General features: G+C 69.7%; 102 protein-coding genes, 1 tRNA gene, 1 other RNA gene and 1 riboswitch (2 of these 105 cut by a window edge). Of the genes, 50 read left to right on the top strand and 54 right to left on the bottom strand.

The features are described 5' to 3' along the window. Positions 1–1,707 carry the 3' portion of a hypothetical protein gene (locus G537_RS0115635; protein WP_155888628.1) on the top strand. The gene continues 1,626 nt to the left of window position 1, outside the view, so 1,707 of the gene's 3,333 nt are visible here — the last part of the coding sequence; its start codon lies off the left edge, out of view; it ends in the stop codon at positions 1,705–1,707. Positions 1,708–1,885: 178 nt separating this feature from the next. Here the strand turns inward: G537_RS0115635 and G537_RS0115640 are convergent, their stop codons facing one another. From G537_RS0115640 to G537_RS38210, 6 genes are all read right to left on the bottom strand, one after another. Further along, the gene (locus G537_RS0115640; protein ID WP_026870922.1) at positions 1,886–3,532 is read right to left on the bottom strand and encodes an ABC transporter ATP-binding protein; all 1,647 of its coding nucleotides are present in this window, start codon (positions 3,530–3,532) and stop codon (positions 1,886–1,888) included. Beyond that, complete coding sequence (locus G537_RS38200) at positions 3,529–4,668, bottom strand: ABC transporter permease (protein ID WP_081688835.1); 1,140 nt, start codon at positions 4,666–4,668, stop codon at positions 3,529–3,531. Before G537_RS38200 ends, G537_RS0115640 begins: the two co-directional genes overlap by 4 nt. Beyond that, complete coding sequence (locus tag G537_RS0115650; protein WP_026870923.1) at positions 4,661–5,770, bottom strand: microcin C ABC transporter permease YejB; 1,110 nt, start codon at positions 5,768–5,770, stop codon at positions 4,661–4,663. Before G537_RS0115650 ends, G537_RS38200 begins: the two co-directional genes overlap by 8 nt. Positions 5,771–5,826: 56 nt before the next feature. Further along, the gene (locus G537_RS38205) at positions 5,827–7,695 is read right to left on the bottom strand and encodes an extracellular solute-binding protein (protein WP_051248459.1); all 1,869 of its coding nucleotides are present in this window, start codon (positions 7,693–7,695) and stop codon (positions 5,827–5,829) included. Continuing rightward, the gene (locus G537_RS0115660; RefSeq protein WP_026870924.1) at positions 7,695–9,533 is read right to left on the bottom strand and encodes an extracellular solute-binding protein; all 1,839 of its coding nucleotides are present in this window, start codon (positions 9,531–9,533) and stop codon (positions 7,695–7,697) included. The genes G537_RS38205 and G537_RS0115660 overlap by 1 nt, the downstream gene beginning before the upstream one ends. A gap of 142 nt (positions 9,534–9,675) precedes the next feature. Beyond that, positions 9,676–10,305, bottom strand: coding sequence for a c-type cytochrome (locus tag G537_RS38210; RefSeq protein ID WP_034851873.1), 630 nt, complete (start codon positions 10,303–10,305; stop codon positions 9,676–9,678). 228 nt (positions 10,306–10,533) lie between these two features. On the opposite strand from G537_RS38210, the gene G537_RS0115675 reads away from it, so the two are divergent. Continuing rightward, a complete protein-coding gene (locus G537_RS0115675) occupies positions 10,534–11,280 on the top strand; it encodes a 3-deoxy-manno-octulosonate cytidylyltransferase (RefSeq protein ID WP_026870925.1) in 747 nt (248 codons plus the stop codon). After that, positions 11,277–12,140: a prephenate dehydratase gene (locus G537_RS0115680; protein ID WP_026870926.1), complete on the top strand. Its 864-nt coding sequence runs from the start codon at positions 11,277–11,279 to the stop codon at positions 12,138–12,140. Before G537_RS0115675 ends, G537_RS0115680 begins: the two co-directional genes overlap by 4 nt. Before the next feature lie 15 nt (positions 12,141–12,155). On the opposite strand, the gene nudC is transcribed toward G537_RS0115680, so the two are convergent. Then, entirely contained in the window at positions 12,156–13,070 is a 915-nt protein-coding gene (gene nudC, locus G537_RS0115685) for an NAD(+) diphosphatase (protein ID WP_026870927.1), read from the bottom strand. A 140-nt stretch (positions 13,071–13,210) separates the two neighbouring features. Between nudC and G537_RS0115690 the strand changes: the two genes are divergently transcribed. From G537_RS0115690 to G537_RS0115710, 5 genes are all read left to right on the top strand, one after another. Next, positions 13,211–14,194, top strand: a complete 984-nt coding sequence (locus tag G537_RS0115690; protein WP_026870928.1) for a tripartite tricarboxylate transporter substrate binding protein BugD — start codon at positions 13,211–13,213, stop codon at positions 14,192–14,194. Positions 14,195–14,246: 52 nt separating this feature from the next. Continuing rightward, a complete protein-coding gene (locus tag G537_RS0115695) occupies positions 14,247–14,708 on the top strand; it encodes a tripartite tricarboxylate transporter TctB family protein (RefSeq protein WP_026870929.1) in 462 nt (153 codons plus the stop codon). 9 nt (positions 14,709–14,717) lie between these two features. Continuing rightward, positions 14,718–16,226, top strand: coding sequence for a tripartite tricarboxylate transporter permease (locus G537_RS0115700; RefSeq protein WP_026870930.1), 1,509 nt, complete (start codon positions 14,718–14,720; stop codon positions 16,224–16,226). 115 nt (positions 16,227–16,341) lie between these two features. Continuing rightward, the gene (locus G537_RS0115705) at positions 16,342–17,727 is read left to right on the top strand and encodes an amidase (RefSeq protein WP_026870931.1); all 1,386 of its coding nucleotides are present in this window, start codon (positions 16,342–16,344) and stop codon (positions 17,725–17,727) included. A gap of 183 nt (positions 17,728–17,910) precedes the next feature. Further along, the gene (locus G537_RS0115710) at positions 17,911–19,041 is read left to right on the top strand and encodes an ABC transporter substrate-binding protein (protein WP_034851874.1); all 1,131 of its coding nucleotides are present in this window, start codon (positions 17,911–17,913) and stop codon (positions 19,039–19,041) included. A gap of 231 nt (positions 19,042–19,272) precedes the next feature. On the opposite strand, the gene G537_RS0115715 is transcribed toward G537_RS0115710, so the two are convergent. Further along, positions 19,273–20,439 carry a porin gene (locus G537_RS0115715; protein ID WP_026870933.1) on the bottom strand — a complete coding sequence of 389 codons (1,167 nt, stop codon included), beginning with the start codon at positions 20,437–20,439 and terminating at the stop codon, positions 19,273–19,275. Positions 20,440–21,020: 581 nt separating this feature from the next. On the opposite strand from G537_RS0115715, the gene G537_RS42085 reads away from it, so the two are divergent. Beyond that, complete coding sequence (locus G537_RS42085) at positions 21,021–23,486, top strand: calcium-binding protein (RefSeq protein WP_051248460.1); 2,466 nt, start codon at positions 21,021–21,023, stop codon at positions 23,484–23,486. Positions 23,487–23,625: 139 nt separating this feature from the next. Here the strand turns inward: G537_RS42085 and G537_RS45420 are convergent, their stop codons facing one another. Continuing rightward, entirely contained in the window at positions 23,626–23,754 is a 129-nt protein-coding gene (locus tag G537_RS45420; RefSeq protein WP_281171488.1) for a hypothetical protein, read from the bottom strand. A gap of 159 nt (positions 23,755–23,913) precedes the next feature. On the opposite strand from G537_RS45420, the gene G537_RS38220 reads away from it, so the two are divergent. Further along, the gene (locus tag G537_RS38220) at positions 23,914–25,224 is read left to right on the top strand and encodes an MFS transporter (protein ID WP_211230394.1); all 1,311 of its coding nucleotides are present in this window, start codon (positions 23,914–23,916) and stop codon (positions 25,222–25,224) included. A 15-nt stretch (positions 25,225–25,239) separates the two neighbouring features. Here G537_RS38220 and G537_RS0115735 read toward each other — a convergent pair whose 3' ends face one another. The 3 genes from G537_RS0115735 to G537_RS0115745 form a co-directional block, all read right to left on the bottom strand. Then, entirely contained in the window at positions 25,240–25,932 is a 693-nt protein-coding gene (locus G537_RS0115735) for a response regulator transcription factor (RefSeq protein ID WP_026870934.1), read from the bottom strand. After that, positions 25,922–26,311: a response regulator gene (locus G537_RS0115740; RefSeq protein WP_026870935.1), complete on the bottom strand. Its 390-nt coding sequence runs from the start codon at positions 26,309–26,311 to the stop codon at positions 25,922–25,924. The genes G537_RS0115735 and G537_RS0115740 overlap by 11 nt, the downstream gene beginning before the upstream one ends. Positions 26,312–26,375: 64 nt before the next feature. Then, positions 26,376–28,805, bottom strand: coding sequence for an MASE1 domain-containing protein (locus G537_RS0115745; RefSeq protein WP_026870936.1), 2,430 nt, complete (start codon positions 28,803–28,805; stop codon positions 26,376–26,378). A 335-nt stretch (positions 28,806–29,140) separates the two neighbouring features. Between G537_RS0115745 and G537_RS0115750 the strand changes: the two genes are divergently transcribed. The 10 genes from G537_RS0115750 to G537_RS38225 all read left to right on the top strand — a co-directional run bounded on the left by G537_RS0115750 (position 29,141) and on the right by G537_RS38225 (position 38,635). Then, positions 29,141–29,665: a 2,4'-dihydroxyacetophenone dioxygenase family protein gene (locus G537_RS0115750; RefSeq protein ID WP_026870937.1), complete on the top strand. Its 525-nt coding sequence runs from the start codon at positions 29,141–29,143 to the stop codon at positions 29,663–29,665. Positions 29,666–29,712: 47 nt separating this feature from the next. Then, positions 29,713–31,014 (top strand): MFS transporter, encoded by a 1,302-nt coding sequence (locus G537_RS0115755; RefSeq protein ID WP_026870938.1) that lies wholly within the window; start codon positions 29,713–29,715, stop codon positions 31,012–31,014. Further along, the gene (locus tag G537_RS0115760; RefSeq protein WP_026870939.1) at positions 31,011–31,733 is read left to right on the top strand and encodes an SDR family NAD(P)-dependent oxidoreductase; all 723 of its coding nucleotides are present in this window, start codon (positions 31,011–31,013) and stop codon (positions 31,731–31,733) included. The genes G537_RS0115755 and G537_RS0115760 overlap by 4 nt, the downstream gene beginning before the upstream one ends. Positions 31,734–31,752: 19 nt before the next feature. Next, positions 31,753–32,535 carry an IclR family transcriptional regulator gene (locus G537_RS0115765; protein ID WP_034851875.1) on the top strand — a complete coding sequence of 261 codons (783 nt, stop codon included), beginning with the start codon at positions 31,753–31,755 and terminating at the stop codon, positions 32,533–32,535. A 61-nt stretch (positions 32,536–32,596) separates the two neighbouring features. Continuing rightward, positions 32,597–32,697: signal recognition particle sRNA small type (ffs, locus tag G537_RS42675), an RNA gene on the top strand. Positions 32,698–32,781: 84 nt separating this feature from the next. Beyond that, on the top strand, positions 32,782–34,638 hold the full coding sequence (locus G537_RS0115770) for a DNA polymerase III subunit gamma/tau (RefSeq protein ID WP_026870941.1): 1,857 nt from the start codon (positions 32,782–32,784) through the stop codon (positions 34,636–34,638). After that, positions 34,635–34,958 (top strand): YbaB/EbfC family nucleoid-associated protein, encoded by a 324-nt coding sequence (locus G537_RS0115775; protein WP_026870942.1) that lies wholly within the window; start codon positions 34,635–34,637, stop codon positions 34,956–34,958. The genes G537_RS0115770 and G537_RS0115775 overlap by 4 nt, the downstream gene beginning before the upstream one ends. A 17-nt stretch (positions 34,959–34,975) precedes the next feature. Beyond that, positions 34,976–35,893 carry a methionyl-tRNA formyltransferase gene (gene fmt, locus G537_RS0115780; RefSeq protein ID WP_211230395.1) on the top strand — a complete coding sequence of 306 codons (918 nt, stop codon included), beginning with the start codon at positions 34,976–34,978 and terminating at the stop codon, positions 35,891–35,893. A gap of 62 nt (positions 35,894–35,955) precedes the next feature. Next, positions 35,956–37,395, top strand: coding sequence for an SLC13 family permease (locus tag G537_RS0115785; RefSeq protein WP_051248462.1), 1,440 nt, complete (start codon positions 35,956–35,958; stop codon positions 37,393–37,395). Positions 37,396–37,414: 19 nt separating this feature from the next. Further along, complete coding sequence (locus tag G537_RS38225) at positions 37,415–38,635, top strand: glycerate kinase family protein (RefSeq protein ID WP_211230396.1); 1,221 nt, start codon at positions 37,415–37,417, stop codon at positions 38,633–38,635. A gap of 42 nt (positions 38,636–38,677) precedes the next feature. Here the strand turns inward: G537_RS38225 and G537_RS0115795 are convergent, their stop codons facing one another. The 3 genes from G537_RS0115795 to G537_RS0115805 are packed head-to-tail and all read right to left on the bottom strand — an operon-like array spanning position 38,678 to position 40,144. Next, positions 38,678–39,103 carry a hypothetical protein gene (locus G537_RS0115795; RefSeq protein WP_026870945.1) on the bottom strand — a complete coding sequence of 142 codons (426 nt, stop codon included), beginning with the start codon at positions 39,101–39,103 and terminating at the stop codon, positions 38,678–38,680. A 13-nt stretch (positions 39,104–39,116) separates the two neighbouring features. Further along, positions 39,117–39,641, bottom strand: a complete 525-nt coding sequence (locus tag G537_RS0115800) for a lipoprotein (protein WP_026870946.1) — start codon at positions 39,639–39,641, stop codon at positions 39,117–39,119. A 23-nt stretch (positions 39,642–39,664) separates the two neighbouring features. Then, on the bottom strand, positions 39,665–40,144 hold the full coding sequence (locus tag G537_RS0115805) for a hypothetical protein (protein ID WP_245579030.1): 480 nt from the start codon (positions 40,142–40,144) through the stop codon (positions 39,665–39,667). Between the two features lie 200 nt (positions 40,145–40,344). On the opposite strand from G537_RS0115805, the gene truA reads away from it, so the two are divergent. Next, the gene (gene truA, locus G537_RS38230) at positions 40,345–41,208 is read left to right on the top strand and encodes a tRNA pseudouridine(38-40) synthase TruA (protein WP_081688845.1); all 864 of its coding nucleotides are present in this window, start codon (positions 40,345–40,347) and stop codon (positions 41,206–41,208) included. A 454-nt stretch (positions 41,209–41,662) separates the two neighbouring features. On the opposite strand, the gene dapE is transcribed toward truA, so the two are convergent. The 3 genes from dapE to G537_RS0115825 form a co-directional block, all read right to left on the bottom strand. Continuing rightward, positions 41,663–42,844 carry a succinyl-diaminopimelate desuccinylase gene (gene dapE, locus G537_RS0115815; RefSeq protein ID WP_026870948.1) on the bottom strand — a complete coding sequence of 394 codons (1,182 nt, stop codon included), beginning with the start codon at positions 42,842–42,844 and terminating at the stop codon, positions 41,663–41,665. Positions 42,845–42,850: 6 nt separating this feature from the next. Then, entirely contained in the window at positions 42,851–43,693 is an 843-nt protein-coding gene (dapD, locus tag G537_RS0115820; RefSeq protein WP_026870949.1) for a 2,3,4,5-tetrahydropyridine-2,6-dicarboxylate N-succinyltransferase, read from the bottom strand. A gap of 85 nt (positions 43,694–43,778) precedes the next feature. Then, positions 43,779–44,216 (bottom strand): DUF4864 domain-containing protein, encoded by a 438-nt coding sequence (locus G537_RS0115825; protein WP_211230397.1) that lies wholly within the window; start codon positions 44,214–44,216, stop codon positions 43,779–43,781. Between the two features lie 211 nt (positions 44,217–44,427). On the opposite strand from G537_RS0115825, the gene G537_RS0115830 reads away from it, so the two are divergent. Next, positions 44,428–44,504, top strand: a tRNA-Arg gene (locus tag G537_RS0115830). 268 nt (positions 44,505–44,772) lie between these two features. Here G537_RS0115830 and efeO (G537_RS0115835) read toward each other — a convergent pair. The 4 genes from efeO (G537_RS0115835) to efeU are packed head-to-tail and all read right to left on the bottom strand — an operon-like array spanning position 44,773 to position 48,915. Continuing rightward, positions 44,773–45,597: an iron uptake system protein EfeO gene (gene efeO, locus G537_RS0115835; RefSeq protein WP_026870951.1), complete on the bottom strand. Its 825-nt coding sequence runs from the start codon at positions 45,595–45,597 to the stop codon at positions 44,773–44,775. A 48-nt stretch (positions 45,598–45,645) separates the two neighbouring features. After that, positions 45,646–46,956, bottom strand: coding sequence for an iron uptake transporter deferrochelatase/peroxidase subunit (gene efeB / locus G537_RS0115840; protein WP_026870952.1), 1,311 nt, complete (start codon positions 46,954–46,956; stop codon positions 45,646–45,648). Positions 46,957–46,970: 14 nt separating this feature from the next. Continuing rightward, positions 46,971–48,065: an iron uptake system protein EfeO gene (efeO, locus tag G537_RS0115845; RefSeq protein WP_026870953.1), complete on the bottom strand. Its 1,095-nt coding sequence runs from the start codon at positions 48,063–48,065 to the stop codon at positions 46,971–46,973. A 19-nt stretch (positions 48,066–48,084) separates the two neighbouring features. Then, positions 48,085–48,915 (bottom strand): iron uptake transporter permease EfeU, encoded by an 831-nt coding sequence (gene efeU / locus G537_RS0115850; RefSeq protein WP_026870954.1) that lies wholly within the window; start codon positions 48,913–48,915, stop codon positions 48,085–48,087. Between the two features lie 224 nt (positions 48,916–49,139). Here efeU and G537_RS0115855 point away from each other — a divergent pair, with 224 nt between their 5' ends. Beyond that, complete coding sequence (locus G537_RS0115855) at positions 49,140–49,442, top strand: DUF883 family protein (RefSeq protein ID WP_026870955.1); 303 nt, start codon at positions 49,140–49,142, stop codon at positions 49,440–49,442. A 3-nt stretch (positions 49,443–49,445) separates the two neighbouring features. On the opposite strand, the gene G537_RS0115860 is transcribed toward G537_RS0115855, so the two are convergent. Together G537_RS0115860 and G537_RS0115865 are read right to left on the bottom strand one after the other, a co-directional pair. Beyond that, positions 49,446–51,128, bottom strand: a complete 1,683-nt coding sequence (locus G537_RS0115860; protein ID WP_026870956.1) for a SulP family inorganic anion transporter — start codon at positions 51,126–51,128, stop codon at positions 49,446–49,448. A gap of 78 nt (positions 51,129–51,206) precedes the next feature. After that, positions 51,207–51,479, bottom strand: a complete 273-nt coding sequence (locus G537_RS0115865; RefSeq protein ID WP_026870957.1) for a helix-turn-helix domain-containing protein — start codon at positions 51,477–51,479, stop codon at positions 51,207–51,209. A gap of 407 nt (positions 51,480–51,886) precedes the next feature. Between G537_RS0115865 and G537_RS0115870 the strand changes: the two genes are divergently transcribed. Genes G537_RS0115870 through G537_RS0115880 form a run of 3 tightly spaced genes read left to right on the top strand, consistent with a single transcriptional unit; the run spans position 51,887 to position 54,170 of the window. After that, positions 51,887–52,603, top strand: a complete 717-nt coding sequence (locus G537_RS0115870) for an amino acid ABC transporter permease (RefSeq protein ID WP_026870958.1) — start codon at positions 51,887–51,889, stop codon at positions 52,601–52,603. After that, positions 52,600–53,352 (top strand): amino acid ABC transporter ATP-binding protein, encoded by a 753-nt coding sequence (locus tag G537_RS0115875; protein WP_026870959.1) that lies wholly within the window; start codon positions 52,600–52,602, stop codon positions 53,350–53,352. Before G537_RS0115870 ends, G537_RS0115875 begins: the two co-directional genes overlap by 4 nt. Positions 53,353–53,378: 26 nt before the next feature. Next, positions 53,379–54,170 (top strand): transporter substrate-binding domain-containing protein, encoded by a 792-nt coding sequence (locus tag G537_RS0115880; protein ID WP_026870960.1) that lies wholly within the window; start codon positions 53,379–53,381, stop codon positions 54,168–54,170. 193 nt (positions 54,171–54,363) lie between these two features. Here the strand turns inward: G537_RS0115880 and G537_RS0115885 are convergent, their stop codons facing one another. After that, the gene (locus G537_RS0115885) at positions 54,364–55,935 is read right to left on the bottom strand and encodes an acid phosphatase (protein WP_026870961.1); all 1,572 of its coding nucleotides are present in this window, start codon (positions 55,933–55,935) and stop codon (positions 54,364–54,366) included. Positions 55,936–56,080: 145 nt separating this feature from the next. Here G537_RS0115885 and G537_RS0115890 point away from each other — a divergent pair, with 145 nt between their 5' ends. Then, entirely contained in the window at positions 56,081–57,337 is a 1,257-nt protein-coding gene (locus G537_RS0115890; protein WP_026870962.1) for a cytochrome-c peroxidase, read from the top strand. 109 nt (positions 57,338–57,446) lie between these two features. After that, complete coding sequence (locus tag G537_RS0115895) at positions 57,447–58,181, top strand: DUF2076 domain-containing protein (RefSeq protein WP_026870963.1); 735 nt, start codon at positions 57,447–57,449, stop codon at positions 58,179–58,181. Between the two features lie 160 nt (positions 58,182–58,341). On the opposite strand, the gene G537_RS0115900 is transcribed toward G537_RS0115895, so the two are convergent. From G537_RS0115900 to G537_RS0115955, 12 genes are all read right to left on the bottom strand, one after another. Further along, positions 58,342–58,803 (bottom strand): NUDIX hydrolase, encoded by a 462-nt coding sequence (locus G537_RS0115900; protein ID WP_026870964.1) that lies wholly within the window; start codon positions 58,801–58,803, stop codon positions 58,342–58,344. 9 nt (positions 58,804–58,812) lie between these two features. Further along, a complete protein-coding gene (locus G537_RS0115905) occupies positions 58,813–59,256 on the bottom strand; it encodes an SRPBCC family protein (protein WP_026870965.1) in 444 nt (147 codons plus the stop codon). Continuing rightward, complete coding sequence (locus G537_RS0115910; RefSeq protein ID WP_245579031.1) at positions 59,166–59,621, bottom strand: ArsR/SmtB family transcription factor; 456 nt, start codon at positions 59,619–59,621, stop codon at positions 59,166–59,168. Before G537_RS0115910 ends, G537_RS0115905 begins: the two co-directional genes overlap by 91 nt. Before the next feature lie 62 nt (positions 59,622–59,683). Next, the gene (locus G537_RS0115915; protein ID WP_026870967.1) at positions 59,684–60,433 is read right to left on the bottom strand and encodes an ABC transporter permease; all 750 of its coding nucleotides are present in this window, start codon (positions 60,431–60,433) and stop codon (positions 59,684–59,686) included. Beyond that, positions 60,430–61,206, bottom strand: coding sequence for an ABC transporter ATP-binding protein (locus G537_RS0115920; protein WP_026870968.1), 777 nt, complete (start codon positions 61,204–61,206; stop codon positions 60,430–60,432). The genes G537_RS0115915 and G537_RS0115920 overlap by 4 nt, the downstream gene beginning before the upstream one ends. A gap of 8 nt (positions 61,207–61,214) precedes the next feature. Further along, a complete protein-coding gene (locus G537_RS0115925) occupies positions 61,215–62,228 on the bottom strand; it encodes an ABC transporter substrate-binding protein (RefSeq protein WP_026870969.1) in 1,014 nt (337 codons plus the stop codon). A gap of 11 nt (positions 62,229–62,239) precedes the next feature. Next, a complete protein-coding gene (locus G537_RS0115930) occupies positions 62,240–62,674 on the bottom strand; it encodes a VOC family protein (protein ID WP_026870970.1) in 435 nt (144 codons plus the stop codon). 323 nt (positions 62,675–62,997) lie between these two features. Continuing rightward, positions 62,998–63,861, bottom strand: a complete 864-nt coding sequence (locus G537_RS0115935; protein ID WP_026870971.1) for an AraC family transcriptional regulator — start codon at positions 63,859–63,861, stop codon at positions 62,998–63,000. Positions 63,862–64,016: 155 nt separating this feature from the next. Further along, positions 64,017–64,652 (bottom strand): DUF4142 domain-containing protein, encoded by a 636-nt coding sequence (locus G537_RS38235; RefSeq protein ID WP_051248463.1) that lies wholly within the window; start codon positions 64,650–64,652, stop codon positions 64,017–64,019. Positions 64,653–64,679: 27 nt separating this feature from the next. Beyond that, positions 64,680–66,074, bottom strand: coding sequence for a cytochrome b6 (locus tag G537_RS0115945; RefSeq protein WP_026870972.1), 1,395 nt, complete (start codon positions 66,072–66,074; stop codon positions 64,680–64,682). 179 nt (positions 66,075–66,253) lie between these two features. Then, positions 66,254–66,994 (bottom strand): LuxR C-terminal-related transcriptional regulator, encoded by a 741-nt coding sequence (locus tag G537_RS38240; protein ID WP_051248464.1) that lies wholly within the window; start codon positions 66,992–66,994, stop codon positions 66,254–66,256. A 182-nt stretch (positions 66,995–67,176) separates the two neighbouring features. Further along, positions 67,177–68,298 (bottom strand): winged helix DNA-binding domain-containing protein, encoded by a 1,122-nt coding sequence (locus tag G537_RS0115955; protein WP_026870973.1) that lies wholly within the window; start codon positions 68,296–68,298, stop codon positions 67,177–67,179. Between the two features lie 166 nt (positions 68,299–68,464). On the opposite strand from G537_RS0115955, the gene G537_RS0115960 reads away from it, so the two are divergent. The 3 genes from G537_RS0115960 (at position 68,465) to G537_RS0115970 (ending at position 70,687) form a co-directional block, all read left to right on the top strand. After that, positions 68,465–69,445 (top strand): S1C family serine protease, encoded by a 981-nt coding sequence (locus G537_RS0115960; RefSeq protein WP_026870974.1) that lies wholly within the window; start codon positions 68,465–68,467, stop codon positions 69,443–69,445. Positions 69,446–69,456: 11 nt separating this feature from the next. After that, positions 69,457–70,260, top strand: a complete 804-nt coding sequence (locus G537_RS38245; RefSeq protein WP_034851879.1) for a helix-turn-helix domain-containing protein — start codon at positions 69,457–69,459, stop codon at positions 70,258–70,260. Positions 70,261–70,333: 73 nt separating this feature from the next. Beyond that, positions 70,334–70,687, top strand: a complete 354-nt coding sequence (locus tag G537_RS0115970) for a VOC family protein (protein ID WP_026870975.1) — start codon at positions 70,334–70,336, stop codon at positions 70,685–70,687. Between the two features lie 42 nt (positions 70,688–70,729). Here the strand turns inward: G537_RS0115970 and G537_RS0115975 are convergent, their stop codons facing one another. Further along, positions 70,730–71,692, bottom strand: a complete 963-nt coding sequence (locus G537_RS0115975; RefSeq protein ID WP_026870976.1) for an OmpA family protein — start codon at positions 71,690–71,692, stop codon at positions 70,730–70,732. A 193-nt stretch (positions 71,693–71,885) separates the two neighbouring features. Then, the gene (locus tag G537_RS0115980; RefSeq protein ID WP_162146113.1) at positions 71,886–72,932 is read right to left on the bottom strand and encodes a LacI family DNA-binding transcriptional regulator; all 1,047 of its coding nucleotides are present in this window, start codon (positions 72,930–72,932) and stop codon (positions 71,886–71,888) included. Positions 72,933–73,136: 204 nt separating this feature from the next. Between G537_RS0115980 and G537_RS0115985 the strand changes: the two genes are divergently transcribed. After that, positions 73,137–74,411, top strand: a complete 1,275-nt coding sequence (locus tag G537_RS0115985; RefSeq protein WP_026870978.1) for an ABC transporter substrate-binding protein — start codon at positions 73,137–73,139, stop codon at positions 74,409–74,411. Between the two features lie 12 nt (positions 74,412–74,423). Beyond that, complete coding sequence (locus G537_RS45600) at positions 74,424–76,112, top strand: acyltransferase (RefSeq protein WP_026870979.1); 1,689 nt, start codon at positions 74,424–74,426, stop codon at positions 76,110–76,112. A 3-nt stretch (positions 76,113–76,115) separates the two neighbouring features. Here G537_RS45600 and G537_RS0115995 read toward each other — a convergent pair whose 3' ends face one another. Further along, complete coding sequence (locus tag G537_RS0115995; protein WP_026870980.1) at positions 76,116–77,027, bottom strand: LysR substrate-binding domain-containing protein; 912 nt, start codon at positions 77,025–77,027, stop codon at positions 76,116–76,118. A gap of 96 nt (positions 77,028–77,123) precedes the next feature. On the opposite strand from G537_RS0115995, the gene G537_RS0116000 reads away from it, so the two are divergent. From G537_RS0116000 to G537_RS0116010, 3 genes are all read left to right on the top strand, one after another. Then, positions 77,124–77,465, top strand: coding sequence for an ArsR/SmtB family transcription factor (locus G537_RS0116000; RefSeq protein WP_026870981.1), 342 nt, complete (start codon positions 77,124–77,126; stop codon positions 77,463–77,465). Between the two features lie 3 nt (positions 77,466–77,468). After that, positions 77,469–77,960 (top strand): SRPBCC family protein, encoded by a 492-nt coding sequence (locus G537_RS0116005; protein WP_026870982.1) that lies wholly within the window; start codon positions 77,469–77,471, stop codon positions 77,958–77,960. Between the two features lie 113 nt (positions 77,961–78,073). Continuing rightward, positions 78,074–78,265: a hypothetical protein gene (locus G537_RS0116010; protein WP_026870983.1), complete on the top strand. Its 192-nt coding sequence runs from the start codon at positions 78,074–78,076 to the stop codon at positions 78,263–78,265. Here the strand turns inward: G537_RS0116010 and G537_RS0116015 are convergent. Both G537_RS0116015 and G537_RS0116020 read right to left on the bottom strand, forming a co-directional pair. Continuing rightward, the gene (locus G537_RS0116015) at positions 78,228–78,839 is read right to left on the bottom strand and encodes an acetoacetate decarboxylase family protein (RefSeq protein ID WP_026870984.1); all 612 of its coding nucleotides are present in this window, start codon (positions 78,837–78,839) and stop codon (positions 78,228–78,230) included. The two genes, G537_RS0116010 and G537_RS0116015, sit on opposite strands and share 38 nt — an antisense overlap. Further along, positions 78,836–79,654, bottom strand: a complete 819-nt coding sequence (locus G537_RS0116020) for a potassium channel family protein (protein ID WP_026870985.1) — start codon at positions 79,652–79,654, stop codon at positions 78,836–78,838. Before G537_RS0116020 ends, G537_RS0116015 begins: the two co-directional genes overlap by 4 nt. Before the next feature lie 177 nt (positions 79,655–79,831). Further along, positions 79,832–80,019: riboswitch (cobalamin riboswitch) on the top strand. A 110-nt stretch (positions 80,020–80,129) separates the two neighbouring features. On the opposite strand from G537_RS0116020, the gene G537_RS0116025 reads away from it, so the two are divergent. Next, entirely contained in the window at positions 80,130–83,012 is a 2,883-nt protein-coding gene (locus G537_RS0116025) for a ribonucleoside-diphosphate reductase subunit alpha (protein WP_026870986.1), read from the top strand. Positions 83,013–83,227: 215 nt separating this feature from the next. Here the strand turns inward: G537_RS0116025 and G537_RS0116030 are convergent, their stop codons facing one another. Both G537_RS0116030 and G537_RS0116035 read right to left on the bottom strand, forming a co-directional pair. Beyond that, complete coding sequence (locus G537_RS0116030; protein WP_026870987.1) at positions 83,228–83,536, bottom strand: Beta-galactosidase C-terminal domain; 309 nt, start codon at positions 83,534–83,536, stop codon at positions 83,228–83,230. A 12-nt stretch (positions 83,537–83,548) separates the two neighbouring features. Continuing rightward, positions 83,549–84,466 (bottom strand): LysR family transcriptional regulator, encoded by a 918-nt coding sequence (locus tag G537_RS0116035; protein ID WP_034851913.1) that lies wholly within the window; start codon positions 84,464–84,466, stop codon positions 83,549–83,551. A 29-nt stretch (positions 84,467–84,495) separates the two neighbouring features. Between G537_RS0116035 and G537_RS0116040 the strand changes: the two genes are divergently transcribed. After that, entirely contained in the window at positions 84,496–85,443 is a 948-nt protein-coding gene (locus tag G537_RS0116040; RefSeq protein ID WP_211230398.1) for an NmrA family NAD(P)-binding protein, read from the top strand. A 107-nt stretch (positions 85,444–85,550) separates the two neighbouring features. On the opposite strand, the gene G537_RS38250 is transcribed toward G537_RS0116040, so the two are convergent. Then, entirely contained in the window at positions 85,551–88,973 is a 3,423-nt protein-coding gene (locus tag G537_RS38250) for a M10 family metallopeptidase C-terminal domain-containing protein (RefSeq protein WP_051248465.1), read from the bottom strand. A gap of 999 nt (positions 88,974–89,972) precedes the next feature. On the opposite strand from G537_RS38250, the gene G537_RS38255 reads away from it, so the two are divergent. Beyond that, a complete protein-coding gene (locus G537_RS38255; RefSeq protein ID WP_211230399.1) occupies positions 89,973–91,100 on the top strand; it encodes a ribonucleotide-diphosphate reductase subunit beta in 1,128 nt (375 codons plus the stop codon). A gap of 164 nt (positions 91,101–91,264) precedes the next feature. On the opposite strand, the gene G537_RS0116055 is transcribed toward G537_RS38255, so the two are convergent. Then, on the bottom strand, positions 91,265–92,761 hold the full coding sequence (locus tag G537_RS0116055; protein ID WP_162146114.1) for a glycosyl hydrolase family 28-related protein: 1,497 nt from the start codon (positions 92,759–92,761) through the stop codon (positions 91,265–91,267). A gap of 554 nt (positions 92,762–93,315) precedes the next feature. Between G537_RS0116055 and G537_RS0116065 the strand changes: the two genes are divergently transcribed. Both G537_RS0116065 and G537_RS0116070 read left to right on the top strand, forming a co-directional pair. Then, on the top strand, positions 93,316–94,509 hold the full coding sequence (locus G537_RS0116065) for an NAD(P)/FAD-dependent oxidoreductase (protein WP_026870991.1): 1,194 nt from the start codon (positions 93,316–93,318) through the stop codon (positions 94,507–94,509). Between the two features lie 106 nt (positions 94,510–94,615). Beyond that, positions 94,616–94,966 (top strand): VOC family protein, encoded by a 351-nt coding sequence (locus G537_RS0116070; RefSeq protein ID WP_034851881.1) that lies wholly within the window; start codon positions 94,616–94,618, stop codon positions 94,964–94,966. Here G537_RS0116070 and G537_RS0116075 read toward each other — a convergent pair. Further along, entirely contained in the window at positions 94,963–95,925 is a 963-nt protein-coding gene (locus G537_RS0116075; RefSeq protein ID WP_211230400.1) for a sugar-binding transcriptional regulator, read from the bottom strand. The genes G537_RS0116070 and G537_RS0116075 overlap by 4 nt on opposite strands. A 231-nt stretch (positions 95,926–96,156) precedes the next feature. On the opposite strand from G537_RS0116075, the gene G537_RS0116080 reads away from it, so the two are divergent. After that, positions 96,157–97,368, top strand: coding sequence for a L,D-transpeptidase family protein (locus tag G537_RS0116080; RefSeq protein WP_026870994.1), 1,212 nt, complete (start codon positions 96,157–96,159; stop codon positions 97,366–97,368). Here G537_RS0116080 and G537_RS38260 read toward each other — a convergent pair. Next, positions 97,365–98,555: an MFS transporter gene (locus G537_RS38260; protein WP_064742148.1), complete on the bottom strand. Its 1,191-nt coding sequence runs from the start codon at positions 98,553–98,555 to the stop codon at positions 97,365–97,367. The genes G537_RS0116080 and G537_RS38260 overlap by 4 nt on opposite strands. Before the next feature lie 95 nt (positions 98,556–98,650). Between G537_RS38260 and G537_RS38265 the strand changes: the two genes are divergently transcribed. After that, the gene (locus tag G537_RS38265; protein WP_051248466.1) at positions 98,651–99,679 is read left to right on the top strand and encodes a GlxA family transcriptional regulator; all 1,029 of its coding nucleotides are present in this window, start codon (positions 98,651–98,653) and stop codon (positions 99,677–99,679) included. Positions 99,680–99,696: 17 nt separating this feature from the next. Here the strand turns inward: G537_RS38265 and G537_RS0116095 are convergent, their stop codons facing one another. The 4 genes from G537_RS0116095 to G537_RS38270 all read right to left on the bottom strand — a co-directional run bounded on the left by G537_RS0116095 (position 99,697) and on the right by G537_RS38270 (position 102,801). After that, on the bottom strand, positions 99,697–100,002 hold the full coding sequence (locus G537_RS0116095) for a hypothetical protein (protein ID WP_026870995.1): 306 nt from the start codon (positions 100,000–100,002) through the stop codon (positions 99,697–99,699). A gap of 164 nt (positions 100,003–100,166) precedes the next feature. Then, positions 100,167–100,907: a class I SAM-dependent methyltransferase gene (locus G537_RS0116100; RefSeq protein WP_026870996.1), complete on the bottom strand. Its 741-nt coding sequence runs from the start codon at positions 100,905–100,907 to the stop codon at positions 100,167–100,169. A gap of 80 nt (positions 100,908–100,987) precedes the next feature. Beyond that, on the bottom strand, positions 100,988–101,743 hold the full coding sequence (locus G537_RS0116105) for a GNAT family N-acetyltransferase (protein ID WP_026870997.1): 756 nt from the start codon (positions 101,741–101,743) through the stop codon (positions 100,988–100,990). Next, positions 101,743–102,801: a LacI family DNA-binding transcriptional regulator gene (locus G537_RS38270; protein ID WP_051248467.1), complete on the bottom strand. Its 1,059-nt coding sequence runs from the start codon at positions 102,799–102,801 to the stop codon at positions 101,743–101,745. Before G537_RS38270 ends, G537_RS0116105 begins: the two co-directional genes overlap by 1 nt. Positions 102,802–103,018: 217 nt before the next feature. Here G537_RS38270 and G537_RS0116115 point away from each other — a divergent pair, with 217 nt between their 5' ends. The 7 genes from G537_RS0116115 to G537_RS0116145 all read left to right on the top strand — a co-directional run bounded on the left by G537_RS0116115 (position 103,019) and on the right by G537_RS0116145 (position 110,617). Continuing rightward, positions 103,019–104,056 carry an ABC transporter substrate-binding protein gene (locus G537_RS0116115; RefSeq protein ID WP_026870998.1) on the top strand — a complete coding sequence of 346 codons (1,038 nt, stop codon included), beginning with the start codon at positions 103,019–103,021 and terminating at the stop codon, positions 104,054–104,056. 1 nt (position 104,057) lies between these two features. Continuing rightward, complete coding sequence (locus G537_RS0116120; protein WP_081688842.1) at positions 104,058–106,268, top strand: ABC transporter permease; 2,211 nt, start codon at positions 104,058–104,060, stop codon at positions 106,266–106,268. Beyond that, positions 106,265–107,398, top strand: a complete 1,134-nt coding sequence (locus tag G537_RS0116125; protein WP_245579032.1) for an ABC transporter ATP-binding protein — start codon at positions 106,265–106,267, stop codon at positions 107,396–107,398. Before G537_RS0116120 ends, G537_RS0116125 begins: the two co-directional genes overlap by 4 nt. Further along, the gene (locus tag G537_RS38275; RefSeq protein ID WP_051248468.1) at positions 107,398–108,201 is read left to right on the top strand and encodes an inositol monophosphatase family protein; all 804 of its coding nucleotides are present in this window, start codon (positions 107,398–107,400) and stop codon (positions 108,199–108,201) included. Before G537_RS0116125 ends, G537_RS38275 begins: the two co-directional genes overlap by 1 nt. A gap of 95 nt (positions 108,202–108,296) precedes the next feature. Continuing rightward, complete coding sequence (locus G537_RS0116135; protein ID WP_026871001.1) at positions 108,297–108,866, top strand: GNAT family N-acetyltransferase; 570 nt, start codon at positions 108,297–108,299, stop codon at positions 108,864–108,866. Positions 108,867–109,038: 172 nt separating this feature from the next. Further along, the gene (locus G537_RS0116140; protein ID WP_026871002.1) at positions 109,039–109,614 is read left to right on the top strand and encodes a hypothetical protein; all 576 of its coding nucleotides are present in this window, start codon (positions 109,039–109,041) and stop codon (positions 109,612–109,614) included. Between the two features lie 124 nt (positions 109,615–109,738). Then, positions 109,739–110,617, top strand: coding sequence for a LysE family translocator (locus G537_RS0116145; protein ID WP_211230401.1), 879 nt, complete (start codon positions 109,739–109,741; stop codon positions 110,615–110,617). A 15-nt stretch (positions 110,618–110,632) separates the two neighbouring features. On the opposite strand, the gene G537_RS0116150 is transcribed toward G537_RS0116145, so the two are convergent. Together G537_RS0116150 and G537_RS0116155 are read right to left on the bottom strand one after the other, a co-directional pair. Next, complete coding sequence (locus G537_RS0116150) at positions 110,633–112,276, bottom strand: ABC transporter ATP-binding protein (protein WP_026871004.1); 1,644 nt, start codon at positions 112,274–112,276, stop codon at positions 110,633–110,635. Continuing rightward, positions 112,273–112,312 carry the end of an ABC transporter permease gene (locus G537_RS0116155; RefSeq protein WP_034851883.1) on the bottom strand. It continues 815 nt past the right edge of the window, so the window shows 40 of its 855 coding nt (coding positions 816–855); its start codon lies off the right edge, out of view; the stop codon is at positions 112,273–112,275. The genes G537_RS0116150 and G537_RS0116155 overlap by 4 nt, the downstream gene beginning before the upstream one ends.

Genomic DNA, 112,312 nt, shown 5'->3' on the forward strand with positions numbered 1-112,312 from the left:
AATCCGGAGACGGTCTCCAAATTCGAGCGGCTCTTCGCCGGCGCCATGTCCACGGACGCGGTTCTGGAGGCGCTGCCGGAGTCCCTGCGGCACCTGGAAGGCGAGAACCTGGAAGGCTATGAGCGCCTGACGGACGCCAAGGGGGATCTGCGCCATCTCCTCGTCGGCAGCGAGGATGACGGAGACGACGCCCCGGCGCCGATGGTCCAGGTCGCGATGGCGGGAATGTCGGCGCCGCCGGAGGCCCTGACGCTGGCGGAGGTGGAGCGGCAGTTGCAGGACATCCCGGAGTTCGAGCAGTATGCGACGCTCTACCGGGACATCTCCGACACCGAATTCGATGCCGTGTTCGGAGATGTCCTGGACACCTACGACCGGATCCAGCGGCAGCTGGACGACCCGGATGCGGACATCATCGAGCTGCCTCCCGGCATGACGTCCCTGCCGCCCACCGTCCAGGAGGTGCTGGACGGGCTGGAGGGCAAGGACCGGGCGGAGGCGCTGAACGCCCTGCGCGACGAGCCGGTGCAGGGCGCGGCGCTGCTGATGACGCTGGAGGCGCTGGAGAACAGCCAGCCCAACGGCCCCAGCGGCGGCTTCGTCTCGCGCGAGATCAAGAATTCGGGCCTGCTGGTGTCCACCGTTCTGGCGCCGCCGTCGCCGATCACGCAGGCCATCGCCGACCGCGTGAATGCAGCCGGCGGCGGGGCGGAGCCGCGGGAGGGGCTGCTTGGCCGCCGGGCCGCGGCGATTCCCTCTGCGGGGATCAGCGGCGCGCTGAACATCTGGGGTGTCCGCGAATTCGCGGCGTCCGACCGACCCGACGACAAGGCCTGGGCGGCGGTCTTCGGCCTCCTGGCCGGCATGGACGTGTCGCGTGGGGCCGCGGCCGGCATCCAGAGCCTCCTGATCCCGCAGGGGCGGCATGTCCGGCCGGCCACCGGCCTTCCCAGCCTGTTCAACCAGGGTGGACGGCTGGATCGCATGACCCGGTTCGGTTATGTCGATGGGCCGGGCGTCTATCGCACCCTGGGCACGGCGTCCTCGGTCCTCACCGCGGGAGTCGCCGCCTGGACGGCGACCATCGAGTTCTCGAACGGCAATTATCTCGGCGGAGGCGTCTGGACCACGATGGGCCTCGCATCCGTCGCCACGGTTGCGTTCGCGGGTACATCCTGGGCCGGCCCGGTGGGATGGGCTGCCGCCGCCGTCTGGCTGGCCGGCGCCAGCATCCTGCACTGGCAGTCCAGCGAAAAGCAGCGCGAGTATTTCGAGGGGGACACGCGGGCGATCCTGGCCAATCTCGATCCGCCGGTGGATCCGGAGCGCGCCGAAATCCTGGCCGAGGGCCGGGACGATTTCGGCGCCTCCGACGAGGCGATGGGGCGGCCGCTGTTCCCGCTGCTCGAGCAGCTGGCCGAGTACCGCGGCTACGACACCCCGGAAGAGAAGCGGGAGTTCTTCGACTACATCCTCTACAACAAGGAGGAGTTGCCCAACGACATGCTGCGGGAGCTGTCGGACCGCACCACGAACTGGATGATGGTCGACATCGACGACGACAGCTACATGGTCGACACCGAGGTCCGCGGCTTCACCTGGAACCCGACCACGATCTCGCAGCTGAGCGACTGGATCGACGGCGTGCCGCGGGACGATATCGGTTCGACCAATCCCGGCATCAGGCTGCCGCCGCGCAGGAATTGACCGGCTGCCGGCGGACGCGGAGGCGCGGCTTAGGCCGGCGGTTCTTGGGAGTGGTCTTCCGGCCCACTTCCGTCATCGCGAGGCGCACAACGCCGTGGCGATCCAGGGGCCGGTGCCGCTGGATGGCCACGTCCCTTCGGGGCTCGCCATGACGGGTTAACGTTTCGGGCCGCCGGTATCAAACGGCGATCTCCGGCGTGTCCGCCGCCTTCAGCTCCAGCGCAGCCTTCAGCAGGGCCTGGGTGTAGGGGTGTTGCGGCGCCTCGAAGATCTGCGTCGCCGAACCCTGCTCCACCACCTTGCCGTTCTTCATCACGATCACCTCGTCCGACAGGGCGCGCACCACCTTCAGGTCGTGGCTGATGAACAGATAGGCCAGGCGGTGCTTCTCCTGCAGCCCGCGCAGCAGGTCGACGATCTGGGCCTGGACCGACATGTCGAGGGCCGAGGTCGGCTCGTCCAGCACCACGAATTTCGGCTTCAGCACCATCGCCCGGGCGATGGCGATGCGCTGGCGCTGGCCGCCGGAGAATTCGTGCGGGTAGCGGTGCCGGCTGGCGGGGTCGAGCCCGACCTCCTCCAGCGCCGCCACGATCATCCGCTCGCGCTCCGCCGCCGAGCCGCCGATGCGGTGCACCTGCAGCCCCTCCTCGATGATCTCGGCCACCGACATGCGCGGGCTGAGCGAGCCGTAGGGGTCCTGGAAGACGATCTGCATCTCCCGCCGCAGCGGCCGCATGTCGCGGAACTGCAGGCCCTGCAGCTCGCGGTCGCCATAGCGGATCGAGCCCTGGCTGGAGATCAGGCGCAGCAGGGCGAGGCCGAGCGTGGTCTTGCCCGAGCCGCTCTCGCCGACCACGCCGACCGTGTGGCCCTCGCGCACGGCGACGTCGATGCCGTCCACCGCCTTGACATGGTCGACCGTGCGGCGCAGCACGCCGGCCTTGATCGGGAACCAGACCTTGATCTCGCTGGCCGCGACCACGGTCCGGGCGTCGGCCGGGGCAGGGGCGGGGTTGCCCTTGGGCTCGGACGCCAGCAGGCGCTGGGTGTAGGGATGCTGCGGCGCGCCGAAGACGGCTTCGGTCTCGCCCTGCTCGACGATCTCGCCCTTGTTCATGACGCAGATCCGGTCCGCCATCTTGCGGACCACGCCGAGGTCGTGGGTGATCAGCAGCAGCGCCATGCCGAAGCGGCGCTGCAGGCTCTGCATCAGCTCCAGGATCTGGGCCTGGATGGTGACGTCCAGCGCCGTGGTCGGCTCGTCCGCGATCAGGATGTCGGGCTCGTTCGCCAGCGCCATCGCGATCATCACCCGCTGGCGCTGGCCGCCGGACAACTCGTGCGGATAGGCGTTCAGGCGCTGCTCCGGGTTCGGCAGCCCGACCAGGCGCAGCAGCTCCAGCACCCGGGCGCGGGCCTGGGCCTTGCCCATGCCCTTGTGCACCGACAGCACCTCGCCGACCTGCTTCTCGATCGTGTGCAGCGGGTTCAGCGAGGTCATCGGCTCCTGGAACACCATCGCGATCTTGTTGCCGCGGACCTCGCGCAGCACCTTCTCCGGCGCGCCCAGCAGCTCCTGCCCGCGATAGCGGATGCTGCCCTTGGGGTGCCGGGCGCTGGGATAGGGCAGCAGCTGCAGCACCGACAGGGCGGTGACCGACTTGCCCGAGCCGCTCTCGCCGACCAGCGCCAGGGTCTCGCCGCGGTCGAGATGCAGCGACACGCCCTTCACCGCCGGCACCGCGCCGCCGGGGATGCGGAACTCGACCGCCAGGTCGCGGATCTCGAGCAGCCTTTCGCCGGAGGTCGGAGTCTGGGTCATGGCGTCTGGGCCTTGGCGTCGATCACGGGGGTGGAGGCGGCGGCCGGGCCGCCGGCCGCCACCGTCTTGCGCGGGTCGAAGGCGTCGCGCAGCGCCTCGCCCATGAAGACGAGGAGGCTGAGCAGGATGGCGAGCGAGAAGAAGGCGGTGAAGCCGAGCCACGGGGCCTGCAGGTTGGCCTTGCCCTGGCTGACCAGCTCGCCGAGCGAGGGCGACCCCGGCGGCAGGCCGAGGCCGAGGAAGTCGAGGCCGGTCAACAGGCTGATGCTGCCGGTCAGGTTGAAGGGCAGGAAGGTGACGGTGGCGACCACGGCGTTGGGCAGCACGTGCTTCCACATGATCACCCGGTCCGGCTGGCCCAGCGCCCGGGCGGCGCGGACATAGTCCAGGTTGCGAGCACGCAGGAACTCCGCCCGCACCACGCCGACCAGGCTCATCCACTCGAACAGCAGCATGATGAACAGCAGCGTCCAGAAGCCCGGCACGAAGAAGGACGACATGATGATCAAGAGGTACAACTGCGGCATGCCTGACCAGATCTCGATCACCCGCTGGAAGATCAGGTCGGTCCAGCCGGCGAAATAGCCCTGCACCGCGCCGGCGAAGACGCCGATGACCGAGGCGATGGCGGTCAGGGTCAGGCCGAACAGGATCGAGAGGCGCAGGCCGTAGATCAGCCGGGCCAGCACGTCGCGGCCCTGGTCGTCGGTGCCGAGCCAGTTCACCGCCGAGGGCGGGGAGGGCGCGGGCTGGTCCAGGTCGTAGTTGATGGTGCGGTAGGAGAAGGGGATCAGGGGCCAGACCGCCCAGCCCTTGGCCTTGATCAGATCCTGCACATAGGGGTCGCGGTAATCCGCCTCGGTCTCGAACTCGCCGCCGAAGGCGGTCTCCGGATATGTCGCGAGGACCGGCACGTAGTAGTGGCCATCATACTTGACCAGCAGCGGCCGGTCATTGGCGATGAACTCGGCGAACAGCGTGACCAGGAACAGGGCGATGAACAGGTAGAGCGCGATCAGCCCGCGGCGGTTGGCGCGGAAATTGGCGATGCGGCGGGCGGTGATCGGCCGGATGCGGAAGCCGAGGAAGCGCGGATGGGCGAAATCCCGCCCCGGGGACAATGCGGCCTCAGACATTGCGGGCCTCGAAGTCGATCCGCGGGTCGACCAGCGTGTAGGTCACGTCCTGCACCAGCTTCATCACCAGGCCCAGCAGGGTGAAGACGTAGAGCGTCGCGAACACCACCGGATAGTCGCGCTGGATCGCGGCCTCGTAGCCGAGATAGCCGAGCCCGTCGAGCGAGAAGATCACCTCGATGAACAGGGCGCCGGTGAACAGCACGCTGATGAAGGCGGCGGGGAAGCCGGCGATCACGATCAGCATGGCGTTGCGGAAGATGTGGCCGTACAGCACCCGCCCTTCGGACAACCCCTTGGCGCGGGCGGTCAGCACATACATCTTGCCGATCTCGTCGAGAAAGGAGTTCTTGGTCAGCATGGTCAGAGTGGCGAAGCCGCCGATGACCATGGCGCTGATCGGCAGCACCATGTGCCAGAGATAGTCCAGGACCTGCTGCCACCACGGCATCATCGCCCAGCCGTCGGAGACGATGCCGCGCAGCGGGAACCAGGCGAAGTAGCGGCCGCCGGCGAACAGCACGATCAGCAGCATGGCGAAGAGGAAGCCGGGGATGGCGTAGCCGATGACCACGGCGCCGGAGGTCCAGACGTCGAAGCGCGAGCCGTCGCGCACCGCCTTGCGGATGCCGAGCGGGATCGAGATCAGATAGACGAGCAGCGTGGTCCACACGCCGAGCGAGATCGACACCGGCAGCTTGGACACGACGAGATCGACCACCCGCGCGCTCTTGAAGTAGCTGCGGCCGAAATCGAAGCTCAGATAGTCGCGCATCATCAGGTAGAATCGCTCGAGCGGCGGCTTGTCGAAGCCGAACTGCTTCTCGATCTCGGCGATGAAGCGCGGATCCAGCCCCTGGGCGCCGCGGTACTTGCTGGAAGCGGCGCTGCCGCCGAGGTCGGCATTGTTGGCCGCGCCGCCGAAATCGCTGCCCCCGCCCGTGACCCGGCCCATCGCGTCCGCGGCCGTGCCCTGGATTTGCGCGATCATCTGCTCGACCGGCCCGCCGGGCGCGAACTGCACGATGACGAAATTGACCACCATGATCCCGAACAGGGTCGGGATGATCAGCAACAGGCGCCGGATGATATAGGCGAGCATCGGTCAGGCTTTTGCCAGGGCGCGAAGGAGGCGACTATGTGCACGACGGATGCTTCTCACCGGCGCTGCCCCCGCAGAGATCGGGGATCGGAGCCGTCGAACCACCAGCTGTCCGGAAATCCGACGCCGTACTTCGGCCGGGTGGCCGGCCTCCCGAACATCTTCCAGTAAGCGAGGCGATGGGTATCGTCGTAGAAAGTCGGGATCGTCAGCCAGTTCCAAAGCAGATACCGATCAAGCGCGCGGCACGCGGCCACCTTCTCGTCCCAGGTCGATGCAGCTACGGCAATCTCGACTAGGGCGTCGATTACGGGGTCTTTGACCCCCGTCATATTCTCGTTGCCTTTCTCGTCGGCAGCTTCCGACTTCCATGCTCCACGGAGCTCCTGCCCGGGAGGATAGAAGATGTTCAGCGCCGTGACCGACATGTCGAAATCATAGTTGTCCATTCGGTTGATGTACTGTGGCACATCGACAAGCCGCGCTGTTGCCTTGATCCCGCCACGGGCAAGATTGGCGATGAAGGCGTTGACGATCTTCTCCGTCGGCTGGGAGGTGAACATGATCTCGAAGGCCATCGGCTGGCCGGTCGCAGTCTCGACCAGTGTGCCGTTCTGAACGGTCCAGCCCGCCTGAGAGAAAAGATCTCTTGCTCGCGCAAGGTTCGCACGGATGTTGCCGCTGCCGTCCGTCGTCGGCAGCCGGAAAGGTTCGGTGAAAATCTTGTCGGGGATCTTGCCTTTGAACTGGTTCAGGATCTCGAGCTCACGGCCCTCCGGCACACCAGTGGCTGCAAAATCCGTATTGGGAAAATAGCTGTCGACCCGCTTGAACAGGTTGTAGTGGATGGTACGCCGCGCCGTCTCGAAATCATAGAACTGCGCCAAGGCCTCCCGGACCCGGACATCACGGAATTGCGGCCGCCGGGTATTGAACCAGAAGCCTGCGAAATTGGCCGGCTCGTCCGAAGGGAGCGCTTCAAGGATGAGGCGGCCGTCCTTGACCGCAGGAACATTGGTGAAGCCGGTCGCCCATTCCTGGCTCTGCGTGACCTCGATAAAGTCGAACGCACCGGCCTTGAGTGCTTCATACATGACGTTGTTGTCACGGTAATAATCGTAGCCGATCTCGTCGAAGTTCCCGAGACCGACGTTCTGTGGCAGCGAACGTCCCCAGAAGTCAGGTACCCGCTCGTATACGATCGAGCGCCCCGGATCGACGCTCTTGATCTTGTAGGTGCTGCTGCCGAGAGGAGGGTCGAGGACGGGGTCGTCGAAAGTCCGGTTCTGCCACCAGTGCTTCGGCAGGATCGGGAAGGTGGCGATCGCCATGAGCAGATTGGGGTTCTGCAGCGACTTGGCGCTGAAGCGGACGGTGTGATCGTCCAGGGCTTCGATCCTGTCGACATCGGCGTAGAAGCGGATCCGAAGCCGCGGTGCACCCTTGTCGCGCAAGGTCTCGTGCGTGAACACGACATCGTGCGCCGTCATTGGCGTACCATCGTGGAAATGCGCCTCGGGGCGCATCTTGAATACCATCCAGGAATTGTCCTCGGCGTGTTCGATGCTGTGCGCGACATAGGCATAATACGCGGTCAGTTCGTCCGCGTTGGCGGCGATCAGCGCATCGTAGATAAGATTGAGGCCGGCGCCCGGCGTACCGCGGGTGATCAGGCTGTTCAGGCTGTCGAAGGTGCCGAAGGCCGCGAGGCGCAGTGACCCGCCGACGGGAGCGTCCGGCCTGACGTAATCCCAGTGCTTGAAGTCGGCAGGATACTTCGGCGGCAGCTTCAGCTCGGTAAGGGCATAGGTCTTTCCGGCGGAAGCGGCTTCGGCGTGGGCAAGCCTGCTGTTCAGGGCATAGCGCAGGAATGGCAGGCTGGCCGCCCCGAGGGCGAAGCTCCGTCGCGTCAGCATTGTCATCATCAGCCTCCTCGCTTCAGCGCCGCATCTTTCGCCGGATCGATCCACCAGGTCGAGGGAAAGGCGACGCCGTTCGGGTCGCCGAAGTTGCGGGACGGCTGCGTCTTCGGCATGCCGAACCGGTTCCAATAGGCCACCCAGGCGTCGGTCTTGCCCCATTGCGGGATCGCATAGCGGTTCCACAACAACACGCGATCCAGCGCGCGCGTCGCAACCTGCAGCGACGACAGGTCGCGGGCGGCCACCACCTTGTCGATCAGCGCGTCCACCACCGGGTTGCGGATGCCCATGACGTTGCCGGAGCCCTCGATCCCCGCCGCCTCGGAGCCGAAATAGCCGCGCAGCTCGCTGCCCGGCGGCGGGTAGAAGGTGTAGGCGAAGATCGTGACGTCGAAATCGAAGGTCTGGTAGCGCTTCTGGTACTGCGCCGCGTCGACGATGCGCAGGGTCGCCTGGATGCCCAGCTGCCGCAGCCGGTCGATGAAGGGCTGGGTCACGCGCTCGAACTGCGGGCTGTCGTCGAGGATCTCGAACCGCATCGGCTCGCCGGTGGCCATGTTGGTCATCACCCCGTCGCGCTGCTCCCACCCTGCCTCCTTGAAGAGGCGCAGCGCGGTGCGCATGGCGTCGCGCATGTTGCCGCTGCCGTCGGTCTTCGGCAGGGCGAAGGGGGTGTCGAACAGCGCGTCCGGCACCTGGCCGCGGAACGGCTCCAGCAGCGCCCGCTCTTCGCCCTCCGGCACGCCGGAAGAGTGAAAACCTTCGGCGTTGAAATAGCTGGTCATGCGGTCGTACAGGCCGAAGAACAGGGTCTTGTTGACCCATTCGAAGTCGTAGAGCCAGCCCAGCGCCTCGCGCACCTTCGGATCGGAGAAAGGGGCGCGGCGCAGATTGAAGAAATATCCCTGCATGCCGCGGGGATCCTCGCTGGCAATCTCGGCGCGGATGAGGCGGCCGTCGCGCACCGCCGGGATGTCGTAGCCGGTGGCCCAGAACAGCGAGGTGAATTCCTGCCGGAAATCGGAGTTGCCGCCTTTGAACGCCTCGAACTCCGCATCGCGGTCGCGGTAGTAGTCGTAGCGGATGCGGTCGAAGTTCCACAGGCCGCGGGCCGCCGGCAGGTCGCGGCCCCAGTAGTCGGGCACGCGCTCCCAGGCCAGGGTGCGGCCGGGGTCGACCGAGACGATGCGGTAGGGGCCGCTGCCGAGCGGCGGCTCGACCGTGTTCTGGCCGACGTCGCGGCCCGCCGCGGTCCACCAGTGCTTCGGCAGGATCGGCAGCACCGACGCCACCTGGCCGATCGGCTTCCGCGTGTCGCGGCTGGCGAAGGTGAAGCGCACCCGGCGGTCGTCCAGCGCCTCGGCGCCGGTCACGTCGCGGAAGAAGGACTTCAGGAACGGCCAGCCCTTGTCGCGCACCGCCTCCCAGCTCCACACCACATCCTCGGCCGTCACCGGCACGCCGTCGTGCCAGCGCGCCTCCGGCCGCAGGGCGAATACCGCCCAGGAGGCGTCGTCCGCCACCGTCACGCTCTCGGCCAGGAGGCCGTAATAGACGCCGGTCTCGTCCTGGCTCTCGACCATCAGCGAATCAAAGAGCAGGCCGATCGAGCGCGGCCAGGTGCCGATCGGGATCGGGTTCAGTGTGTCGAAGGTGCCGACCGTGCTCAGCACCAGGCTGCCGCCCTTCGGCGCGTCCGGGTCGGCATAGTCGAAATGGGTGAAGCCGGCGGGGTATTTCGGCTGCCCGAACAGGGCCAGGGCGTGGCTCGGCGCCGGTTCCTGGGCCGCAGCGGGGGCGGCGAGGGCGAGAGCGAGCAGGAGGGCATTGACGAGGCGCATGAGACTCCCGGGCCGGCGGTCCGGCGCCGCCACGGCGCCGGTGATCGGTCGGAATTTAGGAAATCTCACGACGCGGAATAAAGCCAAACGAAAACGGGACCGCGCGTGGCGGTCCCGTCCCGGAAAGGCCGGGCTGCGGCGATCAGCCGCCGCTCGACGGCGGGGTGGTGGCCGACGGCGCGGTCCCGCCGGCCGGGGCGTTTTCGACCGGCGCGCCGGCATCCGGGCTCGGCAGCGGCTGCGGGTTGTCGGCATTGGTGCGCAGCCAGGCGATCAGGTCGGCGCGGTCCTTCTCGCTCTTCATCCCGGCATAGGTCATGGTCGTGCCGGGGAGATGCGTCTTCGGCGCGGCCAGGAACTCGTTCAGCTCCTCATAGGTCCAGTGCGCGCCTTCCTCGTGCTTCTTCTTGATCGCCGACGAGTAGTTGAAGTCTTCCTTGTGGCCCATCGGAGAGCCGACCAGGTTCCACTGGTTCGGGCCGACCTTGTTCGGGCCGCCCTTCTCGAAGGTGTGGCAGGCGGTGCAGGCCTTCGACAGCTGCTGGCCCTTGGCCGGGTCGGCGCTGGCCAGCAGCGGCGCGATCGGCGGGATGGCCGGGGCCGTGGACCCGCCGCCCTCGGCCGGGGCGGAAGGCGCCACCGCGCTGGTGTCGACCTTGAATGCGTTTTCCTTCAGGGGCTCGGGCGAGACCAGGATATCGGCAACAATGCCGGTCGCCATCCCGATGATGCCGGCCAGCAGGACGGCGGCGAATATTTTATTGAATTCCATGCCGGATCTCGCTCCGAAGCACTGCTGCCCTCCCGGACACGCGAGGCCGATTCGACCAAGCAGTCCGCGCGTCTTGTAGAGGCGTTGCGAGCGGTCTGGCAAGGGGCGATGTCCGGCTGCGACACTGCGGTGGCGGCCACGGTCGGGCTCGGCAGCGGGGTTGCCTTCCGCTTCGCCGCGTTCGGGCGCACTTGACGCCGCCGCGGCAAGGGAGGATGACGCGGCATCATGACCAACCCGATTGTCGTCATCCCCGCGCGCCTGGCCGCGACCCGCCTGCCGAACAAGCCGCTGGCCGACATCCACGGCGAGCCGATGATCGTCCATGTCTGGCGCCGCTCGGTGGCCGCCAATCTCGGCCCCGTCGTGGTGGCCTGCGGCGACCGGCCGATCGCCGAGGCGATCGAGGCGGCGGGCGGCACCGCGGTGATGACCGACCCGGACCTGCCGTCCGGCTCCGACCGCATCGCCCAGGCGCTACGCAGCGTCGATCCCGAGGGCCGGCACGACATCGTGGTCAACGTCCAGGGCGACCTGCCGACGCTGGACCCCGCCCTGCCGCGGGCCGCGGTGGCGCTGCTGAACGACCCTGCGGTCGATATCGGCACCCTCGCCGCGGTGATCGTGCGCGAGGAGGAGAAGACCAACCCGGCCATCGTCAAGGCGATCGTCGAGCGGGAGGAGGGGGAGCGGACCGGCCGGGCCTTCTACTTCACCCGCACCACGGCGCCGTCGGGCGAGGGGCCGCTGCTGCACCATATCGGCCTCTACGCCTATCGCCGGGCGGCGCTGGAGCGCTATGTGACGCTGCCGCCGGCGGCGCTGGAGCGGCGCGAGAAGCTGGAGCAGCTGCGGGCGCTGGTGGCCGGCATGCGGATCGACGTCGCCGTCGTCGACACCGTGCCGCTCGGCGTCGACACCCAGGAGGAGCTGGAGCGCGCCCGGCGCCTGCTCGCGGAAGGAGCCGCCCGATGACCGGCAAGAGGATCTCGTTCCAGGGCTGGCCCGGGGCCAATTCCGACATGGCGGCCCGCCAGGTGTTCCCGGATGCCGAGACGGTGCCGTGCCCGTCCTTCGAGGAGGCCTTGGCGGCGATCCATGACGGCCGGGCCGATCTTGGCATGATCCCGATCGAGAACTCGATCGCCGGCCGTGTCGCCGACATTCATCACCTGCTGCCCGAATCCGGTCTGAACATCATCGGCGAGCACTTCCTGCGGGTGAACCACCAGCTGGTGGCGCTGCCCGGCGCCAAGCTGACCGACATCCGCGAGGTGCACAGCCATGTCCAGGCGCTGGGCCAGTGCCGGCAGTGGCTGCGCGCCCGCGGGCTGAAGCCGGTCACCCATGCCGACACCGCCGGCGCCGCCCGCATGGTGTCCGAGCGCGGCGACCCCGGCATCGCCGCCATCTCCAGCCGGCTGGCGGCCGAGATCTACGGGCTGGAGATCCTGGCCGGCGACATCGAGGATGCGGAGCACAACACCACCCGCTTCGTCGTGCTGTCGCGCGACCCGGTGCGGCCGCCGCCGAACAACGGCCCGGTGATGACCACCTTCGTGTTCGAGGTGCGCTCGGTGCCGGCCGCCCTCTACAAGGCGCTGGGCGGCTTCGCCACCAACGGCGTGAACATCACCAAGCTCGAGAGCTACATGCTGGGCGGCCGGTTCAGCCAGACCCAGTTCTACGCCGATGTCGAGGGCCATCCGGACGACCAGGCGCTGCGCTTCGCCCTGGAGGAGCTGCAGTTCTTCACCCGCAACTTCCACATGCTCGGCGTCTACCCGGCGCACCCCTTCCGCCGCGACCCGAGCCAGATCGCCGCGGACGACTGAGCGTCGGAGGGGCTGCTACCCCTCCGCCAGCCAATCCTCCAGAAGCCGCCGGGCGATGCTGTCGCGGCGGGGCAGGCGGAAGCTCTCGTCGTCGGCATGGCGGCGCAGCCAGCCGCGCTCGAACCAGGCGGCCGATTCCAGCTCGTCCTGGTCGACCTGCAGCTCGGCGGTCACGGCGCGGGCGGTGAAGCCGACCATCAGCGACTGCGGGAACGGCCAGGGCTGGCTGGAGTGGTAGCGGACATCGTCGATCCGGATCCCCGCCTCCTCCAGCACCTCGCGCCGGACCGCGTCCTCCAGGCTCTCGCCCGGCTCGAGAAACCCGGCCAGCACCGAATGCATGCCCGGCGGCCAGGCCTTCTGCCGGCCCAGCAGCACCCGGTCGCCGTCATGGATCAGCATGATCACCGCCGGGTCGGTGCGCGGAAAATGCTGCACGCCGCAGGCGGGGTTGGTGCAGTCGCGGCGGTGGCCGGCGTCGCTGCTGACCGTCGGTTGGCCGCAGACGCCGCAGAAGCGGTGGCGCGAATGCCACCACACCATGCCGCGGGCATAGGCCAGCAGGGCGCCTTCATCGTGCGGCAGCAGCGGCCCGACCGCGCGCAGGTCGAGGAAGCTGCCGACTCCGGACAGCGCCGGGTCGGCGGCCGGGTCGGCGAGGCCGCTGACGTCGACCGCCAGATAGGTGACCTCGCCGCTGACGCCCAGCATCACGGTCTCGACCGCGGTCTCGCGCCACCAGGCCTCGGTCGCCGGCAGGAAGGCGGCCTGCGGCGCCTCCGGCGGCCCGGCGATCAGGTTGCGGCCCTGCCACACCGGCACGATCCGGGTGTGCTGGCTGACGGTGATGCGGGCGATCCACTCGGCGTCGCGGCGGAAGCGGCCGGCGCGGTCGAGCGACGGATGGACGTAGAAGTTCGGGCGCAGCATGTCAGGACACTGGCATGGGCCCGGCTGCCGCGCCAGAGGCCGGAAAAGCAACTGTGCCATCCCGGATAGACAGGTTAGATTGCATAAAATTGAAGGTCGAGAGAATCGGCCGGGTTCATGACACGAAGGGGGTCACGTCTATGAAGCTTTCCCGCCGGATCGGCCTCGGCATGCTTGCCGCCACGGCTTTCGCCTTCGCCCTGCCGGCCGCCGCCCAGGACTATCCGAACCGCGTCATCACCATGGTCGTGCCCTTCGCCGCCGGCGGGCCGACCGACACGGTGGCGCGGCTGGTCGCCGAGCCGATGAGCAAGGCGCTCGGCCAGCAGGTGATCGTCGAGAATGTCGGCGGCGCCGGCGGCACCATCGGCGCCTCGCGCGTCGCCAAGGCGGAGCCCGACGGCTACACCCTGCTGCTGCACCATATCGGCCAGGCCACCAGCGCCACGCTCTACCGCAACCTCGACTACAAGCCGGGCGAGGCCTTCGCCGGGATCGGCCTGGTCACCGACGTGCCGATGACCTTCGTCGCCCGCGGCGACTTCGAGGCGAAGTCGATGCAGGACCTGGTGGAATACGCGAAGACGCACAAGGACGAGGTGACGATCGCCAATGCGGGCGTCGGCTCGGCCTCGCATCTCTGCGGCATGCTGTTCATGGAGGCGATCGGCACGCAGCTGACCACCGTCGCCTACAAGGGCACCGGCCCGGCGATGAACGACCTGCTGGGCGGCGTCTTCGACTTCATGTGCGACCAGACCACCAACACCACCAGCCAGATCAAGGGCGGCAAGATCAAGGTCTACGCCGTCACCACCGAGAAGCGGGTGCCGTCGCTGCCCGACGTGCCGACCACCGCCGAGGCCGGGCTGCCGAACTTCAAGATCGGCATCTGGCACGGGCTCTATGCCCCCAAGGGCACGCCCCAGCCGGTGATCGACAAGCTGGCGGCGGCGCTGCAGACGGCGCTCAAGGACCCCAACGTGGTCGCGCGCTTCGCCGATCTGGGCACCGAGCCGGTGCCGCTCGACCAGGCGACCCCGGCGGCGCTCGACGCCTATCTCAAGGCCGAGATCGTCAAATGGCAGCCGGTGATCACGGCCGCCGGCGTCTACGCGGATTGAGCGCCGGCCGCGAGCCGCATTCATCGTCTCATCGCCGGATCCAGGAGTCCCGATGCGTCTCTCCATCCGCCACCCCAAGGACTTCTGGTCCGGGCTGGTCTTCCTGGCCCTGGCCGCGGCCTTCGGCTGGATCGCCCAGGGCTATTCCATGGGCCGGGCCATCAAGATGGGGCCGGGCTACTTCCCGACCATGCTGGCCGGGATCCTGGCCCTGATCGGGCTGATCACCCTGGCGCGGTCCTTCGTGCTGGAGGGTGAGGGCGTCGGGCGCTGGGCCTGGCGCGGCGGGGCGGTCGTGCTGGGGGCGATGCTGCTGTTCGGCCTGCTGCTGCGCGGCGGCGGCTTGGTGCTCTCGGTGCTGGTGGTGGCTTTCGTCGGCGCCGCTGCCAGCGTCCGGTTCCGGGCGCCCGTCGCAGCTGCGGCCGCGGTCGCCCTCGCCATCTTCTGCGTCGCTGTCTTCGTCTGGGGGCTCGGGCTGCCGATCCCGGAATTCGGCCGCTGGTTCGGGAATTGAGGCGCGGCGATGGATCTCCTCAATGACCTGATCCTCGGCATCGGCGTCGCCTTCACGCCGGTCAATCTGGGCTACTGCTTCGTCGGGGTGCTGCTGGGCACGCTGGTCGGTGTGTTGCCGGGCCTGGGGCCCACCGCGACCATCGCCATGCTGCTGCCGGCGACCTTCGTGCTGCCGCCGATCTCGGCCCTGATCATGCTGGCCGGCATCTACTACGGCTCGCAATACGGCGGCTCGACCACCGCGATCCTGATCAACCTGCCCGGCGAATCGGCCTCGGTGGTGACCGCGATCGACGGCTACCAGATGGCGCGGCAGGGGCGGGCGGGCGCCGCCCTGGCGGCCGCCGGCATCGGCTCCTTCTTCGCCGGCACGGTCGCGACCCTGCTGATCGCGCTGTTCGCGCCGCCTCTGGCCAAGGTCGCGCTGGAGTTCGGCCCCTGGGAAAACTTCTCGCTGATGGTGCTGGGCCTCGTCGCCTCGGTGGCGCTGGCGCACGGCTCGGTCCTGAAGGCGCTCGGCATGATTGCGCTCGGCCTGCTGCTCGGCATGGTCGGGCAGGATGTCGAGACCGGCCAACCGCGCTTCACCTTCGGCATCCCCGATCTGGCGGAGGGGATCAACTTCGTCGCCATCTCGATGGGACTGTTCGGCATCGCCGAGATCATCCGCAACCTGGAGAACGAGCATCTGCGCGAGGTCATGGTGCGCAAGGTCTCGGGGCTGCTGCCGACGCGCGAGGATGCGCGCCGCATGGTCCCGGCGATCCTGCGCGGCACCGGGCTGGGCTCGCTGCTCGGCATCCTGCCGGGCGGCGGCTCGATCCTGTCCTCCTTCGCCGCCTATTCGCTGGAGAAGAAGCTCTCGCGCCGGCCGCAGGAATTCGGCCGCGGCGCGATCGAGGGCGTGGCCGGGCCGGAATCGGCCAACAACGCCGGCGCCCAGACCTCCTTCATCCCGATGCTGACGCTCGGCATCCCGCCGACCCCGGTGATGGCGCTGATGGTCGGCGCCATGATCATCAAGGGCATCCAGCCCGGGCCGCTGGTGATGACGGAGCAGCCGGACCTGTTCTGGGGCCTGATCGCCTCGATGTGGATCGGCAACTTCTTCCTGATCGTGCTGAATCTGCCGCTGATCGGGATCTGGGTGCGGCTGCTGAAGGTGCCCTACCACCTGCTGTTCCCGGCGATCCTGGTGTTCTGCTGCATCGGCGTCTACAGCCTCAGAAACAACGTCTTCGACGTCTATGTGACCGTCGTCTTCGGCCTGGTCGGCTACATCCTGGTGAAGCTGGAATGCGAGCCGGCGCCGCTTTTGCTTGGCTTCGTGCTGGGCCCGATGATGGAGGAGCATCTGCGGCGGGCGCTGCTGCTGTCGCGCGGCGACCCGCTGGTGTTCGTCACCCGCCCGATCAGCGGGACCCTTCTGGCGCTGACCGTGCTGGTGCTGCTGGTGATGATCAGCCCGGCGATCCGCCGCAAGCGCGAGGAGGCGTTCCAGGAGGAGCCGGGGTAGGGGCTCGGCCGGAATCCCTCGCGCGGACAGGAAATGTCCGGCAATTAGGCTTGGTCGGGCGGCGAATTTCCGGTTATCTGGGCGGGTCATCTCATTCTTGCCCAGCCGGTGACGCATGACCTCGCTTGCCGATCTGTCCGCCGTCGACCTCGTCGCCCGCTACCGCGACCGCAGCCTGTCGCCCGTCGAGGTGACCGAGGCGGTGCTGCAGCGGATCGAGGCCTGGGAGCCGAAGCTGCAGGCGCTGTGGGCCTTTGACCCGGCCGGCGCCCGCGCCGCCGCCGCGGCCTCGGCCGCGCGCTGGGCCGAGGGGCGGCCGCTCGGGCCCGTCGACGGCGTGCCGGTGACGATCAAGGAGAACATCGCGACCAAGGGCGTGCCGGTGCCCGTCGGCACCGCCGCCACGGCGCTGGTGCCGGCGGAGGAGGACGCGCCGCCGGCCGCGCGGCTGCGCGAATCCGGCGCCGTCATCCTGGCCAAGACCACCATGCCGGATTACGGCATGCTGTCCTCCGGCCTCTCCAGCTTTCACAAGCTGGCGCGCAATCCCTGGGACCTGTCGACCAATCCGGGCGGCTCCAGCGCCGGGGCCGGGGCGGCGGCCGCGGCCGGCTACGGCCCGATCCACATCGGCACCGATATCGGCGGGTCGGTCCGCCTGCCGGCCGGCTGGTGCGGCATCGTCGGGCTGAAGCCCAGCCTCGGGCGCATCCCGATCGACCCGCCCTATGTCGGCCGCGTCGCCGGGCCTATGACGCGAACCGTGGCCGACACGGCGCTCGCCATGTCGGTGCTGTCGCGGCCGGACTGGCGCGACGGCATGGGCCTGCCGCCGGCGGAGATCGACTGGTCCGACCTCGCCATCGACCCGAAGGGGCTGCGCATCGGCCTGATGATGGATATCGGCGCCGGCATGGCGCTGGACCCGGAGGTGGGCGAGGCGGTGACCGCCGCGGCCCGGCTGTTCGAGGCCGCCGGCGCCGTGGTCGAGCCGGTGCCGGCGATCCTGACCCGCGAGATGCTGGACGGGCTCGACGATTTCTGGCGGGCGCGGTCCTGGGACGATGTCGAGAGGCTGCCGGAGGAGCGGCGGGCGAGGATCCTGCCCTATATCCGCGCCTGGGCGGAATCGGGGGCGCGGCGCTCCGGCCTCGCCGTGGTCCGCGGCTTCAACCGCACGATGGAGATGAGAAAAGCGGCCGCCAAGCTGTTCAGTTCATTGGATTTCGTGCTGTCTCCGACGGCGCCGGTCGCGAGCTTCCCGGCGGAATGGGCCTCGCCGCTGAACGATCCGGAGAAGCCGTTCGAGCATATCGGCTACACCGTCTTCTGGAACATGTCGGAGCAGCCGGCGGTCTCGATCAACTGCGGCTATACGAAAGCCGGGGCGCCGATCGGGCTGCAGATCGTCGGCCGCCGCTTCGACGATCTCGGCGTGCTGCGCCTGGCCAAGGCCTATGAGGACCGCCGCGGCCCGCAGCGCCCCTGGCCGGTGCTGTAGGGCGCTGGCCCCTTTTTCGTCATTGCGAGGAGGCGAAGCCGACGAAGCAATCCAGGAGCCGGTGCGAGCGGCCCTGGATTGCTTCGCTGCGCTAGCAATGACGGAGAAAATAGCTATTGATAATCACTTTCACTTGATCCATTGGGTGCGCCCGACACGACACATCACATCGGACCAGCCCTCATGATATCCCGACGTTCCCTCGGCCTGGCCGCCGCCCTGCTCCTGTTCGCCGTCGGCACGGCGCCGGCGGCCGAGACCCAGACGGTCGAGGACGTCGCCGGCCGTACCGTGCAGGTCCCGGCGGAGGCCAAGCGGATCATTCTGGGCGAGGGGCGGCAGATCTATCTGCTGGCGGCGCTCGACACCGAGGCGCCGTTCCAGCGCGTCGTCGGCTGGCGCGACGATCTCGAGAAGGCCGACCGCGACGGCTACGAGATCTACCGCGCGAAATACCCCTTCATTGCCGACCTGCCGCGCTTCGGCGGTGCCAAGGAGGGCACCTTCGACGTCGAGCAGGCGCTGTCGCTGCATCCCGACGTGGTGGTGATGAACCTGGAATCGAAGCTGGCGACCGACGAGGGCGGGCTGATCGACAAGCTGGCCGCCGTCGGCATCCCGGTGGTGTTCATCGATTTCCGCGAGAAGCCCTTCGAGAATGCGGAAAAGAGCATCCGCATCCTCGGTCAGGTGATCGGGCGTCAGCAGCGAGCGGAGGAACTGATCGCCTTCCGCCGCGCCGAGATCGAGAAGGTCACGAGCCGGTTGGCGTCCTATAAGGGGCCGCGGCCGAAGGTGATGATCGACCGCGCCGGCGGCTACAGCGACGAATGCTGCATGTCCTTCGGCAACGAGAATTTCGGCCGGATGGTCGAGGTGGCCGGCGGCGACAACATCGCCCGCGACCTGATCCCCGGCACCTTCGGCACGCTGAACCCGGAGCAGATCGTGGCGTCGAAGCCGGATGTCGTGGTCGTCACCGGCAGCAACTGGACGCTGTACGAGACCGCCGGCGCCTGGGTCGGCGTCGGCCCCGGCGCCGACCGGAACGCGGCCCGCGCCCGGCTGGAGGCGCTGATGAAGCGGCCGGCCTTCACCACTATCCCGGCAACGCAGACCGGCCGGGTGTACGCCATCTGGCACCAGTTCTACGACAGCCCCTACCAGTTCGTGGCGATCCAGGCGCTGGCGAAATGGCTGCATCCGGAGCTGTTCGCCGATCTCGACCCGGACGCCACCTTCCGCAGCTTCCACGAGCGCTTCCTGCCGGTGGAGTACCGGCCCGGCTACTGGGTCTCGCTGACGCCGGGCTGACAGGCGGCCCCTTGCCCGGGCAGGGGAGGGGGCGTCCGCCCGCCCCTGCTCGCCATCGCCCGGCTCGCATCGGCGCCGGACAGGAAAGGGGATGCGCGGCCGGCAGCGCCGCGCATCCCCCATCGACCGGCGCGATCTTTCAGCCTAGGAGGGAACGAGACAGAGACCGTTGGGAGTGGTCTGTCGCGTCCGGTCTTCTCGGCCGGCTGTCGAGGCGGCTCGGCCCGAGGCCTAGAAGGCCAGGTTGATGCCGGTCAGCAGGTTGGTCGCCTCGAAATCCTTGCCCTCGCGGAAGTTCTGCTTCTCGTAGATGACCTCCGCATAGGTGTTCAGGCCCGGGGCGAGCGTGTAGGTCAGGTTCACGCCGGCGATATGGTTGTCCGCCAGGTTCGTGGCGCCGGTGTCGGGCTGCTCGAGGCCGTTGTTGTTGCCGGCCCAGGTGTAGGCGTAGGACACCGAGGTCAGGAACGGACCCCACTGGTAGCTCAGGTCGCCGATGACGGTGTCCACCGGCTTGCTGGTCAGGTACAGGCTGGAATAGTGGGTCCAGTTCACGCTGGCGGCGATGCCGCCCGACTTGACCCGGCCGCCGAGGGTGTAGGCCTCGAGATCGTGATGCTCCGGATTGTTGTCGGTGGTGACGCCGTTGCCGTAGGCGGCCGTCGCGGCGAGGCGCAGGCCGACGCCGCCGCCGATATCGCCGTCCCAGGCCGCGCCGCCGGTCACGACGTTCTCGTACAGCGTGCTGTCGTCGTTGATCAGGTCATTGCGGCCGCCCGGGCCGGCATGGGTCGAGCCGCCCACGACCGGCGTGAAGTCGACGCCGAAGCTGAAGCCGCCGATCGTCGGCGAGGTGTATTTGATGCGCGTGTCGTCGTTCGCCAGGCCGCCGAGATAGGTCGCATCGATCGAGTAGAACTGGCCGCCGCCCAGCGGGAAGTCACCATCCAGCAGGTCGCCGAAATCCATGCCGCCGGCACCGATGGCGCCGGCCAGCTCGTCATGGGCGTAGATGTAGCCGAAATCGTCGGCGACGGTCGGGCCGTCACCGAAGGTGATGGTGCCGAAGCTGCCCTTCACATAGACATAGGTGCGGTCGACCTGGACGCCGTCCCGCCGGTTGACCGAGTCGAAGCGGATGCGGCCGCCGTATTCCAGGCCGGAATCGGTGACGTTCTTGATGTCGAACTGCATCCGCGCATTGGTCTGGAAATCGTAGTCGCGGTCGAATTCGGAGTGGTCGGTGTTGGAGATCACCAGCGCCGACTGCGCGGCGACGAACCCCGTGATCTTCAACTGCAGACCGGACGTCACGTTCTGATCGGCCGCCGACGCCGGCATGGTCCCGACCAACGCGGCAGCGGCCAGCGCCGTGCCCCCCAGCAGTACCTGCTTCATCCTGCCTCCCTCTGCCCGCATCGATGCGGGGCGCGATCACTCAGGACACCCTCCGTCCGTCTGCCGCCGTGATCTGTGTCGTGGAAGGCACAGTCGGGTTGGCCTGCTGGCCGCTTCGGCCGGGCGCCTGAGACCGCCGAAACCCTATTCCCGCCAAAAAAAGCAACATACATACAAAAATGTATACTTTGTTGCGGCCGCGATCCGTTGCCGGCGGGCCACACCGGCTGCTGACCGCACGCGAGCGCCGCGGAGCGGACCGCATGGGCAAGGGCGCATCGGCATACGGTCACAGGGCCTAGCCGCTGGCTTGCACCGGCCGGCTGCTGGTCTCGCTGATGCCGGGCTGAGAAAGGGGCCGGATCATCCGAACCCCGCGACGTGCAAGGGATCGGCGTGTGATCTGCGCCTGCCGATCGTTCTACGGCAATCGGTCCATGTCATGAAAACGACGCTGACCGCCCGTAGATTGCGTGCGGTGAAACGTCGATCTGAAGAGCCGGAGCGTGCCTGGGCCGCTCGACCAAACGGCCGATCAGGGGGTCGCCCAGGGCGGCGGCGGATCGAGGAGGGCTGAGCTCATGCCGGGACCCGTCGGACCCGAGTTCGTCGTCAACACCTGGAACGGAGCGTGGCAGGACAACCCGGACGTCACGACGCTCAAGAACGGCAACGTCGTCGTCATCTGGGACTCGGTGTATCTGGAGGGCGAACAGGACGTCCACTATGTCGCCGCCCAGGTCTTCCACCCCGACGGCACGCCGGTCGGCAACGAAAAGATCCTGTCGGACCTCTCCCTCGTCGCCAACCACGCCCGGATCGAGGCGCTCGAGGGCGGCGGCTTCGCAGCAGTGTGGGAAGGCAGCCCCGGATCGGTCCTGGAGCGGACCGACATCTACACCGCCGTCTATGACGACAACGGCAACCGCGTCGGCGCGATCCAGAAGGTCAACCAGCCCACCGACGACTGGTACTTCGCCCCCGAGATCGTCTCCCGTGCGGACGGCGGCTACACCGTCATCTGGTCGCGCGAGGGGACGGCCGACGGTGAGCCGGCGTTCGATGGCGACAACTCCTTCGCCAGGAGCTTCTCGGCAGCCGGCTCACCCGTCGACAGCGCTTTCCAGCTCAACGAGCGGACCTTCGGCGATCAGCACAACGTGCGCGCGGTGCAACTCTCCAACGGCAACATCGTCACGGTCTGGGAAAGCGAATACGGCAGCCAGAGCCCGTACGGCGTCCCCTCGGATCTGCGCGCGCGCATCCTCGGCCCCGACGGGCGTCCGGTCACGGCGGAGTTCGGCTTGGCTCCCGAGACGAACGGCCCCAACGAGGGCTTCGCGCTCACGAACACAGACATTTCCGTCGCGGCGCTCACCGGCGGCCGCTTCGTCGCCACCTGGGTGGAGACGGTTCTCGAGGGCCAGCCGGACGGCGACACCGCCTTCCGGCTCTACGGCCGGATCTTCTCGGCCGACGGCCGGCCCGAGACGGCGACGTTCCAGATCAATACCTTCGATGGGGAGATCCCGGACCATTCGAGCGTGGTCGGCCTGACGGGCGGCGGCTTCGTCGTGGTCTGGGATCAATGGGGCCCAGAGGAGCTGGACGGGCAGCTTCCGGACCGGCATTTCGAGGAAGTTTTCGGCCAGTACTTCTCCGAGGACGGGCGCAAGGTCGGCGACAACTTCCTGATCAACCAGTCACACGTCGACACCCAGGAATGGCCATCGGTCACGGCGCTGGAGAACGGCGGGTTCTTCGTGGCCTACGAGAGCGAATATCTCGACGGCGACGACGACGCGATCGGCGGCCGTGTGTTCTCCGGCCTCACGCGGGAGTTGACGGGCACTGCCGGCGACGATCTCCTGGAAGGCGCCGCCGCCGCCGAGCGCATCGACGGCCTCGACGGGAACGACCAGCTGATCGGCCATGGCGGCGACGACATCCTGATGGGGGGCGGCGGCGACGACGTGCTCCGCGGCGGCGCCGGGGCGGACCGGCTCGACGGCGGCGCAGGCATCGACATCGTCAGCTATTATGCCGGCACCGTCGGCGTGACGGCGAATCTCTCCACCAGCCGGGGCACCGGCGGCGACGCCCAGGGCGACACCCTGGTCTCGATCGAGAATGTTTCGGGCAGCCAGGCCAACGACACCCTCACCGGCAACAGCGGCGCCAACACGCTGCAGGGCTGGAACGGCAGCGACGTGCTCCGCGGCGGCGCCGGGGCGGACCGGCTCGACGGCGGCGCAGGCACCGACATCGTCAGCTATTATACCGGCACCGTCGGCGTGACGGCGAATCTCTCCACCAGCCGGGGCACCGGCGGCGACGCCCAGGGCGACACACTGGTCTCGATCGAGAATGTTTCGGGCAGCCAGGCCAACGACACCCTCACCGGCAACAGCGGCGCCAACACGCTGCAGGGCTGGAACGGCAGCGACGTGCTCCGCGGCGGCGCCGGGGCGGACCGGCTCGACGGCGGCGCAGGCACCGACATGGCCAGCTACTATACCGGCACGGTCGGCGTAGCAGTGGATCTCTCCCTCGGCCGGGGCGCCGGCGGCGATGCTCAGGGCGACATCCTGGTCTCGATCGAGAATGTTTCGGGCAGCCAAGCCGACGATACCCTCACCGGCAACAGCGGTGCCAACACGCTGCAGGGCTGGAACGGCAGCGACGTGCTTCGCGGCGGCGCCGGCAAGGACACGCTGACCGGCGGCGTCGGCGGCGACCGCTTCGTCTTCGCCGCGACGGGCGACAGCGTCACGGGTGCCAGCGCCGACCGGATCACCGACTTCAGCCATGCCCAGGGCGACAGGATCGACCTGTCGGCGATCGACGCCGTTTCGGGCGTCGCCGGCAACCAGGCCTTCACCTTCATCGGCTCGGGTCTCTATACCGGCGCCGCCGGCCAGTTGCGCTATGCGGTCAGCAACGGCCAGACCACCATCGCCGGCGACGTGAACGGCGATCGCCAGTCCGACTTCCATATCGTGCTGAACGGCGCCGTCTCGCTGCAGGCGTCGGACTTCGTTCTATAGGGCGGGCAAGAGATCGAAACGGAAGCACTGTCACCGGACTTCCGGGATCTGGTCAGGCAATGGCGGGCGCAGGTCGCCGCCGATGCGGGCGGCCGAGCGCTTCCCGTCGCCCCTTGATGAGAAGACGTTCGGAGCTCGCCTATTGGCCGATGAGCCATGCCAGGGTGCCGCCGACGGCCGAAAGCAGCCCCCAGATCAGGAACATCCTCGCGGTTCCGACCATCATGTTGTCGCCGAGGATCTTCCTGATGATGCGGTCGTCGTCCACGATGGTCCCCATCGATGCGGCGCTGGGCGTCAATGCCCTCGGCACAAGGGGCTGTCAACGACGCGCCTGCATCTCCGGCGCGCGGCAGCGGCCCGCGGATGCGGTGCTCGGCATTTCGGATGATCAGGTGGTGATCGAAACGGGCGGGATCGAGGTAGGATGCAGGTGGCGGGCAGCGCCGGACGCCCGGGTGCCGACGACTGGACCTTCGGCCCGAACTGCGTCGGCCGGGACGTGCGGATGCCCCGGCCGGCGAACAGGGAGCGCAACCGAACCATGACCATATCCCCGCGCGATCCTGTGACGGCTCGCGATCCGGCGTCCCTTGTGATCGGTGCGATTGCCGCGCAGGTGATCGGCGGGTTGGTCGCGCAGATGTCGCCCTTCATGATCGGCGGGTTCATGGATGGTCTCTCGCTTTCGGAACGCGACGCCGGCTTCGTCGCCTCGGTCGAGTTCCTGGCCCTCGCCATCACCGCGATCGCCATCGCGCCGGCTCTGCCCCGGCTGTCCTTTCGACGCGTCGGCCTCGTCGCCGTCGCGCTGGCGTTGCTTGCCCAGGCCGCTTCGATCTTCAGCGCTTCGCTGGCGTCACTCGCCCTGCTGCGCGGACTCGCGGGCGTCGGCGAGGGCGCGCTTTGGGCCGTGTCGCTCTCCATCATCGCCTCCCGTTCCCGCAACCCGGACAAGGTCTACGGCTATTTCCAGGTCGTCTGGGCCTTGGGCAGCGTCCCGCTCTTCGCCGTCGGCGGTCAGCTCACCGACGCCTATGCGCAGCGCGGCATCCTCGCGCTGGTCGCGGGCGTGACCCTCGCCCTCGCGCCGCTGCTGCTGCTCATTCCGGACGCCAGGGCCAAAAGCGACGAGGCCGCGACGGACGCGGCGCAGGCCCCGCCGCTGCTCGGGATCACAACGCTCGCGGCGACTGCGCTCTACGTGACGGCCTCCGCCGCGCTCTACGCCTTCAGCGCGCCTCTGGGCGAGCTTGCGGGCCTCGACGCGGGCGCCGTCGGCTATGCGCTCACCGTCGCATCGCTGGTCGGTCTCGCCGGCGCAGGGGCCGCCACCGTGCTCAACATACGCTGGGGGCGGGCGCTCCCCGTTTCGGGGTTCTGCGTCGTCTTCATGCTCGTCGCGCTCGTGCTCTGTCTCTGGCGCAACCCGACTGCCTATGTCGTCGCCCTCGTCGCATCGGTCATCATCTATTACTTCTCGATGCCCTACATGTTCGGCCTCGCCGCCGCGCTCGACCGCAGCGGGCGCTGGGCCGCAGCGGCGGGATCGGCCTATCTGCTCGGCTTCGCTGCCGGCCCGGCGGCCGCCGGCGCCCTGATCGTGGCGGCGGGCTATGCCGGCCTCGCCGCCGCCTGCGTCGCCATCACGGCCGCCGCCTGGGGGCTGGCCATGATCGTCCATCGGCGCCTGAGAGGGCCGGTCCACGCCGCGCTTCCCTCCGACGCCCCGGCCTGAAGCGGCCGGGCGAGCCTAGGCCGCTCCCCTCTCGCGCAGCTCGGCCGGCAGCGCCTCCCAGGCGCGAACGAGCTCGCCGACGGAGGTCAGCTGCATCTTGCGCATGACGTTGCTGCGGTGGAGCTTGACGGTGACCTCGCTGATGTCGAGGTCATAGGCGATCTGTTTGTTGAGGCGCCCCAGAGCCACGGCGCACATCACCTGCCGCTCGCGCGGGGTCAGGGTCCTGTAGCGGTCGAGATGCAGCCGAGTGACCCGGGCCTTGGCGCGCTGCGCGGCATCCAGCGCAACGCCCGCAGCCACTGCGTCCAGCAGCGTCTGGTCCCGCACCGGTTTGGTGAGGAAATCCACGGCGCCAGCCTTCATCGCCTGGACCGTCATCGGAATGTCGCCGTGCCCGGTCAGGAAGATGATCGGCTTGGTGTTGCCGTTCTGGGCCAGATGCTGCTGCAGGTCGAGGCCGCTCGCCCCCGGCATGCGCACGTCCAGGATCATGCAGCCGGGGCTGTCCACGATATCGGCGCCGAGCAATTCGCGGGTCGAAGCGAAGCAGACCGGCTGGAAACCCGCCGACAGCATCAATTCCGACAGCGCCTCCCGAACGGATGCCTGATCATCGACGATGATGACGATCGCCTGCTCCGTGTCGCTCCCTCGCTGCGGCGATAACGGTGCCGATCTCCCTAGGAGCGGCTGGTCAACTTGCATGATCACCCTCCCTGTCTCGGTTGCGTAAGGCGTCGCCGACGGCCGCAAGCAGGGCCTTGGCGTCGAAGGGCTTGCGGAAGAATCCGCTGATGCCCTGGGCTCGGTCCTGATCCGCGATTTCATGGCGGCCGGTGATCAGGAACACCGGCAGCTCGGGACGCGCCTTCCGCACCAGGTCGCGAAGCTCGAAACCGTCCATGCCGGGCAACCCGATGTCGGTGATGAGCAGGTCCAGACCCGACAGACCGCTGATCAGCAGCGATCCCGCCGACGAGAAGCTGCGGGCCACATAGCCCGCGGACTCCAGAAGATCCTGCAGCGATTCCAGCAGCCTCGGATCGTCATCGACGATCGCCACGACAGGTCCCGGCTTGCTCACGCTCAACTCCCCTTGCCCGGCGCGAATGCGTGATCGGCATCTCCGATCTTTCCGCGATTCCAGCTCATGCTGCCTCGCTCGCGACCAGCGGAAGCGTGAAGATGACGGTCGCCCCGCACGGCTCGTTGTCGGCTGTCCAGAGGCGCCCCCTATGCGATTCGATGATCGAACGGCAGATGGCGAGCCCCATGCCCATCCCATGCTGCTTGGTCGTGAAGAACGGTTCGAAGACGCGCTCGGGGTCCCTGAAACCCGGTCCGGCGTCTCGAACCTCGACGCGGATCGTGTCGGGGCCGTCGCGGCGGGAGCGGATCTGGAGCGCACGCTCACCGTCGAACACGCCGTCCATCGCCTCGATCCCGTTCCGGATCAGGTTCACGATCACCTGCTGCACCTGGACACGATCGAGCGCGACCGACGGCAGGTCCGGCGCGAGGGCGGTCCTGATGCGGATGTCCTTCGCCGCGATCTCGTCGGCCATCAGCGTGCAAACCTCGCCGATCAGGCGGTTGACGTCTTCCGACGACCGGGTTTGCGGCGCGTGCCGGAAGAGGGCGCGGATGCGGCTGATGACATCGGCAGCCGAGTTGGCGTCGCGGGTGATGCGCTCGGCCGTGATCTTCGCGCGCTCGATGTTCGGGGGCTCAGCGGACAGCCAGCGGTGGCAGGCGTGGGAATTGGCGACGATCGCGGCCAGCGGCTGGTTCACCTCATGCGCGATCGAGGCGGAAAGCTCGGCCAGGCTTGCCGCCTGGGTCGCCTGTGCGAGCCTGCCCGAGGCGCGCCGCAGCGCGTCTTCGGCGCGCACCTGATCGTCGATGTCGTGGCAGAGGCCGAACCACTGGACGATGCGTCCATCCTCATCCCGCAGCGGCTCGGCGCGGCCCGACATCCAGCGATACTCGCCGTCGTGACGACGCAGCCGATACTTCATGGAGAAGACTTCGCCCGTGGCGAGGCAGCGGCCGAACACCTCGTTCATCTCCACCGTATCGTCCGGATGGAAGATCGTGGCCATCACCACCTCCAGCCGCATCCTGTCCGTCGTGTCGACGCCGAGATAGTCGGCCATGTGCTTGTTGAGGAAGGACGTTTCTCCCTCCGGGGTGACGCGCCAGAGGTGACTCGGAATCATGTCCACGAGCAGCGAGAGCTCCCGCTCCCGGGCCTGCAGCGCCTCTTCGGCGTGCATCTGATCGTCGATGTCGTGGCAGAGGCCGTACCACTGGAGGATGCGTCTCGAGAGATCCCGCATCGGCTCCGCCCGGCTCGACATCCAGCGGTAGACGCCGTCGTGGCGACGCAGCCGATACCGCATGGCGAAAGCTTCGCCGGTTCGGAGGCAACGCCCGAGCGCGTCCCCGAACGCCGATGCGTCGTCGGGGTGGACGGAGGCCTCTATCATCGCGGCCAGCCGGGTCATTCCCGGCTTGTCCGTATCCGGCACGTCCAGGCCTGTGAAATCGACCATGCGCTTGTTGAAGAAGGTCGGCTCGCCGTCGGGCGTCAGGCGCCAGACATGGCTCGGGACCATGTCCACGAGCTGCGAGAGCTCGCGCTCCCGGTGGCGCAACGCCTCCACGCTTTGGCGCAATGTGAGCACCGCCATATGGTGCTGCCGGGATATGGCGGCCACGATCAGCGCCGATAAGGCCGAGATCGCCAGGAACAGCTGCAGCATGACCTGCTTGTGCCTCTGGGACTCGGGATCGCCGGCAAACTGGCTGGCGCCGAAGACCGTGAACGCCGCCGTGACCAGGGCCAGGAGGGCCAGGGTGGCGACGGCGCCCTTGAACTCGAAGCGCACCGCGGCCCAGAGCAGAGGCGGCATGACGATGTAGGCGAAGGGCAGGTAACCGCTCAAGGACAGGGCGGCGGCGGCGAGAAAGATCAGCCCCAGGACGCCGGCCTCGATCCAGCGCGCGGCCGAGATCCGGGCCTTGCCGCGCCAGCTCTGGAACACGACCAGCGCCAGCGGCGCCACGATCAGGACCCCGGTGGCGTCTCCGATCCACCAGAGCGGCCAGGCGGTGGCGAAGGATTGCGATTGGATGCCGAACCACGCCAGCGTCGCGCTTCCCACCGTCGCGCTGATCACCGGCGCGATTCCGGCGCCCAGCACGACCAGTGCGAGAACCTCCCGCAGGGTCTCCAGCCGGACCGGCCGCCCGCAGGCCCGGTTCACCAGCCATGCGCCGGCCGCCGCCTCGAGAGCGTTGCCGGCATAGATCAGCAAGGCCGCCGGCAGCGGGCTGTGGAACCACAGGACATTGCTGAACAGCTCGGCCAGGCAGCCCCCCAGCACCCACCACGGCCAGCTGGGCCTCGGGGCCAGGATCAGCGTCGCCATGAAAAGCCCGCCCGGAGGCCAGATGGAAATGCCCGTGCCGGGCACGATCGCGAGCGACTGGGCGAAGCCGCCGGCCAGCACGTAGGCCGCCATGAACAGCCCCAGGTGCAGGAATGGGGGGCGGTGCGACCAGGCGCGCATCATCGGCTGCTCCTACCGGACCAAGACGCCCTGGGGGACCGTCAACGTCCGTCTACACATCCATGTCCGGGGCGACGACATCCGAGCTGGCGATATTGCACTCCACTCCACTCTAATCCCGGCATGCCTCAACCGCACCTCATGGAAATCCATGCATTGTGCGGAGGCGTGACCGCTGCGGCCTTGCGCTTCGGGGCGAGCCGGGCCGGTCCGGTGAACGTCTCGCGAGGCGGAGAGGCGCTCATTTGTCCGGCTATTGACAGGCCGGCGGTGACGGGTCCAGTGTCGATCCACAATATGGATAGATCGTCCACATAGTGGACAAGGAGGAAAGCGTCATGCCAGCCGACGCCGCCGACACCAAGCGGATGCCCTACCAGTATCCGAACCCGTCCGAGGCGCTGCCCGACATCGTCGTGCCGCACGCCATCCCGCAGGACGAGCGGATCTGGGTGCCGCAGGCCGAGAACGTCTGGTTCCGGCCACTTTGTCTTAACATCTCAAGCGGTTATTGGATGAACCTCCTGCGGGTTCGCAAGGCCGGCGTGCTCAGCCGCCACCGCCATCCGGGGCCGGTGCATGGTTTCGTGCTGAGGGGCAGCTGGCGCTACCTGGAGCATGACTGGGTCGCCACCGAGGGCAGCTACGTCTTCGAGCCGCCGGGCGAGACCCACACCCTCGTGGTCGACGAGGATGTCGAGGAGATGATCACCTACTTCCAGGTCAACGGCGTCATGTACTACGTCGACCCCTGGGGCAAGCACACCGGCTACGAGGACGTGTTCACCAAGCTGGACATGTGCCGCAAGCACTACACCGAAGTCGGGCTCGGCGCGGACTACGTCGATCAGTTCATCCGCTGATCGCGACCGAAAAGCCAGAAAATCCAAGGTTCTGAGGAAAACGTCTCATGTCATCCGGCAAGCCGCCGCGGATCCGCCGGATCCAGTGGATCGCCGTCGCCTTCCTGACCGCGGCCGGCATCGTCAACTATCTCGACCGCAGCACCCTGTCGATCGCCAATCACGACATCTCCGCCGAGCTCGGCCTGTCGGGCACGCAGATGGGGCTGCTGCTCTCCGCCTTCTCCTGGGCCTACGCCTTCTCGCAGCTGCCGGTCGGAGCGATGCTCGACCGCTTCGGCGCCCGCATCATGCTCGGCGCCGGCATGTTCTTCTGGTCGCTGGCGCAGCTCGCCGGCGGGCTGGCGCAGTCGCTGGGCCAGCTGATCGGCACCCGGGCCGTGCTCGGCGTCGGCGAGGCGCCCCAGTTCCCGGCCGGCGCCAAGGTGATCAGCGAATGGTTCCCGATGCGCGAGCGCGGCATGCCGACCGGCGTTTTCATCGCCTCCTCCTGCATCGGCCCGGCGATCGCGCCGCCGATCCTGACCGCGCTCATGCTGGCCTTCGGCTGGCGCCCGATGTTCGTCCTGATGGGCGCGCTCGGCGTGATCGTCGCCGTCGGCTGGTACCTGATCTACCGCAACCGCGGCGAGACGCCGCTGACCGAGGCCGAACGCTCCTTCCTCGACGACGGCCGCCCGGCGCAGGCCAAGCCGCGGCAGAGCTTCGCCGACTGGGCCGGGCTGTTCGCGAACCGCACCACCTGGGGCATGGTGCTCGGCTTCATGGGCGTGATCTACATGGTCTGGCTGTACCTGACCTGGCTGCCCGGCTATCTGGAGCATGAACGGGGTCTCAGCATCGCCCGCACCGGCTGGGTGGTGGCCATCCCCTATCTCGTCGGCGCGCTCGGCATGCTCTGCTCCGGCAAGGTGGCGGACTTCCTGCTGGCCCGCGGCGTCGGGGCTGTCGCCAGCCGCAAATGGCCGATGGCGGCGGGGCTGGTCGGCGGCGCGGTCTTCACCCTGCCGGCCGCCTATACGCCGAGCCTGACCATGGCGATCGTTTACATCTCGCTGGCCATGTTCTGCATCAACTACGCCAGCTCGACCGCCTGGATGCTGGTCAGCGCCGCGGCGCCGTCGCGGCAGGTGGCGTCGCTCGGCAGCATCCAGAACTTCGGCGGCTACTTCGCCGGCTCCTTCGCGCCGATCATCACCGGCTTCGTGCTCGACCGGACCGGCTCCTTCGTCGACGCCCTGCTGATCAGCGCCGCCGTCGCCGCGGTGGCCGCCCTGGCGCTCGTGGTGCTGGTGCGGAACCCGATCGCGGACCGGGCGGCGGCAGCCCCGGAGGGGAGCTTCGCATGACCTTCCAGCCCGATCTCTTCACCGGCCGCACGGTCCTCGTCTCCGGCGGCACCCAGGGCATCGGCGCCGCCATCGCGGCCGAGCTGGCGCGGCTGGGGGCGACCGTGACCGCCGCCGGCCTGGCCCCGGCCGCGGGGGCCGAGCCGCCGCAGGGCGCGCAGCTGGCCGAGCTCGACGTCACCGACGCCGCGGCGGTCGAGGCGCTGATCGGCGGCCTCGGCCGGCTCGACATCCTGGTCAACTGCGCCGGGGTGATCCGCCGCGGGGCGGAGCACGACCCGGCGGTGTTCGAGCAGGTGCTGGCGGTGAACCTGACCGGCACGATGCGGCTCTGCGCCGCCGCCCGGCCGCTGCTGAAGGAGGCGAAGGGCTGCATCGTCAACACCGCCTCGATGCTCAGCTTCTTCGGCGGCGGGCTGGTGCCGGGCTACAGCGCCAGCAAGGGAGGGGTGCTGCAGCTGACCAAGTCGCTCGCCATCGCCTATGCCGCGGACGGCATCCGGGTGAACGCGGTGGCGCCGGGCTGGATCGCCACGCCGCTGACCCAGGCGCTGCAGGACGACCCGGCCCGCTCCGCCGCCATCCTGGCCCGCACCCCGATGGGCCGCTGGGGCCGGCCGGAGGACGTGGCCCAGGCCGTCGCCTTCCTGTGCAGCCCGGCCGCCGGCTTCATCACCGGCGTGGCGCTGCCGGTCGATGGCGGCTATCTCGTCGCCTGAGTCAGGGGATCGAGCGGTGATGGGGCAGGGCGGTTCGGCGGCGGTGCAGGGGGCGGCGGCCTTCGGCAAGGCGATGACGGTGCTGCAGGCCGTGGCCGATGCCGTCGAGCCGGTCTCGGTCGCGGCGATCGCCCGCATCACCGGCCATCCGCGCCCGACCGTGCACCGCATCGTCGCGGCGCTCGCGGCCGAGGGCATGCTGGCGGAGGTGCCGCGCGGCGGCGCCTTCGGCCTCGGCCCGCGGCTGATGGCGCTGGCGGCCCGCGCCTGGGACCGGTTCGAGCTGCGCCTGATCGCGGCGGCGGAGCTGGCGAAGCTGCGCGACGCCACCGGCGAGACCGTGCATCTCGCCGTCCGCAGCGGGCATGAGATGATCTATGTCGACAAGCTGGAGAGCCCGCGGGCGGTGCGCATGGCCTCGCGCATCGGCACCCGCGTGCCGCTCCATTCCAGCTCCGTCGGCAAGGCGTGGCTCGCGGCGCTGCCGCCGGCCGAGGCCGCGGCACTGCTGCCGACGCTCGATCTCGTCGCGATGACACCGCAGACGCTGACGACGGTCGAGGCTCTGGCGGCGGAGATCGAGCGCATCCGCGCCCGCGGTTATTCCATCGACGCCGAGGAGAACGAGGCCGACATCTGGTGCTATGGCGGCGCGATCGAGGGGGCCGGCGGGGCGGTCGGCTGCATCAGCGTCAGCATCCCGAAATACCGGGCCGCGACCGACGACCCCGAACGCTACGCCGGGCCGCTGCTCGCCTGCTGCCGCCGCATCGCCGCGCTGGTGGCTGAGGGGGTGCGGTGAGCGTGTGGAGGTTTCGTGAAATCCGCCCTTGCCTCCGGCGGCCGAAGCTCCGATATAGGGCGCGGGAGATCGGCGCGGGCGTGTCCCTCGCCAACCCGGTCAGGTCCGGAAGGAAGCAGCCGTAACGAGTTTCGGCACGGGTCGTTGCCGGTCTCCCACCTTTCCCTCACCTTCCGATCGCTCATCGCCCGACGGGTCGTGCTTCGGCCTTTCGACCGCGACGTCCATTCCCTATGATCGCGCGCCATGAGCGATGACGCAGCCCTGCCCCTGATCAGTCCCGAGGACTCGCCGCAGCCCGAAAAGGCCGCGGCCTACCGCGTGCTGGCGCGGAAGTACCGGCCGACCACCTTCGCCGACATGATCGGCCAGGACGCGCTGGTGCGCACCCTGACCAACGCCATCGCCTCGGGCCGGCTGGCGCACGCCTTCGTGCTGACCGGGGTGCGCGGCGTCGGCAAGACCACCACGGCGCGGATCCTGGCCCGGGCGCTGAACTGCGTCGGGCCGGACGGGCAGGGCGGGCCGACCGCCCATCCCTGCGGCGTGTGCGAGCCCTGCCGCACCATCCTGCAGGACCGCAACGTCGACGTGATGGAGATGGACGCCGCCAGCCGCACCGGCGTCGACGACATCCGCGAGATCATCGACGGCGTGCGCTACGGCCCGGTGGCGTCGCGCTATAAGGTCTATATCATCGACGAAGTGCACATGCTGTCCAAAAACGCCTTCAACGCGCTGTTGAAGACGTTGGAAGAACCGCCGCCGCATGTGAAATTCGTCTTCGCCACCACCGAGATCCGCAAGGTCCCGGTGACGGTGCTGTCGCGCTGCCAGCGCTTCGACCTGCGCCGCATCGGCGCCGACCAGTTGCAGGCCTATTTCACCCAGATCCTGGAGAAGGAAGGCGTGGCGGCGGAGCCGGAGGCGGTGGGCATGATCGCCCGCGCCGCCGATGGGTCGGCGCGCGACGGGCTGTCGCTGCTGGACCAGGCGATCGCCCAGGGCACGCCGGTCGGCGACAAGCCCTTCATCGCCGCCGCCCAGGTGCGCGAGATGCTGGGCCTGGCCGATCGCTCCAGCGTCATCGACATCCTGGAGGCCGCCTTCGCCGGCGAGGGCCCCCGCATGCTGGAGGGGCTGGAGGCGGCGCGCCGGGCCGGCGCCGACCCGCAATCGGTGCTGGGCGACCTGCTGGACTTCGTCCATTTCGTCACCCGCGCCCGCATGGTGCCGGCCGTCCTCGAGGATCCGTCGGTGCCGGAGGTCGAGCGCAAGCGCGGCGGCGCCCTGGCCGAGAAGATTTCCCTGCCGGGCCTGACCCGGGCTTGGCAGACCCTGCTGAAGGGGGCCGGCGAGGTGCAGGCGGCGCCGAACCCGCAGGCGGCGCTGGAGATGGTGCTGATCCGCCTGCTCTATATGAGCGATCTGCCGAGCCCGGGCGAGCTGATCCGCAAATTCGGCGACCTGCAGGCCCAGGGGGCAGTGGCCCCTGGCCCGGCCCCGGTGCCCGGCCCCGGCGGCGGCGCCCGGATGGCGGCGTCCGGCGCCGCCCTGTCCGTGGTTCCCGCCGACCCGGCGCCGGCCGCCGCGCCTGCCGTCGCCCCGGCGCCGGCCCCCGTCGCGGTTGCGGCGGCCCCGGCGGCCAAGCCGGCGCTGCGGGCCGATCCGAAGAGCTTCCAGGAGCTGGTGGAGATCGCCTTCCACCGCGACGTGGTGCTGCACGGCCAGCTGGTCAGCGCGGTGCATCTGGTGCATTTCGAGCCGGGGCGGCTGGAGTTCCGGCCGCATGAATCGGCGCCGCCGGACCTGGCCAACCGCCTGGGCACCGCGCTGCGCGACTGGACCGGCGAGCGCTGGGTGGTCAGCGTCTCCGGCGCCGAGGGCGCGCCGACGCTCTCCCAGCAGGCGCGGACCGACCGCGAGAACGCGCTGGCCCAGGCCGCCGAGCATCCGCTGGTCAAGGCGGTGATGGCCGCCTTCCCGGGCGCGGTGATCCGCGATCTGCGTAACCCGCTGGAACAGGACGATGCGGCCGGGCCGGCAGCCGAGCCGATGCCCGCCGCCGATGCCACCGATGAAGAGGAGCCGCGAGAGGCATGAAGAATCTCGGACAGATGATGAAGCAGGCGCAGGAGATGCAGGCCAAGATGGCCGAGATGCAGTCGCGCCTGGCGGAGATCGAGGTTCCGGGCCAGGCCGGCGCCGGCATGGTCTCGGTGGTGCTGAACGGCAAGGGCGAGCTGCGCTCGCTGAAGATCGACCCGAAGCTCGCCGACCCGGCCGAGATCGAGGTGCTGGAGGATCTGGTCGTCGCTGCCTTCAACGACGCCAAGGGCAAGGTCGAGGCCGCGGTGCAGGAAGAGACCCAGAAGCTGATGGGCGGGCTGAAGCTGCCGCCGGGGATGAAGCTGCCGTTCTGAGGCGCCTCGTCCCCCCAATGCCCCTGCGCCTCGCCTATATGGGCACGCCGGATTTCGCGGTGCCCGCGCTGCTCGCGCTGATCGATGCCGGGCATGAGATCGCGGCCGTCTACACCCAGCCGCCGCGCCCGGCCGGCCGCGGCTACAAGCTGCAGCCCTCGCCGGTGCAGCGCGTGGCGGAGGAGCGCGGACTGCCGGTCCGCCACCCCAAGACTCTGCGCACCCCGGAGGCGCAGGCGGAGTTCGCGTCGCTGGGCCTCGACGCCGCGGTGGTCGCGGCCTATGGGCTGATCCTGCCGCAGCCGGTGCTCGATGCGCCGCGGCTCGGCTGCTTCAACATCCATGCCTCGCTGCTGCCGCGCTGGCGCGGCGCCGCGCCGATCCACCGCGCCATCCTGGAAGGCGACGCCGAGACCGGCGTCACCATCATGCGCATGGAGGCGGGGCTGGACACCGGCCCGATGCTGCTGATGGAGCGCGTCCCGATCGGCCCGGAAACCACGACGCCGGAACTGCACGACACCCTGGCGGCCCTCGGCGCCCGGCTGATCGTGCCGGCGCTGGAGGCCGTGGCCGCGGGCACTGCAGTGGAGACGCCGCAGCCGGAGGCTGGCGTCACCTACGCCGCCAAGATCGCGCCGGAGGACGGCCGTATCGACTGGGCCGACGCCGCCGCGGTCGATCGCCAGGTGCGGGCCCTGACGCCGAAGCCCGGCGCCTGGTTCGAGCATGAAGGGGAGCGGATCAAGGTGCTGGCGGCCGTGCCGGCCGAAGGCTCCGGCGCGGCGGGCATGGTGCTGGACGACAAGCTGACGGTGGCCTGCGGCCGCGGCGCGATCCGGCTTCTCCGGCTGCAGCGCCCGGGCAAGGCGCCGGTGCCGGCGCGCGATCTGCTGAACGGGTTCCCGATCCCGGCCGGCACCATCTTGAACTAGGTACGGAATAAGATCCCAGGCCCACCGTTGTCACGGAAACGTCACATGATCCGGAGACAACGGTGCCCGCCCGACAAACCCTCGCGCCGCCCCTCGCACCGGGCCGCCTGACCCTTCCCGAACCGCGGACGCTTCTCGCCCTCTCGCTGGCGGTCCTGCTGCCGGTCGCGGTCGATATCGGGCTGGCGTCGCTCGACCGGCCGGCCCGCGCCGCTCTGATCCTGTTCGGCCTCGCCGTCATCGGCTGGGGGCTGACGCGGCTGGACGACACGCTGGTCGCGCTGCTGGCGGCGCTCGGCATGGCGCTCTGGGTCTTCCCGGCGCCGGACCCGGTGTTCGCGGCGCTGGGCAACGACCTCGTCTGGCTGCTGATCGCCGCCTTCATCCTGGCGGATGCGTTGAAGCGGGCGGGGCTGGCCGACCGCCTGGCCCGGCTGGTCGCGGCGCGTGCCCGCACCCCGCGCACGCTGTTCCATGGGCTCGGCCTCGTGATGCTGGCGACCGCCTTCGTCGTTCCCTCGACCTCGGGCCGGGCCGCGCTGATGATCCCGGTCCATGCGGCGCTGGCCGGCGCCACCACCAATCCCCGCCTGCGCCGGGCCCTGGCGCTGCTGTTCCCGACCGCGATCCTGCTCTCCGCCTTCGCCTCGCTGACCGGCGCCGGCGCCCATCTGCTGGCGGCCGAGATGATCGGGCGCTGGACCGGCCGGCCGATCGGCTTCCTCGACTGGGCGCTGCTGGGCCTGCCTTTCGCCCTGGCCAGCACGGCGCTGGCGATCGAGGCGATCCTGCTGCTGTTCCTGACGCCGGAGGACCGCCGCACCCCGCTGGTGGCGCCGATCGCGACGGCGGCGGCGCCCGGGCGCCGCGCCGGCTCCGCGGGCGCGATCGCGGCCCTGGTCGTGCTCGGCTGGTTCACCGCACCGCTGCACGGCGTCGACGACACGCTGATCGCGCTGGCCGGGGCGCTGCTGCTGACCCTGCCGGGCCTGGGCGGTGGCGGGCTACGCGACGGGCTGAAGGCGGTGGAGTGGCCGCTGATCCTGTTCATGGCGGCGACCATCGCCATCGCCGACGGACTGGCCGCGTCCGGCGTCAGCGGCCGGATGGTCGGCGGCGCGCTCGACGGGCTCGGCGGCACGGCCCCCATCCTCGCCTGCGCCGGGCTCGCGGCGATCGGCCTGCTGCTGCATCTCGTGGTGCAGTCTCGCACCGCCCGCGTCTCGGTGCTGCTGCCGCCGGTCCTGGCCGGGGCGGCCGGGCTGGGGCTCGACCCCGCCGGCGCCGGGCTGCTGGTCGTCGCCGCAACCGGCTTCTGCCAGACGCTGATGGCCAGCGCCAAACCGGTGGCGATGTTCGGCCTGGCCGGCGAGGGCCAGGGCTACGGCCCGGCCGATCTTCTCCGTCTCTCCCTGGCGCTGCTGCCGATGCTGTTCGCGCTGCTGCTGCTCTTCGCCCTGGCCGTCTGGCCGGCGCTGGGCTTCGGCCGCTTCTCCCTCTGACCCGCTCCTCGAGGACGACATGATGATCACTCGATCGAACAAGCCGATTCGCGTCCTGCTGGCCCCGTCCGGCTTCAAGGAGGGGCTGGGCGTGGCCGATGTGATCGACTGCATGGCCCGCGGCGTCCACGCCGCGCTGCCACAGGCCGAGATCCTGTCGGCGCCGATGGTCGATGGCGGCGAGGGCTTCACCGAGACGCTGGTGGCCCTGACCGGCGGCCGCCTGCACCGGGTCACGGTCACCGGCCCGGTCGGGCAGCCGGTCGAGGCGCAGTTCGGCTTCCTCGGCGGCCGGGGCCGCATCGCGGTGCTGGAGATGGCGTCGGCGGCCGGGCTGCGCTTGGTGCCGCCGGACGCTCGCGATCCCCTGCGCACCACCAGCCGCGGCGTCGGCGAGCTGATCCGCGCCGCGCTCGACGCCGGGGCGCGGCGCATCCTGGTCGGCTGCGGCGATTCCGGGATCAATGACGGCGGCGCCGGCATGGCCCAGGCGCTCGGCATCCGCCTGCTGGACGCGACTGGGGCCGAGATCGGCTCCGGCGGCGGCGCGCTCGCCGCGCTGCGGCGGATCGACCTCGGCGGCCGCGACCCGCGGCTCGACCGGGTGCGGATCGACGTGGCGCTGAACTGGCACAACCAGCTGCTGGGGCCGCGCGGCGTCAGCCGCGTCTTCGGGCCGCAGAAGGGGGCGACCCCGGCGGCGGTCGAGGCGCTGGAGCAGGCGTTGGAGGCCTATGCCGCGGCGGTGCGGCGCGACCTCGGCATCGAGCTGCGCGGCATGCCGGGCAGCGGCGCCTCGGGTGGGCTCGGCGCCGGGCTGCACGCCCTGCTCGGCGCCAAGCTGCACCCGCGCTACGACATCGTCATGCGCTACATCGACATCGACGCGCTGCTGCGCCGGGCCGATCTGGTGCTGACGGCGGAGGGCAGCCTCGACGGCCAGACCCCCTTCGGCAAGGTGCCGTCGGAGATCGCCCGCCGCGCCAAGCGCTACGGCCTGCCGGTGATCGCGCTGGCCGGCACGGTCGGGCCGGACGCGCATCTCAACCTCGCCGCCGGCATCGACGCCTATTTCAGCATCCTGAAGCGTCCCTGCTCGCTGGCGGAGGCCCTGGCCGAGGCGCCGCGCCTGGTCGCCGATGCGGCGGAGCAGGCGCTGCGCATGGTGCTGGCGATGGCGAGCATTGGCGCTTCCCGCCGGGGCGGCCGTGGCGCAGCGCACGCCCATTCTCGGGCATGAGAAGTGACGGGGCGCACACGATGCGCCCCGCCGGCCGCTACTTCAGTCGACCTGCTGCGCCGTCAGGAACATCGCCTTTTCCAGTGCGGCGAAGAACTGCTGATAGGGCAGCGGATCCTCGACCGCCTGGTTGTTGTAGTCGGCGTTGGCGCGGACCAGCAGTTGCGTCGTCCCTCTCGGCCGGACGCTGACTGTCATGCGCAGGGCATAGCCGTCCAGCTTGGTGCCGCTGACTGTGCCCAGGGTGGCATTGGCGTTGTCCACGACGAAGCCGAGGTCCTGCAGCGTGGCGATGACGGTGCGCAGGGTCTTCTGCTGGTCCGTCGTATCGAACGCCCGGCTCTGGATGCTGCGCAGCTGGACCGCGGATGCCGATGTCGCCAGCACCTGCTTTCGGCTGTCGTCCTGACAGGCGGCGGCTGAGAGGGTCGCGGCGAGGACGATCGCTGTGGCAATGATCTTCTTCATTTTTGTGTCTGACTCAAATCTCGTTGGCCGTCAGGAATACGGACTGGCTCAGCTTGTCGAAGAATTCCTTGTAGAGCTGAGGGTCGTTCAAGCCCTCGATCTTCGAGACTTGGCCTCGGGTGTTCCAGACATAGCGCTGGAAGGTCACGCGGACGGCGGTGGACTTGCCGTCGCCGATCGGTCGCGTCACCAGGCTGGCCTTGATCTTCTGATCCTTGTCGAAGGCCTGCGGCACCCCCGTCAGGGCGGCGAGCAGCACTGCGCCGACGACCTGCCCGGTCTCGGTCGCGTCGCGGTTCTTGCTGGCGGCGATGACGCCGACCGTCGTGTCGCTCTGGTCGATGGTGAAGCCGAGATCCTGCAGCACGCCGGCGCTGGCCTGCAGCAGCTTGCCTTCATCGGCGCTGTCGAAGCGCCGGGTCTGGAGCTGACGCTGCTGTAAGCTCTCCTGGGACAGCTGCAGGGCCTCCTTGGGAATACCCTGGGCACAGCCGGCCAACAACAAGGCGGATAATGCCGCCAGAAGCATGCGTTTCATAATCGTGGTCCCCGAACGGAATATCAGAAGGCGCTGGACCGATAGGCGAAATCGCGCACCCGGTTCTGATTATCGAACTTGATGATGATGGTGATGGTCCGCTGGGTCTGCGAAACCGCGCCCGCGGATTGGCCGACGCCGCCCCCGACTCCGCCACCGAGCAGTCCGGCCCCGATGCCCGCGCCGCCGAGCACCAGCGCGTTCACCCCGCCCGAGCTGGTAGAATAGGCGGTTTCCGTCGAGACGCGGTCGTAGACCCAGACCTCACGCCGCTGCTCGTCGGTGGTCACCATGTTCGGCGAGCCCAATATCTCGACCACCTGGCCGGCAGACATGCCGACCCTGATCTCGCGCTGGACCGTGCCGATGGTGAGCCTGTCGCCCTGGTTCGCGGAAACCGCCTGGCGGTGATCCTGAGCCGACATGCAGGCTGAGACGGCCAACAGGCCCGCAATCAACGCTCCGTCGGCCATGCGACGACGGAGCAATGTCAATGCGACCAACGAATCCCCCTCCGAATCCGCATTACGCCAATGATCACAAGCGGCTGTTGAACACGCTTCTGTTCGACCTCTAAACCATAAAAATCGGATCGAATGCCTAACATTGGCGGAGCGGGATGGGGCGTGTAAAGCCCGAATATACTCTCCCCGCACGAAGGCTGGATCTGGCGCTTCCCGCCGGGGCCGCTATGGTGCGGCGCATGGCGCGGTACAAGCTCACCATCGAGTATGACGGACGGCCCTTCGTCGGCTGGCAGCGGCAGGCCCATGGCCTGTCGGTGCAGCAGGCGATCGAGGAGGCGATCTTCCGCTTCTGCGGCGAGGAGGTGCGGATCACCGCCGCCGGCCGCACCGATGCCGGGGTGCATGCGGCGGGGCAGGTGGCGCATGCCGACATCGCTCGCCCGACCGACCCCGGCACGGTGCGCGACGCGGTCAATTTCCACCTGAAGCCGCTGCCCGTGGCGATCCTGGCGGCGGAGGTCGTGGACGACCGGTTCGACGCCCGCACCTCCGCCATCCTGCGCGCCTATCGCTACCGCATCGTCAACCGCCGGGCGCCGCTGGCGCTGGAGGCGGGGAAGGCCTGGCAGGTGGCGCGGCCGCTCGACGCCGCGGCGATGCACGAGGCGGCGCAGCACCTGGTCGGGCATCACGACTTCACCAGCTTCCGCGCCGCCGAATGCCAGGCCAAGTCGCCGATGCGGACGATGGACCGGCTGGACGTGGTCCGCCGCGGCGAGGCGATCGAGATCGAGGCCGAGGCGCGATCCTTCCTGCACCACCAGATCCGCAACATCGCCGGCACGCTGAAGCTGGTGGGCGAGGGCAAGCACCCGCCCGGCTGGGTCGCCGAGGTGCTGGCGGCGCGCGACCGCGCCGCCGCCGGCGCCACCGCGCCGCCGGACGGGCTGTGCTTCCTGTGGGTGCGCTACAGGGATGAGCGGGCGACCAGCTCGATCCAGCCGGCCAGCAGCTCGGAGGCCAGCGCGTCGAACACCACCAGCCCGGCTGCGATCGGCACGTCGACCTCGACCGCGGTGCGCAGCACGAAGCCCTCGTAGAGGTAGCAGGCGGCGGCGACGGCGATGGCAACGAGGACGCCGAGCGCCCCGGGAAACAGGCCCACGGCGTCGAGGATGATGCGCACGAACTGGGCGAGCATGATCAGCAGCGCCGCCCAGTTGTAGGCGACGATCGCCTCGGGCAGGCGCCGGCCGCGGTCGAGCCAGGGCAGGATCCAGGTCAGGGCCGCCGGCATCAGCGCCCAGCCGGCGACGAAGCCGAGCGTCTGCACGATCAGCGGCAGCGGCTGCAGCAGAAGGGGCCATCTGTCGCCCAGGAACAGAAACTGGGCGATCATGTAGAGCGGGAAGGCCAGCACCGCGGCGAAGAAGCTCTTCGCCGCCCCGTCCGGCGAGATGTCGAACATGGCCATGCCGCCGACGTCGCGCCGGGCCAGGCGCCAAGCCCCCCAGACCCCGCGGATGATGTCGGCCGAAGACACCGCCATGGCCGTCAGCCCTCCTCCGGAAAGCTGTCCTCGAGCACCGCCTGGTAGATCCGGGCCAGCATCTCGATGTCCTCGACCGGGACATTCTCGTCGGTCTTGTGGATGGTGGCGTTGACCAGGCCCAGCTCGACCACCGGCGCGTAATCCTTGACGAAGCGGGCGTCGGAGGTGCCGCCGGAGGTGCTGAAGGCCGGCCGGCGGCCCGTCACCCGTTCGACCGCGCCGGCGACCCGCCCGGTCAGCTCCCCCGGCGCGGTCAGGAAACTGTCGGCGCCGCTGTGCAGTTCCAGCGCGTAATCGCCGCCGACCGCATCGAAGCGCTGGCGCAGCCAGGCGCCCAGGCTCTCCGCCGTGTGCGTGTCATTGAAGCGGATGTTGAAGACGGCACGGCCCTCGGCCGGGATCACGTTGGCGGCCGGGTTGCCGACATCGATGGTGGTGATGGCCAGCGTCGACGGGTCGAAATGGGCGCTGCCCTGGTCGATCTCCGGCCCAGGTCCCAGTGCCGCCAGCATCTGGACCAGCCGGGGCAGGGGGTTGTCGGCCTTGTTCGGATAGGCGACATGGCCCTGCACGCCGCGCACGGTCAGGCGGCCGGTCAGGCTGCCGCGCCGGCCGATCTTCATGGTGTCGCCGACCGCCTCGCTGCTGCTCGGCTCGCCGACGATGCAGGCGTCGATCGCCTCGCTGCGCGCCGCCAGGGCCTGCAGCACCTTCACCGTGCCGTTGACCGCCTCGGCCTCCTCGTCGCCGGTGATCAGCAGGCTGATCGAGCCGCCGAATCCCGGCCCACGCGCGGCCAGGAATCGCCCGGCCGCGGCGGCGAAGGCGGCGACCGCGCTCTTCATGTCGCAGGCGCCGCGGCCCCAGATCCGACCCTCGGCGATCCGGCCCTCGAAAGGCGGGAAGCGCCAGCGCGTCTCGTCCCCCGGCGGCACCACGTCGGTGTGGCCGGCGAAGCAGAGATGCGGCCGGCCCGTGCCGATGCGGGCGTGGAGGTTGTCGATCGGCGCCGTGCCCGGCGCCTCGAACCGCATCCGCTCGCAGCGGAAGCCCAGCGGCGTCAGCGCCGCCTCCAGCACCCCCAGCGCCCCGGCATCGGCCGGGGTGACGCTGGGGCAGCGGATCAGCGCCTGGGTCAGCTCGATCGGGTCGGGGGCGGCCGGGCCGCGGTACGGAGGCACCATGGAAGGTCAGTCGCGCAGCAGCTCGTTGATCGAGGTCTTGGCGCGGGTGCGCTCGTCGACCCGCTTGACGATCACGGCGCAGGCCAGCGAGGGCCCGGGCGAACCGTCGGCCAGCGGCTTGCCGGGCAGCGACCCCGGCACCACCACCGAATAGGCCGGCACCCGGCCGTAGGTGACGGTCCCGGTTTCGCGGTCGACGATCTTGGTGGTGGCGCTCAGGAACACGCCCATCGACAGCACCGAGCCGCGCTCGACGATCACGCCCTCGACCACCTCCGACCGGGCGCCGATGAAGCAGTCGTCCTCGATGATCACCGGGTTGGCCTGCAGCGGCTCCAGCACGCCGCCGATGCCGACGCCGCCCGACAGGTGGCAGTTCCTGCCGATCTGGGCACAGGAACCGACTGTGGCCCAGGTGTCGACCATGGTGCCGCTCTCGACCCGGGCGCCGACATTGACGAAGCTCGGCATCAGCACCACGCCCGGCGCGATGTAGGCGGAGCGGCGGACGACCGCGCCCGGCACGCTGCGGAACCCGGCCTCGCGGAAGCGGTTCTCGCCCCAGCCCAGCGTCTTCGGCGCCACCTTGTCGTACCAGACGGCGCCGTCGGGCCCGCCCGGGACCACCTTGCTGTCGGTGATGCGGAAGGACAGCAGCACCGCCATCTTCAGCCATTGATGGGCCTGCCACTGCCCGTCGATCTTCTCGGCCACGCGCAGAATGCCGGAATCGAGGCCCTCCAGCGCCGCCTCGATGGCGTCTCGGGCCGGGCCCTGGGTGGCCGGGGTCAGGCTGTCGCGGTCGGCCCAGGCCTGTTCGATGGCGGTCTTCAGCGCGGTGTCGGTCATGGCGGGAATTCGGCAATCTCAGGTGTCGGGCCCGCACGATGGGGCGGCCCCGTCCGGCTTGTCAACGCCACCTCTAGCCTAAGTGTCATGCCGATCGGTCGCCCTCGCGGTCCAGCCGGCAGCCGTCGATTCGCCAGCTGCCGTCGGGCTGCCGTTCCATGAAGTATTCGGCGATCACCGGCACCCCGTCCTGCCCGATGAACAGCACCTTCTGCACAATCCGGCCGCCGGTCGTGACCAGTTCGCGGAAATCGACCGAGCGCGGCCGGTAGACCGGCTGATAGCCCTGCCGGACCATGGCCATGAAGGCGTCCGGCGTGCCGAACATCCGCTGGATGCCGGGCGAGGCGTAGCCGAAGGCCTCCGCCGCCCGGTCGCCCTGGAAGGCGTCGAGCTGCTTCCGGATCACGCCGACGATGGCCGCCTGATCGGCATCGCCGGCCGGCGCCTGGGCGAAGGCGGGCATGGCGATCAGGAGGAAGAGGGCGAGAACGCGCCCGACCACGTCGCAGACCAACGCCATGACGCCCTCCCGGAGTCCGCCGTCCTGGATGTGAGATGGCGCTGCCGGACCGGGCTGGAAAGCGGCCGCAGGGCAGGGGCTTCCGCCCATGCGGCTGCCGCATGCCTCGTTTCGTGTCGGATCGATGAAAATGGGGCTTGCAATCGGGGCCGGGCATCGACTAGGTTCCGCCCGCCTGACGACGGGGCGCCGACGAGACGCCCCGCAGAACGCGCCCGTAGCTCAATTGGATAGAGCATCTGACTACGGATCAGAAGGTTAGGAGTTCGAATCTTCTCGGGCGCGCCACTATCTCGCTGAGATAGCCGTTCAGTCATCACCTTCGAATTTCTGTGCCGCTGGCCTCTAAGGCCGAGCCTCTGTGTCGGCACGGGCCATGTGGCGGTCCGTCGGTCTGAGCACGGGATCGCGAGCCAGGCTCGGGAGCACGCTCCCCGCGAACGCTGGGCTCCGGGTCGACTTCAGCCTCGTCTCATCCTCGACTCAGACGAGCCCATCGGCAGGGGTGAGGTCGGGTCCGCCGCAGCGAACCCGACCCGCAGACCCTTCGGACGCCTCAGCTCAGCCCCAGCGTGCCGCGCAGCTGGGACAGGTCCTCGGCCAGGGCGGTGATCGGGCCCTTCAACGCGTTGCGGTCGGTCTCGGTCAGCTTGTCGTAGGTCTCGAAGCCGCCATCCGCGGTCTTGTACTTGGCCAGGATGCCGTCGACCGTCTTGAAGTTGGCGTCGACCTTGGCCAGCAGGGCGTTGTCGCTCTTCTCCAGGATCGGGCGCAGCAGGTCGACGATCTTCTTGGCGCCGTCGACATTGGCCTGGAAGTCCCACAGGTCGGTGTGGCTGTAGCGGTCCTCCTCGCCGGAGATCTTGGTGGCCGCGACCTCCTCGATCAGCGCCGCGGCGCCGCCCACCACCTTGTCCGGCGGGGTGGTCAGGTCCTTGATCCGGCCCTGCAGGTCGGTCACGTCGGCCAGCAGCTTGTCGGCGAAGGGGGCGAGGCCTTCGGTCGACTGCTTGGCGAACAGGCCGTATTCGATGCGGTGGAAGCCGGTGAACTCCGGATCCTCCTCGTTCTTCGCGTGGTCGTCGGCACGCGAATCGATGGCGGCGTCAAGGTCGGCGAACAGCTCGGCGAGCGGCTCGATCCGCTCGTAGTAGACGCGGCTCGGCGCGTACAGCGCCTGCGCCTTCTTCAGGTCGCCGGCCTTCACCGCCTCGGTGAACTGGCGAGTGTGCTCGACGAACTGGTCGACCTCGCCGATGACCCAGGTCTTGTACTGCGCGATCGGCTCGACCAGCTCGAGCGGCGAGGGCGGCGCGGCCAGGGCCCCGGACGCGGCCAGCAACGCGGCGGCGCCGGCGCTGAGAGTCAGAATGCGTTTCATGTTCAACCCCCTCTTGTCATAGCTCTTCGGGCGAAGGTTCGGTCAGCCTCAGGTCGAGACCGATTGCAGCAGCCCCTGGCCGAGATAGCCGTCCTTGTCCGGCACCCCCGGCAGGGCGAAGAAATAGCCGCCGCCGGTCGGTTTGATGTACTCCTCCAGCGGCTCGCCGTTCAGCCGCTCCTGCACCGCGATGAAGCCGGCGTTCAGGCTCGACTGGAAGCAGATGAACAGAAGCCCCATGTCGAGCTGCCCCGACTTGGTGACCCCGCGCGAATAGTTGAACGGCCGGCGCAGGATCAGGCTGTTCGCGGTCTCGCGGGTGCGCGGATTGGCCAGGCGGATATGCGCGTCGAGAGGCATCGTCTTGCCCTCGGGGTCGCCCGAATAATCCGGCACGTCGAACTCGTCCTTCATCCCCAGAGGGGCGCCGGACGCCTTTTCGCGGCCCATGATCGCCTCCTGCTCTCCCAGCGGGGTGCGGTCCCAGCGCTCGACGAAATTGCGGATGATGCGCACGACCTGATAGGTGCCGCCGGCGGTCCAGGCCGGCTCGTCGGCTCCCGGCTGGACCCAGACAATCCGGTCCATCGCCGTGGCGTCGGCGGGGTTCGGGTTGGCGGTGCCGTCCTTGAAGCCCAAAAGGTTGCGCGCCGTCTCCTTGCGGCCGGCCTTGCTGGTCGCGGCCGGCAGGAACCCGTCCAGCTTCCAGCGCAGGCTCAGCAGGTCCGGCGTCGCCTTCACTACCGCGCGCAGGGCGTGGATGTTGGCCTCCGGCGTGTTGGACGAGAACTGCAGCAGCAGGTCGCCATGGCAGTATTCCGGGTCCAGCGCGTCGTTCGGGAAGCTGGTCATCGCCACCAGCTCGCGCGGCTTCACCGCGGCCAGGCCGAAGCGGTCGTCGAACAGGGAGGCGCCGACGGCGGCGGTGATGGTCAGGTTGTCCGGCACGATCACCGGACCCAGCACGCCGGAATCGGTCGGCGGGAACTTCGGGTCCAGCTCCGGCGGGGTGCCGCCGCCCATCAGGAAGGCGATGCGCTCAGTCAGAGTGCGGAACAGCCGCTCCAGATCCGGCCGCGAGGTGGCCAGCACGTCGAAGGACGCGACGAGGCCGGCGGCGGGGGAGGGGGTGACGATCCCGGCCTGGTGCTCACCGTAGAAAGGCTGCGCCTGCTGGGCGACATCGGCCTCGCGGCCGGGCGGCTGCTTCACCGACTGGGCGACGGCCGGCGCCGCGGCCAGCGCGCCCAGTGCGGCGCCGGTTCCGGCCAGCCCGCGCAGCACGGCGCGCCGGCTGGGCGCGGGAAGGTCGGTTGCGGGAGCGGGGGTCTTGCCCTGTTCTTCGTCGATCGTGCTCATGGCGGTCGGTCCAGTCAGTCCAGCCCCAAGGCGGTGCGAAGCTTCGGCAGGTCGTCGGCCAGGGCCGACACCGAGGCCTGCAGCCCGGTGCCGTCGTCGCGGGTCAGCGCCAGCCCGGCCGCGGTCAGGTTGCCGTCGATCCGGTCGCTCAGCGCCTTGTCGGCCTTCTGGCTCAGCGGGCGCAGCAGCCCGACGATCCGCGCCGCGCCCTCGAGATCGGCCTTGGCGACGTCCGGGTCGGGATTGCCGTCGGCGGCCAGGCGGGCCAGCACCGTGGCGGCGCCGCCGGCCATCTTCTCCGGCGGGATCGACAGGCCGGCGATCCGAGCCTGCAGCGCCTGCACATCGGCCGCCAGCTTGTCGGCGACCGGCCCAAGCCCGTCGGTCGAGCCCTTGGTGAACAGCGCGTGGTGCAGTCGGCGGAAGCCGGTGAAGCCCGGGTCGTCCTCCTTTTTCTCGAAATAGTCGGCGCGGGCGTCCAGCGCCGTGTCGAGATCGGCGAACAGGTCGGCGACCGGCTTGATCCGCTGATAGTGCATCCAGGCCGGGGCCAGCAGGTCGCGCGCCCGCGTCAGGTCGCCGGCCTTGACCGCGGCGACCAGCGGCGGCGTGGCGTCGGCCAGGGCCCTGGCCTCGGCGGTGACGTAGACCTTGTACTCGGCGATCGGCCCGATCAGCTCGATCAGCGAGGGCTGCAGCGCCTGGGCCGGGGCGTTCTTCGCCGCGGTCACGGTCAGGGTGCCGCGCGGACTGCTCAACAGGCCGCAGGTGATCTGGTAGGTGCCCGGCTCCAGCCTCGCCGTCAGGCTCTGGGTGAAGCCGGGGGCGATGTTCTCGCGCTCCTCCACCACCATCACGCCCTGCAGGATCTCCCATTCCAGGGCGCGGTCGCTGGCGTTCCTGACCTGGAAGGTGACGCGCCCGGCTTCGACCGTCAGGTCGTTCGGCTCGCAGCTCTTGGCGGTGATGGTCACGGCCGTGCCGCCCGCGGCGGCCTGGGGCGTGCCGGCGCGGTGGAGATAGGCATAGACGCCCAGGCCCGCGACGGCGACGGCCAGGACCGCGACGACGCCGATGCCGATCCGGGTGGTGCGCTGCAAGGACGACATTCGGGCTTCGGCTCCGGGCTCAGGCGTTCGACCGCGCTTCCTGCGCGACCCGGCCGCCGCTCAGGAACAGGGGCACGGTGATGATCAGGAAAAGGAGATAGACGGCGACCTCACCGACCGTCGGCGTGTCCTGGTAGCCGAAGATGCCGGCCAGCACCGAGCCGAGCGGCCCGTCGATCGGCAGGACATGGCTGAGGTCGAAGGCGATCTCCTGCAGCCCGTTCCACAGCCCGGCCTCGTGCAGCGCCCGCAGCGACCCGGCCAAGAGGCCGGCGGCGACCACCAGGATGAATAGGCCGGTCCAGCGGAAGAAGCGCTTCAGGTTCAGCCGCACCCCGCCCCAGTAGATGGCGAAGCCGACCGCCACCGCGACCAGCACCCCGGCCAGGGCGCCGATCGGCGCCTCGAGGCCGACATCCTGCTGGAAGGTGGCGAGCAGGAAGAACACCGATTCCAGCCCCTCGCGGGCGACGGCGAAGAAGGCCATGCCGATCAGTGCCAGCCCCTTGGCATCGTGCCCCTCCAGCGCGGCGTCGACCGAATGCTGCAACTGCGCCTTGATCGAGCGCGCGGCCTTGCGCATCCAGAACACCATCGAGGTCAGGATGAAGACCGCGATGAGGCCGACCACCGCCTCGAACAGCTCCTGCTCGCGCTGCGGGAACTCGGCGCTGACCAGGTTCAGCACGATGCCGACGGCGATGGAGAGCAGGACGGCGATGGCGATGCCGATCCAGACCAGCGGCATCCATTGCGACCGGCCCGTCTGGCGCAGATAGCCGGCGATGATACCGACGATCAGGGCGGCCTCGATGCCCTCGCGCATCATGATCAGGAACGGTACAAGCATCCCGACATCATCCTGAAGCCGCCATCGGCGGCGCCCCATGCCCGCCCCAGTTGCGAGCAAGAATGCGTATCTCTCGCAGTTCTTCTGCTCCCATCGCCCGGCGTTGTCGAGGCCGCTTCGCTGCGGAATCGGTTAAATTTGTCGTAATGCGGCACCGCCGGCGCCCTCTGCCCGGAACCAGCGATGCGCAGCCGCTGTTGGCGGGGGAGAGAAGGAGCCCGCCCATGTCCGAGACCGGAGCGAACAAGTCTGCCGCCAGCGCCGCGGCGGAGGTGTCAGGATCGAAATCGACGCGCGCCGCCGCCGAGCTGGACGCCGCCACGACCGACGCGGACAAGGCCCGCAGAGACCTGGAGGCGGATCTCCGCGCCCTGCGCGAAGACGTCGCCCGGCTCGGCGAGACCGTGGCGTCGATGGCCCAGGCGCGGGCCAGCGCGCTCGACGAGGCGGTGCACCGCAACCCCTGGTCGGCCGTGGTCGCCGCGGTCTGTGTCGGCTTCTGCCTGGGCCTCAAGGCGCGGCTGTAGGCTTTAGCCCGCGTTCGCCGCCGTCCGTCGGGCGGCCGCCAGCGCCTCGGCCGGATCTGCCTTGAACCGCACCAGGGGCGGCCGGACGCCGTGCGTCAGCAGGGCCCGCAGGATCGGCCGGCGGGCACCGGCGATGGTTACCGTCGCGCCCTGGCGCCGCGCTTTGCGGGCGAAGCCCTCGATCGTGGCGGCGGCAGTGGAATCGATCACTGGGACCGCCGAGAAATCGACGACATAGGCCTTCGGGTGCTCGCCGATGCGGTCCAGCGCCGCCGCCACGCCGGCCGCCGCACCGAAGAAGAAGGCGCCGGAGATCCTGTAGGCCACGACCTCGCGGTCGGTGGCCAGCGCGGCGTCATAGGGTGCGCGAGCGCTGCCGTTGGCCGTGTCGGGCCGGTCGACTTCGACCGCCTGCGCCATGCGGTGCAGGAACAGCAGCGCGCCGAGGCCGAAGCCGACGAGGATGCCCTCGGTCAGGTCGCGGAACACCACCAGGCCGAAGGTCGCGAGCAGCACCACCGCATCGCCGACCGAGGCGCGGATCAGAATCCCGAACTGGTGCTTCTCGGCCATGGTCCAGGCCACCACCGCCAGCACGCCGGCCAGGGCGGAGAGCGGGATGTAGGCCGCCAGCGGCGCCGCCGCCATCATGAACAGCAGCAGGAACACCGAATGCAGCATGCCGGAGACCGGCCCGCGCGCGCCGGCCCGGACATTGGTGGCGGTGCGTGCGATCGTGCCGGTGACGCAGATGCCGCCGAACAGGGCGGAGGCGATGTTGGCCAGCCCCTGGGCCACCAGCTCGCAGTTCGAACGGTGCCGTCGCCCGCTCATGCTGTCGGCGACCACGGCGGACAGCAGGCTCTCGATTCCGCCCAGCAGGGTGAAGGACAGGGCCGCCGGCAGCACCTCCTGGATCCGCACCCAGGACAGGTCGGGCAGGTGCGGGGCCGGCAGGGAAGAGGGGACGCCGCCGAAGCGGGTGCCGATGGTCTCGACCGGCAGCTGCAGGACGGCAGCCAGGACCGCGGCCAGGGCCACCGCGATCAGGTAGGACGGCCAGTGCGGCCGCAGGCGCCGCACCAGCAGGATGGTGCCGATCGACAGCGCCGCGACGGCGATGGCCGCGGCGCTGGCGGTCGGCAGCGCCCGGCCCAGCGCCTCCAGCTTCGGGATGAACGGCCCGGGCTCCGGCCCCGCCAGGGTCAGGCCCAGCAGGTCTTTCAGCTGGCTGGCGAAGATGATCGTGGCGATGCCGGCGGTGAAGCCGACGGTCACCGGATAGGGGATGTATTTGATGAAGGTGCCGAGCCGGAGCAGGCCGACCGCCGACAGCATCAGCCCGGACAGGAAGGTGGCCAGCAGCAGCCCGTCGATGCCGTGCTGCGCCACCGTGGCGGCGACCAGCACGATGAAGGCGCCGGCCGGGCCGCCGATCTGGAACCGGCTGCCGCCCAGCGCCGAGACGATGAAGCCGCCGACGATCGAGGCGTAGAGGCCGCGGTCCGGGGTGACGCCGGAGGCGATGGCGATCGCCATCGACAGCGGCAGGGCCACGATCGCGACGGTCAGCCCGGCCACGGCGTCGGCCTTGACGTCGGCGAGGCCGTAGCGCTCGCGCAGCACGGTCACGAGCTTCGGCGTGAACAGCTCGATGAAGGACGGATCACGGCTCTGGGCCACCATCGACCTCGACACTCCCGGCACCGCAGGGGCGGCGGGATCGTCGGGTCGGCCGGCGGTCGCCGTCGCTGGACGGACTCGTCAGCCGGCTCCGCCTTCGGGTGTCCGCGGGGTCTTGAAGCGCACCCCGCGGCCGCCTTCGCGGCTCACCGCATGATCGCCGATCAGCTCGACGCCGGCCCGGTCGAAGGCCTCGACCACCTTGGTCAGCGTGTCGACGACGCCCCGGACGTTGCCCTCGCTGGCCTCCATGCGCTGGATCGTCGGCAACGACACGCCCGACAGCTCGGCGAGCTGCCTCTGGTCGATGCCGAGCAGGGCGCGGGCGGCGCGCATCTGGGCGGCGGTGATCATGCAGTTTCCTCTGACAAATCTAATGTATCAGGCAGCAGAAGTGATGTCTAGAGGATCACTTTGGATGTCTCGTGTCGGGATTCTGATGTTTGTATCGCATCGGTCCCTGCGGCTGCCGGCGGCGGGGCGCCATCCGACCATGCTTCCCCAGCCGAGGGAAGAGCGAACCGGAGCGGCAGGCATGGATAAACAACACGACGCCTTGTGAAAATTATATATGCACGTTTCGCATTTGCGCTTTCGTGGGCGGCTCGCCATGTCTCGCGCTCGCCGCCCGTTCCCGTTGTCCGGGGAGGGCCGTTCGGCCCGAACAGCAGGTTGACGGTTCCCGTGCCCACCACATCCTTCCTGGCCATCCGCCTCTCTGATGGAGCGCGCGGAGAGGCCGATTTCCGCGCGGAGGCCGCATGACCTCGATCTTCGACTTCGACTATTTCCTGTCGGCCTTCCCGCTGATCCTGCCCTATCTGCCGGTGACGCTGCTGATCGCCTTCAGCGCCATGGCCTGCGGCCTGATCATGGGCACCGGCGCCGCCCTGGTCCGGATCTACCGCATCTCGCTGCTGCGGCAGCTGGCGACGCTGTACATCTCCTTCATCCGCGGCACGCCGCTGCTGGTGCAGATCTATCTCGCCTATTACGGCATCCCGAAGCTGCTGCAGTACTTGAACCTCCAACTCGGCACCGAGATCGACGCCAACCGGGTGCCGGCGCTGGTCTTCGTCGTCTTCAGCTTGTCGGTCAATGTCGGCGCCTATCTGTCGGAAGCGATCCGCTCGGCCCTCTTGTCGATCGACCGCGGCCAGGCCGAGGCCGCCTATTCGATCGGCATGACGCCGGTGCAGGCGATGCGTCGGATCATCCTGCCGCAGGCGCTGGCGGTGGCGCTGCCCAATCTCGGCAACAACTTCATCAGCCTGATCAAGGACACTTCACTGGCCTTCCTGATCGCGGTGGTCGACATCATGGCCGCGGCCAAGATCATCGGCGGCCGGTCGCTGCGCTTCTTCGAGCTCTACATGGCGGTCGCGGTGATCTACTGGGTGATCTGCATCCTGGTCGAGATCGCGATGCGGTGCTGGGAGGCCTATCTGACCCGTGGCCGCAGGGACATCGCGGCATGATCTCGATCCGCGACGTCCGCAAATCCTTCAAGGGCCAGGTCGTGGTCGACGGCATCGGCCTCGATGTCGACCGCGGCGGCATCGTGTCGATCCTCGGCCCCTCGGGATCGGGCAAGTCGACCTTCCTGCGCAGCCTGAACCGGCTGGAGACGCCGGAGTCCGGCACCATCGACATCGCCGGCAACCGCTACGACCTGGCGCATCTGGACCGGCGCCGGCTGCAGGCGCTGCGCATGCGCATCGGCATGGTGTTCCAGAACTACAACCTGTTCCGCCACAAGACGGCGATCGAGAACGTCCTCGAGGGCCTTCTGGTGGTGAAGCGGCTGCCGCGCCGGGAGGCCCAGGAGATCGCGGAGCACCACCTCGCCCTGATGGGGCTGGCCGACAAGGCCGGGCAGTATCCGTCCTCCCTGTCCGGCGGCCAGCAGCAGCGGGTGGCGATCGCGCGTACCCTGGCGATGGCGCCGGAGCTGATCCTGTTCGACGAGCCGACCAGCGCGCTCGACCCCGAGCACACGGGCGAGGTGCTGGAGGCGATCCGCAAGGCGGCCGGGCAGGGCATCCCGATGATCATCGTCACCCACGAGATGGGCTTCGCCCGCGAGATCTCGAGCCAGGTGCTGTTCATCGACGGCGGCAGGGTGATCGAGCAGGGCGACCCGAAATCGCTGTTCGGCAACCCGCAGCAGCAGCGGACCCGGGACTTCCTGAAGAACTATCTGCGGTCCTTCAGCTTCGACATCTGAGGGGCCCGCCAACCATGGAGAGAACGATGCGTCACATTCTGGCGAAGGGCGCCGCGGCGGTCGCGGGCCTGGTCGCCCTGGCCCTGGCGGCGGCCCCGGCGGCGGCGCAGGAGACGGTGCGGGTGGGGACCGAGGGCACCTACGCGCCCTTCACCTACCAGGACGACAGCGGCAAGCTGACCGGCTACGACGTCGAGGTGCTGCGGCTGGTCGAGGCCAAGGTGCCGGACCTCAAATTCGACTTCGTGCCGCAGCCCTGGGACAGCATGTTCCTGGGCCTCGAATCCGGCAAATACGACGTGGTGGCGAACGAGATCTCGAAAACGGCGGAGCGCGAGACCAAGTACCTGTTCTCCGACGTCGCCTATTTCCACAGCGGCTCGTCCATCATCGTCAAGAAGGGCGTCACCGGCATCCACAGCCTGGACGACCTGAAGGGCAAGCTGGTCGGCGCCGGCGTCGGCAGCGAGCACACCAAGCTGGTCGAGGACTATCTCGCCGCTCATCCGGGCGCCTTCGAGATCCGCTACTACGACGGCAACGTCACGCCTGTGCTGCTGGACGTCGCCGAAGGCCGGATCGACGCCCATGTCAACGACCCGATCGTGGCCAAGGACCATGCCGAGAAGCTGGGCCTGCCGGTCGAGGCCACCGGCGATCTGCTGACCAAGGTTCCGGCCTATCTGGTGTTCCGCAAGGACGCCAAGGGCGAGGCGCTGAAGGCCAAGATCGACGCTGCGCTCACCGCGCTGAAGGCCGACGGCTCGCTGGCGAAGCTGTCGCAGCAATGGTTCGGCCAGGACTACACGCAGGACTGATAGCAGCGGCCCGAAATATTGATCCGTCATGGCGAGCCCCGAAGGGCGTGGCCATCCAGGGCCACCCGCACCGGCCCTGGATGGCCACGGCGCTGCGCGCCTCGCCATGACGACATAGAGGCCGGGAATCAATCTCAAAGGCCGCTGGCATGGGCAGGACAGGGGCGGGGCTCACGCACCCGCCCCTCCAGCCTCACTGCGCCGCTGGCAGGTTCAGCGCCGCGGTCAGGTCGCCCAGCGGCGGGTTGCCGTTGGCGGCGATCGCCGCGTCGCGCGCCACGATGCCGGGCAGCACCGGCAGCCCGAAGCGGTGGGTGATGAAGCGCAGGATCGAGGTCGTGTCGTAGGGCGTGTGGTCGACATAGCCCTTCCTGGCGAAGGGCGAGACGATGATCGCCGGGATCCGGGTGCCAGGGCCCCAGCGGTCGCCCTTCGGCGGCGCCACATGGTCCCAGAAGCCGCCGTTCTCGTCATAGGTCACGACCACCAGCATGTGCGACCATTGCGGGCTCTTCTGCAGATGGTCGATCAGCATCGCGAGATGCGCGTCGCCCGACGCGACGTCGGCGTAGCCGGCATGCTCGTTCAGGTTGCCTTGCGGCTTGTAGAAGGTGACCTGCGGCAGCGTGCCCGCGTCGATCGCCTTCACGAACTCCGCCCCGTCCAGCCCGCCGTCGCGCAGATGCTCCCGCCGCGCCGCGGTGCCGGGCGCGAAGCTGGCGAAGTAGTTGAACGGCTGGTGGTGATACTGGAAGGCCGGGACCGGCGTCTGGTTGCCGTGGTCCAGCACCGACTGCCAGGCGCCGGAGTACCAGGCCCAGCTGATCCCCTTGGCGCTCAACAGGTCGCCGATGGTGATCTCGGTCTGCGGCGGCAGCGTGGTCGGCGCATTCGGGTCGGCCAGGGCCGGGTCGCCGCCCTCGGCCGGTTTGTTGGCGCTCGGCTGATAGGGCGGCTGCATCGTGTTCACGGCGAAGAAGTCGGGCGTCAGGTTGCCGTCGGCGACGAATTTCGGGATACCGTCCATCGCCGATTTCGGTGAGTTCGATGCCAGGGTCAGGCTGACGCCATCCGGGTCGACCACCGCGATCGAGGGCTTGGCCGCGGCCTTGTCGGCGTCCGGGTAGCGGGCGACGCAGGCGCAGGCCAGCCAGATGTGGTTCATGAAGGAGCCGCCGAAGGCCCCCATGAAGAAGTGGTCGGCCAGCGTGTATTGCTGCGCGATCGTCCACATCGCCGTCTTCGAGCCGCCGAGATGGCCCATCACCTCCGCCCCCGCATCGGCCCAGGCGACGAACTTGTCGTTCCGGCCGCCGTCGATCTGCATCTGGTTCTGGTAGAAGCGGTGCCACAGGTCGTGGGTGACGGTGCCGACCGAGACGTTCAGGCCCTGCGGATCGTCCATGGCGAAGGGGCCGTTCGGCAGATGCTCGGTCTGGGCCTGGGTCACCACCGGCGTCACCCCCTTGGCGGTCAGCCCGCCCCACACAGGCGGCAGTTCCGTCAGCTTCGTGCCGTCGCGGTCCAGCTGGGTCTTGGCCGTCTCGCTTGCGTTCGCAAGCCCGTCGGCGCCTGGAAATTCGCCGAACAGATTGTCGAAGCTGCGGTTCTCGGCATAGATCACGACGACGGTGTCGATGGCGCGGAGCGCCGCGGTCCGGGCGATGTCGGCGCTGCCCGGCGCGTCCGCGGCCAGGACCGGCGGCGCGATCAGGCCGGCGGCGCCGGCCGCGAGGGCGGAGGCGATCAGTGTGCGCATAGGCATCCCTCTGGCTCCCGGGCCGAAACCCGGTGGCTGTGATCCCCTTCCGCCCGCCAGCACTGGCGCGCCGCAGGCTGTCGCTCAAGTGAAACTTTTTCGGCATAGATAGCGCCTGCGCGCATGTCAGGCGGATCACGGGATGGCACGAATGGCCTTGCGAACGGATGTCGGCCGTTGGTGGGTGTTGGGCTGCGGCCTGGCGGCAGCGATGCTGGCGGTCTCGACCGCCGCAGCCGGGCCGCACCCGGCCGGCGGCCTGTCTCGGGCCGAGGTGCGGCGCCGGGTGGAGGCGCTGACGGCGCTGGGCCGCGCCATGTTCGTCGATCCTTCGCTCTCGGCCTCGGGCAAGCTCGCCTGCAGTTCCTGCCACGACCCGCGGCACGGCTTCGGCCCGGCGAACGCGCTGCCGGTGCAGATGGGCGGCGGCGACATGTCCAAGCCCGGCGTCCGTGCGGTGCCGTCGCTGACCTATCTGCAGGCCGTGCCGCCCTTCACCGAGCACTTCTTCGATTCGGAGGACGATGCGGACGAGAGCGTCGACAATGGCCCGACCGGAGGGCTGACCTGGGACGGGCGGGTCGACCGCGGTGCCGACCAGGCCGCGATCCCGCTGCTCTCCGATTTCGAGATGGGCAACGCCGGCCCTGACGAAGTCGTCACCCGCGCCCTGGCCGCCGGCTATGGCGATGCGCTGCGTCGGATCTACGGCGAGGGCGTGCTGCAGGACCGCAAGGCGCTCTATGCCGGGATCCTCAAGGCTTTCGAGGTCTATGAGCAGAACGCCGCCAGCTTCTACCCCTACAGCAGCAAATACGACGCCTGGCTCGCGGGGCAGGCAGTGCTGACGCCGCAGGAAGCGCGCGGCCTCGACCTGTTCAACGACCCGGCCAAGGGCAACTGTGCCGAATGCCATATCAGCCAGCGCGGCAATGACGGCACGCCGCCGCAGTTCAGCGACTACGGCCTGATCGCGATCGCCGTGCCGCGCAACCCGCAGATCCCGGCCAATGCCGATCCGGCCTATGTCGATCTCGGCGTCTGCGGGCCGCAGCGCACCGACCTGAAGGACCATCCGGAGTATTGCGGCCTGTTCCGTACGCCGAGCCTGCGCAACGTGGCGCTGCGAGGGACCTTCTTCCACAACGGCGCGATCCACGACCTGCGCGACGCGGTCGCCTTCTACGCCACGCGCGAGACCGATCCTGGCCGCTGGTATCCGCGCAACCCGGACGGCAGCCTGCGGATCTATGACGACCTGCCGCCGCCATACTGGGCCAACATCAACCGCGACCCGCCCTTCGACCGCCATCCCGGCGACGCGCCGGCGCTGACCGAATCCGAGATCGACGATGTCGTCGCGTTCCTGAAGACGCTGACCGACGGCTATCGGCCGCCCCACTCCTGACTGGCCGGCGCGACACTGCGCCGCGCCGTCGATTGCGTCGCCTCGGGCCGCGCCCATATCAGCGGCGGAAGGGGATGCCCGCGGCAGCGGGCCCGACCGGAGAGTTGTGATGACACCCCAGGAACGCGAGCTGCTGACCAATCTCGTCGCACGGCTGAAGCAGGCCCCGCCGGCCGAGAAGGACGAGGAGGCGGCGGCGATGATCCGGGACTTGGTCCGCGACCTGCCCGACGCCCCCTACATGCTGGCCCAGACCGTGCTGATCCAGGACTATGCGCTGCACCAGGCCCAGGCCCGGATCGCGGAGTTGGAGCGCCAGGCCCAGCAGCCGCACCGCAGTGCCGGCGGCGGCAGCAGCTTCCTCGGCGCCATCTTCGGCAGCGGCGCCGGCCGTCCGCAGCCGGCCCCGCAGCCCCAGGCGCCGGCCACCACCCAGGCGCCGCCGGCCTATGCGCAGGCCCAGCCCGGCCCGTGGGGCGGCGGGCCCTTCGCCCAGTCCTCCGGCCCGTCCTTCCTGCGCAGCGCCGCCGCCACCGCGGCCGGTGTCGCCGGCGGTGCGCTGCTGTTCCAGGGCATCGAATCCCTGTTCGGGATGGGCCATGGCGGCTGGGGTGGCTTCGGCGGCCCGGCCCCCGGCCTGACCGAGACGGTGATCAACAACTACTATGGCGACGCCGCCCCCGGCGGGGATGATCCCGGCCTGCGCGACACCGACGTCGTGCCGCAGGACGACGGCCAGGGCGTCCAGGATGCCGACTACCAGGACGACGGCAGCCAGGACTTCGGCAGCGGCGACGATTTCGGCGGCGACTTCGGCGGTGGCGACGACACGGTGAGCACCTGAGCCTGCGGCTCATACCACTGGCCTTCGAGATCGGCTTTCGGTCCCTTCCCCGTCATGGCGAGGCGCGATGCGCCGTGGCCATCCAGGGGGCCGGTGCCGCTGGGATGGCCACGCCCCTTCGGGGCTCGCCATGACGGGTTAGTGGTTCGGGCCGCCGGTATCAGCCCTCCAGAATCTCCGTCAGCCGGTCGAGCAGGGGGCGCTGGCCCTCCAGGATCTTCTCCCGGGCGGTCGGCAGGTCGAACCACTCGGCCCGGTCGACCTCCGGGAAGATCTGGATCCGGCCGCTCTTCGGCGGCCATTCCAGCTCGAAGGTGCTGCTGCGCATCCGGCCGACATCCAGGTCACCGGCGACCGCGAAGGCCGTGACCGCCTTGCCGCCGCGCTGGCGGATCCGGCCGAGCGGCAGCAGCGGCCCCTCGGGCTCGACCCCCAGCTCCTCGGCGAATTCGCGCCTTGCCGCGGCCTCCGCGTCCTCGTCGGGGTCCAGCTCCCCTTTCGGGATCGACCAGGCGCCGAGATCCTTGCGCTGCCAGAACGGGCCGCCGGGATGCACCAGCAGGACGTGGAGGCGCCCGTCCACGCGCTTGTGCATCAGCAGTCCGGCGCTCTCCGCGGGCATGGGCCTCTCTCAGGCGACGGCTTCTTCCAGAAGATAGCGCTCGAGCCGGTCGAGGCAGCCGCCCCAGCCCTCGCGGTGGCGATCGCGGGCCGGCTCGTCGAAGAACTGCTCATGCGTCAGGATCAGCACGGTGCCGTCGCCGTCCGGCCGCAGCGTCACCGTCACCTGCGACTCCCGCTCCGGCATGGTGCGCCAGGCCCAGGAGAAGACCAGCTTCTCGTTCGGCACCACCTCCTTGTAGACGCCGCCGACATCGTGGCGCTCGCCGTCCGGGGTGGAGAAGGCGACGTGGTAGCGGCCGCCGGTGCGCGGGTCGGCCTCGGCGCTGATCGTCTCGGCGCCTTCCGGCCCGAACCAGCGCATTATTTTTTCCGGGTCGGTCCAGGCGGCGTAGATTTTGGCGGGAGGGGCGGCGAGGCGGCGCCGGAGGCTGAGGCTGGGCTTGGCGAGCATGACTCCTCTTCGACGAAGGCGGCCAGGCGGTCGAGCTGTTCGGACCAGAAGCGCTGATAGCGGCTCAGCCAGTCCATCGCCTGCTCCATCGGTGCCGCGGACAAACGGCAGGTCACGGTGCGGCCGGTCTTGGTCCGCGTGATCAGCCCGGCCTCGGACAGCACGTCGAGGTGCTTCATCACGGCCGGAAGCGACATGGTGAAGGGCCGGGCGAGCTCGCTGACCGAAAGATCCTGCTGCTCGCCCAGCCGGGCGATCAGCGCCCGGCGCGTCGGGTCGGCCAGCGCGGCAAAGGTACGGTCCAGGGTGACGTCTTGATAGTTAACCATCAAGTGAACTTTGGGATTGTCGGGTCTGGCTGTCAAGCCATATGCGCCGACATGAGGGGCAAGGTCCAGAATGTCAGACGTTTAGGGTCCGGAGGGTGCTATCGCACCCAGCGGCGGAAGCCCAGGTGTTCGACCAGAACGACGACGCCGAAGGCCAGAAGGCCCATCGCCGCGGCGATGAAGACGGCGGCGAACAGGCGGTCGGCCTGGTAGTTGAAGGTGGCCTGGATGATCAGCGCGCCCAGGCCGGCATTTGATCCGATCCATTCGCCGACGATGGCGCCGATGACGCTGCCGGTGGCGGCGATGCGCAGGGCGGTGAACAGCATCGGCAGGGACCGCGGCGCGCGCAGCCGCCAGAAGGTCTCCCAGCCGCTGGCCGACAGCACCCGCATCAGCTCCATCTCGGTCGGCGTCGCCAGGGTCAGGCCGCGGACCATGGCGATCAAGGTCGGGAAGAAACAGATCACCGCGGCGATCACGATCTTGGGCAAGAGGCCCAGCCCGAACATCAGGATGAAGATCGGCGCCAGGGCCAGCACCGGGATGGTGTTGAGGAACAGCACGATCGGGAAATAGGCGGCGCGGACCGGCCGGCTGTAGGTGAACAGGATCGCCAGCAGCACCGCCACGGTATTGCCCAGCAGGAAACCCAGCACCGCCTCCAGCACCGTCGGCCAGGCGTTGGCGAGCAGCAGCGCCCGGTCGGCCCACAGCTTGCCGAACACCGCGGCCGGCGTCGGCACGATGAAGGCGGGCACGCCCATGGCCGGCAGGGCGAACTGCCAGACCAGCAGGATCGACAGCGCTCCCACCACCGGCCACAGGATGTCGAAGGGGCGGGTCATGCCGCGCCTCCCGACCCCGCCGCCAGCAGCCGGCGCAGATGGGCGCAGATGGCGGTGACCTCCGGCGCGTCACGGTCGCAACGGCCTTCGGCGTCCTTCAACGGCCGCAGATCGACGATCTCCAGCACCCGCCCCGGATGGGCTGTCAGCACCAGCACCTGCTGTCCCAGATACACGGCCTCGGCGATGCTGTGGGTGACGAAGACCACGGTCGTGCCGGTGCGGCACCACAGCGCCAGCAGCTCGTCGTTCAACCGGTCGCGGGTGATCTCGTCCAGCGCGCCGAAGGGCTCGTCCATCAGCAGGATGCGCGGCCGGGACAGCAGGGCCCGGGCGATCGCTACGCGCTGGCGCTGGCCGCCCGACAGCTGGTCCGGCATCCGCTCCGCCAGCCCGCCGAGGCCGAGCATGGTCAGAAGTTCCTCCGTCGCCGGGCCGTCGGGACGAGCGCCGCGGCCGACCTGCAGCGGCAGCTCGATATTGGCGCGCACGCTGCGCCAGGCCAGCAGGGTCGGATCCTGGAACACGAAGCCGATGTCGCGGCGCGCCCGGGCCGCGGCCGGCGGACCGCCCAGCACCGCGATCTCGCCACCCAGCGGCGCCAGCAGGTCGGCCACCACCCGCAGCAGAGTCGACTTGCCGCAGCCCGACGGGCCGAGGACGGTCAGGAAGCCGCCCTGCGGCACGTCGAGGTCGACGCCGTCCAGCACCGGCACCGCGGCGTATCCGACGGCGAGGTTCCTGCAGCGGATCGCCGCCGCACTGCTCTCCATCCGTCCCGTCACCCCAGCTTCGGCCGGTCGGCTTCGGTCATCTCCAGGATCGCGCCGGACCAGCACTCCTCCGGCTTCGGCGTGCTGCCCTGGAACTGGCCAATCGAGTCATAGATCCGCACCTGCTCGGCGATCGCGGCGGGGTCGAACCAGCCCCAGCCCTTCGCCTTGGTGTCGGCGTCGAAGCTCAGCGTCAGCACCAGCCCGACGGTCGCCTGCTCGGTCTCGCGGTCCAGCTGCGGATAGGCGTCGACGGTCAGGTCCACCGCCTCCTTCGGATGCGCGTGGGCCCAGGCCCAGCCCCTGGCCACGGCGCGCAGGAACTTCGCCAGCACCTCGGCATTCTCCGCCAGCGCCGCCTCGGTGGCGAAGTAGACGTTGGCATAGGAGGGCAGGCCGGTGTCCTTCATCATCAGGTCGATCCGGTCCGGCCCGATCACCGACAGCGCCTTGGTGTTGGTGATCCAGCCGGTGACGGCGTCGACCTGGCCGGCGACCAGCGGCGTCATGTCGAAGCCGATATTGGTGATGTCCATCTGCAACGGGTCGATCTGGTTCTTGGCCAGGATCGCGTCCAGCACGAAGCGGGCGGTCGGCTGGATGCCGATGCGCTTGCCGATCATGTCCCGGACGCTGCGGATCGGCGCCTTGGGCAGGGAGTAGAAGGCGAAGGGGGCGGAGCGGTAGCCGCAGGCGATGATCTTCACCGGCACGCCGGAGGCACGGGCCAGCAGCAGCTGCGCGGAATCGGAGGACTGGCCCAGCGCCGCCTGGCCGGTGACCACCGGCGGCACGGTGGCGGAGTTCGGGCCGCCGGGCGAGAACTCGATCTCCAGCCCCTCGGCCTGGAACAGGCCCTGCTTCAGCGCCACCACGTCGCCGATCTGGCCGTTGCTGATCAGCCAGTCGTATTTGATCACCACACGGGTGGCCTCGGCCCGGCCCTCCGGGATCCTCAGCGCGATCCCGGCGCCGAAGGCGGCGATTCCGGCCAGAAGGGTGCGGCGGTCGAAGGCGGTCATGCTGTCCTCCGTCACGGGGTCTCGACGTCGCCCACCGGGCCGCCGTCGAGCCAGGCATAGATCTCCCACAGATTGTCGTCCGGGTCGGTGAAGTAGGCGCAGCGCGCGTTCCACGGATAATCCGCGGGCGGGCGCCGGAACGGCACGCCGAGTGCGCTCAGTTCGCGATGGAGGGCGTCGACCGTCGCGGGAGAAGGCAGTTCGGCCGCGGCGCAGGCCTTGTGCGTGCCCGGCGGTGCGCGGCGGCCGGAGACGCCGGTATGCGCGGCGATGTGGTCGATCTCCCACAGCGCCAGGGTCAGCCCGGCGGCCTTGAAGTCGGCGAAGCCCGGGGCGCGGCGGCGCAGCTTGAAGCCCAGCTTGCCGATATAGAAGGCTGCCGCGCGCTCGACATCCTCGACCAGGAAGCAGATGTCGGTGATCGGATGGGCCTGGGCAAAGGGCATGGCGGTCTCCGGACGGTCTCGCGCCGATCATGGCGCCGCTCGCGGCCGGCCTTCTTTCGCGATCCTGCGGTTTCGTTGCCGGATCTTGCTTTGGCTTCGATGGTCTGCCCGGTTCCCTCAACCGTCATCGCCGGGCTTGACCCGGCGATCCAGGGGCCACCCAGAGCGGCATCGAGATTCCTGGATGCCCGGGTCAAGCCCGGGCATGACAGTTATAAATTGAGGCTTTAGCTCTAAAATTCTCCCGTCGGTTGTTGTTCAGCCTCAACCGGACACCCGTGGGTCAAGCCCGGGCATGACAAAGAGGGAGCCGTCCAACACATTCACCCCTCCGCCCGATAGCGCGCCGGGGTGGTGCCGGTGGCGCGGCGGAAGGCGGTCGAGAAATGCGCCTGGCTGGCGAAGCCGGCGCGGTAGGCGATCTCGGCCAGCGCCAGGTCGGGCCGCGCCAGCAGCGCCTTGGCGCGCTCGACCCGCCGCGCCAGAACGAACTGGTGCGGCGCGCGGCCGGTCGCGGCCTTGAAGGCGCGGCTGAAATGGAACGGGCTGAGGCGGGCGATGGCGGCGAGCTCCGCCAGGCTCAGATCGCCGTCTTCCAGCGCGTCCTCGATATGTGCCAGCACCCGGCGCAGACGGTCCGGCGACAGCGCGTCGGGCCGCTCCGGCCGCGGCGCCGGGCGATGCGACAGCAGGTGCAGGGTGCAGGCGGCGAAGGAGAGGCTCAACTGCTCCGCCAGCAGCGGGTCAGTCGCCTCCGGCCGCCGTGCCAGCTCGGCCAGCGCCAGGGCGACATGGATCGTCATCGGGTCGGCGGCGACCAGCATCTCGCCGTCCTCGAGCTCCGCCGGGCCGATCTCGCGGCCGATCCGATGGTAGGCCTCGGGCGGCTGGAATATCGAGACGTAGTCTGCGCCGTCGCCGTCGACGAACAGCGGCAGCCCGGCCGGCTGCACGCCCAGGGTCCAGGATGGCCGCGCCACCCGCCGCGTCGGCCCGTCACCGATCCTGAAGGCATAGCGCCCGTGGCCGGTGCGGTTCAGCGACAGCCGGTGCAGCCTGCCGCAGGATTCCATCTGCCCGGCATCGCTGCGGTAGCACTCGACCATGATGTCGGGCCGCGCCACCGCCGCATAATCGTGCAGCGCCGGCCGGCTGATGGTGAAGACAGAAGGATCGAGACCGTCCATCCCGTGCTCTCCCTGCCAGCTGTCCGGCCGCAGCTCTGATGGCCGCGGTTCCGATGCCGTTCCTGCTCCGGAACGACGCAAGCAGCATGCCAGACGGGGGCAGGCGGGACCACTCGGCCGAGAGCAGACCGCTCAGCGATCGGGACGGGCGCGGTTCACTTCGCCTTCGGCACCGGCGGCGCGGTCGCCTGGGCGGCCATCTCCGTGTGCAAGCCCTGCACCATCTGCAGGTGCTGGAACACGACCGGCAGGGTCTCGGCGGCGAAATCCTGCAGGCCCTTGTCCTGGCCGGATCCGATCTCGTACTCCAGCAACTGCGCCGTGACCTGATGGTCGGTGATCTGGCTGGCAATGTAGGCGCGGTCGAAATCGTCGCCCTCCAGGCCCTTCAGCCGGTCATGGATCGCCTGGTGCTCGGCATCCATCGCGTCGGGCAGGACGATCCCGGCCGCCTTCGCCAGCTCGGCCAAGCGATCATTGGCCTTGCCGTGGTCGCGCACCATGCGCCGGCCGAAGTCGCGCACTGCATCGCTGCCGCCCTGCGCCTCGGCCAGCTTGCCGAAGGCCACCTCTGCCAGCCCGCCCCGGGCGGCGGCGACGGCGAAGACCTGGTCCGACGGGTTCGGCCGGTGCGGTGCCGGCGTGCCGGGCCTGGATTCCGGCGTGCCGGCCGGGGTGGTCGCCGGATTGCCCGGCGCCGGGGTGGCGGGGTTGGTGGTCGTCTGGGCCCAGGCCGGCGCCGAGCCGAGCAGCAGGGCCGTCAGCGCCGCGGCCGCGATCCGATCGATCATGCCGTTCCTCCTTCCATGGCCGGCCGCTCACAGCGCCAGCAGATAGGCGGTCAGCGCGTCCTTCTCGTCCTCGGTCAGCCTCAGCCCGAGCACGAGGTTGAAGTACTCGACCGTGTCGGCCAGGGTCAGCAGCCGGCCGTCATGCAGATAGGGCGGGGAATCCTTGATGCCGCGCAGGGTGAAGGTCTTGATCGGCCCATCCGGCAGGACGACCTGGCCGTTCACGGTCCGGCCGATGTCGTAGAACCGCTCCGCCTTCAGGTCGTGCATCTGGTTGTCCATGAAAGCGGTCTGCGGGATGTGGCAGACGGCGCATTGGCCCTTGCCCATGAAGATCCGCTCGCCCGCCAGCTCCTGCTCCGTCGCCTTGGCCGGGTCCAGCCGGCCCAGCGGGTTCAGCTTCGGTGCCGGCGGGAAGTCGATCATGTTCTGCATCTGCGCCATCATCGCCGTCTGGTCGTGGCGGTCCGGCAGGTTCACGCCCTTGCGCTGGGCGCTCATCTGGTCGCCGTTGAAATAGGCGGTGCGCTGCTCGAACTCGGTGAAGTCCTCGACCGAGCGCAGCGACCGCTTCGAGCCGTGGATCTGCTGGTTGAACATGCCGCGCAGACTGACCGTGTCGATCCGGAACCGCGCCGCCTGCGGCCGCGTGTCGGGGTTCAGGTGGAACGCCGCGTTGCTGTGGAAGTTGGAGTGGCAGTCGAGGCAGGTGACGCCCAGGCTCTGGTCGGCGCTCTTGCGGTCCTCGGTCTGGTTGAACTCCTCCTGCGGGAAGGGCGTGAGCAGGAGCCGCAGCCCCTCCATCTGCACCGGAGTGATCAGCCCGACCATCATCGCATAGTAGTTCTTGATGGTCAGCAGCTGCCCGCGCGAGACGTCGCCGAGCTCCGGATGCGTGGTCAGGAAGATCGGCGGCGGGAACTCCGGGGTGAAGGCGTCGGGCAGGTCGAAATCGACGTCGAAGCGGCGCAGGTTGCGCTGCTCCTGCCGGGCGATCTCGTCGATCTGGTGGTTCGGGAACACCTGTCCGCCGGTCGCGTGCTTGACATGGGGCAGGGGCAGGAAGCCGGCCGGGAACAGGCCGCGCTGCCTGATCTCGTCCGGGCTCATCGCCGCCAGCTCGTCCCAGGTGAGGCCCTGGGGCAGCTGCACCCGGACGCCGCCCTGCACCGGCTTGCGTCCGCCCGACATCATCACGCCCGGGATCGGCCGGTCGGACAGGTCGTAGCGCTCCTCCATCAGCCTCTGCTGGCGCCGCATCACCTCCGGCTTGGCCGCCTCGTCATCGGCCTTGACCTGGTCGAAGGGCTGGGTCGGCAGGGGCCGGTAGGTCGCGTCCGGCGGCAGCGACTGGGCCAGGGCGCCGACGCCGGCGACGATGCCGGCCGTCAGCAGGGACAGGGGCAGCAAACGGCGGGCCATCGGGCACCTCGTGAAATCGTCCTCGGAAATCCGACGCCGGGCGACGCGGCGCTTTTCCGGCCAACAGGAACTTTGTCGGGACGGTTCCTGTGGGCCGGATCATTTTTGCGCCGGCGGCGCCACGAGGTGTCTTTTCACTCGAATGCCTCGGCAACTCTCCTTCGGTTCGGCGATGGGGCTCAGAACAGGTCCCGTTTCCGGTTGAGCTGAAGCCAAGTGTTCAGCTTGAAGGCGACTTCCGTACGATTGCGAGCCTGAAGCTTTCGCATGATGTTTCGGACATGCACCTTCACGGTGCTTTCGTGGATGTTCAGTTCATGGGCGATGATTTTGTTGGCTTTGCCGGTCAGCAATTTCTGGGCGACCCTGGCCTGCTGAGCGGTCAGAAGCTCTTCCGTCGGATCCTTGGGGGGAGCGGACTGCCGTTGATACAGCCGTATGAGGCTGTCGGCCGGAACGAAGACTCCGCCGGACTGGACCAATCCGATCGCGCCGAGCACGACGCTGACGCTCAAGCTTCTGGACAGATATCCCTGAACCCCGCAGGCCAGCGCACCGACAACCAGATCCGGATCCTCGTCTTCCCCCAATGCCAGGACATGGATGGAAGGGTAGTGCGTCCTCAGGCAGGCCAGGGCGCCGATCTCGCGAGCATGATCCTCGGCGTCAGACCCCGTATTGATGTTGATGATGACGATCGAGGTGCGACGAGACGCGTCCTCGTCGAACAGCCAGTCATCGAAGCTGGCGAAGGTTTCGACGAGATATCCGGCGTCGGCATCCTCGATCGCCTTCGCCAGGCCGTCCCGGCTGAGCGTGCGATGATCGATGATGGTGACCACCGCTGCCTGGGACTCGCCGCCAGGTTTGTCCTGGTCGGATTCGGCGGATGAGTCGCGGGACTCCGTCTCCTCGACCAATCGGCTCCCCGGAGGGGGCGGCATCGTGGCAGTCCCTCGATACGCGAGCATTTCCTCTCCTCCCGGATGTTGTGCAGATCACGACAGCGTTCCGGCGCCTCCAGCGCGGTTTCGGAGGTTTGTCTGAAATTTTCGGCGAATTTGCCGAGCGCTCCTCCAGGATGACGCCCGGCCGTCGACTTCTATTCCAGCGCGTCGATCCGCACCTCGCGACTCCTGGCGTCTTCGGCGACCAGGGCCAGCAGCCTCTCTCCCTCCTCGGTCACAGCCGCGGCCTCGGTCGGCGACAGCGGCCCGAAGGCCTCGATCCGCAGCACCGCGGCGCCGCGCGCCTGGGTGGCCTTCCAGCGGCCGCGGACCATGCCGTCCACCAGCAGCACCGGCGGCATGAAATTGCCGTAGACCAGCGGGCGGTGGCGCTCGGCGATCACGTGCTCGCGCTCGGCATGGGACAGCAGCAGGTTGTCGTATTCCGGCAGGAAGCGCGGCGGCGCGGGCACGTCCGGGTCGGGGCGCGGTGCGTCCGGCAGGTCGAACAGCTCGCGCCCCGCCTCGTCGCGGAAGGTCACCAGCTTCGGCCGCAGCGCGTCGACCACGGGCTGCAGCCGGGTCAGGCCCGACCAGGTCTGCATGTCCTGCACGCTGGCCGGGCCGAAAGCGGCCAGGTAGCGCAGCAGCATCGGCTCCGGCGCCGTGTCGGTGCCGAGCTGCTGCCGCAGCCAGCTCTCCGCCGTGGTGCAGAGCGGGAGCCCGCCGATGCCCCACAGGCCGCGCGGCGGCACCTGCACCAGCGGTGCCAGGTTGCGCATGGCATAGGACAGGGACTTGGCGTCGCGATCCGGCCACTGCGTCTGCAGCAGCCGGCCCATCTCCTCCACCGTGCGCGGCTGGTCGACCAGCAGCCGGCGCCCGGCGGCCACCAGCGCCTCCAGATCCAGCCCGGCGAGCTGCTTGCCATAAGGCGTGCCGGTCATCAGCAGCCGCTCCTGCACCCCCTGCAGCACCGGGCGCAGCAGCCGGCAGTCGCGGGCGGTGACGAGATGAATGGTCGACCGCATCAGGGCGATGCGCACCGCCTTGCGGTCGCGGATCAGCTCGGCCAGATCCTCCAGCTCGAAGCGCTCCAGCCGGCTCCACAGCCCGACATAGGGGGCGGTCGGGGATTGCGACTGCATTCCGACCAGCCGCTCGATCGCCTCGGCCGCGGTCACCGGCCAGCGCTGCAGCAGCCCCTGCCGGGCCAGGAGAGCCCGGTTGCGGCCGCGCCGGCCCAGCACCTCTCCCGCCGTCTTCTCCTTCGCCATGCGTCCCCCGACCCTCCGGCTGCGGGCGCAGCCTGTCCCGGATCGGCGGCGCGAGACAAGCCCGGGCGAAGCGGCCAGCCGCCTCGCACCGTCTCGGGGCTTGCATCGGGCCCCGCATGGCGTCGAGAATTGACGGACTATCCCGCCCGATACCATGGAGGCCGCGATGGCCCTCGGACCGGACGACTGGGAAGTGCCCGTGCGGGCGCAGCCCGACCCCGACGACTACGCCTTCGACCTCGACCGCGCGCTCAATGCCGTGCTCGGCCTGACCGCGCGCGTCCCGGCCGACGCCTTCACCGCCGGCACGCTGGGCACCGAGCGCGCCGGCAACGGCGTGGTGATCCGCGACGACGGCATCGTCCTGACCATCGGCTATCTGATCACCGAGGCCGAGGAGGTCTGGCTCACCACCAATGCCGGCCGGGTCGTGCCCGGCCATGTGCTGGGCTACGACCAGGCCAGCGGCTTCGGGCTGGTCCAGGCTCTGGGTCCGCTCGGCGTGAAGGCGCTGAAGCCCGGCTACGGCCGGTCCGCCCTGCCGGGCACGGACGTCGTGATCGCCGGTGCCGGCGGCCGCCGGCGGTCGCTCGCCGGGCAGATCGTGGCCCGCCAGGAATTCGCGGGATACTGGGAATACGTGCTGGACGAGGCGATGTTCACCGCCCCGGCGCACCCGCATTGGGGCGGCACCGCGGTGATCGGCCCGGCCGGCGACCTGCTCGGCATCGGGTCGCTGCAGATCCAGCACCAGGCGGCCGGCGGCCGGGTGCTGCCCCTGAACATGGCGGTGCCGATCGACCTGCTGCAGCCGATCTTCGACGATCTGGCCACGCTGGGCCGCGCCGACCGGCCGCCGCGCCCCTGGCTGGGCCTGTTCGCGACCGAGGATGAGGGCCGGGTGGTGGTGGTCGGCTTCGCCGGCAACGGCCCGGCCCGGCGGGCGGGGCTGCGCGAGGGCGACGCCGTGCTCGCGGTCGACGGCGAGGCGGTCACCGACCTCGCCGGCTTCTTCCGCGCCGTCTGGGCGCTGGGCGAGGCCGGGGTCGAGGTGCCGCTGACGCTCGACCGCGAGGGCGACGTGTTCGACGTACATATCCGCTCGACCGACCGGGCCCGGGTGCTGAAATCCGCCAAGCTGCACTGACCGGGCCGGCGGTGCGGCAAAGCGACGACGGGCCGGTCCTGGCCAAGCGCGCCGGCCTCTATCGCGAGGCCCCGCCGGCGCTGGAGCTGGCGCCGCACCTGCTGTGCCGGTGGATGCATGCGGTCCCGCAGGGCCTGGCCCTGCCGGTGGCCGTCGTCCCCGACGGTTGTGTCGACCTGCTGTGGGTCGGCGGCCGGCTGGTGGTGGCCGGGCCGGACCTCACCGCGCAGCACCCGTTGCTGCTGCCCGGCGACCCGGTGGTCGCCGTCCGCTTCCGTCCAGGCGCCGCCTTCCGCTGGCTCGGCCTGCCGATGTCCGAGCTCACCGGCCGGCAGGTCGACCTGGAGGACCTCCGCCGTCCCTGGGCGCGCGACCTGGCCGGCCGGATCGGCGAGGCGCGGACCGTGACTGAGCGGATGGCGCGGCTCGAGGCCGGGCTGGCGCGCATCGCGCCGGAGATCGCCCCGCCGGCGCCGGAGATGGCGCTGGCCTTCCAACTGCTCGGCCGCGGCGCGGAGGAGGCCGGGTTGGCGGCGCTGCGCGACCGGCTCGAGATCAGCGAGCGCAGCCTGCGGAGGCGCTGCCACGAGGCCTTCGGCTACGGCCCCAAGACGCTCGACCGCATCCTGCGCTTCCAGCGGTTTCTGACATTGGCGGAGGCGGGGGAGGAGGGGCTCTCGGCCCTCGCTGCCGCCGCCGGCTACGCCGACCAGGCGCATCTGACGCGCGAGGTGCGGCGCTTGTCCGGCCTGACCCCGGCCGCGATCCTCCGCCAGCTCGCCCTCGGCGAGACGGAGGGGCGCGAAGCCGCCTGACTGGCCGTTCCGTTCAAGACGGCATCAGCGGGCGATGGCAGGCTCGCGGCCGGATCGGAGATAAGGAGGCATCATGGCCACGCCCGGCAACGACCGACGCATCGACTACATCGAGTTCGCCGTCGCCGACATCGCGCGCTCGCGCGATTTCTACGGCAGCGCCTTCGGCTGGACATTCACGGATTACGGCCCGAGCTATTGCGAGTTCGACGACGGCCGGCTGAAGGGCGGCTTTGCCCAGGGCGGCCAGGCGAAGCCCGGCGGGCTGCTGGTGATCCTCTATGCCGAGGACCTCGCCGCAACCCAGGAGCGGCTGGAAAAGGCAGGCGCCCGCATCGTCAAGCCGATCTTCAGCTTCCCGGGCGGCCGCCGCTTCCACTTCCAGGACCCGGACGGCTACGAGCTCGCCGTCTGGTCCGACCGGTGACGCGAGAGGAGGGAAGGGGGCCGCAGCCCCCTTCTCGCCGCGTTAGTTCACGACGATCTCGACCCGCCGGTTCTGCGGCTCGCGCACGCCGTCGGCGGTCGGCACCAGCGGATCGGCCTCGCCGACGCCGCGGGTGACGATCATGCTGTCGGCCACGCCGTCGGCCACCAGCTCGCGCCGCACCGCCTCGGCCCGGCGCTGCGACAGGGCCTGGTTGTAGCTGTCCGAGCCGGCGCGGTCGGTGTGGCCGGTGACGTCGATCCGGGTACTCCGGCCCTGCAACGCGTCGGAGGCGGCGGAGCCCACGATCTGCTTCGCCTCAGGCGTCAGCTTCGAGCTGTCGAAGTCGAAGAACACCAGATAGCTCCGGGCCTGGGTCACCTGCGTGACCTCCTGCGGCGGCGGCGCTTCCTCGGCGCCGAAGGTGTAGCGCAGGCCGACCAGGATGCTGTGGTTGTTGTTCTCGTCCGACTTGATCCGCACCCCGTTGTCCTTGAAGGTCGGCGCGGTGGTGCCGAGATAGCGGTACTCCAGGGTCGCCGCCAGGTTCGGCGCGAAGTTGTAGGCCACGCCGGCGATGCCCTGATAGGCGAACTGCGCCTTGGTCGAGCTGAAGTAGTTGCCCGGGCCGCTCGGGTTGAAGTCGGCATCAACCAGCGCCACGCCGACGCCGCCGCCGATATAGGGCACGAAGGGCGAACCGAAATCGAAGTCGTAATAGCCGTTCGCCATCAGGCCGTAGGTGGTCTGGTGGCTGTTGCCGTCGTGGCTGTTCTCCCGGATGCTCGCTTCGAGGTCGGTGCGGAAGCCGTTGCCGAAGCCGTAGCCGACATACAGGTTGCCCGCCGGCCCGACATCATAGTCGTCCTGGTTCAGGCCGTTGCTCTGGAGGAAGTTGACGCCGGCTCCGGCGCCGACATAGAGGCCGTTCACCTGCTGCGCCACGGCCGGTGTCGCGGCCAGCAGCGCGGCTGCCCCTGCGGCGAAGACGATGCGTCTGGTCATTCCTGGCTCCACGAGAGTCTCGCTAGGATTGCGGTCCCGTATCTCGTCCCGTGCCAGACGATACAGATGCATACGTCCCTGAATGCATGTCAAAATGGCGCGCAGCGACGATGTCGCATCTTGAAGTGCCGTCGAGGAATCCTATCGGACGAGCAAAGTACTCTAAGCTTGTTTTCTTAATTATTTGTAAGGCTCAGTGCCGCGGCGGCGCGGTGCTGGCGCGGACGATCAGCCGGTGGGGCACGCTCACGCCGCGCTTCGACGCTGCGATGCCGGCGAGGCGGTCCGCCAGCAGACGCATCGCCTCGAAGCCCAGCCGCCGCGCCGGCTGGTCGATGGTGGTCAGCGGCGGGTCGTAGACGGCGGCGAAGTAGATGTTGTCGAAGCCGACGATCGAGATGTCCTCCGGCACCCGCAGGCCCGCCTGCTTGATGGTGCGGATCGCGCCCATGGCGATCTCATCGCTGCCGCAGAACACGGCGGTCGGCGGCTCGGGCAGCGCCAGAAGCTCGGCCATCTCCTCCGCCCCGGTGGCGATCGAGAAGGTGCCGTAGCGCACCAACTCGGGCCGCAGCGCGATCCCGGCCTCGGCCAGGGCCGCGGCGTAGCCTTCGAAGCGCTTCGGCGTGGCGGTGGCCGGGGCGCTGCCGCCGATATGGCCGATGCGGCGATGGCCCAGCTCGATCAGATGCCGCGTCGCCGCCTGCCCGCCGGCCCGGTTGTCGATCTGCACCGCCGGCACGCCGGGGGCGGCGACGGGCTCGATCACCGCCACCAGGCGCTGCCGCAGGGACGGGGTCTTCAGCGTCTCCGGCATATGGCCGCCCAGCACCAGCATGCCGTCGACCGCCCCGGTCAGCAGCTGGCGGGCATGCTCCTCCGCCCGTGCCGGGTCGCCGGCGGTGTTGCCGATCAGCACGTGGAAGCCTGCCGCCACCGCCGCCTCCTCGGCACCCAGCAGCACCGAGGCGTGGAACGGGTTGGCGATGTTCGGCACCATCACGAACACCTGCCGCGCCTGCTGCAGGCGCAGGCCGCGGGCCATGCGGTTGACGACATAGCCGGTGTCGCGCACCGCCGCCTCGATCCGCGCCTTCGTCTCCTCGTTCACCCGCGGCGACCCGGCCAGGGCCCGGCTGACCGTCGCCACCGACACGCCGGCCATGCGGGCGATGTCGGCCATGCGCGGCCGCCCGGCTTCGGGCGCCGGCGGCAGGCTGCGGCTGCGGCTGCGGCTCACGGCGCGGTCTCGGAATCCTGGATCATACCTCCGACGATGCCCGGAACGGCGGTGCCGGCCAAGGGGGGACGATCGGCCGGTCCGGCCGAGGGTGGATTGCGAATTGACAGCGGGCGCATTCCCCGGTTCACTTGTAACCAAACGGTTACTTCGCCGGCGGGGCCAACCCGCCCGGACCATCGGCAACCAACAGGGGAGGGTGCGATGTCGGCTGCGATCGGGCGCAGATCCGTGTTGGCCGGGGCGTTGGGCCTGGCAGGGACGATGGCGCTGCCGGCCGTTCTCCGGGCCGAAGCGGCGCGGCTGCGCGTCGTCTGGTGGGGCAATGACGACCGCACCCGCCGCACGCTCGAGGTGCTGAAGCTGTATCAGGCCAAGGTTCCGGGCGCCGAGCTGGTGGGCGAGGTCAGCAACGCCGAGTATTTCCCCAAGCTGGCGACCCAGCTGGTCGGGCGCAGCGCCCCGGACATCTTCCAGCTCGAACCCAACAGCTTCGCCGATTTCGTGCAGCGCGGCGCCACGCTGCCGCTCGACGGCTTTCTGCCGCAGCCGATCGACACCTCCGGCATCAGCCGCGACCTGCTCGACCTCTGCGTCCTCGACGGCAAGGTCTGGGGCATCCCGCACGGCCTGAACTCCTTCGCCCTGATGTACGACGCGGCCGTGTTCAAGACGGCCGGCATCGCCCCGCCCGACGACAAGACCAGCTGGGACGACTATGCCGAGCGGATGGTCGAGCTGACCAAGGCGGCCGGCCGCGACCAGTACTGGGGCTCCTGCGATGCCAGCGGCTACAGCTTCGCGTTCCAGGTCTGGCTGCGGCAGCGCGGCGCCGACCTGTTCACCGCGGACGGCGCGCTCGGTTTCGGCCAGGAGCATGCCGCGGAGTGGTTCGCCTATTGGGACGGGATGCGCCGGCGCGGCGGCTGCGTCCCGGCCGACATCGCGGCGCTCAGCCCGGATTCGACCATCACCCAGATGTCGCTGATCCAGGGCAAGGCGGCGACCAGCTTGGCCTTCTCGAACCAGATCGTCGGCATGCAATCCGCCACCACCGCGCCGCTGGCCCTGACGATGTATCCGAACGGCGGCCCGGGGGCGAAGCCGGGGCAGTTCTACCGGCCCGCCTCGTGCTGGTCGATCTACGCCCGGTGCAAGGCGCCGGAGGCGGCGGCCGGCTTCCTCGCCTTCTTCCTCAACGACCCCGAGGCCGCCAAGGTGCTGGGGGTGGAGCGCGGCGTGCCGCTGAGCCCGGCGGCGCGCGATCTGATCCTGCCGACGCTGGACCCCACGCAACGCGCCACGGTGGACTACGTCAACTTCATCGCCGACAAGGTCGGCCCTTATCCGCCGCCCCCGCCCAAGGGATCGCAGCAGTTCGGCCGGGTGATGAAGCGGGTGGCGGACACAGTCGCCTTCACCGCCTCCATCAGCGACGGCGCCGCGCAGCTGATCGCGGACGCCCGCGCCCTTCTCTGAGAGAGGCTCTCGATGTCGGTCATGCCGGATCCCGAAGGCGCCGAGCCCCGCACGGTGGAGGAGTTCGATTCCCACCCCTGGCGCTTCGAGGCTCATGCTACGGAGGCGCAGCGCCGGGCGCAGGCGGCCTTCGTCGCCCAGCTGGCGCGGCGCCTGCCGCTCAGGCTCGGCGAAGCCTGCTACCTGTCGCCTCAGGCCTACATCTTCCCCGACAGCCTGACGCTCGGCGATCGCTGCGTCGTCGCCGCCGGGGTGCGCCTGCACGGCGACCTGATTGCCGGCGACCACTGCTCCTTCAACCTGCACGCCTCGGTGATCGGACAAGTCCGCATGGGCTCCTGGGTCCGCATCGCCGCCGGGGCCATGATCGCCGGCTTCGACCATGTGTCGGACGACCCGGAGACGCCGATCGCGCAGCAAGGCGTGTCCACCAAGGGCATCGAGATCGGCAACGACGTCTGGATCGGCGCCAATGCCGTGGTCACCGACGGGGTGCGGATCGGCAGCCATTGCATCGTCGCCGCCGGCGCGGTGGTCACTCGCGATGTCCCCGATTATGCGCTGGTCGGCGGCAACCCGGCCCGGGTGATCCGCGACCGCCGCCGGCCGCGGGGCCCGGCCCCGGCCGATACGCTGCTGGCCGAGGTGAAGGATTTCGACGCCCGCGTCGGCGAGGAGTGGCCTTCGATCCTCGCCGCGCATGCGGCGCCGCCCGGCCAGCCCTCCTGGTACCGCGATCCGCGCAACGCCGGGAACGCGCCGTTCCGCGCCGATTGCGACGCGATCCAGATCGCGGCGATGTTCGGCGCCGTGCCCCAGCCCTTCGGCCGCGAGGAGTGGATCGCCCGCCTGACGGCGCTGCAGGATCCGGAGACCGGCCTCTGCTTCAACCCGGACACGCCGGATGCGGTCCGCCGCGGCCCGCCGGCCGATCCCGGCGGCGACAATCTCTACAACATCCTCTGCGTCGGCTATGCGCTGGAATGCCTCGGCGCCGCCTTTCGCCACCCCGTCGCCTGGGCCTCGCGCCTCGACCCCGCGGCGCTGCAGCGGGCGCTGGACGGGCTGCCTTGGGCCGAGCGCGGCTGGTCCTCCGGCGCCTGGGTCGATGCGCTGGGCACGGCCTACTACCTGAACGCCCGTGACTTCGGCGATCCGGGCGAGCTCACGACGCTGATCGGCTGGCTGACCACGCGGGCGGATCCGGCGACCGGGCTGTGGAGCGGTCCGGTCGGCGACGACTGGCTGCAGGCGGTGAACGGCTTCTACCGGCTGACCCGCGGCACCTACGCCCAGTTCGGCCTCCCGCTGCCCTGGCCGGAGCGGACGATCGACTCCGTCCTCGCCCATCTCGACCGCAACGCGGGCTTCGAGCGCGCCGGGTTCAACGCCTGCAACGTGTTGGACGTGGTGCACCCGCTGATGCTCTGCGCCCGCCAGACCGGCCACCGGGCGGCGGAGATAGCCGACGTGATGCGCCGCCTCCTCGCCGCCGCGCTCCGCCACTACGCGCCCGGACGCGGCTTCGCCTTCAACCGCGGCGAGGAGTCGGGGCTGCAGGGGACGGAGATGTGGCTGTCGATCGTCGCCCTGATCCTGACCCATCTCGGCCTGGCCGATGCCGCGAGCTTCCGGCTGGTCGGCGTGCACCGCTGGGGCCCGGGCCTGCCGGCCGACCGGATCCGCTGGCCGGCACGGTGAGGTTCAGCTCCACACCCCGGAGACGGGGCGCGCCCGTTTGGACGTCAGCTCCGCCTCCAGCCAGGCGCGGAACAGCTGCACCTTGCGCTGCCGCGCCCGGGCCTCGGTGGTGACGAACCAGTAGGCGATCTCGGTCGGCGCCGCGATCGGGAAGGGGCGGACCAGCCTTCCGTCCGCCAGCGCGTCGGCGGCGATCAACTGCCAGGCCATGAACACGCCCTGGCCGGCCAGCGCCGCCTCCAGCGCCGGGATCGGGTCGGTGTAGGTCGGGCCGGACAGGCGCGGCGGCGACGCCACCCCGGCGGCGGCGAACCACTCGGCCCAGGAGATCAGCGAGCCTTCGTCACGGATCACCGGCACCGAGGCCAGGTCGGCCGGAGTCTTCAGCCGTGGCGCCAGAGACGGGGCGCAGACCGGGAACACGGTCTGCGGAATCAGCTTCTCCACCACCACGCCGGTCCAGCCGCCGGGGCCCATGCGGATGGCGCAGTCGATGTCGCCGAGCGCCAGGTCCAACACCTCTCCGGTGGCGACGAAGCGCAGCTCGATGTCGGGGTGGGCGCTGGTGAATCGCGACAGCCGCGGCACCAGCCAGCGCGCGGCGAAGGCGGTGCCGGCGGTGACGGTCAGGATCCCGGCGCGCTCCACGGCCAATGCGGCGATCGCGTCGGCCAGCATGCGGAACCCGGCGTCCAGCATCGGCCGGATCCGCCACAGCTCGGCGGTCGGTACCAGGCCGGTCGGGGTGCGCTCGAACAGCAGCACGCCCAGCCGCGCCTCGGCCCGGCGGATGTGTTGGCTGACCGCGCCCGGCGTCACCCCCAGCTCCTTGGCGGCGGTCGACAGCGACCCGCCGCGCGCCACCACCGCGATGGCACGCAGCGCGTTCAGCGGAATCGGGAAGGGCGAGGCCATGCTTCTTCTTGAGCGGAGGGCGGCGGGCTGTCCAGCGTCGTCGCGCCTGACGAAGCCACGGTTGACTCTATAATATCCAGTTGGTTATATAACCATATGGTTTTAGAAGACTCGCTCAACCTCAGATTCGCCGCGCTCGCCGACCCCACCCGGCGCGCGATCCTGCTGCGCCTCGCCCAGGGCGAAGCCACGGTGGCGCAGCTGCAGGCCCCGTTCCGGATCAGCCAGCCCGCCATCTCCAAGCATCTCAAGGTACTGGAGGGCGCGGGGCTGATCGAACGCGGCCAGGCCGCCCAGTCGCGGCCGCGGCGCCTCAACCTCGCGGCGCTGCAGGAAACGGTCGAATGGTTCGAGCACTTCCGCAACCTCTGGAACGACAGCTTCGACCGCCTGGAGGCGTTTCTCGAAGCCAATCCCAAGCCAACGAAGGACGGATAGATCATGGCCGCCACCGATCCCCAATTCGTCATCTCCCGCGTCTTCAAGGCGCCGCGCGCGCGGGTCTGGGAAGCCTGGGCGAAGCCCGAGCTGATGGCGCAATGGTTCGGCCCGAAGGGCGTCGTCACCACGGTCAGGACCCTCGATCTGCGGCCGGGCGGGATGATGCATGCGCGCATGGACCGGCCCGATGGCGGGCAGATGTGGGTGAAGTTCGCCTATCGCGAGGTGGTCGCGCCGTCGCGCCTGGTCTGGGAGCATTCCTTCGCGGACGAAGAGGCCAATCTCGCGCCTTCGCCCTTCGGCGGGCCGTGGCCGCTCAGGATCCTGTCGACCGTGACCTTCGAGGAGGAGGCGGCGGGCACCCGGGTCCGGCTGGTCTGGACGCCGCTGGACGCCGCGGAGGACGAGCGGCAGGCCTTCGCGGGCATGACGGACTCGATGACCGAAGGCTGGTCCGGCACCTTCGACCGGCTCGACCAGGCGCTGGCCTGACCCGATCGTCTCCGCGCCTATGGAGATTTTCTATAGGCGTGGAGAGACACTGTCCATCCCGGCTGCGGCTCGGCGGGTCTATCTCTTGAAGAAGATCTGCCGAGGAGGCCGCGATGTTCTCCCTCTTCCGGCGCCGGGATCGCCGGTGCCGGCCCGACGGCGCCGAGGCGCTGCTGGCCATGACCCCGCGCGAGCTGGCGGACCTGCCCTTCTGGATCGAGCCGCCGCAGTCGGACTGCGCCGACGATGCGTCGGCGCGCCGGCCGGTCACAGCCCGAACCGCGCCTCGGCGTCAGCCAGCGTGAGGCTCAGCAGCGGCCGCCGGCCGGACAGCAGGGCCAGAGGTCCATCGGCGGAGAAGTCCCAGCCGGGGCCGCCGGGCCATGGCCCGCCGGTGGCGGCGGCTCGCGTGGTCCGCACGCCGCTCCGATCCGGCTGCAGGATCCGCAGCCGGATCGGCAGGCGGACCGGCAAGGATCTCGGCGACCGGCCCTGGAAGGCGGCGACCGGCCCCTCGGCGTCGGTCAGCGCGGTTCGCCCGGCCTGCGTTTCGAAGCGGCCCAGCCGCTTCGGGATCGCCCACAACTCCCGGCCGCCGGCCAAGGACGCGGGGCTGTCGACCCAGGCGGCGGTGACGGTGACGCCGATCCGGCGGCCCAGCCGTACCGGCACCGCGACCACCAGCTCGCCATAGGCCAGGTCGCCATCCGGCCCCCAATCCGCCCGCACCGTCGCCAGCAGCGCGGTCCCGCCCCAGCCCAGCGGCCGGGCCCCGGCCGGCAGCGGTCCCGGCAGCGCCGCCCGCGGCACCCGCCACAGCGCCGCCTGCACCGCGCCGCGCAGCCGCCAGGGCGGGGGAGGATAGGGGGCCGGGGTCATTCGTCCGCGTTCGGGATCGCCAGCAGCGTGCCGCAGGCCTTGCAATGTACGGCGTCCGGGTCGTGCCGCTGCAGCCCGCAGGTCGGGCAGTCGAACCGCACCTTGTTCGGCCGGAACAGCGTCTGCGCCAGCCGCGCGAACAGGCTGATGCCGACGATCATGGTGACGATGGACAGCAGCTTGCCCGCCGTGCCGGGCAGGGTGATGTCGCCGAAGCCCGTGGTGGTCAGCGTCGCCACGGTGAAGTAGAGGGCATCGACATAGCCGGCGATGCCGCTCTCGGTCCCGGCGAAGCCGGTGTAGACGAAGCCGGTCACCACGAAGACGAAGGTGGCGAGCGTCGAGAGGGTGCGGACGACGTCTTCCCAGCGCGTGTCGTCGTAGCGCCGGCCGACCGTCGACCAGAAGAACTCGCTGTGGAACAGGCTCCACAGGCGCAGGATCCGCAGGAAGCCCAGATTGGCCAGCCATTGCGGCGCCAGCAGCGTGGCCAGCACGAACAGGTCGACCCAGACGATCGGCCGCCGGACCCAGGCGCGCAGGTCGCGCCAGGACAGCGCGCGGGCGGCGAGGTCGAGCGCCAGCAGCACGGCAATCGCATAGTCGATGGCGAGGAAGACGCCGGTGTCGCGCAGCACCGGCGCCACGATGAAGAAGGCGATGATCGCGAAATCGACGATCAGGACGCCGAGGCGGAAGCGGATCGCCAGGGGGCTGCGCCCATGATACAGCGCGCGCAGCACGGTCCGCAGCCGGGCGAGCCGGCCCGGGGGCTGGGCGCCCGGGGGCGATGCGGGGGAGGCGCGCGACGTCATCCCCTTCTCTGTACCGGATGTGCCCGGACGCCTCCACGGTGAAGCGGGCCGCGCCGACGCCGGACCTCGCGCCGCATCCCGATTCCGGGATTTCAGGGGCGGAGTCGAAAACGCACTTGGATTGCGAAGTTCAGCAGCGCACCAACTAGGTATTGACGAGAACCAGCAGAAGGACGTCTATATCTAGACATCACGGGCGCTCGGGAATCCGGTGCGCCGCATCCGCGGCAAGGCCGGGGCTGTCCCCGCAACTGTAAGCGGAGTGCTCTTCCGTCGCTAGTCACTGGCGGGGCGACCCGCCGGGAAGGCGAGGCGGAGGGGCGATTCCCGCGAGCCAGGAGACCGGCCCGTGATCGCAGTCAACGTCCTCGGGCGGGGTGTCCCGATGGTGCGTCGGTCGGGTTGCGTCGGCACGCCGGCGCGGCGCCGGCTCCGCATCTTCGGCCCAGGCCCCTCACGATCATGGGGTTTGCCGATGTCTGTCCTCCTCGAATCCGACCGCGCCCTCGCCGGGGGCGCGCCCGCCGCCCCGGCCGCGCCGCGCGCTGCTGCCGAGCCGGCCTATCAGGTGATCCGCCGCAACGGCGCCGTCACCGCCTTCGACGCCTCCAAGATCTCGGTGGCGCTGACCAAGGCGTTCCTGGCGGTCGAGGGCTCCGGCGCCGCCGCCTCGCGCCGGGTGCACGACATCGTCGAGGGCCTGACCGCCCAGATCGTCGGCGCCCTGACCCGCCGGGCCGACCACGGCCGCACCTTCCACATCGAGGAGGTGCAGGACCAGGTCGAGCTGGCGCTGATGCGCGGCGAGCACCACAAGGTCGCCCGCGCCTATGTGCTGTACCGCGAGGACCGGGCGCGCGAGCGCGCCGCCGCCGCGGCCAAGGTCGAAGCCACTCCGGTCGCCCCGGCGCTGCACGTCACCGCGGCCGACGGCAGCCGCGCGCCGCTCGACCAGGCACGCCTGGCCCGGCTGGTGGAGGAGGCCTGCGCCGGCCTGGCCGATGTCGACCCCGCCCCGGTCCTGGCCGAGACCCGGCGCAACCTCTATGACGGCATCAGCGAGGCCGAGCTGGCGCTGGCGCCGATCATGGCGGCCCGCACCCTGATCGAGGCCGAGCCGAACTACACCCATGTCAGCGCCCGCCTGCTGCTCGACATGCTGCGGCGGGAGGCGCTGTCCTTCGTTCACGGCCGCCCCACCCGCGCCACCCAGGCGGAGATGGCCGAGGGCTATGCCGAGTACTTCCCGGCCTATGTCAAGAAGGGCATCGATGTCGGCCTCTTGGACGCCGAACTCGGCCGCTTCGACCTGGCCAGGCTGTCGGCGGCGCTGAAGCCGGAGCGCGACCTGCAGTTCCAGTTCCTGGGCCTGCAGACCCTCTACGACCGTTATTTCCTGCAGACCGAAGGCATCCGCTTCGAGCTGCCGCAGGCCTTCTTCATGCGCGTCGCCATGGGGCTGGCGCTGCGTGAGATCGACCGCGAGGCGAGGGCGATCGAGTTCTACGACCTGCTCTCCTCCTTCGACTTCATGTGCTCGACGCCGACGCTGTTCAACGCCGGCACGCCGCGGCCGCAGCTGTCCTCCTGCTTCCTGACCTCGGTGCCGGACGACCTCGACGGCATCTTCAAGTCGATCCGCGACAACGCGCTGCTGTCGAAATACGCCGGCGGCCTCGGCAACGCCTGGACCCGGGTGCGCGGCCTCGGCGCCCATATCCGCGGCACCAACGGCCAGTCGCAGGGCGTGGTGCCCTTCCTGAAGGTCGCCAACGACACCGCCATCGCGGTGAACCAGGGCGGCAAGCGCAAGGGTGCCGTCTGCGCCTATCTCGAGACCTGGCACGTCGACATCGAGGAATTCCTCGACCTGCGCAAGAACACCGGCGACGACCGGCGCCGCACCCATGACATGAACACCGCCAACTGGGTGCCGGACCTGTTCCTGGAGCGGGTCGAGGCCGACGGCCCCTGGACGCTGTTCTCGCCGGACGAGGTGCCGGACCTGCACGACCTCTACGGCCCGGCCTTCAAGACGGCCTACGAGGCCTATGAGGCCAAGGCCGCGCGCGGCGAGATCCGCGTCCACAGGCAGGTCCGCGCGCTCGACCTGTGGCGGCGCATGCTGACCATGCTGTTCGAGACCGGCCACCCCTGGGTGACCTTCAAGGACCCCTGCAACATCCGCTCGCCGCAGGGCCATGTCGGCGTCGTGCACTCCTCCAACCTGTGCACCGAGATCACGCTGAACACCTCGGACGACGAGGTCGCGGTCTGCAATCTCGGCTCGATCAACCTGGCCAACCACGTGTCCGAGCGCGGCCTCGACCGGGCGCGGCTGGAGCGCACCATCCGCACCGCGATGCGGATGCTGGACAACGTCATCGACATCAACTTCTACACCATCCCCGAGGCGCGCCGCTCCAACCTGCGGCACCGCCCGGTCGGGCTCGGCCTGATGGGCTTCCAGGACGCGCTGCAGGCGCTGCGCCTGCCGGTGGCGTCCGAAGCCGCGGTGCGCTTCGCCGATGAGAGCATGGAGGTGATCAGCTTCCACGCCATTTCCGCCTCGGTCGACCTGGCGGCGGAGCGCGGCCGCTATCCCTCCTTCGAGGGCTCGCTGTGGAGCCGCGGCATCCTGCCGATCGATTCCGTCGAGCTGCTGGCCGAGGCGCGCAGCGGCGTGCTCGACCTCGACCGCTCCTCGACCCTCGACTGGAGCGGCCTGCGCGAGCGGGTGCGCACGGTCGGCATGCGCAACTCCAACTGCATGGCGATCGCGCCGACCGCGACCATCTCCAACATCTGCGGCGTCGCCCAGTCGATCGAGCCGGCCTTCCGCAACCTCTACGTCAAGGCCAACATGTCGGGCGACTTCACCGTGGTGAACCCCGGCCTGGTCCGCGACCTCAAGGCGCTCGGCCTGTGGGACGAGGTGATGATCTCGGACCTGAAGTATTTCGACGGCAGCCTCGGCGCCATCGACCGGGTGCCGGACGACCTGAAGGCGCTCTACGCCACCGCCTTCGAGATCGACGCCTCCTGGCTGGTCGAGGCGGCTGCGCGGCGGCAGAAATGGATCGACCAGGCACAGTCGCTGAACCTCTACATCGCCAACCCGAACGGCCGGAAGCTGGACGCGCTCTACCGCCTGGCCTGGAAGCGCGGCCTGAAGACCACCTATTATCTGCGGGCGATGAGCGCGACCCATGTCGAGAAGTCGACGCTGAAAGGCACCGACGGCAAGCTCAACGCCGTCGCCGCCCCGGCACCGGTCGTGGCCGCCCCGGCCCCGGCGCCCGAGCCGGCGCCGCTGGTCTGCCCGATCGACGACCCCAGCTGCGAGGCCTGCCAGTGAAGCGGCGTCCTGCACTTTCGTGAATTCATCTCGTCAGGTGTGGGGCAGAGCTGGCTCCACACCTGACATTTTCTGGAAAATGTGTTCGCCACGACCGCCGACCGGAATGGGCGAGGGCGCCCGATACCGGGGCCGATGCCGCTCGATCCCAGCCATCGACAGGATTCCCGATGAGGTGATCTTCGATGCCGCCGCCTGGTCCGGTTTGGGCGTGTTCAGACAGGCCCCGTCTGGATGCTGCCGAGCCGGATGATGGCACAGTCATAACCCTCCAGCCGAAGCGGCTCCGTCCCGACGGCGCCGCCGCTGAGAAGATCCTGCCCCGTCGGGGGCGATGTCAGCACCGCGGTCTCCGCGTTGGTGTTCTGGACGAACAGAAGCTCCCGGCTTTCCGCACGGCGCAGCGAGACCTCGACCCCCGCCGGCAGGTCGGCGACCAGCGGTGCGACACCGGCCTTCGGCAGCACGCGGCCGAGCAAGGCTTCCGTCAGCTCCGGGGTGAAATAGGTCCCGATATAGATCACTGCGCCCGGTGGTCAGCCGGCGGCCGCCGCGCGCGCCGCCTCCGCCAGCTGTCGGCGAAGCCAGGCATGGGCCGGGTCGTCCTGTCGCCGCTCGTGCCAGATCATCGACACGGTGAGAGGTCCGATCTCCAGCGGCAGCTCCAGAATCTCGATCGGCGCCGTGGCGGCGATGCGGCGCGCCAACCGGCGCGGCAGCGACAGGATCATGTCGCTCTCGGCGACCAGCATTGGTGCGGCGATGAAATGCGGCAGCCGCATCGCCACCCGCCGGGTCAGCCCGCGCCGGGCCAGCGCGACGTCCACCGGCGCCTCACCCCGGCCGGTGACGATCACCAGCAGATGCGACAGAGCGGCGAAGCGCTCCAGCGTCAGCCCTGCTGCGATCACGGGATGGCCGCGGCGGACGGCGCAGACCAGGTCCTCCTCGTAGAGTGCCCGGCGGAAGAAGCCGGCCGGCAGCGCGTCGTAGACGCCGAGCGCCAGATCGGCGGCATCCGCGGCGATCAGCCCGACATGGTCGCCGGCTGGGGGCGGGATCTCAATGTCCAGCCCGGGCGCGAGGCGCGACAGCCGTGACACCAGGGCGGGCATCACCAGCAAGGTCGTGTAGTCGACGCCCGCGATAGTGACGCGGCCGCGCGCCGTCGCCGGATCGAAATCCGTCGGTGCCACGATCGCCCGGGCGCTCTCCAGCAGCCGCGCCACCGGCTCGGCCAGGGCAGCGGCCCGCGGCGTCAGCTCCAGCCCCTTCGGCGTTCGCACCACGATCCGGTCGGCCAGCAGCCGGCGCAGCCGGCCGAGAGCCCGGCTGGCGGCCGGCTGGCTGAGGCCGAGCCGCAGCCCGGCCCGGGTGACGCTGCGCTCCTGCAGCAGCGCGTCGAGCAGCTTCAGCAGGTTGAGGTCGACTCCAGCCAGATCCACTTCACGCATGTGAAAGATCATATCCATGCATTTGAGATATGGCGATCCCCACCGCATCTCCTCGGCACCGGCCCGGTCGTGGACGGGCCCAACTCGGGAGAAAAGCCATGTATGTCGTTGCCGGCGTGAGCGGGAACACGGGTGCCGCCGCCGCCCGGGCTCTGATCGAAGCGGGCGAGCCTGTCCGTGTCGTCGTGCGAAATGCGGTCAAGGCCGAGGATTGGGCGCGGCGGGGGGCGGAGGTCGCGGTCGCCGACCTCGGCGACGCCGGGACACTGGCCGCCGCCCTCGCCGGTGCCCGCGGCGCCTACCTTCTGAACCCGCCCGGCTATGCGTCGGAGGATCCGTTCGGCGACGCCGCAGCGGTGGCCGAGGCAATCGCCGAGGCGGTTGTCGCCGCTCGCCTGCCGAAGCTCGTCATCCTGTCCTCCGTCGGCTCGGACCGGCCGAGCGGAACAGGGTTGATCGCCACCAACCGGACCCTCGAACAGCGGCTGGCCGCGATCGGCCTGCCGGTGGCCTTCCTTCGCGCCGCCTACTTCATGGAGAACTGGGCCGAGGTGGCTAGCGTCGCCGCCGCGGAAGGCGTGCTGCCCAGCTTCCTCGCACCGCTCGACCGGGCCATCCCGATGGTCGCGACCGCCGATATCGGCCGCATCGCCGCCGAGGCCCTGCGTGAGGACTGGGCTGGACAGCGAAAGATCGCCCTGCAAGGACCAGCCGATTATTCCCCTGACGATGTCGCCGCGGCTTTCGCCCGGGCGCTCGGCAAGCCGGTGCACGCCGTCGCCGTCCCGGAGGCGGGCTGGGGCGAAGCGCTGTCGCGCAGCGGCCTGAGTGCCCCGGCAATCGCCGGCTTCGTCGAGATGATGCGGGGCGTCAACGACGGCCATATCGACTTCGGCAGCGATCCGGCCGCCGAGCCGCGCCGCGGCCGGGAACCGATCGACAGCGTTGTCGCCGCGCTGACGCGGGCGGCTGTCTGAGCGGGCGGGCTCATCGGGCCTCAGAGGCGCTTCCGGACGGACGGCGGAAACGGAAAGAGGCGGCGGTTGCAGCCGCCGCCTCCTTCGCTTTGCGTCGAGACCGAAGATCAGAGCACGAAATCGGCTCCCGCCAGATCGACGAGCCCTCTCAGCACGACATGGAAATCGGACCTGCCGTCCCCGTCGACATCGCCGGCGATGGTGGTCGTCGACGGCGTCGTCGAGGCGAAGCGCAGCTCGCCGGCTTGGCCGCTGTAGGTGGCCGAGCCGATGAAGCTGAACGCCTGGTCGCCGGCGGTGCCGGTATCGGCGTCGATCCCGGAGAGATCGATGCGGTCGCCCTGGGCATGGCTGAAGTCGGTGATCACGTCGGCGAGGGCGCCGAGGACGCTGTCGCCGAGGGCCGAGAAGTCGAACACATCGGCCCCGGCGCCGCCGGACAGCGTGTCCTTTCCGGCGCCACCGGCGAGCGTGTCGTCGCCTTCATAGCCCCAGAAGACGTTGTCGCCGGCATTGCCGATGAGCGTGTCGCCGCCCTTGCCGCCGCTGGCCCTCTCGATGCCGGCATAGGTGTCGCCTTCCGCCTCGCCGCCATGGCCGATGCCGGCCGCGAGATCGACCGTCACCGCCTGGCTCACGCCGAAATAGCTGGCCCGATCGATGCCGGAGCCGCCGTCGAGAGCGTCGGCGCCGGCGCCGCCGCGGAGGATGTCGTCCCCGGCGCGGCCGAAGAGGGTGTCGTCGCCGGCACCGCCTTCGAGCGTGTCGTCTCCGGCCTCGCCGATGTTCGGCATCACCGGCGGGGGCGGGGCCACAGAGACGTTCAGCTCATAGGTCGCGCCGTCGGGGACGGCCTGTTCGGGCTCTCCCGTGTCGTTGTTGTATTGCCCGACCACGATGTAATAGTCCCCGGTCTCGGCGACCTTGAAGGTGAACGCCGAATCCGTCCGGCGACTGGAGCCGGGATCGTTTCCGCCGTCGTCGTTGAAGGCGACCACGGTGCCGTCGGCCCGAACGAGCCAGAGGAAGCTGTCGCTCAGCCCGTCCGACGTGTGGTCGATATCGGCGGTGATGATCGACCCCGCATTCACCGTCAGCTTGTAGTAGCCCCCCTCGCCGTTGCCGGTGGCGTTGACCGTGGTGTGCGGGAGGGTAGTCGCATCGACGATGTCCGAATCGGCGACGAGCGAGAAGTCGTCGGTCAGGTCGTGGGCAGCGGCGACCGAGTTGTTCGTCGCATCCGGCCCCAGGGTGGCGTAGCCGTCGCCCATGCCGACGCCGGAGACGGGGAAGGGGATGAAGTCGCCGTCCAGCGTGTCGCTTCCGGCACCCCCCTTCAGGACGTCGTCGCCGCCTTGGCCGACGAGCTTGTTGTCGCCGGCATCGCCGGTGAGACGGTCGTCATGGCCGGAGCCGGCCAGGCCCTCGATCGAGACATAGGTCTCCTGATGCGTGCTGGCCACGCCGAGATCGACGGTCACGCCCGTGGTGCTGCCGTAATAGGCCGCCATGTCGAGCCCGGCGCCGCCGTCGAGCGTGTCCGCCCCGCCGCCCCCGGCCAGGGTGTCGTCGCCCGCGGCGCCCGACAGGACGTTCACGCCCGCATTACCGATCAGGGTGTCGGCGAATTTCGAGCCGATGACGTTCTCGATGTTCACCAGCCGGTCGTACTGATGCGTCGTCGTCGTGTCGCCTTCGCCGTCACCGCCCCTGGCGGTGCCGGCCGCGAGGTCGACGGTCACACCCTCGGTGGCAGGCGTCCGCGGCGGACCGAACATCGGCTGGCGCTCGTCGAGCGTGTAGTCGGCCGTGTCGATGCCGTCGCCGCCGTCCAGATAGTCCGCCCCGGCGCCGCCGATGAGGGTGTCGTTGCCGGCGTCGCCGTTCAGCACGTCGCCGTCGCGGGCGCCCTCGAGCTTGTCGTCGCCGCCGCCGCCGCTGAGCACGTCGCCGCCGCCCAGGCCGAGGAAGTAGTTGGCCTCGTCGCCGCCGATGAAGCGGTCGATGCGGTCGTCCGACCCGATCAGGTTCTCGATGCTGTAGAAGGTGTCGCCGCTGGCGGTGCCGCCGCTGGCGACGTTGGTCACCAGGTTGACCAGCAGCTGGAACGGGCTCTCCAGGCTGAAATCGACCGTGTCGATGCCGTCGCCGCCGTAGAAGACATCGACGCCGGCCATGCCGCGAAGGATGTCGTCGCCGGCGCCGCCATAGAGCAGGTCGTTGCCCTGGCCAGCATTGATCGTGTCGTTGCCGTCCTCCCCGTACAGCCGGTCGTCGCCGTCGTTGCTTTCGGGCAGGTCGTCCGGGGGCAGGGTGTTGTTGCGGTCGCGGCTGTCCTTGCTGTCCAGGCCGCCGACGATCAGGTCGTCGCCGGCGCCGCCATGGATCTCGTCGGCGCCGTTGCCGCCGTCGATCTTGTCGTCGCCGCCGCCGCCCAGCAGCTCGTTCTCGCCGTCATTGCCGATGATGATGTCGAGGAAGTCGCTGCCGACGCCCTTCTCGACATAGTACTGCGTCGCGTCCGCGTTGTGGCCGTCGAAGATCGCGACGTTCCAGCTGTGGCCGTTGACGCTGGAGAAGCGGCCCTCGCGCAGGTCCAGGATGGTGCTGGCGGTCGACCCCGAGAAGTCGATCGTGTCGTAGCCGCCGGTGTCGTGGACCACGAAGCCGATGTCGTGGGTCGGGCCGTCCGCCGTCAGGGTGTAGCCCAGCCGGGTGCTGCCGAAGCCGTAGACGTCGTCGCCGGTGTTGAGCTGGATGTCCTGGTACGTCCGCACGCCGTTCGCGTCGACGGTCGAGAAGAAGCGCCGGATGACGGCTTCGATATCGGCGATCCCGGGCGTGGTGTTGGTCCAGGCCGTGGTGCCGCCGGTGTCGATGCTGTCGAAATACGACATCACCGAATATTGCTGCTGGTCATAGACCCATTTGGCGTCGTTGTAATAGGTGATCTGCGGGCCGCCGGGGCCGCCGTAATTGTAGAAGCCCGGATGGTTCAGGCCCCATTCATGGCCGAATTCATGGATGAAGGTGTTGAAGATGTAGCCGCCCGGCTCGGTCGCGTTCGGCTCGGTGTCGTGGAACCGCTGCCCGACGCTGACATAGCGGCCGGCGGAGAAGGCGCTGCCGTCGCTCGGCTCCCCGAGCTCCGGGCTGACGACCTCGAGATAGTCGGTGTCAGGGTCGTAGGGCCGGTCGGTGACGATCTCGAACTGCAGCGGCGTCACCGCCGACCACATCTCCAGCGCCCCGATCGCGGCCTCCATGTAGTCCGGATGGTCGGCGAGCTCGGAGACGTTCACCACGATCGGCGACTGCGCCTGCTCGGGCGTCAGCGGGCGGTTCAGCGCGCCCAGGTAGTTGAGGAACGTCTCGTAATCGGTGTCTTTGCCGTAGGGATTGTCCGGCGTCTGGTCGATGTTCTGCCAGTTCTGGAGATCTTCCGGACTGATCGTGAACGATCCTGAAACCGCCACGCCTCCCGGCGTGGAGTGCTCCTTGCTGTAGCCCGTCTGGCACAGGATGCACATGTCTTGCTCCCCCTATCTTTTGACACGGCAATGAAATCGGCGACGCCCATCCGGTCGCGGGACGGAATTCCCACGGGTGAGTGCAGCGTCAGCTCCGGCTGAAGCGTCGGTTCGTCGGTACGGGAATGGATCGGAGACCGTGCCGGATCGGTCTGGCTCGGCGCTCCGGACTGCGCTCAGCCGGCGGCCGGCGCATCACCGTGCCGGCATCGATCCGGGCACGACGGTGGTGAGAAGGTACATCGCCACTCGGGGGTGGATACGGGCGCCGAAATACGACGCCGCGACGGTCCCGACGTGGATCGAGTGCTCATGGCTGTCGATGTCCCCCTGTTTGCGGTGCGTAGTCTTGTCGGGACGCCGGGCCGAGGCCCTTTCGCTTGATTTCCGGTCCGACCGCCGCGGCCATCTCTTGACGGACACCGAGGCCGCCGACGGTTTCGCCGATACCCACCTCCGCATCCGAAGGTGGAACGCGCTTCAGCATTTCGACTGTCTACGCACCCCCATTTCGCCATCCTTCGGCAATGTTGCTCGCATCGCAATCAAAAAATTCTCCCATTTCTGGTTGCGCTCGCAGCTTTCATTCGCATGCATACAAGTGCCGCTTGAGGCAGGTGCTCGGCGTCCCTTGGAGATCTGCCCGTCCGCTTCAGCAAAAGTCTGCAATTCTCCTCAAATGCGCGATATGCAGTTTTGATCTAAAAGCGCTGGGAAGCAAAAATGACTTTATGTTGCTTCTTCAGCAGCGCCCGAGACTCGAGGGGCGGCGAGGGCGCCGGCGGTGTGTCGGCGCCAGGCTTCACGCCGGCTGAGCCGGATTTGACGGCGTAATCTTCAGGCATCATCGCTTCCGTCGATCCGGACTTCCGACGCTATCCGTAGCGTGCGGCCTTGCTGTGGATGGCAACATCTTGTAGCTTTCCCGGCCCTGCGTCGTTGGCCGAGACCACGAAGCCGGCGTCCCATCATCGCGGTGAGCCCAGGAAGACCACGCCCATGACCATGCTCGACTGGTCCGACACCCCCTCCGCCGCGCCGGTCCGGACGCCGCGGGCCGATGCGCCCGCGGCCGACGCCACCGGCCTCGGCGCCATCGACCGGACCGGCGGCCGGGTCAGCATCGACGACAAGGCGATGATCAACTGCCGGGCCGACGTGAACCAGCTGCTGCCGATGAAGTACCGCTGGGCGTGGGAGAAGTACCTTGCCGGCTGCAACAACCACTGGATGCCGACCGAGGTCTCGATGCAGGCCGACATCGCGCTGTGGAAGTCGCGCGATGGGCTGACCGAGGACGAGCGCCGGGCGGTGAAGCGCAACCTCGGCTTCTTCGCCGCGTCCGAATCGCTGGTCGCCAACAACATCGTGCTGGCGATCTACCGCCACCTGACCAACCCCGAATGCCGCCAGTACCTGCTGCGCCAGGCTTTCGAGGAGGCGGTGCACACCCACACCTTCCAGTACGTGGTCGACAGCCTGGGCCTGGACGAGGGCGAGCTGTTCAACATGTACCGCGAGGTGCCGTCGATCACCGACAAGGCGGCCTGGGCGCTGGACTACACCCGCAATCTGTCCGACCCGTCCTTCCGCACCGGCACGCCGGCGGCGGACCAGGCCTTCCTGCGCGACCTGGTGGCCTTCTACGTCGTGTTCGAGGGGATGTGGTTCTACACCGGCTTCGCCCAGATCCTGTCGCTGGGCCGGCGCAACAAGATGGTCGGCATCGCCGAGCAGTACCAGTACATCCTGCGCGACGAGTCGATCCATCTGAACTTCGGCATCGACGTCATCAACCAGATCAAGATCGAGAACCCGCATCTCTGGACCGGCGAATTCCAGCAGGAGCTGCGGGGGATGCTGGCCGAGGCGGCGGAGCTCGAGGCCGCCTACGGCCGGGACACCATGCCCCGCGGCTTCCTCGGCCTGAACGCGGCGCTGTGCGGGCAGTACATGCACTTCATCGCCAACCGCCGCTGCGCCCAGCTTGGCCTCGCCCCGGTCTTCGCTGAGACCGAGAACCCGTTCCCCTGGATGTCCGAGGCGATGGACCTGAAGAAGGAGAAGAACTTCTTCGAGACCCGGGTGATCGAATACCAGAACGGCGGCGCGCTCAGCTGGGATTGAGGGGCTCGGGGGCGTACGGGTTGCGCCCCGCTTATCAGCCGCCCCTATTGGAGCAAGCCCCGCTGGCGCGACCCGGCGGGGCTTGCTTGTCTCTATCTACGATACGTTTCAGGCCGGCAGATCAGATCCTCCTGGACTATCCAGGACTCTGTGGATTCCAAAGTTCAGAAAGGAGAATCGTTGAGCCTTGTCATGTTGGCGCTGCTGCTGCCCGATAGATCCGGCTGATTGGCGACGTATCTGAACGACTTGTAGTAGTTGGCGTCGTCCGGGCCTCCGGCGAAGGCCACGACCAGAGGAGTATACCGGGGATTGGCCGCAGTCCCGACATCAAAGATCTTGGCCGGGGTGTCGAACTGTGGAGCCATCTTCCGGATGGTCAAGCCGGTGATCCGAACATCGGCCGGCTCGTCCAGGCTGGCCAGCGCCTTCAACTTCATGGAGGTGCCGGTGTTGAACCACAGATTGTCGGTGAGATCGAAATCCGTGAGGCTGATGTTGCCCATCAGGTCCCGCGGCGCATCCGGCGCCTTGTAGACCTTCAGCATGAAGCAGGTCCGCGTGGTGTCTGCCGCGATCGTGCCGTATCCGCCGACGATGGTGAGGCGGGAATCGGATGTGGCGGAAATGATGCAGGTATAGGCACTCTCAAGCGCAGGCTTGACGAGGGTGGCGTACCCCGACTCCAGGACGAAGTTGCGCTGATATCCTTCGAACCGGCAGTTGTTGTATTGGACGTCTCCGCCGATCTGATGACATCCCCGGGCATCGACGCCGGCGTCAATCCAATAGCTGCCGTAGTTGAGCAGCGCAGAGCAGGAATCCATGATGCTCTGGGCCGCCCAGCCGATCTTGCCCATGCCGTTGATGCGGAAACCGACGGCACAGCTGATCGTCTTGACGTCCTGCAGCCGCCAGCCCCAGGCATTGGGCTCGATATTTGCCGGGTCGGACGAGCCGATCGACACGCCATACCGGAAGTTCCAGATGGCGACGCCCAGGACCTTGCAGTCCCTGCCGGTCAGGGCCTTGTTGAAGGTCCCGATCGACAGGTTGATGCCGGTCCAGCCGTTGGTGGCATCCGCGATCGTCGAGACGATGTGCAGGTTGCTCACCGTGAGCTGGGATCCCAGGGAACTGGTGTTCTGGATGCCATCGCAGCCGGCATCGACGATGATGACGGTCTTGGTCTTCTTGAGGTCCTCGGCGGTGCTCGCATCGAGTGGATTGTGAGTGGTGTCACAGGGCGAGCAGCCCGACAGCTGCTGGCCATGGATCTTCAGGATCAGCGGACTGCGGATCAGGTAGTAGCCCGCGGGCAAGAAGACGTTCTTCTTCGTGTCCAGGGCCTTCTGGATGCGGTCGTGATCGTCGGTCGTGTTGTCCGCCCTGGCCCCGAACCATCGGACATTGACCGTCGAATCGCTGGTGATCCGCCGCCAGCGGCCAGGGTTGTTGCCGGCAGTTGCCGGCGCGATCACCATCCCCATGTCGTCGGCGGCGGTGTCTCCCGGCGACCAGCGGAACAGCCCGCCGCCGCCGTCGCCGTCCGACCAGTAGCCCCGCACTTCGATGGGAACCTCGGCTTGGCGACATGTGTCGCAAATCTGAGTCAGATCCTGAATCGTGGCAACCGTCTGGACATTTGTGATGGTCGGCATTCGCATTGCGCTCCGGATCGATGGAAAGGGGATAGCTGAGCGGCGCCGCTGCCATGGGGCGGCCGTGGCGCGAAACCATGCTCGAGTGCAGTTGCCTCCTATGAAGTCTATGTTCTCTTTTTGTTCTAACCAAACGGCGCGAGTTAAGCTACATGGCGATCGCCATGGCACCGTGCGCCTCGCGACGACGGGCGGCATAGGATGGGAATGACGACCATCCGCGTGAACGAGGAGGTGCGGCGCCGGGCGCTGGCGGCCGGAAAGGCCGAGCCCGCTGCCTCGGCCTCTCACGCCGCACCGGGGTCAAGCCCGGACCGATCTGGCACTGGGGTTTCATCGAGCGGGTGTCGACCGGCCTCGTCCTGCTACAGCTCGGCCTCGCTGCCCTGCGGCGGGAGTTCCTGCAGGTCGCCGATCTCTGGGCGGCGGCCGATCCGCCGGGCCGGGCGCGAGCCTGAGCCGGGGCTGATCTGCCGCGTTCAGCCGAAGGACGGCGTTGCCTCCCGTCCGGGCCGGTCCTAGCGTTCAGGCCGGACCAGCGGGCGAGGGCGGGGATGCAGCGCATCTTGATCCTGGGCGCAGGGTTCGCCGGGCTGTGGGCCGCGGTCGGCGCGGCGCGGGCGCTCGACGAATTCGGAATCGGGCCCGACCGGGTCGAGGTGACTCTGGTCAACCGCGACGCCTGGCACTGCATCCGCGTGCGCAACTACGAGGCCGATCTCGGCGCGATCCGCGTGCTCTTGGCCTCGGTGCTCGACCCGATCGGCGTCCGCCGGGTCGAGGGCGAGGTGACGGGCATCGACCTCGCGCGGCGCAGCGTCACCGTCTCGGGGGAGGGGACGGAGCTGCCCTATGACCGCCTGGTCTTCGCGCTCGGCAGCTGCCTCGTCCGCCCGCCGATTCCGGGGCTGGCCGAGCACGGCTTCGACATCGACACCTTTGCCGGCGCCCGTCGCCTCGCCGACCATCTCGCCGGGCTGGGCGGGCGGCCGGCAGCGCCGGGGCGAGACACGGTCCTGGTCGTCGGCGCCGGCCTGACCGGCATCGAGGTCGCGACCGAGATGGTGGACCGGATCGGCAAGACGGGCCGGGTGATCCTGGCCGACCACGCGCCGCAGGTCGGCTCCGACATGGGCGACAGCGCCCGGCCGGTGATCGAGACCGCCCTGGCCGCGCTGGGGGTCGAGACGCGGACGGGCGTGTCGGTCGCCGCCGTCGACGCCGACGGGGCGACGCTGTCGACCGGCGAGGTGATCCCGGCCGCGACCGTGATCTGGTGCGCCGGCATGCGGGCCAGCCCGCTGACCGCCCAGTTCCCGGTGGAGCGTGACCGGCTAGGCCGGCTGCCGGTCGATCCGACCCTGAAGATCATCGGCCTCGAGGCCGAGTTCGCCGTCGGCGATTCGGCGCGGGCGATGGTCGACGACAGCCACGCCTCGGTGATGTCCTGCCAGCATGGCCGGCCGATGGGCCGCTTCGGCGGATACAACGCGGCCGCCGACCTGCTCGGCCGGCCGCTGCTGCCGATGCGGATCGACTGGTACACCACCATCCTCGATCTCGGCGCCTGGGGCGCCGTCTACACCGAGGGCTGGGACCGCCAGGTGGTGACGCAGGGGCCGGCCGCGAAGCAGACCAAGCGCCTGATCAACTGCCAGCGCATCTACCCGCCGCTGACCGGGGACCGGCGCGCCATCCTCGACGCGGCCGCCCCGGTGATCCAGGCGCCGCCGCAGCGGTTCCGCTGACGGTCGGCGCACGCCCACCAGGCGCCGTATCGACGCCGGCCGGGCGGAACATCGATCCCGGCGGGCCGGTTGGATGGGCATTCGCCATCCATCGCCGGAGGGACCAATGCTGACCGGTCTTCATGCCGTGATCTACACCCGCGACGCCGAGGCGGATCGCGCCTTCTTCCGGGACGTCCTCGGCCTGGCCTCGGTCGATGCCGGCGACGGCTGGCTGATCTTCGCGGCGCCGCCCGCCGAGATCGCCTGCCATCCTGCCGAGGCCAACGACCGGCACGAGCTCTTCCTGATGTGCGACGACCTGACGGCCGAGATCTCCCGGCTGGGCGAGAAGGGCGTCGACTGCGCTCCGGTCAGCGACGAGGGCTGGGGTCTTCTGTCCGCCATCCATCTGCCGGGCGGCGGCCGGCTCGGCCTCTACGAACCGCGCCATCCGGTGCCGCAAGGGGCGGGTTAGCCCAGCCGCACCAGTGCCGCCGCCGCGGTCTCGTCGGTGATCAGGCCCTGCAGCAGGCCGCGGGTCAGCACCGCGCGGATCGCCGGCACCTTGGCGGCGCCGCCGGCGATGGCCACGGCCGGGCGCCTGGCGACGGCGTCGAGCGGCAGGCCGACCACCCGGTCGCGCAGCGGCGAGGCCAGGACCCGGCCCTCGGCGTCGAGGAAGTTGCCCAGCACCTCGCCGATCGCGCCGGCCTGGCGCAGCGCCTCGTATTCGGCGCGGGTGATCACCTTGTCCTGCAGCACCGGCGCGCTGTCGTCGAGCTGGCCGATGCCGATCAGGATCGCGTCGGCCCGCGCCGCCAGCGCCATGATCTCGCGGAACGGTTTCTGCTCCTCCAGCACCCGCCGGTCCTCGGCGCTCTCGGCGATCAGCGGCGCCGGCATCAGGTAGCGCTGGGCGCCCAGCCGGTCGCCGAGGCGCATCACCACGTCGAACGGGTTGTAGGAGGAATCGCGGGCGATGTTGCCGGTGACCGAGACCACCCGGTGCTGCGGCCGCGGCGAGGACGCCATCTCCTCCACCGCCGCGCGCACGCTGCGGCCGTTGCCGACGCCGATCACCAGCGGCCTGTCGGTGTCGACCAGCCGCTCGATCCAGGTGGCGCCGGCGATGGCCAGCGCCGGCAGGTTGGCCTCGGCCGGCGCCATCGGGTCGGCCGGCACCACCTCGCAGAAGCGCAGCCCGTGGCGGCGGGCGATGCGCTCGCCCAGCTCCATGCAGGCGGCGATCGGGTGGTCGATGCGGACCTTGACCATGCCCTCCTGCGCGGCGAAGGCCAGCAGGCGCTGCGCCGCCATGCGCGAGACGTTGAGCCGCCGTGCGATCTCGTCCTGTGTCAGGCCGGAGACATAGGACAGCCATGCCGCCCGTGCCGCCTGATCGCGCTTCCTCTCCGCCTGATCCATCCCCGGCATCCGCCACGCTCCGCGCCGTTCGAACGGCCTATCTCAACATCTCCCCCGATCGGGCGTCCGGCGCAACGGTGGCGTGCAGCGATTGCGGATCGCCGGCGCCGAGACCGCGGCGATGATGCCCGCTCCGGCCCGTCTCGAAAGGCTTGACCGCGGCGCGGCGGAACGGTCCATTCCGGCCGGAAGGAAGCTGTGGGGGGCCGGTCCGGACAACGGACCGGCGAGGAAGGTACGATGATGATTCGTTGGGCCCTGGTCCTGGCGCTGGCGCTGGCGCCGCATGTCGCGATGGCCGCGACCAAGCCGACGCCGGTGCCGCCGGAGGACAAGGTCCACGCCCAGCTGCGCATGGCGCTGGAGCGGACGGAGGCCGAGCTGGCCTCGGCGCCGTCGGCGATTCCCGTGGGTACCCTCAAGCCCAGCGCCGTCGATCCGCGCGTGCCGCTGCTGCGCCAGCGGCTCGACGCCATGGGCATCACGCTGCCCGAATCCGCCGCGCCCGCGGCCGCGGAGCCCGCTATCGCCCAGCCCGAGGCGGCGCCGGCCGAACCGGCCACGGCGATCGCCGAGACCGAGCCGGAGCTGATCGGCCCGGTGGCGCCGGCCACCCTGGTCTATGACGAGGCGCTGACCCAGCGGGTCAAGCTGCTGCAGTCGCGCTGGGGCCTGCGCGACGATGGCGTGGTCGGCCGCCGCACGCTGCGGGCGCTGAACTTCACCCCGGCGGACGAGGCGGCATCGCTGCGCCAGACGCTGGCCCGCTACCAGCCGCCGCCGGCGCGGGGCAAGTCGATCATCGTGAATGTCCCGACCGCGGAGATCATCGCCTTCGAGAACGGGGTCGAGGTGCTGCGCACCCGCGCCGTGGTCGGGTCGCCCCTGACCCAGACGCCGCTGATCCAGTCCAACATGTTCGCGGTCAAGTACAACCCGGACTGGACCGTGCCGCCGGGGCTGACCAAGAAGTACAAGGCCCAGATGGCGGCCGGCCAGTACACCGAGATGCGCAAGCACGGCGTGGTGGTGAAGACGCCGGAGGGCCAGACCTTCGACCCGGCCCAGGTGCCGCCGGAGCTGGTCGGCACCATGGGCTGGAAGTTCTGGCAGCCGCCGGGCGACGACAACGCCCTCGGCCTCTTGAAGTTCGAACTCGACAACGACCAGGCGATCTATCTGCACGACACCAACAACCGGAAGCTGTTCGCCACCGACAACCGGGCGGTGTCGAATGGCTGCATCCGGGTCGAGAACTATCTCGGCCTCGCCGCGTGGGTGCTGGGCATCGACACCGCCGCGGTCGAGGCCGCGATCGCCACCGGCAAGACCCATTTCGCCCGGGTGCCGAGCCGGATCCCGGTGCGGATGACCTACTACATGGCCTACCCCGACCCGACCGGCGGCATCCGCTACGGCGAGGATGTCTACGACATGGCCGAGGGCGGCTAGGCCTTCCGCCTGTCCCGCCGCCAGCACAGAACCGCCAGCGCCACGCCGGCGAGGGTGACGATAGCGCCGGCGGGGTAGAGCGCAGCGAGGCCGGGGCCGCTGTCGATCACCCGGCCGCCCAGCCAGGCCGCGGCGGCCGCGGCGATCTGGAAGCCCGAGGCGTTCAGCGCGATGCCCAGGGTCGGGGCGGCACCGGCGGTGGCCAGCACCCGGGTCTGCATCCCCGGGATCACGGCGAAGGCCAGGGCGCCGACCGCGAATACCAGGATCGCGGCCGGGACCTGCAGATGGCCCACCACCGCGCCCAGCGCCAGCACCGCCGCCAGGGCCGCCAGCAGCCCGATCAGCGACGGCATCAGGGCACGGTCCGACAGCCAGCCGCCCGCCAGGTTCCCCAGCGTGGCGCCGATGCCGTAGGTCAGCAGCAGCGCCGGCACGGAGGCGGCGGCGAAGCCGGCGACCTGGGTCAGGAGCGGCGCCAGATAGGTGAAGACCATCAGCACCCCGGCATTGCCGGCCGCGGTCAGGGCCAGGGCCAGCTGCAGGTCGCGCCGCCGCAGCACGCGCAGCTCCGCCGCCGCCGACCCGGTCGTCGCGGCGCCGCGGACCGGCACGAAGCGGACCATCAGCGCCAGCGCCACCGCCGCCAGCGCGGCGATGGCCAGGAAGGTGGCCCGCCAGCCGAAAACCTGGCCGATCGCGGTGCCGATGGGCGCGCCCAGGATCATCGCGAGATTGAAGCCCAGCGCTACCTTGGCCACGGCCGAGGCCTGCCGGCCCGGCGGAGCCAGCGACGCGGCGACGACCACCGCCATGGCGAAGAAGGTGGCGACGACGAGGCCGCTGGCCGCCCGCGCGGCCAGCAGCACGGCATACCCCGGCGCGGCGGCCGCGGCCAGGTTGCCGGCGACGAAGACGGCCAGCAGCCCGGCCGCCAACGGCTTGCGCGGCAGCCGGACGGTCAGCAGCGTCAGCACCGGCCCGCCCGCCACCATGCCCAGCGCGTAGGCCGTCACCAGATGGCCGGCGGCCGGGAGCGAGACCGACAGGCCGGCCGCCACCTCCGGCAGGATGCCGGCGACGACGAATTCGGCGGTGGTCAGCGCGAAGGCGCACAGCGTCAGCGTCAGGATCGGCAGCAGCGCGGGCGGCTCGCGCCGCGCGGCCTGTTCGGCGGCGACATCCATCTCGGCCTCGGGTCTGGGACGTGTCGGCCCGACCCTAGCCGGGGCGGCGGCTGTCCGATATGACAGAGGCCCCTCCTTTCCTGCCAGGTGCCGCCATGCAGACACGCCGCACCATCGCCTTCGTCCTGTTCGACCGGGCGCTCGGGCTGAACGTCACCGGTCCGGCCGAGGTGTTCGGCATGGCCGATCATCTCCTCGGCGGCGGCCGCTACGACCTGCAGGTGCTGTCCGAGGCCGGCGGGCTGGTCCGCACCACCTCCGGCCTCGCCGTCGACACCCGGCCCCTCTCGGCGCTCGACCTGTCGCGGCTCGACACGCTGATCGTGGTCGGCGGGAAGGGGGCCGCGGACTTCCCGGCCGAGGCGCCGCTGATCGGCTGGATCCGGCGGGCGGCCCACGTGGCCCGGCGCGTCTGCAGCGTCTGCAACGGCGCCTTCCTGCTGGCCGCGGCCGGGCTGCTCGACGGAAGGCGGGCGGTGACCCATTGGTGCGAGGTGCCGGCGCTGCGGGCCCGCTATCCGCAGGTGAAGGTCGAGCTCGACCCGATCTATCTGCGCGACGGCCCGGTCTGGACCTCGGCCGGGATGTCGGCGGGGATCGACCTCGCCCTGGCCCTGGTCGAGGACGACCACGGCCGCCGCGTCAGCCTCGCCGTGGCCAAGGATCTGGTGGTGTTCCTGCGCCGCTCCGGCGGCCAGGCGCAGTTCAGCGGCGCGCTCGCGGCGCAGACCAGGCTCGGCGCGGCGCCATCGAAGCTGACGGAGCTGCCGGCCTGGATCGTGGACAACCTCGCCGCCGACCTTTCGGTCGAGGCCCTGGCACGCTCGGTCGGCATGGCCCCGCGCAGCTTCGCCCGCGCCTTCGTCCGCTGGCATGGCGGCACTCCGGCCAAGCTGGTGCAGGAGCTGCGGCTGGAGGCGGCGTGCCGGCATCTCGAGGAGGGCGCGATGCCGGTCAAGCGCATCGCCGCCCTCTGCGGCTTTGGCGACGAGGAGCGCATGCGCCGCGCCTTCCTGCGCCGCCTCGGCGTCCCGCCGGCCGCCTATCGCGAGAGGTTCGGGGGGGGCGGGAGGCGCCGTTGGGAGAGGGCGACGGAACATCCGCATGAACGGCTTGTCCGTTGACTGGAGCTGAACGAGAGCTAGGCGCGCTTGCTTCGCAGATGGTCGAGTATGACGACCAGATAGAACACGATGATGCCGCTTACATCCAAAAGAAGGCCGATCAACGCCCATCCAATAATACTTCTGTCTTCCCCTTTTGCCAAATATCCGCATACGGCGGCGATGAGGATGTTTATGAAGATTGCTGCATTTTCAATGCGCTGCTGATCCACGACGTACCGATATATCGCCTCGATCCGCTGTTCCGACATCCAGTCGGCCGAGGCGGTTGTGCAATAGAGGGCGATGGCTGACGCCAGAACAACGAATCGCAGAATGCTCATTAGAAAACTCCAAGGCCCTGTGGGCGACCATCACCCCAGGAATGGCGGGAACGATCGCAGAAACTCTCGTCGCGTGTCGAGCGGCTGACAGCCTCCTGAGGGCATCCGCCGGGCCGCTGCCATCGACCGGGTCTTGGGGGAAGGATCGCGCAGCGGCTAGCCCGCTACGCCGGCCGCGTGACCGTGATGATCTCCGGGCTCCGCTCGGTCACGGGGCTGCGGTCCCAGTCGCCGAACTGCGCCTCGACCGCCAGGCCGGCCTCGGCCAGGAACGCGGCCAGCGCGTCCGCGTCGAGGAAGCGCAGCGTGCTCCAGCTCACCCGCGGTTCGGCCCAGGCCGGGTTGGTGAAGGTCTGGGTGAAGGAGACGGTGCGGCCGTCGAACGGCGTCTCGACCCGGCAGGCCATGGTGACCGGCCGGCCGGCGCTGTCCTCGACCTCGGCGGCATATTGCCGGTCCCAGCCCTCCCATTCCCGCGCCGCCGGGTTGCGGGTCTCGAAGGCGAAGCGGCCCTCCGCGGCCAGGGCGGCGCGGACATGACCGAGCAGGGCCCGGATCTCCTCGTCCTCGACCACCGCCTGGAAGGCGTGGCCGGTCATGACGATCAGGTCGAACTCGTGCCTGAAGCCGGCCGAGCCGAGGTCGCCCTGGACCCATTCGATACTGGCGTGCCGCTGTGCCTGCGCGATCATCCCGGCCGCGGGATCGAGGCCGCAGAGCCGCCCGGCATGGCCCGCCTGTCGGGCCTCGCGCAGCAACGCGCCGGTGCCGCAGCCGAGATCGAGCACCGCCGGCGCCGCCATGATGAAGGGCAGGTAGAAGTCGAAATCGCTCCTCTCCGCCCGCGGGCAGACCGCGTCGTACAGCGCGGCGAGATCGGAGTCGGAATAGTGCAGGTCGACCATGCGGCCGAGTATGCCGATCGGAGCGACCCGGACAAATGGGAAGATGCCGGGGGAGGGCAGGGACCCGGCGCGCTGCCTGTCTATGGCGGCGTCTCCCGCCTTGGCGCGAACACGAACAGCGTCCCGATCCGCTCGTAACCCACGCGGGGATAGAGCAGCGCCCCCGCATGGCTCGCGGTCAGCACCGAGCAGGCGGAGCCGCGGTCGCGGTCGTCCCGCAGCATCCTCGCCAGCAGCGCCCGGCCGATGCCGCGGCGCCGGTGCGCGGGGTCGACATGCATGTCCGCGCACCATGTCGCGCCCGCGGCATCCACGCTGCGCACGCGCCCGACGATGTCCGCGCCGTCGATCGCCACATACTGGCGGAACGGGGCGTCGTCGCCGAGCAGATGGTCCGCGATCGGCCGGGTGCGGGTGATCTTTGCCAGCTGCGAGGCCAGCCCGGGGGTCGACAGGCGCTCGATCGCGACGGGGGAGGACGGCGTCGGAATCCGCTCCAGCCGCTGCACGAAGAAGCCCTCCGTTCCGAGCAGCCGGTAGCCCAGGGCCTTGTAGGCGGCTCGGGTCGGCTCGTCCGGCTCGCCCTCGGCGACCAGGGCGCAGACGAAGTAGCGTCCGCGTGCGTGCTGTCGCGCTGCCGCATCCGCCTCGGCGGGGGCGACACCATGCGCGATCCACTCCTCCTTGCGGTAGTCGCGCGGATTCCGGCGCGGCGCGTCGCGCATCAGCCACAGCGGCCCGACGCGGCTGACCTCGTAGGGAAACGTGCGGCTCTTGCCGGCCGCGTGCCCGCGCACGAACACCTCGATCGCGAACCCGATCCCCGGCCTCTCCATCAGACCCGCACCGTGCGCCGCCAGACCAGTTCGGGCGTGAGCTTGATCCTCGCCGGCGCCGTTCGTCCCGTCCGGCTCTCCGCGGCCAGCGCGACGGCGTGCCGGGCGATGTCTTCGACCGGATGGTCGAAGGTCGTGAGCTGATAGGAAAGCCAGCCCGCCTGCATGACGTTGTCGAAGCCGATCACCGACACGTCCTCCGGCACCCGCAGCCCGAACTCCTGCCGCGCCGCGTCGATCAGGCCGAAGGCGGTCACGTCGTTGACGCAGAACACCGCGTCCGGCCGCTCCGCCTCCGTGAACAGCCGGCGGGCGGCAGCCACACCGTTGTCGTAGCTGGTCATCTGCCCCAGCCGGACCACGGCCGGCTCGATGCCGACCGAGCGGGCGGCGTCGACGAATGCGTCCGTCCGGGCCGACAGGCTGGGCGTGCCGAGCTCGGTCGTCACCACGGCCGGCCGGCGGCAGCCGGCGCGCAGGAACAGGTTCAGCGCCCTCCGCGCCGCACCGGCATTGTCCAGCAGGATGTTGTCCGGCCCGACGATCCGGTCGTCGCGGCTGATCAGGATCAGCCGCTGCCCGTTGTCCAGGCATTCGCGCACGATCGACTGGGCCGGCGTGCCCGACATCACGACCGTGGCGTCGGCGCGGTAGTTGAGGGCGCGGCGCAGCGTGGCGGCGACGTCGTCCGACGGCCCCCCGACGCACAGCAGCACGGCCACCTTGCCGGCCTCCTGCAGCCGTTCCGTGATAGCCCGCGTCAGCCGCGACGGCTGCGCCGCGTCGATATCCGCCACGACCAGGCAGACGATCCCGGTCTCCTGCCGCGACACGCCGCGCGCCAGGTGGTTGACGTGGTAGCCCAGCGCCTCCGCCGCGGCCAGGACGCGGCGCCGGGTCTCTTCGGACACGCTGGCGCCGGGGGTGAAGGTGCGGGACACGGCGGAGCGCGACACGCCTGCCAGCTCGGCCACGGCGCGGGCGCCGACAAAGCGCCGGGAGGCGAGATCTTCCGCCGGCGGCGGGGGTTCCGGTGGCGTGCTGTCTCGGCCGGGCATGCCGGTCTGCTCCGTTGTTCGATCACCCTATCATAAGCTCTTTGCAACCAGGTGCAAACAAGGCTCGGACGAACGGTTTCCGCGAAAATATGTTCAATCGTGAAGGGTGATCTCGCCTGTTTGCAGACTGTCACAAATTTGTCATTGACGGTTTGGTGACGATCGAACAGCATTTGCACACGGTTGCAAAAACAATGAGAGGGAGGATCCGATGCCCATGACGCGGAACACTGCGGCTCTGTCCTGCGCGGCGGTCGCGCTGGTCGCCGGGATGGCGCTGAACGCCGCCCCGGCCCGGGCGGAGGGCTCTGTGGTGGTCTATTGCGGCGTGAACGAGGAATGGTGCCGGGCCGCGGCCAGCGCCTTCCAGGAGAAGACCGGCATCCATGTCGACATGACGCGGCAGAGCGCCGGCGAGATCTATGCCCGCCTGCGGGCGGAGAAGGACAATCCGCGCGGCGACATCTGGTACGGCGGCACCGGCGACCCGCATCTGCAGGCCGCATCCGAGGGCCTGACCGAGACTTACAAGTCGCCGCTGCTGGACCAACTGCAGGACTGGGCGCAGGACCAGGCCAGGCGCTCCGGCGACCGCACGGTCGGGCTGTATCTCGGCGTGCTCGGCTTCGGCTACAACGAAAAGGAGCTGAAGGACCGGAACCTGCCGGCGCCGGCCTGCTGGTCCGACCTGCTGAAGCCGGAATTCGAGGGCGAGGTCCAGATGGCGGACCCGAACTCCTCCGGCACCGCCTGGACCATGCTGGCGACCATCGTGCAGCTGATGGGCGAGGACAAGGCGTTCGAGTACTTGGTCGGCCTGAACCGGAACATCGACCAGTACACCAGCGCCGGCGCGGCGCCGGCCCAGGCCGTGGCCAGCGGCGAGACGATCGTCGGCATCGCCTTCCAGCACGACCTGATCAACGCCGCCAAGCAGTCGCCGGCGGTGAAGGTGGTCTCGCCCTGCGAGGGCACGGGCTACGAGATCGGGTCGATGAGCCTGGTCAAGGGCGCGCGCCACGTGGAAGAGGCGAAGAAGTTCTACGACTGGGCGCTGACGCCCGAGGCGCAGGCGATCGCCGCCAGGAACGGCAGCTTCCAGGTGCCGTCGAACAAGGCCTCCGCGGTGCCGCCGGAATCGCCGGACACCAGCAACATCAAGCTGATCCACTACGACTTCGAGAAATACGGCTCCTCGGCCGAGCGGAAGCGGCTGCTGTCGCGCTGGACCAATGACGTGAAGAGCGGCGGCTGACGTGACGGCGACGGGACTCCGGAAAGGGGCGGCCGCGGCGCGGCTCTCGGGCGCCCGGCTGTGCCTGCTGCTCGGCTGGGCCTCGGTCCTGGTCCTGCCCTGGTACGGCATCGAGGGCGGGCTGGTCCGGGCGTTGACCGAAGGCGGGGCGCCGGCGGTGGTCGAGGCGGCGCGGGGCCATCCCTGGCTGCTCGGCCTGCTGCTGCCGCTCCTGCTCGCCAGCGTCGCGGAGCTGCGGCGGCAGCCGCGGCTCCTGGTCTGGGCCGGGGCGGCGGGCGTCGCCTGGGCCCTGCTGCAGGGCTTCGCCGTCGACCGGCAGGGCTGGGCGATCGCGGATCTCACCGGCGTCCTCGGCGCCGCGCCCTCCCAGCCGGCTCTCGGCTGGGGGGCGCTGGCCTTCCTCCTGTCCATGGGCCTGCTGGCCGCGCATGGCCTGGCCCGGCAGGGCTGGTGCAAGGGCGACGCCTTCACCGTCGGCGCGCTGGTCGTCGTCTGCGGCTCGATCCTGGTCTTCGTCGGCTATCCGGTGCTCTGCGTCCTGCTGTCGGCCTTCAAGGACAATGAGGGGCAGGTCGACCTGCCGATGTTCGCCGACAAGCTGACCGATTCCTCGATCTGGGGCCTGGCCTGCCTGTCCGGCGGGCGCAGCTGCGGCGTGGCCTGGAACTCGCTGGCCCAGGCGACGCTGGTCGGCGTGCTCAGCACCCTCCTAGGCCTCGCCTTCGCGCTGGTCGCCCAGCGCACCCGCTTCCCGTTCCCGCGCCTGTTCAAGGTGCTGGCGGTGCTGCCGGTGATCACGCCGCCCTTCGTCATCGGCCTGGCGCTGATCCTGCTGTTCGGCCGCGCCGGCATGGTCTCGACGCTGCTGAACGACTGGTTCGACCTGCCGCGCAGCCGCTGGCTCTACGGCATGCCGGGCCTGACCATCGCCCAGCTGCTGGCTTTCACCCCGATCTCCTACCTGGTGCTGCTTGGCGTGCTGCAGGGCGTCAGCCCGAGCATGGAGGAGGCGTCGCAGACCCTGCGCAGCGGGCCGTGGCGCACCTTCCGCCACGTCACCTGGCCGCTGATCCGGCCCGGCCTCGCCAACGCCTTCCTGATCGCCTTCATCGAAAGCCTGGCCGATTTCGGCAACCCGATGATGATCGGCGGCAATTTCCGCGTGCTGTCGACCAGCGTCTACTTCGCGGTGGTCGGCGCGGCGCAGGACCAGGGCCAGGCCGCGGTGCTGGCGATCGTGCTGCTGACCTTCAGCCTGTCCGCCTTCCTGCTGCAGCGGCTGTGGATCGGGCGCCGCAGCTACGTCACCGTCGCCGGCAAGGGCGATGCCGGCCTGCCCGGCCCGCTGCCCGCGCCGCTGCGGATCCTGTGCTACGCCGTGGTGCTGCCCTGGATCGCCCTGACCGTCGCGGTCTACGGCATCATCCTGGTCGGCGGCTTCGTCAGCGCCATCGGCAGCGACAACACCCTGACGCTGAAGCATTTCCTGACCGCCTTCGCGATCGGCCAGAGCGACCATGGCTGGTACCTGGCAGGATCGGCCTGGAACTCGCTGATCACGACGCTGGAGGTGGCGCTGCTGGCCATGGTGCCGACCGCGGCACTGGGCATCCTCACCGCCTATCTGCTGAACCGGCAGCGCTTCGCCGGCCGCGGCGCCTTCGAGTTCCTGACGATGATGAGCTTCGCCATCCCGGGCACGGTGATCGGCATCAGCTACATCCTGGCCTTCAACAGCGGGCCGATCGAGCTGACCGGGACCGCGATGATCATGATCATCGCCTTCGTGTTCCGGAACATGCCGGTGGGGATCCGCGCCGGCCTGGCCAATCTCAGCCAGATCGACCGCAGCCTGGACGAGGCGTCGCTGACGCTCGGCGCGCGCTCGGCCACCACGCTGCGGCGGGTGATCCTGCCGATCCTGCGGCCGGCGATCGCGACGTCCCTGGTCTATGCCTTCGTCCGGGCGATCACCAGCGTCAGCGCGGTGATCTTCCTGGTCAGCGGCGAGTTCAACCTCGCCACCGTCTACATCGTCGGCCGGGCCGAGTTCGGCGAATACGGCCTGGCGATCGTCTACTCCGCCGTGCTGATCACGATCATGGTCCTGGCACTCACGGCGATCCAGGCCCTGGTCGGCGAACGGCGGATCGGCCGCCGCGCCGCGGCGGCCCCGGCAACCCGCAACCGGCAAGCAGTGGTGCAGGCGTGACAAGCGATATCAACCTGATCCTGCCGGCGGCGGCCGGCCTCCGCGGCGGCGCCGGCGGCGTCCCCGCGGTCGAGTTCCGCGCCGTCAGCAAGCGCTACGGGCCGGTGACCGCGGTCGACCGCGTCGGCTTCGCGATCGAGCGCGGCACGCTGGTCACGCTGCTAGGCCCGTCCGGCTGCGGCAAGACCACGACGCTGCGCCTCGTCGCCGGGCTCGAGCTCGCCAGCGAGGGCCGGATCCTGATCGACGGCGAGGACGTCACCCACCGCTCCGCCGCCGAGCGCGACGTCAGCATGGTGTTCCAGTCCTATGCGCTGTTCCCGCATATGACGGTGATGCAGAACGTCTGCTACGGGCTGCGCGCCTCCGGCATCCCGCAGGCGAAGGCCGAGGCGATGGCGGCGGAGAAGCTGGCGGCGGTCGGCCTGTCGGGCTTCGAGCGCCGCCTGCCCAGCGAGCTGTCGGGCGGCCAGCAGCAGCGGGTCGCCGTCGCCCGCGCCATCGTGCTGGAGCCGAAGGTGCTGCTGTTCGACGAGCCGCTGTCGAACCTGGACGCCAAGCTGCGGCGGCGGGTGCGCGAGGACATCCGCGGCCTGCAGCAGTCGCTCGGCCTGACCGTCGTCTACGTCACCCACGACCAGGAGGAGGCGCTGGCCGTTTCCGACCGCATCGTGGTGATGCATTCGGCCCGGATCGTGCAGGACGGCACGCCGCGGGATCTCTATGAGCGGCCGGCGAACCGCTTCATCGCCGACTTCATCGGCAACGCCAACCTGCTGCCGGCCACGCTGCAGCGGCGGGACGGGGCGCTGGCGCAGGTCTGGCTGGGCGGCGCCACCCTGGCCTTGCCGCATCGCGACCTGCCGGTCGGCCCGGTCGAGGTCGCGGTCCGGCCCCAGGCCTTCCGGCTGCGCGCCGGCGGGCCGCAGCGCGGCGAGCTCGCCGGCACGGTCCGGAAGGCGGCCTATCTCGGCAGCCATATGGAGTACCGGGTAGAGCTGCCCGAGATCGGAGTCGAGGCCTTCATCATCGACGGCAACGTCGCCGCGCCCCTGACCCCGGGGACGGCCGTCGGCGTCTCGATCCCGGCGGACGGTGCCGCCCTGGTCCCGGCGGGCGAGGCTCTCTGATGCACGAGCTGGACGAACGCCAGTCCTTCGGCCTGGATCTGACCCTGCGCGCCGGCGCGCTGGCGCTCGGCATGCGCCGCACCCTGGCGCCGGTCGAAGCCAAGAGCGCGATCGACTTCTGCACCGAGGCCGACCGGGCGGTGGAGCGGATGGTGCGCGAGGAGATCGCCCGCCGCTTCGGCGACGCCGTGATCGGCGAGGAATACGGCGGCGAGGCGGCCGACCGCGTCTGGGTGGTCGACCCGATCGACGGCACCGCCGGCTACATCCACGGCTCCGGCCGCTGGTGCGTGTCGCTGGCCTATCTCCAGAGCGGGGAGGTCGAGATCGGCATCATCTACGCCCCGGCCGACGACCGCCTCTTCGTCGCCCGGCGCGGCCGCGGCGCCACGCTGAACGGACGGCCGATCCGGGTCAGCGGCCTGGCGCACGGCGCGGCGCCGCTGGTCGAGCTGGGCTGGTCCGAGCGCCGGCCGCTCGCGGCCTATTGCGCCCTGCTGCAGCGGCTGACCCAGGCCGGCATGGAATTCCGCCGCCATGGCTCGGGCGCGCTCGGCCTGGCCGAGGTCGCCTGCGGCCTGAACGACGGCTATGCCGAGCTGCACATCAATGCCTGGGACGCGCTCGCCGGCATCCTGCTGGTGCGCGAGGCCGGCGGCTGGACCAACGACTTCCTGGCGGATGACGGCCTGCACCGCGGCAACCTGCTGCTCGCCTGCACGCCGGCGCTGAGCGACCGGCTGGCGGCGATGATGTGCGACCTGCAGTCGCCGATCGAACAGCCCACGGCCCTGGCGGGGTAGGCGTCGCAGCGTTGCGCATGAAGCCGCGCCGATCCTGGTCTCCGGCGCGCTACGGCTGATAGGCTGCGCGTCGGACTGACCGGGAGGACATTGCCGTGGCGCTGACGATTCTTCCGCTGACGCCCGATCTGTGGCCGGCGCTGGAGGATCTGTTCGGCCGGTCCGGTGCCAGCAACGGCTGCTGGTGCATGTACTGGCGCATCGGCAGCGCCTATCGCCGCCGGCCGCGGGAGCGGAACCGGGCGGCATTGTGCGAGATCGTCGGGCGCGGCCCGCCACCCGGCCTGCTCGCCTTCGACGGCGGCCGGCCGGTGGGCTGGTGCCAGCTCGGGCCGCGCCAGGAGCTGCGGTGGCTCGAACGCACCTGGTGGTTCCTGCGTGTCGACGACCTGCCGGTCTGGTCGATCTCCTGCTTCTATGTCCGCCGGGGCTGTCGCCGGCAGAACGTCATGTCGCAGCTCGTCGCCGCGGCGCTGCCGGCGGCGAAGCGGGCGGGCGCGCCGGCTCTCGAAGCCTATCCGGTCGACACCGGCGTGCCGGGCAGCACCCGCAACATCTTCACCGGCACGGCCTCGACCTTCCTGCGCGCCGGCTTCATTGAGGTCGCCCGCCGCGCCCCGGCCCGCCCGATCATGCGCCACGACCTGGGGGCGATCGCGGCGTAGGGCTGGCCCGACGGCCGCGCCGACGGGGGCGGCTGCCGCAAGTGAACACGATGTGCACTATCGTTAACTGGCGATCTTCGTTCATGATATGTTCCATGAACAAGGCGCAGACCAATCAGGGCATGGACCGGCGGCCGCTTCCGCGGAGGAGCGGGCGGCGCGGCATCTGCGCATGCTGGCCCGGCTGGCCGAATTGGGCATGGAGGTGGCCGAGGCCACCCGCACGGAAGCGGTCGAGGCGCCGCAGCCGGGCGTCGACTACTGCCAGAGATTCGCCACCGCCGCCCGCGCGGTGCGGCTGACCGTGCTGCTGGAGGAGAGGATGGGCGACAGGCGGCGGGAGGAGCAGCGGGAGGCGCGGCGCCGGGCCGTGGGGCGGCGGATGGCGGTCGTCGAGGCGAACCGCCCGCTGCGGGTGTTCCTGGCGGTGGCGGCGGCGATCGACGAGACGATCGAGAGCGAGGAGGAGAGCGCCCGGCTCGGCTACCAGGTCCGGGAGTATCTGGAGCGGCCGGAGATGGCGGAGCGGGTCGAGTCCTGCCCGGCGCCGGCCATGGTGGCGGAGCTGTGCCGGACGTACGGGCTGCCGCCGGAGACGGACTGGTGGCTCGCCATCGCCGATGCGGCGATGGAGGAGCTGGGCTTCCTGGCGCCGGAGGACGATCCGCCCGCGCCCCGCCGCCCTGGCTGCGGCCGCAGCCGCAGCCGCAGCCGCAGCCGCAAGCCCAGGGCCCCGGACACGGGGTGAGCGCAATCTCCTCCGCTGTCATCGCCGGGCTTGACCCGGCGATCCAGGGGCCACCCGGAGCGGCATCGACATTCCTGGATGCCCGTCCTCGGGCTTGACCCGAGGACCCGCCCGGGCATGACAGATGGAATGGGAGTTCGCATCGCGTGCGGCGAACCCAACCTGCGAAGCGATCATGCAGCCTTCCTCCTTGCCGGAGGGTGGAGAAGCCTGCGCGCGTCTGCGCGGCCGTGATGCCATCTTTCCTGGACGCGCGAGCCGCTCCGCTGCGCTCGCCGGCGACGATCCGTTCATCAGCCCGTTGGCATGGCAGCAGACGGTTCGTCCCGGACGAACCGACCCACGAGATGGTTCAGCGAGGGAGGCCCAGCCCATCGATCCGGCGCTATGGATTGCCTTCGTCGGGACGGTCATCCTGACGCAGATGCCGCCCGGCCCCGAGAGCATGCTGGTGATGGCGCGCGGCATCGGGCAGGGACGCGGGGTCGCCCTGTTCACCGTGCTCGGGATGACCGTGGGCGCCGGCATGGTCCAGCTTCCCCTGATCGCGTTCGGGGTGACCTCGCTGCTGGCCGCGTCGCCGCTCGCCTTTCGCCTGCTGCAATGGGGCGGGGCGGCCTATCTCGTCTGGCTCGGCCTGAAGCTGATGCTCTCGTCCCCGGCAGGCGACGCCCCGTCTTCGGACCGACCGGTATCGCCGCTGGCCGCGGCACGCGAGGGCATGATCGCCAATCTGCTCAACCCGTGGCCGCTCTCGTTCATGATCGCCTTCCTGCCGCAATTCGTCGATCCGGCGCGCGGCTCCGTCACCCTGCAGATGCTGCTGCTGGGCGCGACGCAGAAGACGACGGGCCTGCTCGTGCTGGCAAGCTACGCCGTCGCCGCCGGGTCGGTCGGCTCATGGATCATGCGCCGGCCCGGCGTCCTGCTGTGGCAGCGGCGGATTGCCGGCGGCTTCATCGTCGGCCTCGGCATCGCCGTGGTTGCGGGCATCGGGAGGTGACGCCGGGCTTACCCGTCACGCCGCCGCGATGCGCCGGCCCTTCAGCTCGAAGCCGCCGCCGTCCAGCCGGTGCAAGGCCGGGGCCGCAGCCAGCAGCTCGCGGGTGTAGTCGTGCTGCGGATGGTCGAACACCGCGTCGCGCGGCCCGGCCTCGACGATCTTGCCCGACTGCATCACCGCCACCCGGTCGGCCACCTGCTCCACCGCGCCCAGGTCGTGCGACACGAACAGGCAGGCGAAGCCGTAGCGGTCCTGCAGCGCCCGGAACAGCTCCAGGATCTGCTTCTGCACCGTCATGTCCAGCGCCGAGACGGGCTCATCGGCGATGACGAAGGCCGGGCGGCGGATGATCGCCCGGGCGATCGCCACGCGCTGGCGCTGCCCGCCCGACAGCTGGTGCGGATAGCGCCTGGCGTGGTCCGGCGACAGGCCGACATCGGTCAGGGTCTCGGCCAGCCGCTCGGCCTTCTGCGGGGCGGTCATCTCCGGCACCAACCGCAGCGGCTCGGCCACGATGGCACCGACCTTCATTCGCGGGTCGAGCGACGAGTAGGGGTCCTGGAAGATCATCTGGCAGTTCAGCCGATGGTCCCGCGCCGCCGCGTCCTGCCGGTCGCCATGCACGTCCCGGCCGCGGAACAGGATGCGGCCATGGCTGGGCCTCAGCAGGCCGACGATGGCGCGGCCCAGCGTGGTCTTGCCGCTGCCGCTGCCGCCCACCAGCGCCACCGTCTCGCCCGGATGGATCGCCAGGCTGACTCCGTCCACCGCCCGCTTCGGCGGGGTGCGCGAGAACAGGCGCTGCCGGCCGGCATGGTCGATGGTCACGTCCTCGACCGCGATCAGCGGCTCGCTGCTGCCGGCCGCCGGCCGGGCCGGGCCGCGCTTCGGCAGCGCGTCCAGCAGCTTGCGGGTGTAGTCGTCGCGCGGGCTGAGCAGGACCTGCTCCGTCGGGCCGCCGTCGACAGCGCGGCCGCGCTGCAGCACCACCACGTGGCGGGCGTAACGCGCCACCATCGCCAGGTCGTGGCTGATCATCAGCACCGCGGTGCCGTTCTCGCGCGTCAGCTCGACCATCAGGTCCAGCACCTCGCGCGCGACCAGCGTGTCCAGGGCCGTGGTCGGCTCATCGGCGATCAGCAGGGCCGGCTTGGTCAGCATCACCGAGGCCAGCATGATCCGCTGCCGCATGCCGCCCGAGAACTCGTGCGGATAGGCCGACAGGCACCGCTCCGGATCGGCGATGCGGATCCGCTCCAGCATCGCGAGACTCCGGCGCCGGATCTCGGCATCGTCCAGGCGCAGATGCAGCTTCAACGCCTCGGCCATCTGCCGGCCAATGGTCATCGACGGGTTCAGCGACACCATCGGCTCCTGGAATACCATGCCGATGCGGGCGCCGCGGATCTTCCGCAGGCTACGGGGCGGCAGCGTCGCCAGGTCCTGCCCGTCGAAGCGGACCGACCCTCCGATCCGCTGCATCGGCGGCGGCAGCAGGTCCAGCACGGCCCGCGCCGCCATGGTCTTGCCGCTGCCGGATTCGCCGACCAGCGCCAGCATCTCGCCGGCCGGGAGGGCGAAGCTGAGGTCGTCGACCACCACCGGGCCGCCCTCGCCGGCACGGATGGTCAGGTGCTCGACCGAGAGGAGGGGACTCATCGCTGCATCCTGGGGTCGAGGCGGTCGCGGATCGCG

This window comes from Inquilinus limosus DSM 16000 (assembly GCF_000423185.1).
In the GTDB taxonomy this organism is placed as follows: Bacteria; Pseudomonadota; Alphaproteobacteria; order DSM-16000; family Inquilinaceae; genus Inquilinus; species Inquilinus limosus.

Bases quoted from the DNA above. Each gene is read 5' to 3' on its own strand.
- G537_RS38270 (WP_051248467.1), bottom strand. From the start codon at position 102,801: ATGCCCGGCCGAGACAGCACGCCACCGGAACCCCCGCCGCCGGCGGAA.
- G537_RS0116100 (WP_026870996.1), bottom strand. From the start codon at position 100,907: ATGGTCGACCTGCACTATTCCGACTCCGATCTCGCCGCGCTGTACGAC.
- fmt (WP_211230395.1), top strand. From the start codon at position 34,976: ATGCCCCTGCGCCTCGCCTATATGGGCACGCCGGATTTCGCGGTGCCC.
- G537_RS0115870 (WP_026870958.1), top strand. From the start codon at position 51,887: ATGACCTCGATCTTCGACTTCGACTATTTCCTGTCGGCCTTCCCGCTG.
- G537_RS38235 (WP_051248463.1), bottom strand. From the start codon at position 64,652: ATGATCGATCGGATCGCGGCCGCGGCGCTGACGGCCCTGCTGCTCGGC.
- G537_RS0116080 (WP_026870994.1), top strand. From the start codon at position 96,157: ATGATGATTCGTTGGGCCCTGGTCCTGGCGCTGGCGCTGGCGCCGCAT.
- G537_RS0115770 (WP_026870941.1), top strand. From the start codon at position 32,782: ATGAGCGATGACGCAGCCCTGCCCCTGATCAGTCCCGAGGACTCGCCG.
- efeO (WP_026870953.1), bottom strand. From the start codon at position 48,065: ATGTCGTCCTTGCAGCGCACCACCCGGATCGGCATCGGCGTCGTCGCG.
- G537_RS45600 (WP_026870979.1), top strand. From the start codon at position 74,424: ATGTCGGTCATGCCGGATCCCGAAGGCGCCGAGCCCCGCACGGTGGAG.
- G537_RS0116105 (WP_026870997.1), bottom strand. From the start codon at position 101,743: ATGGAGAGGCCGGGGATCGGGTTCGCGATCGAGGTGTTCGTGCGCGGG.
- G537_RS38220 (WP_211230394.1), top strand. From the start codon at position 23,914: ATGCAGGTGGCGGGCAGCGCCGGACGCCCGGGTGCCGACGACTGGACC.
- G537_RS0115660 (WP_026870924.1), bottom strand. From the start codon at position 9,533: ATGCGCCTCGTCAATGCCCTCCTGCTCGCTCTCGCCCTCGCCGCCCCC.
- dapE (WP_026870948.1), bottom strand. From the start codon at position 42,844: ATGGTGCCTCCGTACCGCGGCCCGGCCGCCCCCGACCCGATCGAGCTG.
- G537_RS0116065 (WP_026870991.1), top strand. From the start codon at position 93,316: ATGCAGCGCATCTTGATCCTGGGCGCAGGGTTCGCCGGGCTGTGGGCC.
- efeU (WP_026870954.1), bottom strand. From the start codon at position 48,915: ATGCTTGTACCGTTCCTGATCATGATGCGCGAGGGCATCGAGGCCGCC.
- G537_RS0115650 (WP_026870923.1), bottom strand. From the start codon at position 5,770: ATGCTCGCCTATATCATCCGGCGCCTGTTGCTGATCATCCCGACCCTG.
- G537_RS0115735 (WP_026870934.1), bottom strand. From the start codon at position 25,932: ATGCAAGTTGACCAGCCGCTCCTAGGGAGATCGGCACCGTTATCGCCG.
- G537_RS0115760 (WP_026870939.1), top strand. From the start codon at position 31,011: ATGACCTTCCAGCCCGATCTCTTCACCGGCCGCACGGTCCTCGTCTCC.
- G537_RS0115865 (WP_026870957.1), bottom strand. From the start codon at position 51,479: ATGATCACCGCCGCCCAGATGCGCGCCGCCCGCGCCCTGCTCGGCATC.
- G537_RS0115935 (WP_026870971.1), bottom strand. From the start codon at position 63,861: ATGGACGGTCTCGATCCTTCTGTCTTCACCATCAGCCGGCCGGCGCTG.
- G537_RS0116005 (WP_026870982.1), top strand. From the start codon at position 77,469: ATGGCCGCCACCGATCCCCAATTCGTCATCTCCCGCGTCTTCAAGGCG.
- G537_RS0115800 (WP_026870946.1), bottom strand. From the start codon at position 39,641: ATGAAACGCATGCTTCTGGCGGCATTATCCGCCTTGTTGTTGGCCGGC.
- G537_RS0115955 (WP_026870973.1), bottom strand. From the start codon at position 68,298: ATGGCGAAGGAGAAGACGGCGGGAGAGGTGCTGGGCCGGCGCGGCCGC.
- G537_RS0115715 (WP_026870933.1), bottom strand. From the start codon at position 20,439: ATGAAGCAGGTACTGCTGGGGGGCACGGCGCTGGCCGCTGCCGCGTTG.
- dapD (WP_026870949.1), bottom strand. From the start codon at position 43,693: ATGACCGACACCGCGCTGAAGACCGCCATCGAACAGGCCTGGGCCGAC.
- G537_RS0115920 (WP_026870968.1), bottom strand. From the start codon at position 61,206: ATGGAGAGCAGTGCGGCGGCGATCCGCTGCAGGAACCTCGCCGTCGGA.
- efeO (WP_026870951.1), bottom strand. From the start codon at position 45,597: ATGAAACGCATTCTGACTCTCAGCGCCGGCGCCGCCGCGTTGCTGGCC.
- G537_RS0115765 (WP_034851875.1), top strand. From the start codon at position 31,753: ATGGGGCAGGGCGGTTCGGCGGCGGTGCAGGGGGCGGCGGCCTTCGGC.
- G537_RS38210 (WP_034851873.1), bottom strand. From the start codon at position 10,305: ATGGAATTCAATAAAATATTCGCCGCCGTCCTGCTGGCCGGCATCATC.
- G537_RS0115960 (WP_026870974.1), top strand. From the start codon at position 68,465: ATGGCCCTCGGACCGGACGACTGGGAAGTGCCCGTGCGGGCGCAGCCC.
- G537_RS42085 (WP_051248460.1), top strand. From the start codon at position 21,021: ATGCCGGGACCCGTCGGACCCGAGTTCGTCGTCAACACCTGGAACGGA.
- G537_RS0115755 (WP_026870938.1), top strand. From the start codon at position 29,713: ATGTCATCCGGCAAGCCGCCGCGGATCCGCCGGATCCAGTGGATCGCC.
- G537_RS38200 (WP_081688835.1), bottom strand. From the start codon at position 4,668: ATGTCTGAGGCCGCATTGTCCCCGGGGCGGGATTTCGCCCATCCGCGC.
- G537_RS38265 (WP_051248466.1), top strand. From the start codon at position 98,651: ATGCAGACACGCCGCACCATCGCCTTCGTCCTGTTCGACCGGGCGCTC.
- G537_RS0115695 (WP_026870929.1), top strand. From the start codon at position 14,247: ATGCGTCTCTCCATCCGCCACCCCAAGGACTTCTGGTCCGGGCTGGTC.
- G537_RS0115975 (WP_026870976.1), bottom strand. From the start codon at position 71,692: ATGACCAGACGCATCGTCTTCGCCGCAGGGGCAGCCGCGCTGCTGGCC.
- G537_RS0115930 (WP_026870970.1), bottom strand. From the start codon at position 62,674: ATGCCCTTTGCCCAGGCCCATCCGATCACCGACATCTGCTTCCTGGTC.
- G537_RS0116015 (WP_026870984.1), bottom strand. From the start codon at position 78,839: ATGACCCCGGCCCCCTATCCTCCCCCGCCCTGGCGGCTGCGCGGCGCG.
- G537_RS0116115 (WP_026870998.1), top strand. From the start codon at position 103,019: ATGACGCGGAACACTGCGGCTCTGTCCTGCGCGGCGGTCGCGCTGGTC.
- G537_RS0115895 (WP_026870963.1), top strand. From the start codon at position 57,447: ATGACACCCCAGGAACGCGAGCTGCTGACCAATCTCGTCGCACGGCTG.
- G537_RS38225 (WP_211230396.1), top strand. From the start codon at position 37,415: ATGATGATCACTCGATCGAACAAGCCGATTCGCGTCCTGCTGGCCCCG.
- G537_RS0115880 (WP_026870960.1), top strand. From the start codon at position 53,379: ATGCGTCACATTCTGGCGAAGGGCGCCGCGGCGGTCGCGGGCCTGGTC.
- G537_RS0115710 (WP_034851874.1), top strand. From the start codon at position 17,911: ATGATATCCCGACGTTCCCTCGGCCTGGCCGCCGCCCTGCTCCTGTTC.
- G537_RS0116095 (WP_026870995.1), bottom strand. From the start codon at position 100,002: ATGAGCATTCTGCGATTCGTTGTTCTGGCGTCAGCCATCGCCCTCTAT.
- G537_RS0115750 (WP_026870937.1), top strand. From the start codon at position 29,141: ATGCCAGCCGACGCCGCCGACACCAAGCGGATGCCCTACCAGTATCCG.
- G537_RS0115945 (WP_026870972.1), bottom strand. From the start codon at position 66,074: ATGGCCCGCCGTTTGCTGCCCCTGTCCCTGCTGACGGCCGGCATCGTC.
- G537_RS0116000 (WP_026870981.1), top strand. From the start codon at position 77,124: ATGGTTTTAGAAGACTCGCTCAACCTCAGATTCGCCGCGCTCGCCGAC.
- G537_RS0115905 (WP_026870965.1), bottom strand. From the start codon at position 59,256: ATGCTCGCCAAGCCCAGCCTCAGCCTCCGGCGCCGCCTCGCCGCCCCT.
- G537_RS0116075 (WP_211230400.1), bottom strand. From the start codon at position 95,925: ATGCCGGGGATGGATCAGGCGGAGAGGAAGCGCGATCAGGCGGCACGG.
- G537_RS0115885 (WP_026870961.1), bottom strand. From the start codon at position 55,935: ATGCCTATGCGCACACTGATCGCCTCCGCCCTCGCGGCCGGCGCCGCC.
- G537_RS0115890 (WP_026870962.1), top strand. From the start codon at position 56,081: ATGGCCTTGCGAACGGATGTCGGCCGTTGGTGGGTGTTGGGCTGCGGC.
- G537_RS0115705 (WP_026870931.1), top strand. From the start codon at position 16,342: ATGACCTCGCTTGCCGATCTGTCCGCCGTCGACCTCGTCGCCCGCTAC.
- G537_RS0115675 (WP_026870925.1), top strand. From the start codon at position 10,534: ATGACCAACCCGATTGTCGTCATCCCCGCGCGCCTGGCCGCGACCCGC.
- truA (WP_081688845.1), top strand. From the start codon at position 40,345: ATGGCGCGGTACAAGCTCACCATCGAGTATGACGGACGGCCCTTCGTC.
- G537_RS0116020 (WP_026870985.1), bottom strand. From the start codon at position 79,654: ATGACGTCGCGCGCCTCCCCCGCATCGCCCCCGGGCGCCCAGCCCCCG.
- G537_RS0116150 (WP_026871004.1), bottom strand. From the start codon at position 112,276: ATGAGTCCCCTCCTCTCGGTCGAGCACCTGACCATCCGTGCCGGCGAG.
- G537_RS0115985 (WP_026870978.1), top strand. From the start codon at position 73,137: ATGTCGGCTGCGATCGGGCGCAGATCCGTGTTGGCCGGGGCGTTGGGC.
- G537_RS0115915 (WP_026870967.1), bottom strand. From the start codon at position 60,433: ATGACCCGCCCCTTCGACATCCTGTGGCCGGTGGTGGGAGCGCTGTCG.
- efeB (WP_026870952.1), bottom strand. From the start codon at position 46,956: ATGAGCACGATCGACGAAGAACAGGGCAAGACCCCCGCTCCCGCAACC.
- G537_RS0116040 (WP_211230398.1), top strand. From the start codon at position 84,496: ATGGCGATCCCCACCGCATCTCCTCGGCACCGGCCCGGTCGTGGACGG.
- G537_RS38205 (WP_051248459.1), bottom strand. From the start codon at position 7,695: ATGATGACAATGCTGACGCGACGGAGCTTCGCCCTCGGGGCGGCCAGC.
- G537_RS0116035 (WP_034851913.1), bottom strand. From the start codon at position 84,466: ATGCGTGAAGTGGATCTGGCTGGAGTCGACCTCAACCTGCTGAAGCTG.
- G537_RS0115995 (WP_026870980.1), bottom strand. From the start codon at position 77,027: ATGGCCTCGCCCTTCCCGATTCCGCTGAACGCGCTGCGTGCCATCGCG.
- G537_RS0116025 (WP_026870986.1), top strand. From the start codon at position 80,130: ATGTCTGTCCTCCTCGAATCCGACCGCGCCCTCGCCGGGGGCGCGCCC.
- G537_RS0116140 (WP_026871002.1), top strand. From the start codon at position 109,039: ATGCTGGCCCGGCTGGCCGAATTGGGCATGGAGGTGGCCGAGGCCACC.
- G537_RS0115700 (WP_026870930.1), top strand. From the start codon at position 14,718: ATGGATCTCCTCAATGACCTGATCCTCGGCATCGGCGTCGCCTTCACG.
- G537_RS0115640 (WP_026870922.1), bottom strand. From the start codon at position 3,532: ATGACCCAGACTCCGACCTCCGGCGAAAGGCTGCTCGAGATCCGCGAC.
- G537_RS0115825 (WP_211230397.1), bottom strand. From the start codon at position 44,216: ATGGCGTTGGTCTGCGACGTGGTCGGGCGCGTTCTCGCCCTCTTCCTC.
- G537_RS0116055 (WP_162146114.1), bottom strand. From the start codon at position 92,761: ATGCCGACCATCACAAATGTCCAGACGGTTGCCACGATTCAGGATCTG.
- G537_RS0115775 (WP_026870942.1), top strand. From the start codon at position 34,635: ATGAAGAATCTCGGACAGATGATGAAGCAGGCGCAGGAGATGCAGGCC.
- G537_RS38255 (WP_211230399.1), top strand. From the start codon at position 89,973: ATGACCATGCTCGACTGGTCCGACACCCCCTCCGCCGCGCCGGTCCGG.
- G537_RS38250 (WP_051248465.1), bottom strand. From the start codon at position 88,973: ATGTGCATCCTGTGCCAGACGGGCTACAGCAAGGAGCACTCCACGCCG.
- G537_RS0115855 (WP_026870955.1), top strand. From the start codon at position 49,140: ATGTCCGAGACCGGAGCGAACAAGTCTGCCGCCAGCGCCGCGGCGGAG.
- G537_RS0116145 (WP_211230401.1), top strand. From the start codon at position 109,739: ATGGAATGGGAGTTCGCATCGCGTGCGGCGAACCCAACCTGCGAAGCG.
- nudC (WP_026870927.1), bottom strand. From the start codon at position 13,070: ATGCTGCGCCCGAACTTCTACGTCCATCCGTCGCTCGACCGCGCCGGC.
- G537_RS0115680 (WP_026870926.1), top strand. From the start codon at position 11,277: ATGACCGGCAAGAGGATCTCGTTCCAGGGCTGGCCCGGGGCCAATTCC.
- G537_RS0115970 (WP_026870975.1), top strand. From the start codon at position 70,334: ATGGCCACGCCCGGCAACGACCGACGCATCGACTACATCGAGTTCGCC.
- G537_RS0115860 (WP_026870956.1), bottom strand. From the start codon at position 51,128: ATGGTGGCCCAGAGCCGTGATCCGTCCTTCATCGAGCTGTTCACGCCG.
- G537_RS0115900 (WP_026870964.1), bottom strand. From the start codon at position 58,803: ATGCCCGCGGAGAGCGCCGGACTGCTGATGCACAAGCGCGTGGACGGG.
- G537_RS0116010 (WP_026870983.1), top strand. From the start codon at position 78,074: ATGTTCTCCCTCTTCCGGCGCCGGGATCGCCGGTGCCGGCCCGACGGC.
- G537_RS0115875 (WP_026870959.1), top strand. From the start codon at position 52,600: ATGATCTCGATCCGCGACGTCCGCAAATCCTTCAAGGGCCAGGTCGTG.
- G537_RS38275 (WP_051248468.1), top strand. From the start codon at position 107,398: ATGCACGAGCTGGACGAACGCCAGTCCTTCGGCCTGGATCTGACCCTG.
- G537_RS0115690 (WP_026870928.1), top strand. From the start codon at position 13,211: ATGAAGCTTTCCCGCCGGATCGGCCTCGGCATGCTTGCCGCCACGGCT.
- G537_RS0116070 (WP_034851881.1), top strand. From the start codon at position 94,616: ATGCTGACCGGTCTTCATGCCGTGATCTACACCCGCGACGCCGAGGCG.
- G537_RS0115925 (WP_026870969.1), bottom strand. From the start codon at position 62,228: ATGACCGCCTTCGACCGCCGCACCCTTCTGGCCGGAATCGCCGCCTTC.
- G537_RS0115795 (WP_026870945.1), bottom strand. From the start codon at position 39,103: ATGAAGAAGATCATTGCCACAGCGATCGTCCTCGCCGCGACCCTCTCA.
- G537_RS0115745 (WP_026870936.1), bottom strand. From the start codon at position 28,805: ATGATGCGCGCCTGGTCGCACCGCCCCCCATTCCTGCACCTGGGGCTG.
- G537_RS38260 (WP_064742148.1), bottom strand. From the start codon at position 98,555: ATGGATGTCGCCGCCGAACAGGCCGCGCGGCGCGAGCCGCCCGCGCTG.